Raw genomic sequence first — 115,343 nt, 5'->3', positions numbered from 1 at the left:
AGTTGGGCTGGTTTTCATCAATCGCTTCGTTCACCACATCCCAACTGACCACATGCCCTTTGAAGTGATCGGCGATGGTAGTAACGTGATCGTCTAGCATGGTGGCAAAATCGCCAGCGTAACTACTCATCCAGCTCGGCACCTGGTAGTCCGAGTGCCAAATAAAGGTGTGACCGTGAATCGTCAAACCGTTTGCTTCCGCCCAATTGACCATGGTATCTGCATTGTCGAAGGAATAGCTGTTTTCCAAAGGGTGCAAATAACTCATTTTCATGATGTTACCTGCAGTGATTTGGTTGAAATGCTGTTTAATGGTGTTTTGCTTCTCTGGAATCGTAAGGAAGCTTCGGCTTTCGTCGCCCGCCGAAACAGCTATGCCGATCGGAAATTCCGCTAAAGAGTAGAGGTTGCTCGCGGAACCACCGGCACTCGAAGTGGAACTGCTAGAGCTGCTTGATGAAGAACTACTAGAGCTGGAGGAGCTACTTGAAGAAGAGCTACTCGATGAAGAGTCGGTAGAGCTAGAGCCGCCACCGCCACACGCGGTAAGACCAAATAAAGATACAACTAATGTAATAAATAGGAACGATTTCATCCAAACTCCTGACGTTAAAAGTAAGAACGCTAAGAGCAGCGTGTTTTAAGTATCACTCAATAAGCGGTTTTATCAATGTGAAATTGTGTATATTTTGAACCAAAAGATCGCTTCATTTAATGGGGGTCTGTCCTCCATTAAACAAAAAAAGGCAGCCGAAGCTGCCTTTTGGTAAACGCTCGCTATGATTAACGCGTGCGCTTACGGATTTGCTGAAGTGTGCGAAGTTGAGCGGCGGCTTCTGCTAAGCGTGCCGCAGCAGCGCTATAGTCCATACCTTCGCCCTGATTCTTCAACGCATCTTCGGCTTGTTTACGAGCTTCTTCGGCTGCAGCTTCGTCCATGTCGCCTTCGCGCAATGCGGTGTCGGCAAGTACGGTTACAGCGTGCGGCTGAACTTCGAGGTATCCACCAGAAACGTAGTAGATTTCCTCATCACCGTTTTGCTTCTTCAAGCGAACAGGACCCGGCTTAAGGCTGGTGAGTAGTGGGGCGTGGCCGTAGCCAATACCCACGTCACCTTCGGCACCTGCGGCTACCAACAGCTCAACCAATCCAGAGAATATCTCTTTTTCGGCGCTTACGATGTCGCAATGTATGGTCAATGCCATGAGGCGTTCCCCGAATTAAGCTGCTTTACCAGCGATTTTAGCGGCTTTTTCTACAGCTTCGTCGATGCTGCCAACCATGTAGAAAGCCTGCTCTGGAAGGTGATCGTACTCACCAGCCAACAAACCTTTAAAGCCAGAGATGGTATCTTTCAGGCTTACATACTTACCAGGTGAACCGGTAAATACTTCGGCTACGTGGAAAGGCTGTGACAAGAAGCGTTCGATTTTACGCGCGCGGTTTACGGTCAATTTGTCTTCTTCTGACAACTCGTCCATACCCAAGATCGCAATAATATCTTTCAGCTCTTTGAAGCGCTGCAATACGGTTTGAACACCGCGCGCCACTTCGTAGTGCTCGACACCAACGATGAGTGGATCCAACTGACGCGAGGTGGAATCCAACGGATCGATTGCTGGATAAATACCTTTAGAGGCGATATCTCGGCTTAGTACTACGGTGGAGTCCAAGTGAGCAAAGGTGGTGGCTGGCGATGGGTCAGTCAAGTCATCCGCTGGTACGTATACGGCTTGTACCGAGGTAATAGAACCCGACTTAGTGGAGGTAATACGCTCTTGTAGTACACCCATTTCTTCAGCCAAGGTTGGCTGGTAACCCACGGCTGAAGGCATACGACCTAGAAGGGCGGATACTTCGGTACCGGCAAGTGTATAACGGTAGATGTTATCTACGAACAACAGAACGTCACGGCCTTCGTCACGGAATTTTTCGGCCATGGTTAAGCCGGTTAGGGCTACGCGCAGGCGGTTTCCGGGTGGCTCGTTCATCTGGCCGTATACCATCGCAACTTTGTCGAGTACGTTGGATTCTTTCATCTCGTGGTAGAAGTCGTTACCTTCACGAGTACGCTCACCAACGCCGGCGAATACAGAAAGACCACTGTGCTCTTTGGCGATGTTGTTGATGAGTTCCATCATGTTTACGGTTTTACCAACACCGGCACCACCGAACAAACCAACTTTACCACCCTTCGCAAACGGGCAAACTAAGTCGATTACTTTTACGCCGGTTTCGAGTAGTTCAGTAGAGGCGGACAGTTCATCGTAAGCAGGTGCTTTACGGTGAATTGGCATGCGTACTTCTTCGCCGATATCGCCAGCTTCGTCGATCGGGTTACCCAGTACATCCATAATGCGACCTAAAGTCTGAGTACCTACTGGCACAGAGATAGGTTTATGGGTGTTGGTAACTTCTAATCCACGGCTGATTCCTTCGGAACCACCCATGGCGATTGCGCGCACGACGCCATCACCTAGTTGCTGTTGCACTTCCAGAGTCAGACCTTTGCCGACTACAGTCAGTGCGTCGTATATACCGGGAACCGCATCGCGTGGAAATTCCACGTCAATAACAGCACCGATGATTTGTACGATACGTCCGCTACTCATTTTCGCTTCCTCGTATTCCTGAATGTAAAAAATTTCTTAAGGCGGAGGGTTGGAAGGGTGGATCAAAACCTTTACCGACCAAACGTCGGCGCAGAGCCTAATAGGACATATTTACGGCTTGCTTTGATCGACTCTTGTAACCCCTCGCTTGGCACGATGTTCTGCATCGCACCGCCAATGTTTTGTATCTAAGATGTACCTGAAACCCTTATACCGCAGCTGCACCACTAACAATTTCCGACAATTCCTGCGTGATCGCAGCTTGTCGTGCTTTGTTGTAAACCAGTTGCAAACCATCGATAAGGTCGCCAGCGTTGTCGGTTGCGCTCTTCATTGCAATCATTCGCGCAGCCTGTTCACAAGCGCCGTTTTCGACTACCGCTTGGTATACCTGAGATTCGATATAACGAACCATTAAGCCGTCGAGTAAGTCTCGGGCTTCGGGTTCGTATAGGTAATCCCATGCGTGTTTTAGCTTTTCATCACTGCCGGCTTGTAGTGGTAACAACTGTTCGACGCTAGGGCTCTGAGTCATGGTGTTTACAAACTCGTTACCCACGATATAGAGCTTGTCGATCTTGCCGTCTGCAAAAGCGTCCAACATAACCTTTACGCTACCAATAAGGTCGGTAATGGTTGGTTGTTCGCCAATGTCACGCACCTTGGCAACGATGTTGCCGCCAACACTTTTGAAAAATGCTGCGCTCTTGGCACCGATCAAACACAAATCTGTTTGAACGCCCTTGTCTGCCCACTCTTTACTGTGGCGGACGACGGCTTTAAACAAATTGATATTCAAACCACCACAAAGACCACGGTCGGTAGAAACCACAATGTAACCTACGCGTTTAACTTCGCGCTCTTTCAGGTACAGGTGATGGTACTCCGGATTACCGTTGGCAATGTGGCCTACTACCGCGCGTATACGCTGGGCGTAAGGTTTGCCGGTTTCCATGCGCTCTTGTGCTCGGCGCATCTTACTCGCGGCCACCATTTCCATGGCGCTGGTAATCTTTTGAGTGTTTTTGATACTACCGATTTTGGTACGTATCTCTTTTCCGCTCGCCATTTTCTATCTCACTTACCCGATGGAGCAATACCAGATCTGTTTAAAAATCTGGTATTGAGTTCCGTTTGGGAATTACCAAGTTTGGGTGGCTTTAAAGTCGTCTAGCGCTGCTTTCAAACCAGCTGCAATATCGTCGCTGTATGCGCCGGTATTCATATTGGTCATCAAATCCGCGTGACTGCCATTCATGTAGCTCAGCAAAGAATCTTCGAAAGAGCCCAACTTGGCTACTTCAACATCTTTCAGATAGCCTTCGTTAGCGGCATAAACAACAACACCCATTTCCGCTACTGAAAGCGGTGAATATTGCTTCTGCTTCATCAGTTCGGTAACACGCTGACCGTGATCCAACTGCGCTTTAGTCGCTTCATCCAAATCCGAAGCAAACTGCGAGAATGCTGCAAGCTCACGATACTGGGCCAAAGCGGTACGAATACCACCAGAAAGCTTCTTGATAACTTTAGTTTGCGCGGCACCACCAACACGAGATACCGAAACACCGGCGTTCATCGCAGGGCGAATACCCGCGTTAAACAGGTCGGTTTCCAAGAATATCTGACCATCGGTAATCGAGATTACGTTGGTTGGTACGAATGCCGATACGTCACCAGCTTGGGTTTCAATAATTGGCAATGCGGTTAACGAACCAGTTTTGCCTTTTACTTCACCTTTGGTGAACTTCTCTACATAGTCTGCGTTTACGCGAGAGGCGCGCTCCAACAAACGTGAGTGCAAATAGAATACGTCACCAGGGTAGGCTTCACGGCCCGGGGGACGACGCAACAATAATGAGATTTGACGGTAAGCCCAGGCTTGTTTGGTCAAATCATCATAGATAATCAATGCATCTTCACCGCGATCGCGATAGTACTCGCCCATGGTACAGCCGGCAAAAGGTGCCAAAAACTGCATAGCGGCTGGGTCGGAAGCAGTAGCCGCAACAACAATGGTGTGATCCATTGCGCCGTGCTCTTCTAGCTTACGAACCACGGCAGCAACTGAAGAGGCTTTCTGACCAATAGCGACGTAGACACACTTAATGCCTGTGCCTTTTTGGTTGATGATGGCGTCAACCGCAACGGCTGTTTTACCGGTTTGACGGTCACCAATGATCAACTCGCGCTGACCACGGCCGATTGGCACCATGGTATCAACGGCTTTAAGACCAATTTGTACTGGCTGATCAACTGACTGACGCTCAATTACGCCAGGTGCAATTTTTTCAATCGCGTCGGTAAGGTCGGTTTTAATCGGACCTTTACCGTCGATTGGGTTACCCAAAGCATCGACAACGCGACCTTGTAGAGCAGGGCCAACCGGTACTTCAAGAATTCGACCGGTACATTTACAGGTTTGGCCTTCCGCCACGCCCTGGTAATCACCTAGAACAACGGCACCAACGGAGTCGCGCTCCAAGTTCAAAGCGATACCGTAAATACCGCCGTCAAATTCGATCATCTCACCGTACATAACGTCGGCTAGACCGTGAATACGAATAATACCGTCGGATACTGAAACCACGGTACCTTCGTTTTGCGCTTCACTCGATACCGTAAGGCTATCGATGCGCGATTTAATAATGTCACTGATTTCTGATGGGTTCAGCTGTTGCATCTGTTGTTCCCTACCTAGTTTTAGGGGTTAAATACGCGGCGCTTTCAGGGGCGCTGCCATTTACGCGAACATTCTGTTCTGTGCTCTTGCGAGCCTTAATACTTTGCTGCGCTTAACCTTGCATCGCTTCGGCTAGTTTCGCCAAGCGTCCACGCACAGAGCGATCGATCACAGTATCGCCAGCGCGAATTACTGCGCCTCCCAACAAGCTACTATCGACAGCAGTTTGCAAGGTGACTTTACGATCAAGCTTTTTGCTTAGGGCTTCGGCTAATTTGGTTTGCAGCTCTGGGCTAATCTCAAATGCAGACTGAACGTCGACATCGATCGCCTTTTCTTGATTAGCTTTATACAGTTCAAACAAGGCTTGGACCTGAGCTAACAGATCTAGGCGATTGTTGTCGGCTAATACATGCAAAAAGTTTTGTTGCTTTTCGCCGAGCTGGTCACCACATACCTCGATAAACGCGCTAGCTTTTTCATTTGCCGTTAACGCAGGCGAAGACAGCACCTTGCGGATACTGTCTTGCAGGCTAACGTTGGCAGCGTTTGTCAGGGCGTTGGACCAACCCTGTAAATCACCGCCATCGCGGGCAAATTCAAAAGCAGCTCGTGCATAGGGTCGCGCGAGTGTTATCAGTTCTGCCATTAGATTCTGGCCTCCGCTTAAAGCTCTGCAGCCAGTTTATCGAGCATGGCGTTGTGCGAGCTGGCATCGATACTCGATTCCAACACTTTTTCAGCGCCGGCTAGAGCCAATGCTGCAACTTTGCCACGCAACTCTTCGCGAGCTTGGCTAACTTCGCGGGCAACCTCTGCTTGCGCAGCGGTTTTAATGCGATCAGCTTCGGCGCGAGCCTGTTCTTTAGCTTCTTCTACTATCTGACTACCACGCTTATTAGCTTGGTCGATAATAGTTGCTGCTTGTTCTTTCGCTTTATGGAGCTTTTTCTTGGCTTCTTTCTTTGCCAATTCAAGATCCTTATCAGCGCGATCTGCAGCTTCTAGGCCATCCGCGATACGTTGTTCGCGTTGAACCATAATGCCGATCAGCGCAGGCCACACGTATTTCATGCAAAACAGCACGAAAACGATAAAGGTAAGCGATTGACCAATGAGCGTTAGGTTGATATTCACACCTACACCTCTTTAATTTGGGATTAATCGGAGTGTTTATTAACCTACCATGCCTGGGGCAACGGCGAAGATTAGGTACATACCGATACCCACACCAATCATTGGAACCGCATCAAGTAGACCAGCCATCAGGAACATTTTGCCCTGTAGAGCAGGACCTTGTTCTGGTTGACGGGCAGAACCTTCTAATAATTTGCCACCCAAAGTACCAAAACCAATCGCGGTACCCAGTGCGCCCAAACCGATCAAAAGTGCTGCTGCGATATAAACCAAAGCTTGTGCTTCCATTGTTATCTCCTGTTATTAAGTAAAAATATAAAAAGTTAAAAGTTAAGGTTGAGATTCGAAATTCTTTAGTGTTCTTCGTCGTGGATGTCGTGAGCCATCGCCATATATACGGTGGTTAGTACCATGAAGATAAACGCCTGCAAGGTAATAACTAAAATATGGAATACCGCCCATGCCCACTGCAGCAAACCACCAACAAGACCAAGCACTAAGCCGACGCTGAACAACAGAGCAATCAAAATAAAGATCATTTCACCTGCATACATGTTGCCGAACAATCGTAAGCCCAGAGAAATAGGTTTGGCGATTAGCGCTACGGTTTCGAGTAAGAAGTTAATTGGTACCAGAATAATATTTAAGTACCACAATTTTGGCGGGGCAAAGAAAGGGTGGCAGGTTAGCTCTTTTATAAAGCCCCAAGCGCCTTTCTCTTTAATACTAAAACCTATCATTAATAGGAATACTGTAATCGACATACCCAAGGTAACATTGGGGTCGGTAGTAGGGACAACCTTAAAGAACAAATGGCTGTCACCGCTAATCTTCTGTGCCACAAACGGCAACCAGTCGACGGGGAACAAGTCCATAAGGTTCATCATAAACACCCAGGTGAATATGGTGAGCGCCATCGGAGCGACGAAACGATTCTTGTGGTGAAAGATATCGCTCACGGTGGAGTTGATAAAATCAAATATCAATTCAACAAAACTTTGCAAACCGCGTGGCGTATCACTGCTGGCAGTTTTGGCAACGCGGCGAAAGGTGAAGCCAAGCAACAACGCTAAGAACAAACCCCAACCCAGGGAGTCCAAATGCAGTGCCATAAAGCCCATATCTTTCGCTTCGGCTGAACTATGCGCCAAGGTCCATGTGTCCTGTTCAAGAACACTCATGGTGCCATCGGCTTGGTGACGGTGATAACCGGCTGGCAACTTGCCATAAGTCATGTTTTGGAGGTGGTGCTGGATATAGTCTGTCGCGCTGACTGTTCCTTCGCTACTGGCCATAGTGGGTGTTACACCTGTTCTAAGTTAAAAATTCTTTGTATCTCGCCGCCGCAGCCACGAGCTATTTAATTTGTTGTATAAAAAGTGACGCGATTAGCGTCTATGGCGGAGGCTAGTCAGCCACTTGCTGGTGACAAAACTGGCGAGCCACCACTGCAGCATTAACATGCTGCAAAACCCGGTAAAAAATAACGGTGTATGCAAAGGCTGCACAAACCGAAATACAAGAGCAAAACCAAGGCAAACTAAGGCAAACTTCCCGGACTCTCCCCACTTTAGGGATTTTACGACCCAGTAGCTGGAGCGCGCGCCGGTATAGCGAAAAGCGTAGAGGGTAAAGTAGGCGTTAGGCAAAATATAAACAATTGCACCCAACGAAAAGGAATATGCGAACAGCATATCTACAACCAGAAGTACCAGAGCGACGGGCACCACAACAACCAGCTGGACTGCAATACTTGCCAGAGCTGGAGATTTCATCGCTTTAGTCTGCTGATCCACAATCGCGGCTCTTTGTGTTGGCTGCTTGTTGACTGTGTCTCGCGGTGTTGACGCTGGTAAGCACCATCACACACTTCGGCTAGACCCAAGCCACGCTCCTCGACGCTAAGTATCGGTAGCCAAGTAAAACAAATCCTCAACCATCGGGTCAGGCTGCTAAATCTGTTAAAGCTACGTCGAATTCTAGGGGAGTAAAACGCGGATTTGGTTCTAAATTGCACCTTCTTTACACCGTATACGCCCGTATCCGCACAAAGTTCCAGCAGTTAACGGGCGGAAGCGATTATAGGGAGATTGACACCTAGGTTCAACTACCAACTTCGTCTATCTCCGCTCTTGTGCGTTTATTTCTTCAGAGCGGCAACCGCATCGTAACAAGGTTTGCGCTTGTATTCGCGATCAAAAAGCAAAGGATAGTTGGTTCGGCCCCTGACCGGAAAATCATTTTTCCAGGATTCCTTGTCACCAGTACCCCAAAAGGTGACGCGTTCAATATCATCACGGTACTTAAGAAATAGTTTGAAAAGATCGCTATAACGGCTGGCAAGTTTCGCCTCGATCTCCGCCGGAAGGCCTTTAGTATAAGGGTTTAGTTGGTCGGAATACTCAAAATTGGTAGATATTTCTGCACCAATATGATCCCACGCAGCCGGTAATACATCGACATCTAACTCGGTAATATGGACACGCATCCCCTCAGCAGCAAAGGCTTTGATGCTGTCTTCCAATTCTTTTATCGACGGGTAATCCAGGGCGACATGGCCCTGCATGCCGATACCTTGAATCGGTACACCACGCTTTTTAAGGTCGCGCACCATTTTCACAACAAAATCACGCTTATCAGGGTTGTGCATATTGTAGTCGTTGTAAATCAGGTGAGCATTTGGGTCTATTTCATGGGCGGTGTTAAAAGCCAAATCGACAAACTTTGGACCGATGATGTTAAACCAGGGGCTCTTGCGCCAGCCATTACCCTCATCCACGGCCTCGTTTAATACATCCCAAGCGGATATTTTACCTTTGTAACGTCCGGCAAGCTGCTCAATATGATCAACCATACGAGCTTTCAGCTTTCTGGCGTTAATGTCTTTACCTTTGGCGTTCTTGAATACCCAGTCTGGTACTTGTGAATGCCAAACCAGCACATGACCGAGAATATACATATTCTGGCTAGCGCCAAAGGCCATAAATTTATCGGGGATTTCCCAGTCCCACTTTCCCTGTTCTGGGTTCAAACGCTCCCACTTCATGTTGTTTTCCATGGTGATAGCGTTAAATTCTTTTGCTATTAACCCCATAAATTTCGGATCGGCCGCACGCATATTTGCGCCGCTTATCGCTGTTCCTATCTTAAAGTCCTTCGCGTAAAGATCTTTTAACCCTGTTTCTGTGGCAGCAGTAAATGCCGCATGACTCTTTATGGATGCAAGATTTAGGCTTGCAAGACCAGAGCCGGCGACGGTGCCTTTTAGAAATTGACGGCGAGTACTAACCATAACGCGGAACCTCGAAAATTTTTGGATAAACCCAGCAAGTATAGTCGACTAATTTGGGGGCAGCCAACTTCACACACAGTGATTTACTCGGTTCTAGCTAATGGCTATTTGTCGTACAAGGAACCGTGAACTACACTCAAATTACTGTGTTTTAAGCTTTATTATCTTCATTTTCCGCTGGAATACCCTACATGCGCTTCCCTCTAATTTCCTATTTTACTTTTGTTTGTATTGCGCTTGGCACCGCACAGGTAACGACCGCAGCAGAGCGAATAAGGGCAACGCAGTCAAGCCACCCTTTAGATGCTTACGCTATTGGGGCATTAAAGCTTGCTGTCTCAAAGCTAGATGGCCGCTATTCTTTAGAGGTTCTACAAAACCAATACACCCAGAGCCGTGCAATAGAAGAGTTAGAGTCTGGCAATATGGAGGTTATGTGGCTGGCGAGTAATAACGAAGTTGAAGAAAGGCTTCGACCGGTGCGGTTCCCGCTATTAAAAGGATTGTTAGGTCACCGCATTAATATCATCAACCCAAACCACCAAAGTCGGTTTGATAGAGTTAAAGCACGGGAAGATGTTTCCCAATTAAGTTTTGGTCAGGGTATAGGTTGGCCAGATGTGGCGATATTGGAAGCAAATGGTTTAAATGTAGTAACGACAAGTAAATACAATAGTCTTTTCTATATGGTAGAAGGTGGACGTTTTGACGGTTTTCCGAGAGGTGTTTTGGAACCCTGGATCGAGCTGGATTCTAGGCCTGAACTCGATCTTACGGTAGAGAAAAACCTGGTGTTTGTTTACACATTGCCGTTTTATCTATTCGTTGCGAGGGACAACCGCGAATTAGCTGAAGCGCTTCAGAGGGGCTTAGATATCGCCTTAGAAGATGGCAGTTTTGACGAATATTTTTTCAATGACGATATGGTTAAATCCGCAATTAAACGCTCTAATTTAGACGCTAGAATAAAATTTCCGTTAACAAATCCGGAGCTTAATAAAAACACCCCGCTGGATCGAAAAGAGTATTGGTTAGATGTTAGTGCCGCTCAAAATTAGCATTAACCTCAGTCCGCAAAGTATCCGATCACTCGTCGCGAAGCGACTCTCCACGCTCGATTTTCAAGGTAACAAAAGCGCAAAAAGGAATAGGGGTCTACCACTCCTCAATGCGCTCAACTACCACCGGTCTTAGACTATCACCGGCCTTACTTGACACTCTTTATTATTCTTTTTCTTTCTGCTGTTTTTAATTGGTTTATTTTTTTATAAACCTGTTGTGCCAGCCCGTAAACAGCAATATAGGAAATTAGTATTTAAATTAAAGATATAAAAGAGGTTAATTAATTTAGTTTTTGATCTAGTAAGAAAAGAAGACGGGTAATTGTATACGGTTGTTTAGGTAGGTTTCTAAATCTAAATCAAACATTCACCGTTTTATTACAATATTGTTTACCAATTTATCGATAGATTTAGAGTTTAATTATTAATTTAATTTAGTATAAAAAAAGCGGCTAAAAAGCCGCTTTTTTTATATCTTTAGTAAAACATTTTTTACACTAGAAGTTTGGTAATTCATCAAGTGTTATCACGTTTTCGTGGTTATAGACGTGTGATTTATGGGCGTTAGTATTGTAGTACTCACCCGTCCAAAAATTATTGGAATTTGTCACGCCTTCTGCCGAATCGCCATCATTCCAAACCACAAACCATAACCACCAAGCACCATCGTTCTGTATCGCGTCTGGATCAGGAATATTACTATTTTCACTTAGGGCAACCATTGTTTGCGATGATGAGTAGGCGGCTGCGGTATCATAGCGCTGTTGCTGCGAACTATAGGTTTGTGCCTGATCGTAAATATCTTCACTAATAATATCGACATAGGCATCACCCGGATACCAAAGAGCACTTTGACCATTCCATACCCAAATAAGGTTGTTTAGGCCATGGTCATTGGTCAAGCGGTCATAGAGATGTTTCCATAAAAGTATTTGTGCATAACCAGGGTCAATACCATCAGTACGCGGGCGTCCCCACCAAAACCATCCGCCAGATGCTTCGTGTATTGGACGCCATAAAACCGGTACGCCAGCCGCTTGTAGGTCTTTCAACTCTTCAGCGATAACATCGATATCTGCGTCAATCTCACTAAAGTATGTACTGTTGGTATCGATCTGCCCGTTTGCTACCGGAATTTGGTAAGTGGAGTTGTCGCTGTAAAAATCATCAGAAACACGTGACGGGTCACGCCAATGCCAACAGAAGGTTACCAAACCACCTCTATCGGCGTGGGTTATCGCTTCCGCTGTTTGATTCATGCCACTGCCGTAATTACGGGTGTAGTTCATAAAATCGTAACCCATAATCGCGGGCGCTTTACCTGTATCGTTGATTACACGTTGGTACATATCAACAGAGTCTTTCCAGGTTAGATCCTGCTGGCCCGATAGGGTTTTACTACCCCATATCGAACGCAAGTAATCATATACAGCTTCAGTTTTAGCATCGGCATTCGGATTGATCAGATTTTCTGACATTGATGTTTGATTGCCGTCTCTGTTCGCAGGGCAAAAACTCTCAGACATACAAAGCTGGCCGTCTTCGTATCCCCAAGAACCATTATCTACAGAACAATAGTTGTAGCTACTGGTACCACTGATACAACCATTGAAATCGCCACGATCTGGGTCTTGAGCGGAATTACGAACTAAACATGAAGCATTATTCTCCCAACCCCAGCCATCACCATCCGGGTCTACACCAGCTTCGGTGCAATAAACCGTGCCGTTTGATGCGTGAGTGGGTTGCGTGGAACCACTTGAACTTGAGGAAGAACTACTGCTACTACTAGATGAACTACTACTAGAAGATGAGCTTGTTGAGGTACTACTTGAAGAAGAGTTTGTACTAGAGGTGGTGCTCGTTGACGAGCTGCTACTAGAAGACGATGACGAACTCGACGATGAACTACCGGTATCCGGGGTTTTAGTACCGCCAGAACCACCACAGGCACTAATTGCAGTGCAAATGGCGAAAACACAAAAAATACGGAAAAGCTTCATTAAATCTCCTTGATTTAACCTCAATCAGACAGCGAGACTCTCAACGTAAAACGAGCCCCCAGATAAACCAACAACTAAGTTTGATGGCACCAAAAACAACATAAAAACCAAAGTGGAAAACATTGTATACATAATATACAACCGATACCACTGAACTGGTCAGAACTGTAACCGATTACATTTAACGTTTCAAATTTACTTTGTAATGGATTTCAGGAAAAAATCAAACGCTTGTTATAAGGGGGATTGGTCGCTTACAAATCTAAGACTTGTAACCGAGATGTTCCAAAATGCCATCCAGCTCATCTAGGCTATTGTATTTTAGAATCAATTTACCTTTGCCTTTTGCGTTGTGCTGAATCATCACGGGCACACCTACCTTATCACCCAGCGCTTCTTCTAACTTCTGGATATCTTTATCTGTGGTTTCGGTTGGTGTGTCTGTCTCAGTGGCTTCTTGTTGGGTTTTTCTGACAAGTGCTTCAGCTTGACGTACAGATAAACCCTTGGCAACAATCTGTCGGGCTAAACGTTTTTGGGCACCAGCTTCTAGGGGTAGTAAACACCTTGCGTGGCCCATCTCTAAATCGCCATGCTCAAGTAGTTTACGAACTTCATCGGTGAGATTTAGTAAGCGCAACAGGTTCGTTACGGTGGTGCGAGACTTACCAACGGCCTCGGCCACTTCTTGTTGAGTTAAGCTAAATTCTTCCTGCAATCGCTTAAGTGCCATTGCTTCTTCAACGGGGTTTAGGTCTTCCCGTTGAATATTTTCGATAAGCGCCATGGCGATTGCAGTTTCGTCTGAAACATCGCGAATGACCGCTGGGATGGTATCTATTCCAGCCATTTGCGTGGCGCGCCAGCGCCGTTCACCCGCAATAATTTCGTACTTATCAGCCGCTACTGCACGTACAACAATCGGCTGCATAACCCCTTGCGCTTTGATCGACTCGGCTAATTCTTCGAGGGCTTCTGGGTGCATATCGCGGCGCGGTTGATACTTACCACGTTGAAGAAATTCGACTGGCAAATCCCGCAGCACGCCATTTTTACTCGTATCTGGCGAGGTGATTTCTGCAACTACTTCGGTGGCCGCCTTTATCGCTTCGACTGGTGTTTGCCCTGGGGTATTGTTACCGCCGAGTAGGGCATCTAAGCCGCGACCTAAACCTTTACGTTTTGCCATTGTAAATCTAGAACCTCAATGTGAGTTGAACACCACGAACCGCCAAATCATTAAAGATTGGCCTTGGGTGAACCATTAAATAACGGATGATTAGTTTGCGGTAACTTCTGCAACCGGCACCGCAGCTTCATTGCGGCGAATAATTTCGCCAGCTAAAGCAATATATGCCAGCGAACCTTTAGATTGCTTATCGTAAGCCAATACAGGTAAGCCAAAACTTGGAGCTTCGGCCAACCGGACGTTGCGCGGTATACAAGTGCGGTACAAGCGATCGCCAAAGTGGCTGCTCAGCTGTGCCGAGACGTCGCCGGTTAGACTGTTGCGAGGGTCGTACATGGTTCGCAACAAGCCTTCAATTTTTAGATTAGGGTTGAGCACACTTTGAATGGTATTGATGGTATTCACCAAAGCGGACAAGCCCTCCAATGCATAGTATTCGCACTGCATAGGAATAATAACGCCGTCACAGGCGGTGAGACCGTTGACCGTGAGCATATTCAATGAGGGCGGGCAGTCGATAATGATGTAGTCAAACTGACTGCGTACGGACGCTAAGGCTTTCGACAAGCGGTACTCTTTGGAGTCCATTGTTAACATTTCGACTTCGGCAGCGGTCAGATCACCGTTTGCCGGCAAAACGTAAAAATGACCAGCGCTGGACAACTGCAGAGTATTATCGACGCGGGTTAAGCCGACCAAAACATCGTAAATCGTAAACTCTTGATCATTTTTATCAATACCGCTACCCATGGTAGCGTTGCCTTGTGGGTCGAGATCGACCAAGAGGACTTTCTTTCTGGTAGCAGCTAGGGAGGCGGCAAGATTGACGCTTGTAGTTGTTTTACCAACCCCACCTTTCTGGTTGGCTATTGCGTATATCTTTCCCACGGTCTTACCTAATTAGCTGTTTTTATTAAGATATTTCTTTACGTAACACAACCAAGCAGCGCTCACCTTCGAGGTTTGGCACTATTAAGGGGTGCGAGCTGTCGACGATATAGTGTTTTTCCAATTCGCTCAACTCACTCTTTGGAAAAACCCCCTTCATTGCCCAAAATCGCCCATCAGAGCCAATCAAGTGCTGACAACCATCGGTCATATCTTTGAGCGAAGAAAATGCACGGCTGATTACCCCATCATAGCGCTCTACAGGCTGATAGGCCTCAACGCGGCAATTTTCGATTTGGACGTTATCTAAGCCCAGTGCGGTTTTTACCTGAAACAGGAAACGTGTTTTCTTTCCCGCTGAATCGAGCAAGGTAAAATGACGCTCGGGATAGGTAATTGCCAGCGGGATACCAGGCAAGCCACCGCCGGTGCCAACATCGATAAATCGAGAGCCTTGCAAATGTGGTGCGACACTTAGGCTATCCAGCAGGTGTTTGGTCACCATTTCATCAGGATGTCGTATTGCCGAAAGATTGTAGGTTTTGTTCCACTTCAGAAAAAGCGAGAGGTATTGCAAATAGCGGTCGATGGTAAGGTTATCAACATCCAAACCAAAACTCGTGCAGGCTAGGGCGATATCTTGCTTGTAGTGAAGGCGTTGTTTATCGCTAATATCGGTCACGAAGTCACCGCCGCTTGGCGCTTCAGTAAACCTCTTTTTTTCAAGTAAACCAACACTAACGAAACAGCCGCTGGCGTTACACCCGGAATTCGCGATGCTCTGGCGATGGTGTCGGGTTGCGCTTCGCTAAGCTTTTGTTTGAGTTCGTTGGATAGGCCTTCGACGGTACTGTAGTCAAAATCGACAGGAATTAAGGTGCCTTCGTGTTGGCGTAAGCGGTTGATCTCATCTTGTTGGCGATCAATATAACCGGCGTATTTTGCTTTTATTTCGATCTGCTCGGCGACACGTGGGTCACTGGCCGCTTCACCTTTGAGACTGGCGATATCGTAGTAATTCAGCTCTGGGCGTTTCAGTAAATCCAGGAGTGAGTACTCACGTACCATCTCCGACTTAAGCTTAGGGGCTAGCTCATTCGCCTCTGGGCTTCCCGCTTGAATCCAGGTGGTACGCATGCGCTGGGTTTCTCGTTCTACGGCTTCGCGCTTTTCGCTGAAGGCCGCCCAGCGGGCATCGTCCACCAAGCCTAATTCTCGGCCTTTTTCAGTCAAGCGTGTGTCGGCGTTATCTTCGCGCAACAACAAACGGTATTCAGCGCGACTGGTAAACATGCGGTAGGGCTCTTTAGTGCCCATGGTTATCAAGTCATCGGCGAGCACACCAATGTATGCTTGATCGCGCTCTGGGCACCAAGGGTCTTTTCCTTGGGCTTGCAGTGCGGCGTTAGTGCCCGCCAATAGGCCCTGCGCGCCAGCTTCTTCGTAACCTGTCGTTCCATTGATTTGACCTGCGAAAAACAAACCTTGAATAGACTTTGTTTCAAAGCTGTATTTCAAATCTTGCGGGTTGAAGAAATCGTACTCAATCGCGTAACCGGGGCGAGAAATATGGGCATTTTCAAACCCCTTGATAGATCGCACCAAGGCTAATTGCACGTCAAATGGCAAGCTGGTCGATATCCCATTTGGGTAGAGCTCGTGGGTTGTTAAACCTTCCGGCTCGATAAAAATCTGGTGGCTATCTTTGTCGGCAAAACGGTTAACTTTATCTTCGATGGATGGGCAATAGCGTGGGCCAATGCCTTCGATCACGCCGGTAAACATCGGCGAACGATCAAAACCACTTCGAATAATATCGTGCGTTTGAGCGTTGGTATGGGTAATCCAACAACAGGTTTGGCGCGGATGATCGGCAGGGCTGCCGATAAAACTCATTACCGGTGTAACCTCTTCGCCCCACTGTTCGGCGAGGCCGTCAAAATTAACGGAACGCGCGTCGATACGTGGCGGAGTTCCGGTTTTTAGCCGATCGACTCGTAACGGTAACTCACGTAAACGGTCTGCTAGGGCGATCGATGGTGGATCGCCGGCGCGGCCGCCAGAATGGTTTTCCATTCCAATGTGAATTTTCCCGCCAAGGAAGGTGCCAGCAGTCAGCACGACTGTTGGTGATAAAAACTTCAACCCCATTTGGGTAAGCACACCGACAACACGCTCGCCTTCAACGATTAGGTCGTCCGCAGCTTGTTGGAAAATATCTAAATTGGGTTGGTTTTCAAGAATTTCTCGAATCGCAGATTTGTACAGTATTCGATCAGCTTGCGCACGGGTTGCGCGTACCGCAGGGCCTTTGCGGCTATTCAAAACACGAAACTGAATCCCGCCTTTGTCGGTTGCTCTAGCCATTGCACCACCGAGTGCGTCGATCTCTTTTACAAGGTGGCTTTTGCCGATACCGCCAATCGCTGGATTGCAGCTCATTTGGCCGAGAGTTTCAATATTGTGGGTTAGCAATAGGGTTTTGCAGCCCATCCGCGCGGCAGCGAGACATGCTTCGGTGCCGGCGTGACCGCCGCCGATAACAATCACGTCGTAAGCTGTGGGGTAAATCATACAGGTTTCTCTTACCGCTGAGATTTTGGAAACGCCACGATAGGGGCGGCGAGTTCCAGAGGGCGGCCATTATAGGGGTTAGTGTTCAAAAAAAGAACTGCTAATTTTCCGATACGGTTGAACAGTGGAATTGTGTTTTTCAAAGTTTCTGTGATTTGTTTTTACATTATATAAAGTAGATAAGTATATGTAGTGTTATATAGATATCTTATTCTTAGTTACTAATATTAGTGTCGACTTGCTCTGTGTAAAACACAAAAAAGTATATATAAAACAAATACTTATATTGATGATATCTGGGCTTGTAGGGTCTGTTGATGCTGGGCATATGGGGCATGTTAGTTGTCGATAAAAAGTGGGGTTATCCACCTAGGCTAAATTCTCTCCAATTTTCTGTTGATCGTTTTGACGTTTTGGACCAGCTTAATCAGATGTTTTCCACAGTTTCTTGTGTATAACTACTGTTTTTAGTGTTTTGGTTAGGTTTATCTGTGGGTAAGCTGTTCGATTTCGTGGGAGAAACCTATCGGATTGGTTGTTTTTTGAGTAAAAATTGTGAATAAGGTGTGGGTTAGTGTTGATAAGTTTTTTCGGCTAGGTTGGGGTATCTTGTTTTTTGCGTTAAGACTGGAACGATTTTATTTTCGAACCGTTAGATTTTTTTTAGGTATAGGTTCTAATCGTCTGAAAAATAACCTGTTTTTTATTGTGTACGCCCAATTGTTTGACGATAGATTAGCCGAGCGAAAGTAGCGTAGGGGAGTTGATAGTGATTACAGGTTTAGCGAGGGGGAGTGGAAGGAAGCTGGTTGGGTTGGTTACTTGCCAATGCAAAAGCTGCTAAAAATCTTACCGAGCAGGTCATCAGGAGTAAAACGTCCAGTGATTTCACTTAGATGATCTTGTGCCAAGCGCAGATCGTCTGCCAATAGCTCACCTGCTGAGTAGGTTTGTAACTGTTCAAGGCCAGCTTGCATATAGCTGTGGGCTTTGTTGATGGCGTCTAGATGACGACGACGCGCGCTAAATCCGCCTTCGCTGGTTGTTTCTAAACCCATGGTTTGTTTTAGATGGCTTCGCAGTTGGTCTAGGCCCGCGCCAGTTTTTGCTGAAAGCGCGAGACTCTGGAAGTCGTCGTCGCTTGGGGTGTAGCCGGATTGGTCGGTCTTATTAAATAATACAGTCACTTTACGACGAGTTTTTTCATTGGTAAAAAATTCCGGCCAGTGGCTGGTGACATCCAATTGATTTTTGTCGAGACTGTCGATCATCAAAAGAATTCGGTCCGACTGTTCGATTTCGTCCCAGGCTCTGGCAATACCAATACGTTCAACTTCATCGGGACTGTCGCGTAAACCGGCAGTGTCGATAATGTGCAAGGGCATACCATCTATATGGATATGTTCGCGCAATACATCGCGAGTGGTGCCTGCGATATTGGTTACAATCGCCACTTCTCGTTCGGCAAGGGCATTGAGTAAGCTGGATTTTCCGGCGTTCGGTCGACCGGCAATAACAACTTTCATCCCGTCGCGCATCAACACACCTTGCTGCGCTTTAGCGAGTAACTGCTTGGTATGTTTTAGTATGGCAATCAAGTCAGCTTCAACTTTGCCATCGCTGAGAAAGTCGATTTCTTCTTCGGGGAAATCTATCGCGGATTCAACATAGATGCGCAGGTGAATCAATCGTTCGACAAGTCCGTCAACCCAAATAGAAAATTCACCCTGTAAAGAGTGTAATGCTTGTTTTGCGGCCTGTTGTGATGAAGCATCGATTAGGTCGGCAATGGCTTCTGCTTGAGCTAGATCGATTTTGTCGTTGAGGAACGCCCGCTCCGAAAATTCACCTGGCAGCGCCATGCGCGCGCCACACTCAATTACGGCGGACAACAGCATATCGAGAATCACCGGGCCACCGTGGCCTTGTAATTCGAGGACGTCTTCACCGGTAAAGGAATGTGGATTGGGAAAGTAAATGGCGATGCCCTGATCGAGGCGTTCGGATGCGGCGTTGTTAAAACTGGTGTAGTGAGCATCTCTAGGCTTTGGTACAAAACCTAGAATTTTAGTAGCGACATTGGTGACGTTTGGCCCAGATACCCTCACAATTCCTACACCACCTCGACCTGGAGCAGTGGCAATTGCAGCAATAGTATCGGTAGCCATAGAAGGTTTTACACCTTAACTAAAATTGAATGTATATAAAGGAAGGAAGACTTGGTGGCTAGCTTGCCAGCCACCAAGTTGGGCGTCGCTTTTAAGGCTACACGGGATAGCCTTTGTGGTCTAGCTGCGTTCGATCTGCTTAGTGATAACGTATTGCTGAGAGATAGACAAGGTGTTGTTCACAACCCAGTAAAGTACTAAACCAGCGGGGAAGAACATAAATAGACCGGTAAACATAATCGGCATAAATTGCATAACCTTAGCCTGCATTGGATCTGGAGGTGTGGGGTTAAGCTTCTGCTGAATAAACATGGTGGCGCCCATCAATAGTGGTAGTACGTAGAATGGGTCTTTAACACTCATATCGGCGATCCATAGATAGAAGGGGGCATGGCGTAGTTCCACGCTTTCCATCAACATCCAGTAGAGCGCCATAAATACCGGCATCTGTAGCAAGATAGGCAAGCAGCCCCCCATAGGGTTCACTTTTTCTTTCTTATACAGTTTCATCAGTTCTGACGACATTTTCTGACGATCATCACCGTAGCGCTCTTTTAGTTCTGCCATTTGCGGCTGAACCTTACGCATTTTCGCCATGCTGCGATAACTCATCGCCGACGGGTAGAAGAATACGATTTTAATTGCGAAGGTAAGCAAGATAATGGCGATACCCCAGTTGCCTACCCAACCGTGAATAAAGTCGAGGGCGTAGAACAAGGGTTTGGCCACCATCCACAACCACCCAAAGTCGATGGTGAGATCTAGATGCGGTGCAATGGTTTCGAGCTTTTTAATGATTTTCGGGCCGGCGTAAAAACCGGTAGAAATCACGCCCTGACTGTTACCGGCAACCGTTGTCGGTTCCGACTTAAATCCTAGGAAGTAGTAATCTGAATTGCGCGGTTTGCGCAGGGTGTAGTCGTTGCTGACTTCAGGGTTTGGAATCCAAGCACTCATAAAGTAGTGCTGAACCATCGCCACCCAACCACCTGGCTGAGTAATCTTGAAGGTTTCGTCTTCAATGTCCGAGAAGGATACTTTTTTGTAGTTGGTTTCTGGGGTAGTAATCGCAGCACCCAGATAAGGGCTCATACCGATACCCGTGTCACTTGGTGGTACATAGGTATCGCGTTTTATTTGCCCGTAAAGCTGACCGCGCCAAGCTTGGCTAGAACGGTTATCGATAAGATATTGAATATCGATTAAGTAAGAATCACGGGTAAAGGTGAAGCGTTTAGTGATAACGGCACCTTCTTGTTGAACAACTAGGTCGACAGTTAAGGTATTCGCATCGTCGTCCAGGGTGTATTCCGTTTTGCTCACACTAAATATTGGTCGGCCCGCAGCCGTGTCGGTGCCGTTGGTGCCAATCAACCCTGATTGCGCCACGTAGGTATGACTGGGTGTGCTGTTTAGCAATATAAAGGGGTTGTCTGCTTGATTGAGCTTTGCGTAGTACTGGGGCAGTGCTACTTTGATAATGTCGCCGCCGAGGGTGTCGATAAGAACATCAAAACTATCGGTTGTTACGTGAACAACTTTTGATTGTGTTGCGATCGGCAGCGAACTCTCCGCACTTTCCGCAGAAGTATCAACACTTGCGTTTGGAATTTCCGAAACAGATTCAGTATCGATACTGCCAGGGATACTGGTATTTGTAGTAGAGGGAACTGCGTTGTTTACCACAGAAGAAATTGTGGGTTCATTAACAGGTGAAAGTTCTGCGTTGTATCGCTCTTTGTAGTCGTTCCAGCGAATAAACAGCAAAAATAGAATTACTACTATGCCCCCAATGAGCGAATTTCGAAGCCAATTCATGGTGGTTAACTACCGTTGTGATTAAGAGTGATGGGAATGACGTTTAGGCACTGGGTCGTAACCACCTTCATGCCAGGGATGACAGTGCGACAAACGTTTCGTCGCAAGTAGAAATCCGCGTGCCACACCGTGGGTTGCGATTGCCTCGACGGCATATTCAGAACAACTGGGCTGAAAGCGACAGCGCGGCCCCAACATCGGGCTGATACAGTAGCGATAAAAATAAATGGGCAAAAGTACCAAGCGAGCAAGCGGCGAAAGTTTAGCCTTGCTCAGCGGTTGGGTTTTGCTCTTTTCGCAACACGTATCCATAAGCCATTCAGAATTTTGGTTAGTTCCTGATTAACGATATCTTCGGTGCCTCGCCGGGCCAGCACTATAGCATCTATTGCAGGCAGATTGTGCTGTTTGCAGCGGAAAGACTCGCGTATCAAGCGCTTCAGGCGATTGCGATAAACGGCTTTTCTTACATTTTTTTTGGCGATGATAAGCCCAAGGCGCGGACGGCCTAGAGTATTTGGTTTGGCGAGAATCAGGAATTGCGGATGAGACGCCTTTAGAGGGGCGTCATCAAATACAGCAGTGAAGTCACTGGAGTTGAGCAAACGATCGGATTTTAAAAAGGTTAACCCCTTTTCATCTCCGTTGCGGAGCACCCCAGCAACCTGCAAAAACGATATTAAGCTGCGAGCTGCTTACGACCTTTGGCGCGACGACGTGCCAATACCTGACGACCACTCTTAGTAGCCATACGAGCACGAAAACCGTGTGTGCGCTTACGCTTTAAAACACTTGGTTGAAATGTTCTTTTCATTTCAGATCACCTATAAATCAAATTCTGTGGTTGGGGGTTTGTCGTGCCGTACACCTGCGTATACAAACCAGACCATATCCCCTTGAAGGACGCGCGATTCTATAGAAAACCTAGCGACAAATCAATGGTTTATGGCGACTTACTCAGCAGAATCTGCGCGTCGGATGTTACTTTTTGATCGGTTCGCATAGTAACGGTGTTAGCGACGTGGGTGGAAACTTCTCAGACGACAAGCGATATCCGGCATATACCTGTTAATGGACAACTTAACAACTGGATGTGCACAGGGTTATCCACATTTAATTGGTTTTGGAATAAAATTGTCAAAGTTAAGGAATTTTTTATTTGTTGGTGCATAACCTTTTTTTAAGGCGTCGCCTTTTATTATATATCGCGCTAATTTATTTCGATCTAGTTGTCGCTTGATTACCACATGTGCAGTATCTGTTCTTTTCATACTGTTTTTTTTGATCGATTTAAGGGCGGCAAGTTTTTACATCGATGAAAATACCGGTTATGTAAAAATGACATAAAAAACAATAGCATATAATTACGAATAGCTATTTTGGATAAACGCTAGTTGGTAAGGTTAGCTTAGGTTGGTAATTCCTTAGTTAATCGGTCGAGTGAATAAGGTTATTTGGGCTGCTATGTGTATGGATTTACATACCACAAATGACGTTATTTTTGGTAGTGGGTCAAAGAATAAATAGTCATAAACTTGTGGCACAAATATCATCTTACCTGTGGATAAGCTTTCCATCCAAGCGTAAACTAGCGCACCTAAAATAAAGTTATTCAAGATATTTGTCGCCTAAATAATCATTTTATTTGGGTGAGCTACCGTTTTTGTTATTGGGGTATATCGTCTATTGGTTGCAGTCTATTTCTGCTGATCTCGTATCCATACATTCGCTCGTTAGTCGTTCTTGAATTACGCCGAGGATTATCTTTTTCATCACTTCTTTATTAAGTAGATTGGTACTTAACAGTAGGGTTGTGGTGTCCTAATTTCGATGGAGTCGACAATTGCCAGAATCAGCATGGGAACAATGTATTTCCTATTTGCAAACCGAGTTGCCTGCTCAGCAATTTAATACTTGGATTCGTCCACTGCGCGTGGGTGATTGTAGTAGCACGATTTTACAGCTGCTCGCCCCCAACAGATTTGTACTGGATTGGGTGAATGATAAGTTTAAGACGCGTATTGAAGAGCTTTTGAACGATCAGTCCGTTAGCCGCAAGGCGGTAGAAATCGCCGTAGCTCCACGTATAGAGGGGGCTAATCTTGCGCCTATAGCTAGTGCACCGCCGCAGGTCTCGTCAAGTCAGTCTCGCTCCCCGGGGTTCTCGGCGCCCGATCGCCCCTCTATACCTATTAACGAACAGCCGAACAATCACAATATTATTCAGCAAGCTGCTGGTCGTAGTGGCGCAGATGATCGCAGTCCGCCTCAGAGCCGTTTTGTTGACGAATACCAATCCGCCGAAGCGCTTAATTCAGAGTTACAGCAGACCGACTCTAATAGCCGCAGTTCAGAGCTGTTGGACGTTGATGGTAACAATTTTGGACGAGGTTACGTAAAGCGTCGCGACGTAGAAGGCGGGATTGAACACAAAAGTAGCCTTAATACGAATTTTGTTTTTAATAATTTCGTTGTCGGTAAGAGCAACCAGTTGGGTTTGGCAGCGGCGACCCAGGTAGCTGAAAATCCCGGTGGTTCATACAACCCGCTGTTTATTTACGGCGGTGTTGGTTTAGGTAAAACGCACTTAATGCACGCGGTTGGTAATGCCCTTGTTCAACGCAAGCCCGGCGCTCGGGTGGTGTATTTACACTCCGAGCGATTTGTTGCCGATATGGTGAAGGCGCTGCAGTTGAATGCGATTAACGATTTTAAGCGGTTTTACCGTTCTGTCGACGCGCTGTTAATTGACGATATTCAGTTCTTTGCCGGTAAAGAACGCTCCCAGGAGGAGTTCTTCCACACTTTTAATGCGCTGCTCGAAGGCGGCCAGCAGATAATCTTAACCTGTGATAAATATCCGAAAGAAATCAATGGCTTAGAAGAGCGGTTGAAGTCTCGTTTCGGGTGGGGTTTGACGGTGGCAATTGAACCGCCAGAATTGGAAACACGTGTGGCTATCCTTAAACGCAAAGCCGAAAGCGTGAGTATGCATCTCCCCAATGATGCTGCGTTCTTTATTGCTCAGCGTATTCGATCTAATGTGCGCGAACTGGAAGGGGCATTGAAGCGGGTTATCGCCAGTGCCCATTTTACAGGCAAAGAAATTTCCGTTGAGCTTGTACGCGAAGCACTTAAAGACTTGTTAGCCCTTCAGGATCGGTTGGTTAGTATCGATAATATTCAGAGGGTGGTTGCAGAGTATTATAAAATCAAAATCTCTGATCTACATTCCAAGCGCCGCAGCCGCTCAGTTGCAAGGCCGCGTCAGGTTGCTATGTATCTAGCGAAAGACCTCACTCATCACAGCCTACCCGAAATTGGTGACGCCTTTGGCGGTCGAGATCACACGACCGTCTTGCACGCCTGCCGAAAAATCAAAGAATTACAGGAATCTGACGCGGATATTAGGGAAGATGTTAAAAATTTGCTTCGAACGCTCACAACTTAGGGCCGTTTTAAGTCAAAATAGACGCTTTCTGATTACCGCTCATATATTGTCGATGTCTTCGATTTTAACCTCATAAAAATCATAACAACGCTTACCCATAGAGAAGCAGAATGAAATTTACCGTAGCTAGAGATGCCTTAATTAAACCCCTTCAGTTGGTTGCCGGCGTGGTAGAGCGCCGTCAAACATTGCCCATTTTAGCCAATGTGTTGCTTGTTATAGAGGGTGAGACGCTCTCGTTGACTGGCACAGATTTGGAGGTTGAAATAGTTGGCCGCGTCGCCCTAGGTTCTGCGCCTGGTGATGGCGAAATTACGGTTCCAGCAAAGAAGTTTTTGGATATTTGCCGGGCCCTGCCGGATGATTCTGATATAAACTTTTCCCTTTCAGATCAGAAGGTTACAGTTAAAAGTGGGCGTACACGCTTTACCTTATCGACACTGCCGGCCAACGAATTCCCAGCGGTAGAGCGTGGCGCAAATGAACTTAGTTTTAGTTGTGCTCAATCGGAAGTTAAGCGACTTATCGATAGAACTGCCTTTGCTATGGCACAGCAAGATGTACGTTATTACTTGAACGGAATGCTGTGGGAAGTGCGCCCCAATGCATTGCGCGTTGTCGCTACAGATGGTCATCGTTTAGCGATGTGTACTCGCACGGTAGATTCCAACGTAGAAGAGGTTAAGCAAGCGATTTTACCGCGCAAAGGTGTAATCGAATTATCTCGCCTGTTAATTGATGGTGATGTTCCAATCGAACTAACCTTGGGGTCAAACCATATTCGCGCTACAACCGTGGATTACACTTTTACGTCTAAATTGGTGGATGGTAAATTCCCTGATTACGAGCGGGTACTGCCTAAAGGCGGCGATAAGATAGTTATCGGCAATCGCTCTGATCTGAAGCAGTCGTTCGCACGAACGGCGATTCTTTCTAACGAAAAGTACCGCGGTGTACGTTTGCTGTTAGAGGATGGACAACTTACGATTATTGCTAATAACCCAGAGCAGGAAGAGGCTCAGGATCAGGTTGCGGTTGAATACAGCGGCAATTCTTTGGAAGTGGGTTTTAATGTGAGTTATCTGCAAGATGTTACCAGCGTTCTAACCACAGAGAATATTAAGATTACCCTATCCGACTCTAACAGCAGTGCGTTGATTGAAGAGCCTGAAAACTCAGATTCAGCATATGTTGTGATGCCGATGCGCCTTTAATACTCTATATAGTAGTCGTACTCTCTTGCTAGGGGTAAACATACTGAGCTAGCAAGAGGGTCGTACTGCCTAGCATGCCTTATATAACACGTCTCGCAATCCAAACCTTCCGCAACCTTGTCTCTGTCGATATAGAGCCGGGTGCCTCGTTTAATATTTTTATTGGTGAAAATGGCTCCGGTAAAACGTCGCTACTCGAGAGTATCAGTGTTCTAGCCCACGGGCGCTCCTTTCGCACGCATAAATTCCGGCGCTTAATCCAGTACGACGCACCCCAACTTACCCTGTTCGCTCGCCTCCAAGAAACTAAAGATGAAGATCAGCTACAGCGAACCATCGGCGTTATGCGAGACGCAAAGGGCGGATCTCTTATTAAGGTCGACGGTAGTAACGCTCAGAGTGCGGCAGAGTTAGCGCAGGCGCTTCCTTTGTTGGTTATGAACGCATCGTCCTTCCTGTTGTTGGAGGGCGCGCCAAAGGTTAGGCGCCAGTTTTTCGATTGGTTAGTGTTTCACGTGGAACATCAGTTCCGAGACGCGTGGAAACACTATGCGAGATGCGTTAAACAACGGAATAGTTTGCTCCGTCATGCTAAAATAAGCGGCCCTGAGCTAGACCCTTGGGATCAAGAGGTTGCGCGCTATGGAGCGGTTATAGAGCGTTGTAGACAACGCGTATTTACAGAGTACCAATTAGCGGTACGCGATAGCTTTAACTTGTTTGAATTTGTAAGCGAGCTTGATAGTTCTGGCCACGGCTTACAGCTCAACTACCTTGATGGTTGGAAACTCGGGGAGGGTGAAGAGCCAGACGTAGAACGTTATTGTCAGGTTCTGCAGCAAACTCGGGAGCGAGACTTAAAGCTGGGTTACACCAGTATTGGCTCCCACAAGTCTGATCTGCAGCTCTATAGCGGTAAGATTCCCGCAGTGGAAAGCTTATCTCGCGGTCAGCAAAAATCTGTCATAACAGGTTTGTATCTGGCCCAGGCGCAGCTATTTAACCAACTTAGCGGGCGTCATCCGGTGTTTTTACTAGATGACTTACCGTCAGAGTTGGATGCGCGCAACCTAGCCGTAGTCGAGCGGGCCTTGTCGGCGATGGCCAGTCAGGTGTTTATCACCGCTATAAGCGAGCAGTCACTACAAACCGAGTGGGGCGGGTTACCCCAACAAGAATTTAAGATGTTTCACGTGGAACATGGATCTATAACAGATGTTCCGCAACTTCGAAGTGAATAAGAGACGAAAATAATTATGAGCGATCAACCAAGAGAATACGATTCCTCGAGCATTAAAGTACTAAAAGGATTAGATGCCGTGCGTAAGCGGCCAGGTATGTACATTGGTGATACCGACGATGGTACTGGCTTACACCATATGGTGTTTGAATTGGTTGATAACTCAATCGACGAAGCCTTGGCAGGGCACTGTAGTGAAATTCGTATTGTTATTCACCCTGATGAATCAGTATCCGTGTCTGATAACGGCCGTGGAATCCCTACCGAAATGCACGAAGAGGGTGTCTCTGCCGCCGAAGTTATTATGACCGTGCTGCACGCAGGCGGTAAATTTGATGATAATACCTATAAAGTGTCTGGCGGCCTGCACGGTGTGGGCGTTTCAGTCGTAAATGCGCTTTCTTCTAAACTAAAGCTAACCATTCGTCGTAACGGCGAAGTATTCGAACAAGTGTATATTCACGGCGTACCACAAGCACCTTTAGGGGTTATTGGTGAAACTGAATTGTCGGGTACAGAAGTGCATTTTATTCCGTCTCCCGAAACCTTCACCAATATCGAGTTTCATTTTGAGCAGTTAGCTAAGCGTCTGCGTGAACTCTCGTTCCTTAACTCGGGTGTTCGCATCGTGTTAAAAGATGAGCGCAGCGGTAAGGAAGAAGTATATGAATACGAAGGCGGGTTAAGAGCCTTTGTTGAGTACCTCAATAAGAATAAATCTGCTGTAAACAAAGTTATGCACTTCACCACCCAGCGCGAAGAAGACGGCGTAGGCGTTGAGGTTGCTATGCAGTGGAACGACGGGTTCCAAGAAAACATCTATTCCTATACCAATAATATTCCACAGCGTGACGGTGGTACGCACTTGGCTGGCTTCCGCTCAGCACTAACGCGTGGCTTAAATAGCTATATCGAACGCGAAGGCTTCGGTAAAAAAGAGAAGATAAGTACTACTGGAGATGATGCGCGGGAAGGTTTGACGGCCATTATCTCGGTAAAGGTACCCGACCCAAAATTCTCATCGCAAACCAAAGACAAGCTCGTTTCCTCCGAGGTTAAAACTGCGGTAGAACAAGAGATGGGCGCAGCGTTGAATGACTATCTACTGGAAAACCCACAAGATGCGAAGGCCCTAGTCGGGAAGATGATGGAAGCAGCTCGCGCCCGAGAAGCAGCCCGCAAAGCCCGTGAAATGACGCGTCGCAAGGGCGCTTTAGATATTGCTGGCCTGCCGGGTAAACTCGCAGACTGCCAAGAAAAAGACCCAGCGCTTTCTGAAATATACCTAGTGGAGGGTGATTCCGCCGGCGGTTCCGCCAAACAAGGGCGCGATCGTCGCACGCAAGCAATCCTGCCGCTTAAAGGTAAAATCCTAAACGTCGAAAAAGCCCGTTTCGACAAGATGCTAAGCAGCGTCGAAGTAGGAACCTTAATCACCGCACTCGGTTGTGGTATAGGCGCTCAGGAATTTAACCCCGACAAATTGCGATATCACAGTATTATTATCATGACGGATGCTGACGTGGATGGTTCGCACATCCGCACCCTGTTACTTACCTTCTTCTTCCGTCAAATGCGTGAGTTGATAGAGCGTGGCCATGTGTATATTGCTCAGCCACCACTCTATAAAATTGCGAAGGGCAAACAAGAACAGTACTTGAAAGATGATGACGCGCTTACCCAATTCTTAACCAACACCGCGGTGGAAACCTCAGCACTGCATGTTTCTACTGATGCGCCAGCCCTATCAGGGCCGCAACTAGAAGCCTTGGTTAAAGAATATCGCAACGCCATGAGTATTATCACCAAGCTATCTCGCGTGTATCCGGAGTTGGTTTTAGAACAGTTACTCTATACCGAGACGCTAAACTACGAAGATTTAAAATCTGAAGAAGCTGTTAGCCACTGGTGTGCTGCTCTACAGGTACGATTGGATGGTTTAAACGAGTTTTCTAAGACTCACCAGTTCACTGCTACAGCTGTAAAGAACAAAGAGCGCAGCGAATATCAGCCCAAAATATCCACCATTGCTCACGGCGTTGAAAACAGCGTGCGTATTAGCGGCGAACTATTTGGTGGCGAAGACTATAAAGCTATTCGCGCACTCGGTGATCAACTTAGCGACCTAATTGAGGAGGGTGCCTACGTAGCCAAAGGCGAACGCAAGCAACCGGTAGAAACCTTTAAAGAAGCGCTCGATTGGATTATGACTGAGTCGAAAAAAGGCTACAGTATTCAACGCTACAAAGGTTTGGGCGAGATGAACCCAGAGCAACTTTGGGAAACCACCATGGACCCAGAGACACGCCGTATGTTACAAGTAAGAGTCGAAGACGCCATCGCGGCGGATCAGATATTTACTTGCCTGATGGGCGACAACGTAGAACCGCGTCGAGAATTCATTGAAACCAACGCCTTGTCTGTTGCGAATCTGGATGTTTAGTGAAAATCGAAATAATATTGTTAGCTGAATATAACTAGCTGATATTTTAAAACCCCGTTTGTTTAATCAACAAACGGGGTTTTTTGTATATTACGATAGAATGACGTCTGGCTTTCCTCTGCTAGCTAAGCGCGCTCTTCAGTAATTCGTTTTGAATAACCTAAGCGTAACGTAACATCTTTATTTAATTACAACTGTTTGGAATAGCAGTGAAAACAGCATAGCTGTATTTCTGAGAATATAAATAAGACTATCTAAGTGGCACAGCAAGCCCGCGGAATAAACCAACCCTAAATTATTTATACAGTAAGATTAGCACCCATCCCCTTTGGAATGTGAATGACACAGCAACCTATATCTACTAATGATTCATTTCATAAGTCTGATTTATCTACGGGTAAAGCGCTAGCAGGTGAAACAGTGCTGACCGAGCCAAGGCTATGGCATAGGCACCTAGGTTCTGTGGCTATAGCGCTAATCTTTATCGCTTCGATGTGGGCGCTTACTTCGCTTACACATCATATGCAGCTTAGTCAGATAGTGGGCTATATCGAACAATTGCCAAGTATCTCTATTGTTTTGGCAGTTGTTTTGACGATTGTTAGTTATCTCCTTTTAACAGTCTACGACTTAATTAGTGCACGCTATGCGAAGGCAGATATCGGGTACCGCGCTATAGCACCGATCTCTTTTTCGGCGTTTGCGGTGGGGCACAATGTGGGCTTGGCATCGGTTTCGGGTGGCGCTATTCGCTATCGGGCATACAGTATGATTGGTTTAAGCAGTGTTCAAATTGCTCAAATAGTTTTACTTATTCCCATTACCTTTACTCTCGGCAGTAGTTTGTTGATTGGTGGTGTTTTTATAATAGAACCACAGGAAGTAATTTTTGCCCTACCGATCTCGAGCGCGGCTATCAGAACGGTGGGTGTTTGTTTGGTGTTGCTTGTAGGCGCTTACCTCATTGCCTCGCGCTTGGTTAAAGCGCCTTTTTTGGTCAAGTCTCATCAGTTTTCTTTTCCTTCAATATCCATTGCCGTATCCCAGGTAGTGGTAAGCAGTTTGGACCTAGTCGTTGCCAGTACCGTGTTGTATGTGTTGCTACCGGACTTCACCAGTATTGGTTTCAGCATGTTTCTCGGTGCGTATCTATTGGCAATTGTTGCGGGGATGGTCAGTAGTGTTCCCGGCGGTATTGGCGTATTTGAATCGGCATTAATTCTATTGCTGCCAACAATTCCACCTGCAAAATTACTGGGCGCCATCGTCGTTTATCGTGCTATCTACTATTTTCTACCGTTAGCCGTCGCTTTATTGATAATCGCATGGCGAGAAGTCTCTCATTCCTACAAGAGAAAACTAAAAGAACTTACTTCAACAGGGGCGGACTGGGGCACGCGTATCGTTCCGCAAATCACCTCGATCTGTGTGTTCTTTGTTGGAATCACATTGGTATTAGGTGGAACAATTCCACTGGGTGCTGAGCAGCTCGCTAAAATCCGACCGCTAATACCAATTCAGATTTTAGAAATGTCGCACATGCTGAGTAGTGTCGTGGGGCTAGGTTTACTATTAGTTGCGCATGGTTTGTATAAACGTTTAAAAGCAGCTCGCGATATTACAGTGGCGCTGCTTATTGTCGCTACGCTCGCGTCCTTGGTGCAAATTGGTAATTGGGGTTACACAGTTTTTTTGCTAGCAATGATTGCGATTATCACCATGACGCATCGCGAATTCTTTAGGGGTGGTGAGTTAATTGAACGCAGTGTTAATTTCAATTGGATGGTGTGCGTCGTTTTGGTTATTGCAGCTTCGGTATGGTTAGGAATTTTTGCTCATCGTCATACTGAATATTCTAATGAACTATGGTGGCGCTTTACTTTTAAGGGCGACGCCGCGCGAATGCTGCGCGCAGAATTTCTCGTGATCGTGTTGTTTATAGTCTACCTAACCATGCGAATATTACGTGGACAACCGACAAGTGAAGAAAGCTGCAGTCCAGATCAATTACCCTTAATAAAAACGATTATTGCACAAAACAAAAACTGCGAAGCGAATATAGCCTTACTTGGGGACAAAAAGTTTCTAATCGACCCGAATAATGATGCGTTTATCATGTACCAAAAATCTGGTCGCAGCCTAATCGCTCTGGGTGACCCAGTCGGCAATAAAAAACGCTTCGAATCATTAGCTTGGGCCTTCCGAGAGTTGTGTGATCAAACCAATACGCGCTGTGCTTTTTATCAGGTGTCAGAAGAATACTTACCTATCTACATAGATTTAGGTTTGTCGTTTTCAAAACTAGGTGAGGAGGCGAGGGTAGCGCTACCTGGCTTCAGTTTGGAAGGTAGTAAACGAGCGGCACAAAGACAAACGGTAAACCGTGCCCAGCGGGACGGTGTAGAATTTTGTGTGGTTAATGCAGATGATGTTAAGCCGTTAATACCTGAACTTAGGGTAATTTCGGACGAGTGGCTAAAAACCAAAAATGCCGCAGAGAAAAGCTTTTCGCTGGGATTCTTTCAACCGGAATACCTACAGCAGTTCGATTTTGCATTGGTAAAAGTGAATAACAAAATAGTCGCCTTTGCGAATATATGGAAAACCGATTTGAAAGAAGAAGTCTCTGTAGATTTAATGCGCTTCGGCGATGCAGCTCCTAAGGGCGTAATGGAATATCTATTTGTTCAGTTATTTTTATGGGGAAAGGACAACGGATATCAGTGGTTTAACTTAGGAATGGCGCCATTGGCGGGTTTAGAAACGCGTGCGCTTTCACCGTCTTGGAATAAACTCGCAAACTTGGTCTATCGGTTAGGCGAAAACTTTTATAGTTTTGAAGGGCTGTATTTTTACAAAAACAAATTCGATCCTCATTGGCAATCAAAATATCTAGCTTGCAAAGGAGGTATAGAATTACCCAAGGTATTGTTAGATGTATCTGTACTAATTTCTGGTGGTTTTAAAGAGATGTTTTTAAAGTAATGGCGGCCCTCAAAAGCATGGCTATTTTTTGTATTGGTATAGGGTACTTTATCTATTATCTTGGTTGGCGTTGGTTTTACTTGAGGGTAGTGGTTAGAAATAAAACGGCTAGGGGAAAAGTCCATACGAAAGCCTATTTAGCACTTGATGCTACTACCCAGCTCTATTATGAAGTAATTGATATTTGCCAAGGCCCCGAAAATAATAAGGAAACACTGGTTCTGTTACATGGTGGTCTTACGTCTATTACGGCGTGGTTTTCTCAACTACCATTCCTGGCCCGGCGCTATCGTGTGATCTGCCTAGATCTACGCGGTCAAGGGCGATCAACCCTAGGTGATTTGCCTTTCTCTTATCGATTATTTTCCACAGATGTTTTTCGGCTAATGGATCAACTGCAAATCCAACGTTTCCATATCGCGGGCTGGAGCGACGGTGGCAATACGGGTTTAATTGCAGCGCTTGACCACCCAGAGCGAATAAAAAGTTTAGTAACGGTTGGTTCGAATTATCACTATTCAGGATTAAAAAAAACCGTTAAAAAAGATATAAGTACCGTCGAAACATTTTCGCATCCAATCATGGCGCGTTTGCTGTACTCGATAGAGTCTTCGCATCCTGCAAGATGGCCAGAGCTGGTAAAGAGAACACTAGCACTGTGGCGGGACTACCCAAGGTTAAACGAATCCGATTTGCAGAAGGTAGAAACACCGACGCTCAATGTAATGGGTGAATACGACATGGTATCCAGAGCGCATGCAGAAAACATGTCTGAATATCTACCGATGGGTAAGTTAAAAATAATTTCAGGAAGAGGCCACAGCTTACTGTTTACTGAACCGAAATTGATATCGAAGATGATCAGTGATTTTATTTTGGAAAATAACTAAAGATTAAAAGTACGGCCAGTAATATAGCCTAAGCTAAAACTGGCCGCTCTAACGCCGTGGTAAATATCACTAGAATTAGCCAGCGAAATAAAAACCTCTTCTAAGCCACAGCTCGCATTTTGGCCAACACATCTTTAAGTGCAGCTACCAGATAATGAATATCATCTACTGGTCGCGCGGCTATTCGAAAATACTGTTTAGAGGAGCCGAGCTTATTACCGCAGTTACGGATAAGACAGGCGTGATCTTGAAGCATTCTATTACGTAGGTCCTCACCGTCATATTCGTCAGCTAGTTTTACGAAAATAAAATTTGAGTGGGTCGGGAATACTGTAAGTTCACGAATTTCTTCTACACACTCCGACAAATAGATAGCATCATTAATTGTTTTTAAGCGGCTTTCATCATAGGCAACCTGCTCGTTTTTAATTAGCGAAAGCAGCATTTCTGTTATGCCATTTACGTTCCAATAGGGTAGGTGCTTTTTCATTCTGGCGATGTTGGCTTCGCAGCTAATGGCGTAGCCCATACGAACACCATGCAAACCTAAGTTCTTACCGAGGCTCTTCAATACCCAGGTGTTGTTAAAGTTCGCTACATCATTTTTAACTGATGGAGGGTTCTCTGATGAAAAATCGATAAACGATTCGTCGATAATAATATTGTCTAGGTGGGTAAGCTCGCCAAGAATCCAGAGAATGTCCTCGCGGGAAAACAGCGTACCGGTTGGGTTGTTGGGGTTACAAATAACCGCGTTCTTAGCGTTACTTTTCAAAACGGCTTCCACATAGTCTTTAGCGGAAATAGTTTGCAAATTCGCATCACTATGAGGCATTGTTTTAACCTCAATACCGAGCCCAAGGGGCTCTTCTATCCAGCGTCCAAATGAAGGGACTGGAACGAAAATACTCTCTTTAATAAATATCGAATTTAACCAAGAGATAATTTCGGTTGAACCATTTCCAGCAACGATCCAGTCGGGGTTTTCTACACCCGAGAATAACGCGATATTATCGGCAATAGATTCGTTAGAGCTTGGGTAATACTTTAAGGCGTAGGGTAATCGTTCGAAAAGCTCTTGCATTATGTGATCGGGGGGGAAGTAGGAGTTAACTGGTATGCAATAGTCTTTAAGACCGCTATCGTTTTTAAAATTATTGGTTAAACTAGCAAAAGAGGGGTTGTGTGTTGTTTTATCGAACAATTCGATATCAAATAGTTTATCTTCGGTATTAGCTAACATTGTTTCTCGCCTAGGTTTATTTTTATTAGTTCATACCCTAGGCGCCTAGTTATCAAAGTAGGCAGCAGATGGTCTAATATAAGCGAAGTGAAAATGTTGTTAATTCGCGAGATTACGCACTATTATTGTTTTATATGCGTGAACACTCTTAGATTAAGCCAAATCTATACTAGAATATGTTGCGGCTATTATAGGGAGTTAACACCTAGAAAGGCACAACAGGCGGTCGTTGAAATCGAAAACGGCCAAAACTTTTGTAAAAATGCTAACTCTGTCAAATAAGAATGATTTTCAACTGCGATTTTGGCTATATTTTTAAAACCTGTATCGCGCAAAACTTATATTATAATTTTAACTCCAAAGTTTTAGCTGAACGTATGTATTGAATAGGTCAGTGAAAGAGTTCTACGATTACATTTTGTGTGTGTGTATTGGTTAGAATAATTTCGCTTCCATGGAAATCCACAGGGATGGAACACCAAACCACACAATGAATTTAACTACTGCACTACCAGATTACCGTATTACGGCAACACACTATGTTGCGTTAACGGTCACGATCTTTATTACGCCGTTTATTATTAACCATTTAATTTTAGGCCGATATTCACTGGCGCTGGCCGCATTTGGCCTGGCATCACTCGCTGCAATATTGGCATATTTGACCAAGTGCGGGTCTCGTTGGTCGATGGTTATGGTGCGTTGTTTTGTCCCCTGTTTGATACTCTATTTGGCGTTGGCAATCGCAGGTCAAGGGGTCGCCGGCGCTGTTTGGTGTTCGCCGGTGGCCGTGGTTATCTATTTAATGTTGCCTGAGAAACAAGCATGGTTCGCCAATGCGGTTTCACTAATGATTACAACTATTCTCGGTTTTACCTACTTAGAGTTTTCGTTAGCAATACGTTTAGTCATGAGTCTTGTCTTCGTGAATATGTTTACCACCATTCTAATTCGCGTTATTACTAAGCAGCAGCAGCGTCTACATTTACAGGCTGTTACCGATTCGCTAACGGGGTTGAGCGATAGGGTTTTGTTGGCAACCACCTTAGAGCATGCTGGCGACTATGCCCGCGCGAATGAATGCGATATGACGTTGGTTGCCTTGGATATAGATCATTTTAAACACATCAATGATAACTATGGCCACGATATGGGCGACCAAGTGTTAGTTGCTTTGGCGAAAATGTTAAAAGACAACATGCGTCGCAGCGACACAGTATTTCGGTTGGGTGGTGAAGAGTTTTTGGTTGTTTTATATGAGTCCGATCTGGAACAAAGTATTCACGTTGCTGAAAAACTACGCCAAGCGGTTAAAGACCTGCCGTTAAATCAGCAGGTCAGTATTACCAGTAGTTTTGGTGTCGCGAGTTTTAATGATGGCGAAAACTGGCGCGCTTGGATTAAGAGAGCCGACGAAAAACTTTACCAAGCAAAAGCGGCGGGCCGCGATTGTGTGGTGGCCTAATTGTGAGCTACCCAAATCCGAGTTATTTACCCGAAAACGCTTTAAAGCACGGTGGCTGGATATTCCTTCTGTTGTTATTGGGGATATTCGGCGATGTGTTAAACCCGTATTTACAATACAGCCGAGAATCGATTTCTAGTGGACAGGTGTGGCGTTTATTGAGCGGACATATTGTTCACCTTGGTTGGTTCCACAGTGTTATTAATATGCTCGGTTGGTTGGGTGTTGTATGGGTATTTCGAGGATTATTTAATTTCTATGTTTGGTTACTGTTGGTGTGTATTAACGCTTTAGCGATAAGTGCCGGGCTCTGGTTTTATAATCCAGAATTACAAAACTACGCGGGTTTGTCGGGTGTTCTACATGGCTTATTAGTCAGTGTACTTGTGGTAAGTTTCGGTCAGAGATTATTTTTCAACCGCTGGGTTACAGCAGTAGCACTAAGCATCGTTTTCTTTAAACTCTACCAAGAACAACAACCTGGCTACGATGTAAATTATTTATACGAACATATGCAAGCACCGGTAGCGGTTGATGCACATCTTTATGGTGCCGTTTCTGGTTTGGCGATAGCAGGGATATTGTTAGTGCTGAAAAGAGTAAACAAATACCGACTAAAAAAGCCGCTAAAAATACCTGATGCGAAATTAAAAAAAAACGACACAGCTGGTAACTGATTACCCTTGGTGTCGCTTCTTATTTTTTAAAAATAATAATAAACAGCCTGGAGAAGCTTTAGGCTAGATTCACCGTGTACCTTATTCCGGATACCTTGCAGAATAAAGTACACCGTGAACCTGCTAAACAGAACTAGCCTAGCTCGTCGGTATCGACTTGACCAGATAGACGGCGACGAATGTGGGACCAGCTAATACCTATCGCGAGAATAAAGGCGAGTTTAACTTCAACTACCCAGCTCATTAACGTAGGGTTTTTAAGGTTCAGCCAACCGAGATCGACAAACAACCAGATTAGACAGGCAAAAAGCGTAGCAGCCAAAAACAAGCCTATTTTCCCCAAGGCACGGAACGTAGCGCGTACATAAATGGCCCAACCAATAATTAATACCATTCCAGCTAAGGCCAAATAGGGTGTGATGTTGCCCATTTTCAGCCAGTGAGCGTAGGAGTAACCGGTAGGGTTATAGGTTGCGAAAACTAGTGCGGCGGCGAACACTAAACGCAGCGCAAAGCCCGCCAAGGTTAAATGAGTTACATGTGCCATTTGTGGATACTCCGTTCGGATAATTAGAGGTGGTGAATGCCGTAGCGGTTTAGCCTTTATTTAGCTTCCGTTTTGGCTTGATTGATTAATAAGGTTTCCATTGTCGATTCTATCCAGTTTTCAACTTCTGCGGTGACGACTTTACTGTGTTTGTCGGTGACCTCAATGGGCTCACCAATAACTAAGCTAATAGTGCCCGGATACTTCCAGTAGGAGCCGGACGGCCAGCAATAGCCGGAGTTTACCGCTACAGGCACTACAGGCACATTGGCGTCTATGGCGATATCCGCACCACTGCGGGCATACTTGCCTCGTTCACCGGCCTTCATTCGAGTTCCTTCGGGAAATAGAATAACGTTGTAGCCGTAAGTCTGTAAGCGATTTATACCTTTGGATTTAACTTGCCTTAAGGCATCGCGTGGATTGCTGCGATCGATTGCGATAGGCAGTAACGCGCGTAAACCCCAACCGAAGAAGGGCAGTCGCAGTAGTTCGCGTTTAAGCACGGTAGACGCAGGCCAAAATAGGCTTTGTAGATACAGTGTTTCCCAAGTGCTTTGGTGTTTCGCTAATACCACCATTGGCCCAGAAACTTTACTAAGGTTTTCTTTACCGATAATTTCAAATTTAACACCGCAAACAAAACGCAGCATATAAATAATGACAGTGGTCCAGGTGATAATAATTTTATGCCTAATCCGCACGGGTAGCGGGAACAGTAGCAGCGACAAGGTGCCGTATAGAACGGTAGCAGTAAAATAACCAAGAATAAAAATAATAGAGCGAATGTAGAGCAAGCTAAAATCCTTGTTAATATTCAAAACTCGCACAGAACAAGTGTTTTTTTGCGAGCTACACCGAGAATTGTCTTTCGCCGGTGAATTGCTGGTCTGCTTTTTAGGGCAGCAATTCACCGGCGAAAGCGCTTAAATCATCAAACACAGTTAAACCTTGTAACTCGGGGTGGTACTGAATTTGGCTGAGTGTTTTTAAACCTTTGCCGGTTTTAACTAACACTGGCTTACAACCTTTCGATCCAGCACACTGCAAGTCACGCAAGGAGTCACCGACTAGCCAGCCGCCATTAAGAGACACCGAGAATTCATTTTCTATTTGATCTAACAAGCCAGCTTTAGGTTTACGACAACTACAGTTATCGTCTGGCCCATGTGGGCAATAAAATATTCCTTCAAGCTTCCCGCCTTGTGCCGCGATTAGTTGCTGCATCTTGTCATGCATGGCGGTCAAATCCGTTTGCGTAAAAAGCCCGCGCGCTAGGCCAGACTGATTACTGGCGACGACAACTTTGTAACCGGCTTTAGAAAGCGCCGCGATCGCTTCGATACTGCCGGCAAGCGGTTGCCACTCGGCCGCTGACTTTACGAACTGATCAGAATCGGCGTTAATCACGCCGTCGCGGTCGAGCACTATCCAGTTAGACATAATCGATGCAACCAGCGGTTTGGTTTAACACCCGGATCACTTTTTAACATCGAGCAGTGATATATCGGCAACTTCCAAAAACAATTCCCGCAGTTGTTGCAGTAAAGCTAAACGGTTATTGCGAAGCGCCGCGTCATCGGCCATGACCATTACGTCGTTAAAAAATGTATCGACCGGTTCGCGCAGTGCGGCAAGGCTAGTCATGGCATCGGCGTAATTGGCAACCTTAAGAAGCGGTGAAACCGACGCGACTAGTTTGGCTATCTCTTTTGCTAATGCTTGTTCGGCAGGTTCGACTAACAAAGCGCTATCAATTTTTTTCGCCGGCGCGGTGTCGAGTTTGGCAAGAATATTTGATACGCGCTTGTTAGCGGCCGCCAGTGCTTGTGCTTCTGCCAGCTTGGCAAATTCTGCCACTGCAAAAACGCGGTTGTTAAAATCGAGTGGGTGGGTAATACCCTTGGCGCTAACCGCTTGAAAAACCTCGGCCGAAATATTCGCTTCTTCGTACCAGGCTTTAAAGCGTTCGATCATGTAAGAAATAACATCGTCGACCACGGTTGCCTTTGCGGGTAGCTCGGCAAAGTTCGCCGCCGCTGCTGTAATAAGTTCGCGCAAATCTAAATCAAATTTCTTTTCCACTAAAATTCGCAGGGCGCCAAGTGAGGCGCGACGAAGTGCGAAGGGGTCTTTTGACCCTGTTGGCTTTTGGCCGATCCCAAAAATACCGGTAATGGTATCAAGGCGGTCGGCTAGCGCAATAATCGCTCCGGTGTTGGTTTCGGCAAGTTGGTCACCGGCAAACTTTGGTAAATACTGTTCGTTGATGGCTTGGGCTACTTCTTTTGGCTCGCCGTCATTCAGTGCGTAGTGATAACCGGCGATGCCCTGCATATCGGGAAATTCATACACCATGTTGCTAACGAGGTCAGACTTGCACAATTCGGCCGCGCGGGTAGCGAGGTTTACATCGGCCCCGACTTTTTTTGCAATCAACGCCGCCAGCGATTTTATACGCTCGGTTTTGTCGAAGATGGTGCCGAGCTTTGCTTGGAATACGATAGTTTTCAAACGCTCGCGCTGCGCGGCTAAATTAGTTTGCTTATCAGTTTCGAAAAAGAACGCAGCATCGGCAAGGCGTGGACGAATAACACGTTCGTTGCCATCGATAACCTGCGCAGGATCTTTACTAATAATATTGGCGACAGTAATAAAGTTGGGCATAAGGTCGCCCTTACTGTCGACTAGGTGAAAGTATTTCTGATGCTCTTTCATCGACGAGATCAAGGCTTCGGTTGGCACAGAGAGGAAACCTTGTTCGAAATTCCCAGCAAGTGCGACCGGAAACTCGACTAGCGCGGTAACTTCGTCGAGTAGATCCGCATCGATTACCGCCGTGCCGCCAAGATCCGCTGCGGCCTTATTCACTTGCTCAACAATCATTTGCTGACGTTCGGAGAAATCGGCAATTACGTGACCAGTAGATTTTAATAATTCTGCGTACTTGTTGCAGTGGGGAATAACAATGTCTTGATTGTAATGAAAGCGATGACCGCGGGTAGTGTTACCACTGGTTAAACCGAGTATCGACGCCGGCAGTACTTTGTCGCCTAGCATCATAACCAGCCAGTGCACGGGGCGTACGAATTCGGTACGGCTGCTGCCCCAGCGCATACGCTTATTGATGGGAAGTTTGGCAATAGATTCGGTGACGATATCCGCAAGTAGCGCTTCCGTAGCTTCACCACCGGCACGTTTGTTATAAACCAACTTCTCGGCTTTGCCGTCACTTTCACGACTGAGGTCGTCGACGCTTACACCATTTTTATTGGCGAAGGCGGCGGCGGCTTTACTTGGATTGCCTTCTTTATCGAAGGCAATGGCCGCAGGTGGGCCCCATACTTTTACATCTTCGAGTGGTGTTTGTTCTGCAAGGCCGTTAATCGAAACCGCTAAACGGCGCGGTGTTGCAAAGGCTGTACAGCTATCGAACTTCAAGCCTTTACTTGCAAGGCTGGATGTAATGCCCTGGCTAAACGCTTTGGACAAAGCTTTTAATGCTGTGGGTGGCAGCTCTTCGGTGCCGAGTTCTACTAAAAATTCTAGTGCCATGATTATTCTCCAGCCTCCGCTTTAACGCGATTGGTGACTTCGGTACGCAACGCTGCGGGTGCAAGTGGAAAGCCCAACTTTAAGCGCGCGTCAAAATAGGCTTGCGCAACATTGCGAGCCAAGGTGCGTACACGGAGAATAAAACGCTGACGTTCGGTAACAGAAATGGCTTGGCGCGCATCGAGCAGGTTGAATGCATGAGATGCTTTCATCACCATTTCGTAAGCGGGCAGCGGTAAACCTTTTTCGATTAAGCGGCTGGACTCCGCTTCACAGACATCGAAGCTGTGGAATAAAAATTCGACGTTAGCTTCTGAAAAGTTGTAGTGCGACATTTCAACTTCATTTTGATGAAATACATCGCCGTAGGTCACTTCGGTGCCGTCTGGCGCTACAGTCCAAACTAAATCATAAATGGAGTTTTTGTTTTGCAAGTACATGGCGATACGTTCTAAACCGAAAGTGATCTCGCCGGTAACGGGGTAGCACTCTAGGCCACCCACTTGCTGGAAGTAAGTAAACTGGGTGACTTCCATACCGTTAAGCCAAACCTCCCAGCCTAAACCCCAAGCGCCAAGGGTAGGGGATTCCCAGTTGTCTTCAACAAAACGAATATCGTGAATAGTGGTGTCTATACCTAAGTGTTGTAGCGCGCCGAGGTACAATTCTTGGATATTCGGTGGTGAGGGTTTCATGACTACTTGAAACTGGTAGTAGTGCTGGAGACGATTGGGGTTTTCACCGTAGCGGCCATCGGTAGGGCGACGGCAGGGTTGCACGTAGGCGCTGTTCCAGGTTTCGGGGCCAATGGCACGCAAGAACGTTGATGGATGGAAGGTGCCGGCACCAACCTCCATATCCAGTGGTTGTAGTACCACACAGCCTTGTTCGGCCCAGTATTGTTGCAGAGCTAAGATTAACCCCTGAAAGGTGGAAACATCGGGTTTCGACACAATGAAATCTCTTTTTATCGTCTAATGAGTGTATAGGGCGATAGTTAACAGCAAAGTTTGCCAACATCAGCCTGAAAAGCCCGCAATTATAACGGTCTGGGGCCACTTCCACCATCTTCGTTTGGTTCGCTTGCGGCGCCGGTGCGGGCCTAAACCGCGTATCTGAATAAAAGTGTGAAATTGCGCTGCCATTTATGCCAGAATTTGCGTTTGAACCTACATCGATACAACGAGATTTAATGAGTGACGAGTATAAAAGCGCAACTAGCATTAGCCACCATGGCCACTATTGGCAAGATCCCTTTGTCCCTAAGTCGCGCGTTGGGAGCTAGCGTTGCGCGCTTGGCATGGGTGTTAAATACGCGTGAAATTAAAACCACCAAACGCAATATTGAATTGTGTTTCCCCAGCCTGAGTGCGAAGGAGCAGCATGACCTTGCCTATAAAAGTGTGTTGGCGCTAGGTCGCCTCTCATTTGAAATCAACTGGGTTTGGTATTCCGATCCAGACAAAGTGATAAGCAATTGTGTTCAGGTTAAACATCCAGAGTTGATTACCGACCGCGGCAGTGAGCGCGGTGTGATTGGTATTGCGCCGCATTTGGGAAATTGGGAAGTGGCTGGTTTGCACATGTCTACGCTCGGCCCAGCGGCCTACATGTTCCAGCCGCCTAAGCAGGCTTATATCGAACCGATTATGACGCGGGCGCGAAGTCGGTTGGGCGCGAGTATGCATCCGACCAATATAAAAGGTGTTGCCGGGGTAATGCGTCATCTCAAACAAGGTGGTATTGCAGGTATTTTACCGGACCAAAATCCTGATCAGGGTAGCGGCGAGTTCGCTCCCTTTTACAGTATCAACACCTACACCATGACGCTTATTCATAAATTAATTCAAAAGACGGACTGTAAAGTGGTGATGCTATATGCACTGCGCTGTAAGGGTGGTTTTGAAATGTGTTATGCCGAGCCGCCGGAGGAGATTTACAGCAGTGATCAAGCGACAAGCTTAGCGGCGCTAAATCGAGCGGTGGAGGAGGCGGTAGCTATGGCTCCGGAACAGTACCAGTGGGAATACAAACGGTTTAAAAAAGTACCGGAAGGCGAAGGTAAACGCTATTAATTCGGCGATAGTGTTGTTTACAAAAACGGCTAGATCGCGATGCTAGCCTTCGTCGGAGGCCATTAATTCTTGCTGATAAAATACCTTAGCTTTGCCAGCACTGGCATGGCGTATATTCCGATAAAAATCCCATTGCTGTGACTCCGCTAGCGCAACCTGAATATCGACGTCTGCAGCGTAACAGCAGCTAAGAATCTCCCCGTTATATTCGTTAACAAAATGGCGAACCTGTGCTTCCAAACTAAATGGCACTAACACCCGTAATTCTACAAGGGCAATTTTCTGTTGCAGCTGAGCTTTGTCCACCGCTTGCGATACCGACGCACTATATGCGCGAACCAAGCCACCGGCACCAAGTTTTATCCCACCAAAATAACGTACTACGATAGCGACGCTGTCACCGATATTACGCTGTACCAATACATTTAAAATTGGCTTGCCTGCCGTACCGGCAGGTTCTCCATCGTCGCTGTAGGCCTGGGTTTTTGGTTGTTGTGTATTGCCGATTACATAGGCCCAGCAATGGTGGCGAGCGTCTGGATATCGAAGCTTAAGTGCTTGTAAGTGTTGCATCACCAGTTCACGGGAGGTCACGGGAAACAGATAGCAAATAAAGCGACTGCGCTTTTCTTCAAGCTCAAATTCGATCGGTGCCGCGAGTTGTTGGTAGGTTAACGCCATAACAATTTAATTCTACATTTGCCGCTAATAACAACGCAGGCGGGTAATATAATCTCGGGCGGGAACACCCAAACGTGACGCCAAAGCGTTTGGCTCTAAACGCTCGCCTTGGTAATAGATACTGGTGCCGACGCGACGCAGCAACGTTTCGCTCCATATTGTATAGATTATACAATCGCCGATTTTAGGCTCTAGAGTTTTGCTAAGCACAATGGGTATATTGGTTGGGTTGTCGATACTGTAGCGATAAAAATTAATATTGGCGTAGCTGCTGGCAACGGCTGGAACAAATACTATACGCTGAGGCGAGCGCTTAATAGCGGTTTGCAGAGCACCTGCCAAGCCATAGGTTTGGTTTGCCGTAATACTTCGCTCTGGATAAAAAATCGCGTAAACAAAAATGTAGCAACACACCTCGAATAGTAAAATAGCAAAGACCACAGAGTTTATTTTTGGTTGTAGCGAACATCGTTCTAGACTATCAAATGGTGTTCGTCCTGGCTCTACGTCGCTTGACACTTCCCGACTTAGCTCAAGCTTACCTAGTTCCCCCCTACCAATTACGTCTGCTAACTTAAGCCTACTCAGATCTAGCTTACACAACCAAGCGAAACCGTAGCAAGAAAGCAGCGCGCAGAAAAAGCCAACGGGTAGGGATCGCAAAGCGTGGGGTGTTCCCTGCTCAGTGAGCGCCGCGGCGATGGGAGCAAACAGGGTATTTAAGAGAATAAATAGTGAAAATCTATTCTGTAGGATTCGGCAGTTCAGAAGTGAAGCTACACCACAGATAGCGAGACTAAAGGTGGTGAAAAATATTACACCGCCATAACCAATACTGTGGCGTAAATTAGTATCGCCTTCCATCAATAAAAAATTGGGCGACCAGTAAATACAGTAGTTTCGAATAAATAAAAATACTTTATCGAAAAGTGGAATTGGGTCATCGACATAGGAAATCTGAAAAAATCTAACAATCATACTTCCGGGGACTTCGAGGCTAAATATAAGGTAGGGGATAAGCCCAACCGCAAGCCCGATAACCATAGTTACTAGATACTTTAGGTTGTCCTTAGAGAAGTAGCATAGTAAAACCGAAAAAAACATCAAAAACGAAAGTAGCCGCGCGGTAGAGTAGGTATAAACCGATGTACCTAAAATAAAACCCGTTAAAAATCCGTAGAGAAAGCGTTTTATGCGATCCTGCGAAAGCTGGTTGTTTAGATTGGATTCAAAGGTTAACCACAGCAAATAAATACTTGCCGAAAGCCAGGTTGCTTGGGAAATCACTTCGAACGAAATGCGAGACAACACAAAGAGTTGCGGTAAAAAGCCGAACGTAATTAATGCAAATAACAGTACACGAAAATTGCGCGGGAAGAGTTTATTAATGAGAAGTAAAAAAAATACAAGCGATAACGCGTAGAAAACAAAACTGGTAAAACGTAAACCATAGGCCGACACACCCGCGACTTTGAATATCGCCGCGCTCACATAAATATAAACGGGGTTTTTATATTCACCGAATGCACGAAAATAAATGGGCCATGATTCGCCGTACTCGTCGACGCCGCTGGCGGCAATGCTAGCTGCGTTTAGGCCGATGGAGGTTTCGTCCAGATACAAGCCACGCGGTAACGTTTCTAAGCCGAGTAGATGTGCCATGAACACTGCGCTAAGCGCCACAAATAAAATTAAAACCTGCTTGCGAGAAAAGCCCATGCCGAGGTCCTCCTAACCTGCGAAATAGAAGTTTTGGGCATTCTATATGCCCACCCTGTTTAAAAGAACGTCCAATACCGTTGCATAACCAAGGTATCGTCGCTCCTACAGATTAATCAGCGGTTACGCCGGGAGCGATTTAGGCGCCTAATCTCAAATCTTTCCCGCACGAGTAGAAATTGAAGCCACCAAAGATATTCCCATAAGTATTTGATTTAAAAGTCATTTGTATGTCATGGAGAATTAATTGCGAGAATCCCCCGAAAAAACACTTGACGGCACAAAAACATTAAATTAGTGTACCACCACACTATTACACTATTTGAAGAGCCAACCCTATTAAAGGGCTAGTACAAACTGCACTTTAGCGTCTTGCAGTTGTTTGCGACAGGGTAAATACCCTATCAAGAGCATTTAGGTACAGCGAACCCATTATTTAATTTACTGACTAGGAAGGAAGCAGATGCTTGTAAAAACTGAAGATCTCGGCTTTGCCTACAACCGCCGAAACCAAGTGCTTGATCAGCTCAATATCGAATTGCCGGCGGGCCGCATCGCTGGCTTGCTTGGCGCCAATGGTACGGGCAAATCCACGCTAATGCAGATACTCGCTGGGGTATTGTTCCCATCGCGCGGTAACCTAGAGGTTGTTGATCACAGCCCATCCGCGCGACGTCCAGAGTTCTTGCGCAACATTTATTTCTTACCAGAAGAGACTTACTTACCGAACACCACTGGCGACAGCTATGTGCGAATGTTTGCACCTTTCTATCCCAACTTTGATCGCCAGCTATTTGTCGATGTACTTGCCCGCTTGGAAGTTCGTCATCCGTTGCGCTTGTCCGATTATTCTTTCGGCCAAAAAAAGAAGTTCCAAATAGCCTTTGCCATCGCCACGCGTGCACAGTTGTTGATTATGGATGAACCGACTAATGGCCTCGACATTCCCTCTAAAGAACAGTTTCGCCAATTGCTGCTTGAAACCACCGGTGACGAGCAAGGCGTAATTATTTCAACTCACCAAGCTCGCGATTTGGAAGGTGTAATTGATACGGTAATGTTACTGGATAGCCAAGGCTTGGTAGTCAGAACACTTAACGAGTTGAACGATTGTCTGTCGGTGGGAACCTACGCCGAACCACCAGAAGATACATTGTACAAACGCCAGTCGGTGAATCAATGGCAGTGTATTACTCAACATCGAGACGATTGTGAAGCCGATATTGATCTGGAACTTCTATTCAATGCCTTTCATACCAATCGTACTAATTTTTTAAAACAAATCTAACTTGCAGGGAGAACGAGCATGATTAATTTACAAAGAAGCCTGTTGTTATTTCAAGTGAAATACGACCTTGGCCACAGCCGTTTTAGCCGCAATTTAGCCTTGTTGCTTGGCTTTAATTTAATTCTGTCTTACATGTGGTTTAACTACATTGATAACGACTTTGCATGGATCGCCATTTGTTTAAACGCAGCGGTTACCATCGGCGGCGAATATCTATTCTTTTCAGACCTAAAACAAAAGTCGTCACTGGTGCACTCCTTAATGGTGCCCGCGTCGATTACCGAAAAGTTTACGGTGGAATGGCTGAATTCAATGCTATTGCTGCCTTTTCTAGCCTTGTTACCGCCAGCGCTTGCCTACGCGGCTATGAACTTAGCGGTATTTGATGGCAACGTCCCTCATTTGACCAGCGCACAGGTTTGGCTGCAATTGAAGTGGTATTGGGTTGTGCAGCCGCTATTGTTCTTTGGTGCTGTGTACTTCCGCAAGTTCGTGTTCTTTAAAACCTGGGGCAGTGTAATCCTACTAGGCCTAGTTACCTTCGGTGTATTAATGGGTATGTGGCACCTAGTGTTTGAGCACGCAATGTTTGACCCGCGTATACACTTTACTGATGGTCAGCCGGTCCTACCTGCATGGCTACTGATAATTTATTTTGGATTCTTTTGGGGCTTATCTTTTATTTGTTATCGCGAAGTGGAGGCAGGATGAAATTCGATGACGCGCAAGCGATTTATATACAAATCGCCGACTATATTACCGACCAGATAGTGTTGGGAAAATGGCCCGAAAACGAAAGGATTCCTTCGGTAAGAGAACTAGCCGCCGAGTTGAAAGTGAATGTAAACACGGCGATGCGCTCCTACGGATATTTACAAGACCAAGAAATAATCGAAAACAAACGCGGCATAGGCTATTTCACTGCATCGAATGCTGTAGCAAGCTTGAAGTTACTAAAGCGTCAACGCTTTGCCGAGCGAGACTTGCCGAAAGTATTTAAAGAGGCGCAGCTACTTGGTTACTCAGTAGAAGACCTTACTGGCCAATACCAACTTTTTTTGGAGAATAACAAATGAGCGGATCATATTTTCACACGAATGGTTTAAGCCGCACCAATAAAATCTTACTCGCGGCGATAGTGGCTTGGTTAGTGTTTGTGGTGGTCGTAGAAGCGAGTGTATTTTCGGGTTCGACGCCAATGTTTTGGCAGCCCAATAAATCTGGCGAAACCATAATGGGTAGTGGTATCCAAATGCGCCAGGTGCGAGAGCTCGACGCTTATCAAAGTATTAACATTGCCGGCAATATGGACTTTGAATTGGGTATTGGTAACGAGTCTAAGTGCACTTTGGTCGGCGATAACAATATTATCAGTGAAATAACATCTAAGGTGGAAAAGGGGGCGCTGACGGTAAAAGTAGAGTCGAGTTATTTTGAAAAGCTACCACTGAAAGTCAGCTGTGTATCACCCGCAGTAACGCGTGTGATACTGATGGGGGCGAGCACGGCCCGCTTGAACAATCTAACCGGTGACACCTTTGAGGTTACCCAGCAGGGTGCAGGGACAGTTACGCTGCAGGGAGACATCGACATGTTAAAGGCGATTATTCAGGGAGCAGGAACTATCGACGCGAGTGCGTTAGCGTTAAACAATGCGGAAGTCGCTATTCAGGGGGCGGGCGATATTCTAGTGCCGCAGGCAAAGCGCGTGGGCGGTAGCATTATGGGTTCAGGGGAAATAAAAGTAGGTGAGGCAACGGAGAGTAAAGATGTGCTAATAATGGGCCCAGGTAGCGTAAGTCGTTATTAGTAGCCTAAGCCGTTATCAATTGCCAATTGCTTACTAGTAGCCCGTTATTCTGCAAAAGTACGTTGTTAGGTAGTAGAAGGTCTAAAGCTGTGGTGGTCTTTGCTGGCGTGGCTGGGTATTATTCTCAGCTGACCAGCTGCCGCCACAGAGTTCTTAATGGTTATCAACCGCAGTATTAAATTTTACCTGTTAGCCTTCCCCGTGGGGCTAATGGGTTTGGTGCAGGCGGTATTTGCACTGCTTTCGTTGCTGGTATTTCACGATCACGAAGAAACCCAATTTTTTATTCCTGCTGCAAGCATGCTTATGGTGAGTGTGTTTCTATTCAGTTTTTTCAGTCAACAGCGCCTAGAAAAAATCACCCCAGCCGACTCAATGCTATTCGCTACCCTTACATGGGTGCTAGTTGGCTTGTTAGGCGCACTGCCGATTATTGAAGTTACCGGCGTATCGCTTACTGATGGCGTGTTTGAGTCGGTAAGCGCACTCACTACCACGGGTGCAACGGTGCTAAGTAACCTCGATGGTATGCCGAAATCTTTTTTGCTCTACCGTCAATTTTTACAGTGGTTGGGTGGTTTGGGTGTGGTTATTTTTGTGGTTGCGGTTTTGCCGGTACTGAATGTTGGCGGTATGAAACTGCTGAGAGCAGAAACACCCGGGCCGATTAAAGACGATAAGGTATCACCGCGAGTCGCCAGCAGTGCGCACTACCTTTGGGTGGTGTATATAAGCATTTCTATCGCATGTACGATTTGTTATTACTTGGTGGGTATGAGCTTTTACGATGCGATCGCACATAGCTTTACCACCGTTTCTACCGGTGGTTTCTCAACTCATGATGCGAGCTTGGGTTACTTCAAAAGCGGTGCGGTGTTAATCGTATCCGACATCTTTATGTTGATGGGGGCAATAAGCTTCGCGTTACATTTTCGTAATGCGCGGCAATTCAATTTAATGAGCTATTGGCGTGATGAAGAAACCCGATATTTTTTGCTGACAATTGTGCTGATCTCGGGTGTCATCTTTTATGTGTTTATGAGTCAGGACGTTTATACCGATTATTTTGAAGGCTTTAATCAGGCACTGTTTCATTTAATTTCGTTTATTACCAGCACGGGCTACGGAGCGGCGGCTTATACCGAGTGGCCAATGGTCGTTATCGCGCTGTTAGTGTTAAGTGGCTATTTGGGCGGATGTGCTGGCTCGACGGCCGGTGGCAATAAATTTATTCGCAATATCTTGTTTATTAAGATTATTGGTGTGGTTTTAACACGGATTAACTATCCGAACGCTATTACGCGGGTAAGGTTTCAATCCCATCCAGTAGAGGAGTCGGTACTCAGCGCGACAGTGGCCTTTTTGTCGGTGGTTGTAGCGACAGCGCTCATCTTAATTTTAATGATGATGGCGACCGGGCTAGATTTTTGGTCGGCGTTTACGGCGGTGTCTGCTTGTTTAAATGTGGTGGGGCCGGCGTTTGGCAGCTTGGGGAATAATTTTCAGCCGGTGAGCGATGCGGGAACCTGGATACTCTCCGCAAGTATGATTCTCGGTCGATTAGAATATTTCACCGTGTTGGCACTGTTACTACCAGAGTTTTGGCGATCTTAGCTTAGGAGTTTAGGATTTAGAAAGTAGAAGTTTAGCGTCGCCAAAACATTGGGGTAAACAATACCAGCAGGGTAAAGACTTCTAGCCGGCCCAACAGCATCGCAAAACACAGTATCCATTTAGCGGGGTCGTTGATTAAGCCGTAGTGAGCGGAAACTTCACCCAAGCCGGGGCCAAGATTGTTTAAGCAAGCGCCTACAGCGGTAAATGCGGTGACAAAATCTAAGCCAGTGCCCAATAACAACATGGTCATGGTGAGGTACGACAAAACGTACACCGCAAAAAACCCCCAGACCGATTCTATAACACGGTCGGAAATTGTTTTGCTGCCGATCTTAATTGGAATAACCGCATTGGGGTGAATTAAGCGGTGAATTTCACGCAAGCCCTGTTTCATAATTAACAATACGCGAATCATCTTTATGCCGCCGCCAGTCGAACCGGCGCAGCCGCCCATAAAGGCAAACATAAAAATAAGAAAGGGTAAAAAGCTTGGCCAGATCGAGAAGTCGGCAACACCAAAACCGGTGGTGGTTAAAATAGATACCAGCTCAAATAAGCCGTAGAGAATACTGGTTTTCACATCATAGGCACCGCTAACCATTAGATAACCGATGGTCAGCGCCGTACCAAGTAACAGCATAAAAGCGTAAAACTTAAACTCTGGGTCGCGAAAATAATGCACTAGGCTTTTAGTTCGCCAAGCAAAAAAGTGCAGTGCAAAGTTAACCCCAGAAAGCACCATAAAAATGGTACAAATCACCATGATAGGGCCGCTATTAAAATAGCCAATACTGGCGTCGTGGGTAGAGAACCCGCCGATGGCGACAGTGGAGAAAGCATGGCAAATGGCTTCGAAAGGCGACATTCCGGCAAGCCAATAGGCGATGCCACAAGCTAGCGTAAGGGTTAAATAAATTAAAAAGAGGTACTTCGCGGTTTGCGTAATGCGTGGTGTCAGCTTGGAATCTTTTACCGGGCCCGGTGTTTCTGCGCGGTACAACTGCATGCCGCCCACGCCGAGCATAGGCAAAATAGCTACCGCAATCACGACGATACCAATGCCGCCGAGCCATTGCAGTTGTTGTCGATAATAGAGAATTGATTCCGGTAGTGCATCCAACCCCGTCATCACCGTGGCGCCGGTGGTGGTCAAGCCAGAAAGGGACTCAAACATAGCATCGGTAAAGGGCATTTGGGTTGTTTCGGCGAGCATCAGTGGCGCCGAACCGAATAGTGCGAGTACCAGCCAGAACATGGCGGTAATTAAAAAGCCGTCACGGGTATTCAGGTCGCGATTCAATTGATAGAAGGGTAGCCAGGCCGCGAGGCCGGTAATAAAGGCGATCCCGAAGGCGATAATAAAACTCATAAAAGCGCCGTCTTGAAAGATCAGCGACACTAAAACCGGCGGCAACATTGTTAAGCTAAACAGCATTAACAGAATACCTAAAACCTTCGAGATTATGGCGTAATGCATGATCTAAAGCCCACTCATAAAAAGGTAAAGCCCACCTGAAACAGGCGTTCGATATCGCGGGTGTAGCGCTTGTCGATCAGAAACACGATGACGTGGTCACCGGATTCAATAACAATATCGTCGTGGGCAATAATAACCTCTTGGACTGTATCGGTGCTGGTACTGCCGGTTAGTGCAATCTCTGGATTGAGCATTATTTCGTTAGAACCGCGCGCGCTACTAACTTCCCGCACAATGGCACCAATGGTTGCGCCCTCTGGCAGGTCGATATCTTCTACTGCACGACCGACAACCTTTGATGTGCTTGGGTCGCCGTGGGCAATAACTTCGATGGCTTCGGCGGCACCGCGACGCAATGAGTGGACATTCACCATATCACCACGACGCACGTGGGTGAGTAGTGAGCCAATGGTTGCTTGCTGGGGCGAGATGGCAATATCAATCTCACCACCTTGGACCAAATCCACATAGGCGGGGTTACCAATAAGCGTGAGAACTTTGCGTGCGCCGATTCGTTTTGCCAGTAGCGACGACATAATATTGGCTTCATCGGAATTAGTAACGGCGAGAAACACATCGGTTTCCGCGATATTCACCTCGAGCAGCAAGTCTTGGCTGGAGGCGTTACCCTGAATCACAATGGTTTTACTTAGATGTTCGGTGAGTTCAACAGCACGTTCGCTACTGCGTTCGATAATTTTTACGGAATAGCGATTTTCTAATTTCTCTGCGAGGCGCTGGCCAATGTTGCCACCACCGGCAATTACGACGCGTTTGTAGGGCCGGTCGAGCCGTCGGAGTTCACTCATTACCGCGCGAATATCGGCCTTAGCGGCGATAAAAAATACCTCGTCATCCGCTTCGATTACGGTATTACCGGTTGGTGTAATCGGCCGGTTGCGACGGTAAATGGCGGCTACACGGGTATCGACATGGGGGATATGCTTGCGCAGAAAGCGCAATTCTTGGCCGACCAGAGGGCCACCGTAATAGGCTTTAACGGCCACTAACTGCACCGTACTGTTGGCAAAATCCAGAACTTGTAGGGCTCCGGGTTGCTCAATTAGGCGAAACAGGTAATCCGAAACAATCTGCTCGGGCGAAATAATTACATCCACCGGTATTGCGGCATTATCGAATAGACCTTTGTGTTGGGCGTATTCCTGTGAGCGGATGCGGGCAATCTTGGTCGGTGTTCGAAACAGGCTGTGGGCTATTTGGCAGGCGACCATGTTGATCTCGTCGACCCCGGTTACCGCAATCAGCATATCGGCGTCTTCTATTCCCGCTTGCATTAGCGATGCCGGATGAGACGCATGGCCAACCACCACGCCAATATCGATACGGTCGCGCAATTCGCGCAGCGCCGCTTCGTTTTTATCGACTACGGTAATATCGTTTGCTTCGTTGGACAGGTTCGCCGCCAGCGTGCCGCCGACCCGCCCTGCGCCCAGTATGATGATTTTCATGTCGGTATGTTTTGCCAGTGATGTCTGGGGGTTGGTCGCTCTGGGCGAAAACCCTGCGTCGCAACGGTTTGTCTACTTGCTGTTTATTCTCGCGTGCCAACGCATTATTCGCGTGCGCTCGGTACTTGTGAAGAGCGCTTGTGAGCACACTTCTGATTAGTCACTTTAGCTGGCGATCGCTCAATTTGCTGCGAGCCGTGTTTAACCTTCAATTAACGCTTCGCTAAAAGCGCGTAGTAAAAACCGTCGTGGCTGTTTTCTTTGGGAAACAGTTGCCGTCCATAGGGTCTTTCTATACCCCATTCGACTTTGCCCCATTCGGCTTTACTTAGTTCGAGACTTGCGCCAATGCCGGCTTCGGACATAGCCTCGGCAGTGTTAGATGCCGCCTCGATCGATCCATCTTCACCTTCCAAAAGCTCCGTTTCTGCGGGTACATTTCTCGCTTGGCTGAGGGGTAGGTGGTAAGCGTCGGTTTGCTCGGCGAGAAACTCCTCAATAACCTGCTCGTTTTCTTCTGGCAGGACTGAGCAGGTTGCATAAAGTAAACGCCCGCCGGAAGCCAGAGTGCTCCACATGGCGCGAAGAATCTGCCGTTGTAGTGTGGCAAGCTTAACAAGATCGCTGTCGCGACGCAGTAGTTTTATATCGGGGTGACGGCGGATAACACCGGTAGCTGAACAGGGCACATCTAGAAGAATGCGGTCAAAGGTTTTGCCATCCCACCATTGGTTGGGTTGCGCAGCGTCGCCGACCACCAGCTTGACCTTGGCGGCCAAACCGAGACGGTCAAGGTTTTCTTCGACCCGAGCCATGCGATGGGGTTCGAGTTCTACAGCTATGAGCTGCTCGAGTTGCGGTTCGGTTTCGAGGATGTGGCAGGTTTTTCCGCCCGGGGCACAGCAGGCATCGAGCACACGCTGACCGGGTTTCAAATCTAAAAGTGACGCGGCTTGCTGTGCTGCGGCGTCTTGAACCGAGAATTCACCGTCACTAAAACCAGGTAGCTGGCGAATATCACAACTGCTGTTGAGTTGCAGGCCAGAGGGGATCATCGGATTGCGACTAAAGCCAATATCCGCCGCGGTTAAGCGCTGTGCTAGCTGAGCGACACTACTGCGGGTGGCATTGACGCGTATAAACAGTGGTGGAGTTTCGTTGTTGGCGCTGAGGATGTCTCGCCATTGCTCCGGCCATGCGGCGCGTACGCGATTGGTGAGCCAGCGCGGGTGCGAGTAGAGAAATACCGGGTCTTTGCTGAGCCTTTCCGTCAGCTCGTCCTGTTGTCGCAAATAGTTGCGCAATACGCCGTTGATCAAACCGCTAGCCCAAGGTTTTTTAAGTTTGCGGCTACCTTCTACGGTTTCGGAAATCGCCGCATGATCGGGGGTACGCAGGTAGCGCAACTGGTAAAGGCCGATCAACAACAGTGCGAATACGTCTTGGTCTTTGTTGCGAAAGGGCTTGTCTAGCAGCGCTAGCGCTAGCAATTCAAGGCTGTGGAAGCGGCGTAATGTACCGAGACAAAGCTCCTGAAACAGGGGCCGGTCGCGTGTATCGACCTTGCTTGCGGCGCTTTCAAATTGGGTTGCGAGCGACTGGCCGCGCAGCACGCTAGCGAGGGTCTTGGCGGCATGAGCGCGAAGTTGAGTCACGCGCTTTGCGCTCCATTTTTATGACTAGTGGCGTTTTGAGGGGGTGGGCTATCACTGGCGTTGCTGTTGTTTGCAGCGGCATCAGGCTTGTCGCCAAGACGGGATCCGATTGGGCAGAGCTGCGCGTAGCCATTACTAAACTCGGCCAAAGACATGGCTTTTTTACCCGGAACTTGGAGCTTTGTCAGCGCTAGCGCACCGCTTCCACAGGCGACTAAAAGTTGCTGGCGATCATTGACCAATATGGTACCTGGCGGCTTGGTATCAGCTTTAGGGTCGAGATCGATTGGTGTTGCCGCATGAATTTTGAAACGCTCGCCGTTTAGCCAGGTAAAACAAATGGGGGCGGGGTTGAACGCACGAATTTTGCGATCGATGTCGATGGCAGCGGCGGACCAATTGATCTCGGCTTCCGCCTTGTCAATTTTGTGGGCGTAGCTGGCGAGGTTGTTATCTTGGGGGTGCGCTATCGCGGTTCCGGCACTCAGCTGATCAAGTGTTGCCAATAAGGCCTTCGGGCCAAGCTGCGCCAGGGATTGGTAAAGGTCGGCGGAACTGGTGGTGGCTTCGATAGGTGTTTCGGCGACCAACAGCATGTCGCCGGTGTCGAGGCCTTCGTCCATTTGCATAATAGTCACACCCGAAACCTTGTCGCCGGCTTCGATCGCCCGTTGAATCGGAGCGGCACCGCGCCAGCGCGGCAAAATAGATCCGTGGACGTTTAAACAGCCAAGTCGGGGAGCGCTCAACACGGCGAGCGGTAGGATCAATCCATAGGCCACCACAATCATCACGTCTGCATCAAGTGCGGCTAGCTCGGTTTGGGCTTCATCGGACTTTAAACTTGCGGGCTGAAACAATGGGACCCCAGCTGACAGGGCAAGCTGCTTTACCGGGCTTGGCGCTAGTTTTTTACCGCGTCCGGCGGGTCGATCCGGCTGTGTGTAAACGGCAATAAGTTGGTGCTCACTTTCGATCAAAGCCTGCAAATGCTGAGCGGCGAAGTCCGGCGTGCCGGCAAAAATAACTTTAAGCGGAGTGTCTGCAATCAATGGAGAACCTTAATGTAGGGCGGGAGAAAAAACGGCAGGGCGACGCCGTTTTGGCGACACCTACTGCTACTAGCCTAACTTAGGCCGACGCTCATCAGCGCAGCGCTGACTAGAGCGCTCGCTGCTGTTTTTCGAGTTTTTTGCGAATACGCTGGCGTTTGATATTGGAAACATAGTCTACGAATAGCTTGCCGTTGAGGTGATCAACTTCGTGTTGAACGCAGACAGCCAAAAGCCCGTCCGGCTTGATGGTGAACGAATTACCGTCCCGGTCGAGGGCGGTAACACTGACGTGTTCTGGACGGGAAACGGATTCGTAAAAACCCGGCACCGATAGGCAGCCCTCTTCATAGTCGTGCATAACATTGTCGAGCACGTCGATCTTGGGGTTGATAAACACCATCGGTTGATCGTTGGTTTCGCTCACATCGATCACTATCACCTGCTCATGAACATTGACTTGGGTCGCGGCCAAGCCGACGCCTGGCGCGTCGTACATCGTTTCGAGCATATCGTCGACTAAGGTGCGAATGCGGTCGTCAACTTCGGTGACCGGCTTGGCGATAGTGCGCAAGCGTGGATCTGGGAATTCGAGTATAGGTAACAAGGCCATTACGTGACAAACTTCTAGTAACTAGGCAACTTTCGCTGCTAACATTATGATCAAACAGCAGATATACTGTTTTTCGAGTGCCGATACGTGCAGGTTAATGAGGCCGCAGGCGGCGATTTCATCTTTGAATTCGCGTTTTGCATCACTACCGTGACGTCGTGCATGGACTATTATAACCAGTAGTGGCCGGAAAGGCTTCTATAACGCTGATAGTTGTTGTTAGTGGTAGCGATATCCTTTGTCGTTTCTTACAACGTTTTTAGCGAAAACACGTCAGGTAGTGGCACGCAAACGTGCCAAACTCAACAGGACCTCGTGATGAAAAGACTATTTTCTGGAAGGATTGCCGCGTTCGCATTAACGTTCGCTCTTGGCGGTGGCGTCCTCTTCTGTGGCGTCGCTAAGGCAGAAGAGCCAAAGTTGCGCGACAACTTCCCTACCTCCCACACGGTGGTAAAGGGTGACACCCTTTGGGATATTTCCGCTACCTTCCTACAGAACCCTTGGATGTGGCCGGAAATCTGGCATGTAAATACCCAGATTAAAAACCCTCACCTTATCTATCCCGGCGATCTGATTCGCTTGATCTTTATGGATGGCAAACCTCGCCTGACACTAGATACCTCCGGTCGTGTGTTTAAGCTCTCACCCAAAGCTCGTGTTGTGGCAACGGAAGATGCGATAGCGACTATTCCTCTGGATGAAATTAACAGCTTCCTGTCGCGTAGCCGCATTGTCGACGAACAAGAAATAGAAGGTGCTCCCTATGTTTTGTCTGGCATGGATGAACATCTAATTGTTGGTGCTGGCGATAAACTTTATGCGCGCGGCGATTTTGATACGGCTGAGCGCGTCTACGGCTTGTATCGCAGCGGTGATGTTTACGTCGACCCAGAAACCCGTGAAATGCTGGGGATGATGGCAAAGGATATCGGCAGCTTGGAATTGATTAGCAGCGAGCGTGATGTTGGCACTTTAAAAGCTACTCGAACCACTGAAGAAGTCCGTGCCGGCGATCGCCTGTTACGTCAGGAAGAGCGTGCCATCGATACGACTTTTTATCCTTCGGCGCCAAACACCGAAGTGAATGGTGTCATTCTCGCCATTGAAGACGGTATCAACCAAGTCGGCTTGCTTGACGTTGTGGTTATCAACCGCGGTGTACGCGAGGGCGTAGGCGCAGGTAATGTGCTCGCTATCTATAAGCGCGGTGGCAAAATCCGCGATCGCGTTAGTCAAGATTTGGTGCAATTACCCGATGAGCGCGCCGGTCTTCTGATGGTGTTTCGCGCTTTCGAGAAAGTCAGTTTAGGCTTAGTGCTTGAAGCTGAACGCGGCATTTCTGTATCCGATCGGGTACGAAACCCGTAATCTGTAAGTTAAAACAGTGACAGTAAGCGCTGTCACTGTTAAATTTCCGATATTCATCAAACCACAAACATCTCTTTCAAGGACGACAGTATGTTGTGTGCCCTTGAGCAAAGCCTACTGCTGTTAAGGTTGCCCGGTGTAGGAGCCGCTACCTATTGGAAGCTGGTCGAACGTTTTTCCAGCCCCAACGCAGTGCTTTCCGCTCCGCTAGAATCCCTTGCCGATCTCCTCACACCTGAGGCCATTCAACAATTACGTGAATTTCGCGAACGTGGCGAAGAATCGGCGCTCGTCGACAAAGTTCGCGCAGATATAAAATGGGCCGACCAGCATAATGTTGTGGTGATGGATACCGATCATCCGAATTACCCTGAACTGCTTCGCGAAATTAAACGTCCGCCGCCGATACTCTATGTCGCTGGGGATGTTAACCGTCTTTCGATGCCACAAATAGCCGTTATTGGCAGCCGTAGTCCGTCGCCATCTGGGCGCAGTTCAGCTTATGATTTCAGTGCTGCACTTGCCAGCGCAGGATTTACTATCACTAGCGGTTTGGCTTTGGGTGTCGATACCGAAGCGCACAAGGGCGCACTCAGTGTGCGCGGATACACCATTGCTGTGCTCGGCACGGGTTTGGATGTGCTCTACCCGCAGCGCAATAAGTCCTTGGCCGACCAGATATTGCACAACGGTGGAGCTATTGTTAGTGAGTTCCCACTGGGGACCAGTGCTCAGCCCGCCAACTTCCCGCAGCGAAACCGTATTATCAGCGCCCTTTGTTACGGAACCTTGGTTGTCGAAGCCGCCGTGCGCAGCGGTTCGTTGATTACTGCGCGCTACGCTGTCCAGCAAAATCGCGAGCTGTTTGCGATACCCGGCTCCATCCACAATCCTCTCGCCCGTGGTTGCCACGCTTTGATCAAAGACGGCGCCAAGCTCGTTGAAACGGCTCAGGATATAGTCGACGAGTTAAAAGGCTTTTTGTCCATGCAGTGGCAACAACTGAGTTTTGATCGTATACCCGATACTAGCGCGGTTGCCGCCGAAATTGTCGGTAATGAAGAAGAGGACCGCGTGTTGCAGGCGCTCGGATATGAGGCCACCTCCATTGATAATCTTGTCGACCGAACCGAGCTGCCTGTGGGCGAGGTTATGGCATGTTTACTAACGCTCGAATTGAAAGGTTTGGTGGCAAATGTCGGCACAGGTTATATGCGAATCAAACAGAGCAACGTACAAGGCTATAGAGTCGTATAGTCTTTCCGTCCTTATAAGAGTCTGGTCTAGACAATTACTTGCCGGAACGCACGAATTCCAGTACCTTTGCCGGCCCTCAAAAATTATTGGAATTTTGTTCCAATAACGGCGTGCCGCCCTATAACAGGTCGGCGCCACCATTTTTATAGATAACCTTAGATAAAATTTGGAGACGTTTGTCATGAGCAAGCCATTTGTTGCAATTTTAATGGGGTCTGACTCCGACCTACCTATTATGGAAACCGCTTTTGCAGTCCTCAATAAGCTGGAAATTCCTTTCGAAGCCAAGGTTACTTCCGCACATCGCACTCCAAAAGCTACCCACGACTATGTTACTGACGCTGATCAACGCGGTTGTGCCGCCTTTATTTGCGCGGCAGGAATGGCGGCACACTTGGCTGGCGCGGTATCGGCAATTACCTTGCGCCCCGTTATTGGCGTCCCTATCAACGGTTCGCTAGATGGCTTAGATGCGCTTTTGTCTACCGTACAAATGCCTGGCGGTATACCGGTTGCCACCGTTGCTATCGGCAAAGCTGGGGCAAAGAATGCGGCTTATCTTGCCGCACAGATTATTGCCGTTGGCGATGCCGATATGCATCAAAAACTTATTGCCGAACGCGCCGCTAACGCCGCTGAAGTGATAAAAAAAGACGCTGCGTTACAGGAAAAGTTGAAGTCGCTGTAAGCGCGACTTCATTCCCTCACCGATATAGGCAGCTAAACCAGTATTGTTAGCGCCGACGATGTTAGGGCCGACAAGGTGATTTATAACGCCCACCCCGCCATTCATAACGCTTGCCGCGAACTACTTCGCGGCGGCGTTATTGCCTACCCAACCGAAGCTGTATGGGGCTTAGGTTGCGATCCTAATAATAGCCACGCACTTGAACGCGTTTTGCAACTGAAGCGGCGCCATTGGAGCAAGGGATTGATTCTCGTCGCCGCTACAATTGATCAGGTTGAGTTTCTCTTAGACGGTATTAGCACTTCACAGCGCGCGCAGTTGGAAGCCAGCTGGCCTGGCCCAAACACTTGGCTTGTTCCCCATAGGCAACGTGTGTCGCAGCAGCTTTGTGGTGACCATGATACTATTGCCGTCCGCGTCAGCTCGCACCCTGTGGTTAAGGCCCTGTGCGAGCAAGTCGGCGGGCCAATTGTGTCTACGTCTGCCAATCCGCAAGGTTTATCCCCAGCGCGTAGCACGACTCAGGCACGACGTTATTTTGGTCGGCAGGGCGTTGTTTTTGCTCCCGGTGTTGTCGGCCCGCAGAAGACACCGTCTATTATTCGCGATCTGACCACAGGCGCAATTCTACGCGGTTAACCGTCCAGGCCTTCTCTAAAAGGCTTGGAGTAGAAGAATTAGAAAAACCGGAAAACCCTATGACAGTGCCGGATAAAAATGCGGTAAAAGCCTACCTTCTAGACCTACAAAACAGAATCTGTGTGGATCTCGCTGCCTGTGACGGCAAAGCCGAATTCGTTGAAGACACCTGGACACGCCCAGAGGGTGGTGGCGGGCAGTCGCGTGTACTCACTGACGGCGCGGTTATCGAAAAGGGCGGGGTAAACTTTTCTCATGTCACTGGCAATGAAATGCCAGCATCGGCCACGGCCCATCGACCAGAACTTGCTGGGCGCCGTTTTGAAGCTATGGGCGTGTCTTTGGTGATTCACCCGCACAACCCTTATGTCCCCACTAGTCATGCAAATGTACGCTTCTTTATCGCCGAAAAGGACGGCGCCGAGCCGGTGTGGTGGTTTGGTGGTGGTTATGATTTAACGCCCTACTACGGTAATGACGAAGACTGCAGCCACTGGCATCAAACCGCGAAAGACGCTTGCGATCCATTTGGTGGCGACGTTTATGGGCGCTACAAAAAGTGGTGCGACGACTATTTCTACCTAAAGCATCGCAACGAGCCGCGTGGCATTGGCGGGTTGTTTTTTGACGACCTTAACCAGCTCGGCTTCGAGCAATCTTTCGCCTTTATGCGCGCCGTAGGCGACAGCTACACAAAGGCTTACACCCCGATCGTAAATCGCCGTAAAGATATGCCTTACGGCGAGCGCGAGCGCAATTTCCAGCTTTATCGACGCGGTCGCTATGTAGAATTTAATTTAGTTTATGATCGCGGTACGCTATTTGGCTTACAAACCGGTGGCCGCACAGAATCGATACTCATGTCCCTGCCACCGTTGGTGCGCTGGGAGTACGATTGGACTCCCGCCGAAGGCACTGCGGAAGCCGAGCTGTACACCCATTATTTACAACCCAAGGAGTGGATCACTTGTTAAAAACGATTATTCACGGTCAGCGTTATTGCGTGTTTGGTAACCCGATTGAACATTCTAAGTCACCTGAAATTCATGCTGCGTTTGCAGCCCAAACGGGACAAGATCTGGAATATACCCGCGAGCTGGTGGAGTTAGACGCATTTCCCGCTACGGCCAAGGCTTTTTTTGCCAATGGCGGCAGTGGCGCTAACGTCACCGTGCCTTTTAAACAAGAGGCCTGTGAAGTGGCGACTTTGCTAACCGAGCGCGCTCAGCATGCCGGGGCGGTTAATACTTTAGCGATGCTTGAAGATGGCAATATTCTCGGCGATAACACCGACGGCGTCGGCCTAGTTACCGATATTACCCAGCGTTTGGGCTGGCAGATAAAAGGTAAGAAAATTCTTATTCTGGGTGCCGGTGGTGCGGTACGGGGTGTGTTGTTACCCATGTTAAAAGAAGAGCCTGTGGAAGTTGCCATTGCAAACCGCACACGCTCTAAAGCCGAGGAGCTGGCGACCCAGTTTTGCCAATACGGTAAGGTTTCAGGCTATAGCTACAACAACCTTCCCGCCGAGCCCTACGATATTATTATCAATGGCACTTCCTCGGGTTTTGCCGGCGAACTACCGCCCGTGCACTTTGGTTGCTTCTCTGTAGAAACCGCCGTGTACGATATGATGTACGGCAGTGAGCCAACTGAATTTATGGGCTTCGCCCAAGATATGGGCGTAACAAAACTTAGTGATGGTTTGGGTATGTTGGTAAGTCAGGCGGCGGAATCCTTCGGACTTTGGCGCGGCGTTATGCCGGAGACTGCACCGATAATCAGCCAGTTAAGTAAGCTCCTCGAGGAAGAGGCCTAAGCCAATTACCGCCAACCGTGAGATGCAGACGACATCTATGCTGACCATTCGCGACAATCACACTATTGCGGCCAGTTCAGCTGGTGAGCACTAAATGTTAACCAGCCGAAACCTACTCGCGTTATTGGCGGCATTTGCAGTGGGTTGGTTTGGTAGAGGCGCCAGCTTGGAGAAATCGGCTGGCGTGGCAGATGGCAATGGCGCTACTCTGGGCAAATGGCAGCAGCACGCCTCGACTAACAGTGGCCCTATAGGAAACACTATCACTACCCCCACCTTGCCGCCGGTCGACAACAGTACCGTTGCTCGTAAATGGCGGCTATCGTCTGATCGTCAGTCTAGTCATTCTGATAATGCCTCCACTGCAAATTCCGATCTAGCACTACAAGACCGATTTGCACAGCTGCTCCAGCAACGTCAGTACAATCAAGCAATCAACCTGTATAGCGAGCATGAAAACAGCGCCAGTAGCGTCGACATGCAAGCGATGCGCGCCGACCTTTTGGCGTATTTGGAAGGCTTGTTAAACGGCGGCGAAACCACCAGCTTTATCGAGCTCGTCGACGCCTGGCTATATCTTTATTACGCCGATATTGACGTATTACTGCTATTGGCTAAATACAATCGCGTCCAAGACTATCCCTTCGAGGCGCTCTATGTTTACCAGAGTGCGAGGACTTATGCTTACAGCAACAACGACGGTGCACGTGTTACCGCGGAGTTGCAGTCGTTTGTACAGGCCTACGATAGCGCCATGGCGGCAGAGCAAAATTGGTTTGAACTACAGAGCTTCTATGCCCAGCTTTTAGAGATGGATATGGCGGCGCCGGCCAATCACTATCGCTATGCAGAGCTGTTGTTAGCGGCTGGACAAGATGCGCAAGCGCAACAACTTTTAGAGGCGTTAGGGCAGCAGCCCGGTTGGCAGCAGCGGGTAACGACATTACTGCAGTCGTATTCGAATGGCACTGCCAAGGAGCTAAGCCGCGAGGCGGGGGAGGGCTACGCCTCGGCGATTCCGCTGCAGCGAATTGGCGATCACTTTTTAATAAACCTAGGGTTAGAAAATGAATTTGTGAAGCTGCTGTTCGATACTGGAGCTTCGGTTACCATGATTACCCGCCGAGCGTTTGAGCGCCTATCTGCGCAGCAATCAACTTTTTTGGGTACGCGTATATTTAATACGGCCAACGGACGTGTACGCGGCGACGTCTATCGTTTTGAAAACGTTCAGTTTGGCGACTATCAGTTGCAAAATGTTGAGATCTCCGTCAAACCCGTGGAATTAGGCGGTGAAGTAGAGGGCTTGTTGGGAATGAATATATTGCGTCAATTTCAGTTCAAGTTGGATCAAGATAACGCTCAGCTTCTTCTCAATACTCGTTAATCTATACCCCATGTGGCTCGGCCCAAACCCTACATCTGTTTTCCTTCGTGGTATGCCTTACAATGGTGAACACCATTTTGTCGCGGTGTGAGCCGCGCTGGTGACGTTAACATCAGTGGCTAGGTTTACAGATAACCCGCGTTTCCCGAGAATGACCCGCTATGAATAGCAGTGAGCAGAATTACAATATTCGCGCCGGTATTTACCTAAACCCAGCGGAATTTCAATGCAGTGCGATGCGTGCACAAGGTGCCGGCGGGCAGAATGTAAACAAGGTCTCGAGCGCGATTCACTTGCGTTTCGATATCCCAAATTCCAGTTTGCCAGATCACTATAAGCGCATCCTGCTGGCGCTATCTGATAGCCGTATTTCCAGTGAGGGTGTACTGGTGATCAAGGCGCAAAACTTTCGTACTCAGGAAAAAAACCGCAGCGATGCGATTGAGCGGTTGTTGGTGCTGATTCGGCAAGCGACTGCACCGCGAGCGCCGCGCATAGCGACTAAACCGAGCAAGGCCGCTAAAAAGCGCCGTGTAGAAGGTAAGGTTCAGCGAGGAAAAATAAAAGCCGCGCGTGGTCGGGTGAGAGGCGATGACTAATCCGAGGCACCGCAGACTTGGTTGCGACCGCCAATTTTCGCTTCGTAAAGTGCGGCATCAGTGCGTTCAAATAGATCTTCGATGGTCTCTTCATAATTAAAACACGCGTAGCCAACTGACACGGTTACTTGACCAATCTTATGGTCACCGTGGCGCAACGTCTGTTTTGCAATACTCTCGCGAATATTCTCAGCCACACGCTCAGCCCCCACTAAAGGTGTGTCTGGCAGCAGCAAAACGAACTCTTCACCACCAAAGCGCGCTGACACGTCATTGCCGCGAACGACGTTCTTGATTTGATTGCCGATGCATTTCAGTACCGCATCGCCAACGATATGGCCGTGGGTGTCGTTGACACGCTTAAAGTGGTCGATATCGATAACCAATAGCGACATTGGTGTATTGAGCTCTAGGGCCTGTTCGCTCAAGGTTTTAAATGCGTCGTCAAAGGCGCGGCGGTTTTTAAGCCCGGTTAGTGGGTCGGTGAGAGACTCTTGCCGTACCCGGGTAAACTCCTCGTGCATATGGGCGATTTCGGTTTGCGCGGCGGTTAACTTTTCACGCAGTTCCGTACTTACGTTGCTCATTTGCGTAGTTTCGGCGATAAGGTTTTTAACGATAGCTTCGATAATTTCTGTTTGGTCGCCACTATCATCGAGTTGGGCGCCAGCCGTACCTAGCTGTTGTTCGTAGACGGTCGATGAGTTTTGAGCATCAAGCAGCGCAACCTGAGCCTTAGACATTACGTTGTCGACAGCGGTTTTTAGCATCTGTACTGCTTTTGAATCATCGTCTACTACAAATTGGTGGTAGAGCTCTTCTACCTCGCTTTTAGTCGGTGTAGGGCTACTCGCTAGAAGTGCGATAAGGGCATTGCTTAACTTGTCGTTGGTTTTAGCGGTGTGTTGATAGCAGAGGGTATAGATGTAGGGGTTTATTGGCAGCCCGAGTTTAGCGGCAAAGGGAATTGCGCTACGCGCGATCTGTCCAGCTTCCTCGACAGAATCTTTGTAGTCTATACGCATAACCTGTGTTCCCTTATTGAATACTATTGAATTAGACACCACTGTGATTGACTCGGCTGTATTACCACTATCTGCAATATGACTATCTACTGTAACGTAACCTCGCTGTAGTATTTACAGCTTAGCTCGCCTTTAGGAGGCTTTCATGAAAATCGACGTTGTATCCATCACGGCGCACCAATTTATCCGCAATTTAGGGGGTTTAAAAACCGTATTGCATAAAGCAGCGACACACGCTGAGTTGAAAAAAGTTGATGCGACGGTGCTGTTCAGCACTCGCCTGGTGCCCGACCAATTTGCCCTGAACAAGCAGATTCAAATCACCTGTGATACCGCTAAGTTTTGTATTTCACGATTGACGGATCTAACCCCGCCATCGTTTGATGACAGCGAGGCCAGTCTTGAGGAGTTTATCGATCGGATCGATCAAACGATCGCGTTCTTGGAAACCGTTAAAGCGGAAGATTTTGCAGGCTATGAATCACGGGAAATCACTTTTTATTGGAACCCAGGTTCGAAGCTTTCCGGCGATATTTATCTACAGCAATACGCGCTGCCCAATTTCTACTTTCACCTTACAACCGCCTATTCTATTTTGCGATCTGTAGGCGTTGATTTGGGCAAGGCTGACTTCCTTGGCGCGATGGACTGGCAGAAAGCTTAGTGCGCTTCATCCCAGTTATCGCCAATACCCGCTTCGACTAGAAGCGGTACCGACAATTCGACGGCGTTCGACATGATCTCACAGAGTTTTGTCGAAACGTCGTCGACTTGTGTTTCGGCGACTTCTAAAACCAACTCATCGTGAACCTGCATAATCATTTTTGCGTCGTACTTGCTAGCGCTAAGCCACGCGTCCACATCAATCATGGCGCGCTTGATAATATCCGCGGCGGTGCCTTGCATCGGCGCGTTAATGGCGGTTCGTTCGGCCGCTTGGCGACGCATGCCGTTGGGGGAATTTATTTCCGGCAAATAAAGTCTCCGGCCTAACAGCGTTTCAACGTAACCGAGTTCAGCGGCATTGCTGCGAATGTTATCCATGTAGCGGGCAACGCCAGGGTAGCGAGCGAAATAGGTATCGATATAGCGCTGCGCATCGTGACGACCGATGTGGAGTTGTTTTGCCAAACCAAATGCCGACATGCCATAAATCAAACCGAAGTTAATCGCCTTAGCGCTGCGTCGCTGTTCTGTGGTCACCGCATCCAGCGGCGTATCAAAGACTTCTGCTGCCGTCGCTTTGTGGACATCTAAGCCCTTACTAAACGCTTCTTGTAAACCTTCATCCTCGGACAAGTGCGCCATAATACGCAATTCAATTTGCGAGTAGTCGGCGGCAAGAATTTTGTTACCTGTTGCGGCGATAAAGGCTTGGCGAATCCGACGACCTTCGGCGGTGCGAATAGGGATGTTTTGTAGATTTGGATCGGTAGAAGAAAGTCGCCCGGTTGCCGTAATGGCTTGATGGTAGGAGGTATGCACTCGACCGGTACGGCGGTTGACCATCAGCGGTAGTTTGTCGGTATAGGTCGACTTGAGTTTGCTAATGCTGCGGTGTTCCATAATCAATTTTGGCAGCGGATAATCGAGCGCGAGTTCTTGCAATACTTCTTCAGCCGTTGACGGTGCGCCCTTAGGGGTTTTTTTCAGAACGGGCAAATTGAGCTTTTCAAAAAAAATCGCGCCGAGTTGCTTGGGCGAATTTAAATTAAATTTTTCTCCGGCTAATTCGTAGGCTTCCGTTTCTAGTCGGTCCATTGTCTGTGCATGTTCAGTACTTTGTTGAGCAAGTGCCATCACATCAATCAGTGCCCCGTTACGTTCTATTTTTGATAATACTGGTACTAGCGGCAGTTCGATATCGTTAAACACTTTACAGAGGCTGGGCTGATGCTCGAGTTGTGGCCACATTTTCTGGTGTAAGCGCAGGGTGATGTCCGCATCTTCGGCGGCGTAGGGCGCGGCGGTCTCCAAGGGGATCTGATTAAAAGTAAGTTGCTTAGCGCCTTTGCCAGCAACGTCTTCAAAGTGAATCGTCGAGTGCCCCAAATGCGCGAGCGCGAGCGTGTCCATATCGTGGCGGTTCGCGGTGCTATTAAGCACATAAGATTCGAGCATGGTATCGAAGGCAATACCCTGCAAGTTGATATCGTAGTTTGCCAACACATTGGCGTCGTATTTTAAATGCTGCCCCACTTTTTTGAACTTGGGGTCTTCTAGAATCGGTTTGAGAGCGGCGAGCAGCTCATCGCGACCAAGTTGGTCTGGTGCGCCGGGGTAATCGTGTCCGCAGGGTACGTAGGCGGCCTTGCCTGCCTCGACAGCAAATGAAACGCCGACGATTTCGGCGTCCATATAGTTAAGACTAGTGGTTTCGGTATCAAAGGCGAAAAGCTCAGCGGATTTAAGTTTATCTAGCCAGCGCGATAGGCTGGTGACATCGAACAGGGTTTCGTATTCGGTTTCAACCGGCTCGCTTGCTGGGCTCGCGCTAGCATCGCGGTTTGTTGGCGCAACTGCATTAGCACTGGGTTTGGCGCTGGCGCCAACGCCATTGTCGCCACTGTCCAGTTCGGCGACCCAATTCTTGAACTCGAGCTCGACAAATAAATTACGCAGCGTGGTGTTGTCGGGTTCAGCTTGCTTAAGATCGGTGTAACGCTGTTCCAGCGCAACGTCGGTTTTAATAGTGGCGAGCGTGTAGGACAAATAGGCCTTATCTTTATTGTCTTCCAGCTTTTTCGCCATAGTTTTACTGCCGCGAAAGGTCAGCTCGGCGACAGCGTCGAGCTTGCTATAGATAGAATCGAGTCCGCCCAAGCCTTGCAATAACGCCAGCGCCGTCTTTTCGCCAACGCCCGGCACGCCCGGAATATTATCGACCTTGTCACCCATGAGAGCGAGGTAATCGATGATTAGCTCAGGCCCTATACCAAATTTTTCACATACTCCCTCTGGATCCATCACCGTGTTACTCATGGTGTTGATCAGGGTTACCTTGTCCGTTACAAGCTGGGCCATGTCTTTGTCGCCGGTAGAGATAACAACCGGTACGCCATCTGTTCCCGCCGCTTGCGCGAGCGTACCGATAACATCGTCGGCCTCTACCATGTCGATAATGATCAGTGGCAGCCCCATGGCCTCGATAATCTTATGTAACGGCTCTATCTGTGAGCGTAGGTCATCTGGCATAGGCGGGCGATTTGCCTTGTATTCGCCATATAGGTCGTCGCGAAAAGTTTTCCCCTTGGCGTCGAACACGACCACCAGCTGGCTCGTTGGGTAGTCTTTACTTAGTCGACGCAGCATGCTTACCACACCTTTTACCGCACCAGTTGGCTGCCCTTTAGAGCTTACCAGCGGAGGCAGAGCGTGAAAGGCGCGATAGAGGTAGGAAGAACCATCGACTAGGACGAGTGGAGTGGTGTTGCTCATAGGGGATTCTCTTGTTTCGATATTTCTTATTCGATGACGATTCGGCTGCTAGGCGCAAAGGATACAGCAAAGTTGAGGCGCAGGTGGAACCTCAGGTGTCATGGGAGAAGTGTTACCTAAAGACTCGTGGATCAATCAAATGCCAATTAATGTGACGGGGTAACACTTAAAAGGAGAACTAATCGCCTTATCAAAAAATAAATTTTATCTATCTAAAAACCCATTTTTTGGCCTTAAAACACCATATATAGTGATTTTTGAATAGTATTAGTCTATATACGGGCTGTTGCAGTTGTTGGTAATTGTTCTCATAAATATATAGATGTAAAAAAAGTTTGCGTAAAGTGTTACCTGTGGTTACAATTCGTTTCGTGGGGTAACAAACGCCCTGCACGAAGGTCAGAATGGTTCTGACATTCGGTATCAACCATCCCATTTAGGAGTCATTGCAATGAAAACATTAGCTTTCGGCATATTCTTGCTGGCGCTCGTGGTCGGCAATGTGGAGTCTGGCGAGGTTGGTGCCTTCGATCCCCGAATTGACAGCACTACATCAAGTATCGATGTAGCGTTGGCGGAGATAGGTGCTAGCGGTAGCTGGGAGACACGTCAGGACGAGTTCCAAGTCGTACCCAACCGAACAATTGGTCGACGCGATATGGCCAAATTGAACAAGCATCTATCCCAAATTAACACTCAAGTTAGCAGTACGCTTGATGATTTGATTGAACAGCGCACGTTGGAATCCCTGCGTTTTTAGTGGCACCCGTGTAAGGATACACACCCCTCTCTCTTAGGTTTGATAGCCTCAACCTACTTGCCCCGCGGCGAAAGCCCCGGGGCTTTTTTATGTGCAGGATGCACGGTACAGCGCGGGCGCATGGATGCGCAGGAGCGCTGTTGGTGAGATTAAAACCATACCAACAAAGATCATCAAATGCTGGACGTAACGAATCGATTTAAGCCCGGCGCATCAAGCACCACATTTCTCGATATCAGCAGCAATTGACGCTAAATAGTCGCGATAAGTCGCTATTTCCATATTTCCAGCTAATAAGTCAAAACTTACCAGCGGTAGTTTCAGTCGTTTTGCGTAACCCTTTGCTTGTGCGATTTCGCTGCTGTCTGCGAGTAGGCAGCTAAACGGTTTGCCATTGTTTAGCTCTAACAAATGACGCAGGCCAATTTGCTGTTCGGGTACTTCAGTAAGTGCGGGGAATGGGGTAATCATCATAGCGCTGGTGAAGTGACCAAGACTGTCGTGGAACACAAGGGGGTTAGCGTTGCGAGCAGGCATCAGCTTCCGCAGTTGCAGCGTTAGCTCCGTAAGTTGCTTCTGCAGTAACTTATTCGCTGCCACAAGCTGTGGATACTGAATGGCGTAGCGACGGGTAAAGGCACTGGCAATAATGCCCGCATTAGCGGGGTTGAGCCAAAGGTGGGGGTCGTGGCCGTTATGGTTGTGATGATCATCGTTATGCGCGGAGTGGTTGTGAGCAGTATCGTTTTTGCTCGGCGGCCATATCACGGTTTCGAGCGCGCTAAGTTCGAGTGTATTTTTACTGTCGCGTTGTTCTAAGCTCGCACTCAGAAAGTGTTCGAGAGATTCTCCTACCCAAACCACCAGGTCAGCATCTTGCAGTTGTCGTTTGTCGCTAAGCCGCAAGCTAAAGTGATGGGGTGATTGGCTGGATTGCAAAAGTGTGTGGATTTGAAACTGATCGTTTAATTGCGCTTGCGTTACTAGGTCTTGAAGCAGGAGTGTAAGTGGGCGTATTGAGGTTAGCACCCGCTCGGGTTGTGAGCTGTCAGCGTTGGCCGCAAAGCTAAAAACCACCCCGCTGCTGGTGATCAATAAACCCAGAGCTAGTGATTTAAGAGAGTTGATGCGGGTAATCACCCGGATAAATTGAAGCGTGTTAAACATAGCTGGGAAAGGGTCCAACGGCGAGGCCGCAACATTAGTCAAATTCGGTAAAGGGGGGATCGTTCGTGCGCATACCCGCTAAAAACCACGAAGATGCCGCCTTAAAGTGTTATATGATAACATAACCATCCCGGAATATAGGCTAGTGTTTTTCTCGGCTATGCCGCTGAGCTGCACTAAGCGCGCGTTATACAGGCATTTCTATGGATTTCGAAAATGAATGAATCTGATTCGGCTAATAACCCGCGCTTTTCACGCTCGGTATCGGTCGGCAGGGCTGAGTCGGTGTCACCGATGGCCAGTGCACATGACCACACCGCTTGCATAGAGCGCGCGTTAAAGGAAGCTGATCTTCTTTGTGCTAACGCCGACGTGAGATTGACGGAACTGCGCCGTAAAGTTCTGGAGTTAATCTGGCAGAGTCATGCACCATTGGGTGCTTATAGGCTAATGGAGATGCTCGAGCAGGCGTCGGATCGAAAACGCGTGGCTCCGCCTACCGTATATCGTGCACTGGATTTTCTAATCGAACAGAAACTCATTCATAAAGTGCACTCGCTCAACGCGTTTATTGGTTGTACGCGACCGCGACAACCGCACGGCGATGCGCTGTTTATTTGCCGCGAGTGCGGCTTCACCGAGGAGGTGGCTAGCAAGCCCATCCAGCAGGCGATAAATCTCAGTGCATCCCAGCAACGTTTTGAAGTGGAAGATCAGTTTATGGAGATTATCGGTCGATGTGCGGCTTGTCGCGCCAAACAGAAGAGCGGTGCTAGCCAGGAGGAACTCCTTTAATGAACCTCGTTAGCTTACAAAATGTTGCGGTGACATTTGGCAATCGCGACATACTTCAGTCGATCAATGTCGATATTCAAGCCGGTGAGATAGCCACCATTATTGGCCCAAACGGGGCAGGTAAGAGCACCTTGGTGAAAGTCATTACCGGCCTGCTTGCACCCACCTCGGGACAGGTGCTGCGGCAACCTAATTTACGAGTAGGCTATATGCCGCAGCAGTTACGAATGGATGCAACCATGCCAATGAAGGTCAGCCGCTTTCTGAGCCTTGCCGACCCCCAGCGCCGCAATCGCGAGGCGGTATTTGAACGCCTGAATCTCGGCCATTTACGCAACAGCCAAATGCACAATCTATCGGGCGGCGAAACTCAGCGCGTGTTGCTCGCGCGGGCAATTTTGCGCAAGCCAAATCTATTGGTGCTAGACGAACCTTTGCAGGGTGTTGATGTGACCGGCCAAGCCCAGCTTTACCGGTTAATCGCAAGCCTACGAGAAGAGCTCGGCTGCGCAATTGTCATGGTATCCCACGACCTCCATTTAGTGATGGCGCAAACCGACTCGGTAATTTGCCTAAATCAACACGTGTGCTGTCACGGCAAACCAGAAAGTGTTAGCCGTCACCCGGAATATTTACGCTTGTTCGGACGCCAAGTGGCCGACGACATCGCTGTATATACTCATCATCACGACCATGATCACGATTTACATGGTGATGTAGTCGATAGCGAGAATCACCACCACACAGGCGATCATCAAGGGTGTCGACATGAATAATAATCAAGCGCTTAGCTTACTTGAATGGTTGCCGATGTTGACCTCGGAATTGTTGTTATTGCCGCTGTTAGCAGGGCTGTGCATCGCGACTGTGGCAGGGCCGCTTGGGTCGTTTGTGGTTTGGCGACGAATGGCCTATTTCGGCGATACTCTTGCTCATTCGGCACTTTTAGGTGTGGCTTTTGGTGTAATGCTGAATCTTAATCTCAGCCTTGCTATGGTCGCTGCAGGTATTGTTGTCAGTGTGCTGCTGTGGTTGATGCAGCGCCAAACCCAGATCGCTACTGATAGTTTGCTGGGCATAATATCGCACAGCTCACTGGCCTTGGGGCTAGTTGCGGTGAGTTTAATGGCGGGGAGCCGAGTTAATTTATTTGGCTTTCTATTTGGCGATCTACTGGCCGTTGGTTGGCAGGATCTAATCATTATGGCGATCAGCTGCAGCCTCTGTTTACTCCTATTGTTACGTTATTGGCGCCCGCTACTGATGTTGTCGGTAGACGCTGATCTTGCGCGTGTAGAAGGCTTGCCGGTAGAGCGGTTGCGGTTGCTACTGATGATTCTTATGGCCGCCACTATCGCGCTGGCGATGAAAGTGGTCGGGGTGTTGTTGATTACTGCGCTGTTAATCATTCCCGCAGCGGCGGCGCGGCGGGTAACGGTATCGCCGGAAGCAATGGCATTTGTAGCCTCTATTATTGGCGCAATTGCGGTCACCTTGGGCTTGTTAATGTCACTTATATACGACACCCCAGCAGGCCCCTCGATTGTGATTATGGCAACGGCCTGTTTTGTTGCGAGCATAATGATTGGAGCCAAGCGGCACGGCGGGGTTTGATGCTGCGGCGAAATATCGAAGCCTGGTAACAAATTCACAATTTTTAACATAAGCGAACACTTAGCTCACAGATTTTCACCTATGAGCGTCCTAGGATAGCGAGCATCCACAGCGCATTGGCAGCCATTTGCTGATGTCGCTTTATTTCAGAATATCTCTTTGCTCAAGCATGTTAAGGAAGAACTATGAAATATATGGCTTTCGCGGCGATGTCGTGTCTGTTAGTTGCGTGCGGTGGTTCGTCAGATGATACAACCACTGACCGAACCGACCTTAATGCAACCGATTTGGAGGCACGTTACAACAAGCTCACACCGGCTGATCTTAGTGACAGCCCGTTAAAATACGCCACCGAGGCGGAGTTAGAAACGCTTTTGAAGAATGGCATACGCCTATCATTGCGTCAGTCCTGGCATGGTGCTGCTTTTCTGTATGGGCTCGGCCGAGGCGTCGATGACGGTGTGATGCTTGAATCCTCAGGCGTTGAAAATGCTCAGCCGGCAACCGCCAGTGATGCGACCTCAAATTACTCGACTACCAACGTTCAGGTAAACGGTGTTGATGAGGCCGACCATATCAAATATGACGGCAAGCATTTATTTGTGTCGACATGGCCTCAGTCGCGTGGCGACTACTGGCAGAGCGAAGCGGAAATCCGTATTTTAGCGACTGACCCAATTGCAGCGACAGCGACCGAGGTTGCCACTATCCCAGTGGTACAACAAGGGTGGGGCGGCCTTTCCGAGATGTATTTAGTACAGTCCGAGCAAGCCGAAGCCGCCTCGGGGTTAGCAACGGTTCGCTCAGCCGTGGAGTTAATGTACTTCGATATGCCTAGCGTGAACTCCGAGATGGGTGATGAAGCCGCGCAAGCGTCTACTGCGATATGGAATGGCCCAGTGGCCATGGAGCGCGGTGTTGAAGTCAGTATTTATGATGTCACAGATCCGGCGAACCCGAACAAAGCCTGGCAGCTTGTGGTCGATGGCAACCTGCTTGGCAGCCGAAAAATTGGCAATACACTTTATTTAATTTCGAACTACTATCCGCACCTGCCTTTCCCAAGCTTGGCCGCAGCCGCCGCAAAGCAAAAGCTTGAAAAGGAAGCCGAGGTCGCCGCTATGACGATTGCAGAGCTGACGCCAAATTATCGAATTAACGATGGTGAGCCGCAGTCATTAGTGCCGCCAGAGGGCTGTTTGATCAGTGCGGATAACACAGAAGCGGAAGGTTACATGCAGCTCCATACGGTAACAGTGGTGGATTTGGCGGCTCAGCAAGTGGTCGATACACTGTGTCTTAACACTCAGGTGTATGGTCTTTACAGCTCGCTGGAAAACCTCTACCTCGGCGGCACGCGTTACGGCGAGCGGCACTGGGGTGATAGCTATACGGTACTACACAAAATATCACTGACCGATGGCAGTGCTGACTATCAAGCTACCGGAAGTGTACCTGGGAGCTTGGGGTGGTCCGCGCCGAGTTTCCGTATGGATGAATATCAAGATGATCTACGAATTGTCACCAGTGCTGTAGATGATCAATGGCAACCGGAACACCGGTTGTTTGTATTGCGTGATAGTGATGCCAGCGGCCAGCTAGATGTTGTTGGGCAATTGCCGAGTGACGCGCGCCCAGACCCAATCGGTAAGCCGGGAGAGGATATCTATTCGGTACGTTTTCAAGGTGATCGCGGCTATATCGTAACTTTTCAGCGCACAGATCCCCTGTATGTGTTGGATCTAGCTGACCCAGCAGACCCGCGTATCGCAGGTGCATTGGAGCTGCCCGGATTTTCAACCTACCTGCACCCTATAGGTGACAATTATATGTTTGGCTTTGGTCAGGATGCCGATGAAGCCGGACGTGCCAGTGGTCTAAAGGTTAGCTTGTTCGATGTTGGCAACCCAGCTGAGCCAGCTGTGGTAAACGAGCTGACTTTTGGTGGGCGCCACAGTTACAGCGAGGCTCAGTATGATCATCGCGCGCTGACCTTTCTCGCTAGCGGTGATGATCAATTACGGATAGCCGTTCCGATGACGTTGCATAGCCAAGACAGCCAAACTGATTGGTATTATGAATGGTTGAAAACCGGATTAGAGCTGTTTGAGATCAATGGCTTAGCTGGAAATGATGCCGAATTAACCCATGTTGGTAGCGTTACCGCAGAGTCTAATTCAACCAAGCAGCACCCAAGCTTCTATGGCTATGATCGCAGCGTAATACACGATGAGGCATTGTTTTATATCCACGGCCCAGAAGTGTGGTCGAGCCTTTGGCAGACGCCAGAAACTGCAACTGGCCCTCAGTAGGGGGCCAGTCACGAGCGGCAATTAATTAATGTAGGGCTATTTTGAAGCTGTTAACCCAGCGCCTTTATTTTAGGGGGCTGGGTTTTACTCTGGCTTAGTTTGGCCAAACGAGTTTGTTAACCGCTATAGAGCTTTGCGGTTCTAATTCGCCGCTACGGACAAGCGTGGCAAGTTCTGCAGTCTCGAGCGCATGGCATACAATTTCCGGCTTTAGCAATGTTTCGTTGGCGTGTAACCACACCCAGCAATTACGCCCGGACGCCTTGGCGGAGTAAAGCGCGTGATCGGCGATATTAATGACCTGCTCCCAGCTAACGCCGTGCGGCTTACTTGGAACAAAGGGATAGGCTGCAACACCAATAGAGCAGGTTTGGTGAACACGCAAATCGCCGCCGCAATCAAAGTTATAGTTTTCCACCGATTTGAGTAAACGCTCGACAACCGTAGTTACTTTGCTGCGTGGCAGGTGGCGCACCACAATCACAAACTCTTCCCCCCCCCAGCGAATCACGTAGTCGGACTCACGCAGTACGCGTTTGAGAATCTCACTAAATTGCACCAGCACAACATCACCGATCTTGTGGCTGTAACGGTCATTTACCTGTTTGAAATGGTCAACGTCGACAACAATAAAGGTAAGGTCATTCATATTTTGCGATGCGGCGCTGGATTGCCATGCCGTTGGCTGTTGCAGGTATTGGCGATTAATCATGGCCACATCATCTTCGATCGACTGATAGAGAAAGCGTCGATTGCGCAGCCCGGTTAGCGGGTCGGTAAGGCTTACGTCTTCAAGTTTATGGTTGAGCGTTTGCAATTCTTGCTGAGCGGCGAGTAGGCGCTGTTGCTCTTGGTGCAGGGCTTCGGTGCGCTCGGCGACTTTGCGGTCGAGTTCGCGGTTTAGCTCGTCTTTCATTTGGTGAATGTCTTTTAGTTGCTTAACAATAGCGCGTTCTTGGGCGAGCTTATCGCGCTCGTAATAGAGTTTATTGCGCTGTACTTGGGCCATACGTAACACCAGTAAGCACGCGGTCAGCACATAGAAGAAGTAGGCGAGAGGCGTTGCCCAAAAAGGTGGGCGCACGATAATTTTAAGTTCGCGAATATTTTCGTTCCAAACGCCGCTGTCGTTCGCCGCTTTAACCTGAAACGTGTAATCGCCGGGATCTAGGTTGGTATAGGTTGCACTGCGCCTATTGCCAACATAATTCCATTCAGACTCGAAGCCAAGCAATCTATACGCGTAGCGATTCTCTTCTGGTGAGCGGTAGTCTAAACCGGCGTACTCCAGCGAAAAAACAGAATCGGTATGGTTTAGGGACAGAACGTCAGTATGGTTGATAGACGCGGTAAGCGGCCCGTCTTCGCTGGGTGATACGAGCTTATTAAAGATCGAGAGTTGGGTAAACACCACATGGGGTGGGTGTTGATTAGAGCGCAGCTTGCGCGGGTCAAAGATGGTTAAACCGCGAGTACTGCCGAACACCAGCTCCCCTGATGGTAATAGTGACGGCGAACGGCGGTTATAGAGGTTTCCGAGGGGGCCATCGCGTTCGTCAAACATTTCAAATTGACCGCGTTGGTGGTCGAGTCGCGCCAAGCCTTGATAGGTAGAAACCCAGAGGTTGCCATCGGTGTCTTCAATCATCCCGGTTATGGCCAAATCTGTCAGGCCTTGTTCGGCACCGTAATGTTTGAAATATTCTGAGCCAGGGTCGAAGCGATCGAGGCCGTTGCCGTTGGTTCCAATCCAAATAAAGCCGGAAGAATCCTCGAACAATGCGAGGATCTGGTTGGACGCCAGCGAGCTTGGCTTGCTGGCGTCATTAAAGTAGTGGCGAACGTAGCTGTCGGTGGCTGGGTCGATTTGGTACAAGCCATTAAACGATCCAACCCAAATACGGCCTTTAGAATCTTCAATAATATGCCGTGTGTAGAGCCCGTTGAGCTTAACGCCGTTGCGGTCAAACGGCAGGATATGATCGAAATCATTGGTGTTAGGGTTAAATCGATTAACACCGCGTTCCGTGCCAACCCAGAGGTCGCCGCGTTTATCGATCATAACACTCCAAGGTTCACGACCCAGAAGTGAGCGGGGCTCGTTGGGGTCGTGCTGATAGCGTATGAATTTACTGCGATCGGGTAGCAGGCGGTTAAGGCCTCTGTCCCATGCGCCTACCCAGAGTGAGCCGTCGTTGTCAGCGGCGATATCCAATACGGTGCTACCGCTAATACTGTTTGGGTCGTCCTTTATGTTTACAAAACGCTCGAACAACCCTGTGTCGCGATGCAATAAGCTAAGACCGAAACCACAGCCGACCCAGATATCGCCATTGGCATCGGCCAAGGTTGCGAGCACGCCGCCATCGGCTAGCGTTTGCGGATCATTTGGGTTATGGCTAAAGTTGCGAAATTGCGACGCTTGTAAATCGATAACGTCAATTCCGCTGGGGAAGTAGCCCGTCCATATACCATCGGTGCGGTCGATAAAGATTTTACGAACCACAAAATTAGCCGGTCCGCCGGTTTTACCCTCAGCATAAGAGTACCGATCAGACTCACCGCTGGCGGAGTCGTAGAGGTGGACACCGTTACCGTCACCAATCCACAGCAGCCCATTATTATCTTCGGTTACCGACCAGACCGTATCGGCCTTTTCGTCGCTGCTGTGGGTGATATGTTTAAAGCTGAGCGTATCTTCTTCAAACAGGCTGAGGCCGCCACCCATGGTGGCCACCCAAAGCTGGTTTTTACTGTCTAGGAATAGATCACGTATCTTATTCGAGGGCAAGGCGTCAGCTACATCTGGGTTGGCGCGAAAATGGGTGATGTCGAGGCTGTCCGGATGAAAACGTACCAGACCGCTTGCATCTAGGCCGAACCAGAGGTTGCCGCTGGCGTCTTCTGCGGCAGCAAATACTGTGTTGTCCTCGGAGCCGGAGAGTGGCGGCATGGTATTGGTTAGTGCCTTTGGCCCGGGAATTAGCCTACCGGTAGCGGGGTCGAGTATTTGTAAACCCTTCGAAGTGCTGGTCCAGAAGCGCCCCTTAGAGTCTTCCATCAAAGAGTAGAACGCCCCAAGGCGATAAGCGCCGCCGTCCTCAGCTTCAAAGGTTACGCAGTCAAAGTTCTCTGCATTCGGTACATATCGGCAGAGACCTTCATGGGTCGTGGCCCAGAGCTCGCCTTTGGACGATACCAATAACGATTTAACCCAGTTATGGCTAATACCAACGGGGTTTTTGGGGTCGTGGAGGAAGGTTTTAATCTGGTAGCCATCGTAGCGGGCCAAGCCCTTGATGGCGCCGAACCAAATATAGCCGTCTTTATCTTGGGCAATGTCATTGATGTAACCGAGCTTCTCGAGGTCGGGGAAGGGGAGCGCTTTGAATTTTACTTGTGGTGGGAAGTGGCTGCGCGCATCCGCAGCGCCTACAAATGTGGGAATAAAGAATACCAGCGCTAACAGCGCCCCTAGCCAACTAAGCTTTAACAGGCGCGAATTGTCGCGAGTGTTAAATACATCTACCGAATGTAGCAACTGTTCATCCTTAACGTTAACAAAATATCTCAACAAATCGTTGGTCGTGCGGAGAGTCCTTTTATCGCAGACCTAAACAGCATCTGACTAGGACTGTATTGGAGGCTGGAGGTGCACCAAATAAGTACAGTCGGTAAGATTAATTAAAGAAGCTATTTGTGACATTTGCAATGATAAACCAAAAGATTGAGTTGAAGTGGGATCTAATAGAGCAATCGCGGCACTAGGCTACGCCAGATGGGCAAGGCAGGATAAATGGGCTTTCCTAGGTCAAAGCCAACCGTTTCCGAAGGCTAATGGGTTTCATGCCTATTATCGACGGGTTATTCATAATAACCTGCCATGTTTGTTACGGACTGAACGGGCTGGGGCGTCCGCGGTCGGAAATCTAATACCTAATGTAGCTAAGTACAAGCCCTGATAGACAAACAGACAAGGATTAGCCATGCCGCACGAATTACCAGAACTAGAACAAATGTTGAGGGAGAGCCTCGCAGACCATAAGCTGTCGCGAGAGGAAAAGACCCAGTTCAAGGCCTTAACAATCGACCTAAACGCCGAGCAGCGTCGCTTTATGAATAATCGCGCCTTCGATTTGATTCGCGCAGAGCTGCGCGGGACCGGATCGGCAACACCAATAGAGCTAAGCTTTAGCTTATTGCGCTGGCTGGAACAAACTCAAAAGGCACTCAATGGCTCGATTGATTGCACGGATCCGCGCGTATATTTCAGTCCCGGTGAGTCATGCCGGCGCGCTATTTTGGATGCTGTGTTGGCGGCGCGAGCAACTATCGACATTTGTGTGTTTACTATTTCCGACGATCGTATCTCTAAAGCCATCGTCAAGGCTCATCAGCGTGGCGTAAAAGTAAGAATAATCACCGACAATGACAAATCTGAAGACACTGGCTCAGATGTGGATTGGTTGGCTGAGCAGGGTGTTCCAGTGTGCATGGATTCGAGCCCAAGCCATATGCATCACAAGTTTGCCCTGATCGATGCAAAGCAATTGATTAACGGCAGTTTTAATTGGACCCGCAGCGCCACCGACCGCAACCAAGAAAATATAATGATCAGCTCCCATCCGAAGGCTTTAGCTGCATTTTCAACGATGTTCGAGACACTTTGGCAGCAATACAGCTAGCTAACTATAGGAACTTAAATATAATGACCGCCGCCAGCAAATCCAGCCCGAGTAAAACACCGCAACTGCCAGAGATTACGATTGTTCGCGTGGATTACAATAATCAGGCGCATCGAGAAGATCTCGTGGCGATGCTGGACGATTATGCCTGCGACATTATGGGCGGGGGCGCGGTCTTGCCGAGTGATGTAAAGGCGAAACTGGGTCAGGCATTGGCTGATTTCGGGGGTGCGTATAGCTTTTTAGCCTACCGCGGCGATGAGCCGGTAGGCCTGATGAATTGTATTTTGGGTTTTTCTACCTTTAAGGCGGCGCCGTTGCTTAATATTCACGACCTCGCTGTCATCGCCAGCGCGCGTCGCCTTGGCATAGGTAAACAGTTGCTCGCCGAAGTGGAAACCTTAGCGCGCGAGTTGGGCTGCTGTAAGCTCACTCTAGAAGTGTTAGAGGGGAATAACATTGCCCAAGCAGCTTATATACAGGCGGGCTTTGAGGGATACCAGCTAGACGCCACCACAGGTAAGGCGCTGTTCTGGCAAAAACCACTTTAAACTTGGCCAACAGCGCGCTCAGCTAAAGCTAGCGTCACAACCGCGACTCGGCCTATGACTCTAGCGCCGTTATTCTAGCTTGCAGCTCTTCCACCATAGCTTCTAGTAATTCGATTCGATCCAACAGTTCTTGTGAGGGTTCAGCAGCTGCGGGTGTTGCGGCACTGGTTACCTGTGCCGAAGTGTCGTTGTCGGCGAGTGCCGCCAGGTCGGGCTCGCCGCTAAACAGATGTACATAACGTGATTCGCGACGTCCGGGTTGCCGCGGTAAGCAGGCCACGTAGGGGCCACCGCCTTTGGCTACTAAGCCTTTTAATACAGCTTCGGTTTGCTCAACATCGTCAAAACTACACAATCGGTTGGTACGCGTACGCAATTCCCCTGGGGTTTGCGCGCCGCGCAGAAAGAGCACACAGATCAGCGCTTGTTCTTGCGGGCTAAACTTATATTCACTGAACTCCGAATTGGCAAAGCGATGCTGGTATTTAGCAATTCGGGAGCCAAATCGTACTTCCGATACCAGTAGCTTTTTGATCAGGCTGTCGAGTGTGGCTTGCACTTCGGTTTCTGATAGCTCGAGGACGGGGTCACGATTCGTTTTTTGATTACAGCCGGTGGTTAGGCCATTGAGGGACAGGGGGTATTGATCGGGAGTGGTGGTAGCTTTTTCCATCAATACGCCGAGTACGCGGGTTTCTAGCGCGGTTAACTGCATTTGCATATCGGTACCTGCTTAAAGAATAGTTTTCATAACCTGATGACAAGGTTGCCTTAGGCAATGTTGCCCTAAAGGCGTACTAGTGCACCAGCAGGGATTCGTTCTATTTCGACAAACCACCAAACCGCATGGCGCACAGAATGTGTGCATGAATGCACTGCAACAGCGGGCTTGCGAGAGTCAAAGCTAAAATCAGCTAAAGCGAATTGCCATATATAGGTGCGCAAAGCACTGAAAGTGAACACGCGAGCCTGAGCCCTAATTGTTAACTACTTGATATTTATAGCTATTTTAGCTGGCATAGAACCTGCTAAACATAGCTTTCAGAATATTCGTATTACTAGGGTCTCTACCTATGCTGTTCGGACGAAAGAATCGAAAACCCATTGTGATCCCCGCCAAGCAAGTTAAAGAGTGGAAATACACCACCTGTAACTATTGCTCCACTGGCTGTGTGATTGAGATCGGCGTGGATGAAGATAAAAAAATCGTCACTAGTCGTGGTCACGCTGGCGCAGACGTAAATCGAGGCAAGCTTTGTATCAAGGGCTTGCTCGAGCACGATTTGTTTAACAGCCCCGGACGCGGCACCGAGCCCTTAATTAGAAAAAAACACTATGAAGCCTTCGAAAAGACGACCTGGGATACAGCTTTAGATACCTCTGCGGAGAAGATCAAAGAGATTCAAGCCAAATACGGCCGCGATGCTTTTGCCGTGGTATCGACCGGTCAGTTGTTAACCGAAGAGTTTTACACCCTCGGTAAGCTGGTACGCGGTTGTATCGGCACCAATAATTACGATGGCAACACAACCCTCTGTATGGCGTCGGCGGTGAGTGGCTACAAGCGTTCGTTTGGTTCAGATGGCCCGCCCGGCTGCTATGACGATTTTGAGCACACCCACTGTTTTATGGCCTTTGGTTCCAACTTGCCCGAGCAACACCCAGTCATTTATTGGCGCTTAAAAGAAGCCTTGGAAAAGCGAAAATTCCCGCTGATTGTGGTCGACCCCAGAGTCACAATGCTGGCGCAGTTTGCCGATATACACCTGCCGATCACACCGGGTACCGACTGCGTTCTTATCAACGCAATGATGCATGTGATTATCAATGAAGGCTTGCAAGATCAAGACTATATCGATGCCAACACCCAGGGCTTCGATGAAATTAAAGCGCTAGTCCAAGATTACGATCCAAAGTCGGCCCAACATGTGTGTGGTATCGACGAAGACACCATTCGCAACGTTGCTCGCATCTACGCCAATGCGCCGTCGGCGATGAGTATTTGGACCATGGGTATTAATCAGAGCACGCACGGCTCTGATGGAGTGTGCAACATCAACAACCTCAACCTAATAACCGGCAATATCGGTAAACCCGGCGGCACCAGTTTGTCTATTACGGGCCAATGTAACGCTATGGGCACGCGTGAGTGGTCATCCTGCTCAGGCTTGCCTGGCTACCGCGCTTTAGAAAAGCCGGAGCACCGTGAGGAAATCGCCAATTTTTGGGGGATTGATTCTGAGTTTTTTCCTGAGAAGCGCGGCCTAACTCAAACCGATATATTTCCTGCCATTGAAGCGGGGCTAATCAAAGGCCTTTGGTTGGTTGCTACCAACCCGTTAACCTCTATGCCGAATCAAGCGCGTATTCGTAAAGCGTTTGAAAACCTTGAATTTCTGGTGGTACAAGACGTTTACGAAGATGTCGAAACAAATAAATATTCACATGTCTACTTTCCCGCTTCCGTCTGGGCCGAAAAAGAAGGTTGCCATACCAATACCGAACGCCGTGTTAATTTAATTAGTAATGTGATTCCGCCTTACGCCAACTCAAAGCCTGATTTTTGGATTTTTAACGAGATGGCTAAGCGTTTCGAAAACGGCAAAAAAATAAAATTCCCAGAGCAGCCGGAAGAAGCGTTTAATGAAATGAAACACCTTTCCAAAGGTGCGGGCCGTACCTTGGACATTTCCGGCATGAGTTACGAAAAAATTATCGCCGCGCGCGGCATACAGTGGCCGTACCGTGAAGGCGACGAAGGCTTGAAAGGCGAGGCGCGTTTATACGGCGATGGGAAATTTCAAACCCCAAATGGCAAGGCGAATTTAATTCCGGTTAAGTTTTTCAATAACAACGAACAGCCCTGTAAGGAATATCCTTTTTGGCTAAACAGTGGCCGTGTAGTGGAACATTTTCACACGCGAACGCGCACCGGAAAAATCGGCAACTGCAACAAGTTCAGCCCAACACCCTATATGGAAATGAACCCAGACGCGGCCAATGATCTTGGTATTGCTCACCAAAGCTATGTGCGCCTCACTAGTCGCCGCGGTGATGCGGTGGTGATGGTACAGCTTACCCAGCGAGTGCCGCGCAATATGGTGTTTATTCCGTTCCACTTTCACGATTGTGTAAACCGCTTAACCCTCGGCTTACTTGACCCCTATTCGCGACAGCCGGCATTCAAGCAGTGTTCGGTGCGGATTGAACAGGTCGATCAGGAAGAAGCGGCACGTACTAACGTTGAAAGTCGTACCTATTAAGTCGTACCTATTAAGTCGTACCTATTAAGTCGACCTATTAAAAAGTAAACGCCTGAGCTTGCGCAGCTAGCTCCATCAAAATTTGGCAAACAAGCATTATTTTGGAAAACGCAAATGAGCGAAATTAAAGACCCGGTGCAAAGTTTCGATCCCGCAACCGCCAAGCTTGGTGAAGAGCAAAAAGGGCGCTCCAACCATTGGGAAGTTAGAACCCAAGAGCAGCCCTATGCTTTTTTGCCCGAGCAACCAATTAAAGATCAAAACCGCTACGGCCAGTTAATCGATTTGGTTGAGCTTACTGGGCTCGATGCAAATCGACCGATGTTTATTAATGACAACCCAGAAGTCGGCAGCAATCCGAATCGAAATAAGCAGCATGGTTTTTTCTTTACCGCCGATAACTGCATTGGCTGCCACGCGTGCGAAGCGGCTTGTTCAGAAAAAAATGAAAACCCTGCGCACATTGCCTTTAGAAGTGTCGGCTATGTAGAGGGCGGATCTTATCCTGACTACAAGCGCATGAATATTTCCATGGCGTGTAACCACTGTGATGATCCGGTGTGCCTAAAAGGCTGTCCGACACGCGCCTATACAAAACACGCCGAATACGGCGCGGTTCTACAAGACCCCGAAACCTGTTTTGGTTGCGGCTACTGTACTTGGGTATGCCCCTACAATGCACCGCAGCTAGACCCCATTAAAGGCCAAGTTAGCAAGTGCAATATGTGTGTCGATCGTTTAGAAGTTGGCTTAAAGCCAAGCTGTGTATCGGCTTGTATTGGTAATGCCTTAGATTTCGGCGTAATCGAAAACACACCGGAAAATCGCGAGCAGTGTAAAACCTCTATACCCGGATTTCCCGACCCAGAGATTACTCACCCCAATATTCGCTTCCAGCAAACTAAAACCATGCCAATGGAAATGAGTCGCACCGATTCAATGCCGATTAAATATCATCGCGATGAGAAAGGTAGTTACAAACCTGTTGTCGATCAGAAGCAGGGTAAGGCACGTTTTTGGAATTTGTCACGATTAAACAGCCGAGAAAATCCACTAGTGCTGTTTACGTTGTTTGCTCAAGCTGCATTTGGCTTGTTTTCAATTCCATTTGTAGCGGCGCTATTTGGCATTGCGCCTTTTGTTGAATTTATGTCGAGCGATATGTTTTTTGTGCTCTGCGTTGTAAGTGTGGTTTTCACCGCATTCGGTTTGTTGATGAGCGTTACCCACCTAGGTAAACCGATGCGCTTTTATCGAGGTTTTAACAACTTGCGGCACTCGCCTATGGCGCGAGAAGGTTTCGGCTTGTCGATGCTCGCAGCTGGCGGCGGTTTAACGGCGCTGTTCGCACTGCCGTTAAATCAGACTATTAATCAATGGTTGAGCGATTGGTTTGATTTTGATTTAACAGTGCTTAGCAGTAGCCTTAATCTACAAAACTATATCTTGGGCGCGGGCTTGTTTGCGTTAATCTCCGGGATTGGTGGTATCTACTATATGTGCCGTTGCTATCGTATTAAGGCTCGACCTTTTTGGGATCACTGGCAAACTGGAACCTCGTTTGTCGGTAACAGCCTATCGCTGGGCGCGACCTTTGCCGGCGCAATTATTGTGTCGACCATACTTGTACAAGGCGCAGACGTTACTCAGGCATTGGTCGTGTTGCTGTCTTGCTTTAGTATTGGTTTGGCAATCGAAGCAATAGGCTTGATCGGACACAATCATGATATGAATAGGGCTGAACACGAAGGTGCCGCCTCACATTATGTGCAGTGTACGACGTTCGGAAAAACCTATGTAATGCGCAACTGGCTACTTGGCCTTAATTTAATAGCCAGCCTCGGTTTGTTGACTTTGGCGAGTGAAGGGTTCAGTACGTTCTGGATTCTAGCGGCTTGGATTGCACTTGCGTTGGTGAATATTTTCACTGCGGCTATTGGTCGGGCACTCTTCTATATTTTGGTTATTCCAACAACTATGCCCGGCGCGTTCTTTTGGAAGAACAAAGGCTTTGAAGATCATGCGCGGGATATCGGTTTGGCGAATAACCCAGCTACCGGCGTTGCTCCGCTGCATCACTAGGCTGCAGGTGGTGTGCCTATCTTGTTAATGGTGGAGGCGCGATAAAAGAATAGCGAATAATTGTCGCTCGTCGTTGAGAGCTAAAGGAAAGAGTTAGTGCAAGTGAATACTTATGAAAGCAAAAGCATACCGATACAGGACGTGACAGGGTTGACCTTAGCTGATGTGGTCAATAAAACCTGTTTGGTTGGTTTAAGTTACTTCAACCTTCAGGGCGAATTGCTTAAGCAAAATTTAATTACTGGCAGCGTAACAGCGGTAGACGCCGAAATGGGAATTACGTTGCAGCTGCAACAGAAGGCCGATGGCAGTGCCGCCGATTTTATTTTGCCGGCCAATCTTAGTTGTTGGTTTAGTGCCCCGAAGGGGGAGTTCCACACCAGTCAAGATGGTGTGAAAGTGCAGGACCCAGATTATTTAGTGACTTGGGATGTTCACCAAACCAAAGATACAACCGCCGACGGCGAACAGCAATGGTGGGAATGGGTTGCGCGTACCACCCCGCCGCAAGTCGGCGGCTAGAAATGTTTGGCGGTATCTAGTTAGTGAACGTTTGGCGGCGGTGCATTGTCGTCGAGATCAAGTGTAATTTTTAAATCGCGGGCTAAGCACGGCCATTTATCGATGGCAAACTTCCAGCCATTTTTGTGATGCTGCTTTAAGTAGCGTTCAAAATCCGCGGCCTTACAAAAATTCTCAGTTTCAAAGAGCGCCTCAATTGAATAGTGCACGGCCAAATCTAGCTGATTGGCAAACTCTTCGCCAATAATGTCGTGAACAATAATATTGGCGAGCGTCATATCCATAGGTGACAGGGGTACGCCGCAAGTCATAATAACGCGATCGTTTAATTCCTCGATTAACCGGTGAGCCAAATAAGCTTCGTCGATTAATGCCCGCATACCTTCATTTGCTTCAACCAGTTCTGGCGGTTGAAAAAAATAATCTTCCGCTATGGTTAAAAATCGTTTCGCATAGTTGTACACGCCGGCCGATTCCGTGAGGTCGGTTAGCGCTTCGATAAAATCGGGAACCTGCTCGATATAGCGTGTCACAAAAAGCCGAAGTGCAGGGACAGCGTTGTCGCGCGGTAAAGCAATACTATGGTGCAACCCCGGCAGGCGGGCTTGTAGGTACGCGTCGAGGCCATGCTGTTCGGATTCGATGCGTTGTGCTTCGGCAATAGACTTACGGATAAGCAAAATTCTAGACTCTGTCATAAATCACAAGGACGCTAATGTAGGCTAGAGGCAAAAACCGTCGGCGCAGGCTGGCGTTTCAAGGCGCAAGCGTGTAGAGGTTGCGAACTACAAAGCAAGTCGCATACCTTAAGCGCTTTATGTGTTTTTGCTCTGAACCTAGAGGTTACTTTAACAATAGTAGCAAGCGGGAAATTGCGCCACATCAAAACCAATAGCGTTGCTTCGTCAGAGTATAGAAGGCTCTGGCTAGGCTTGCCCCGCGAACAAGGTTAAAGAGTGTAAAGCTGGCCCAGAGACCGTGATTTTGCCAGTCGTCAGTCAGCCACCAAAGCGGGAGAAAACAACAGAGAACTGAAAAGAGCATCCAATTACGCATCAGCCGAGTTTGGCCGGCGCCAATGAAAATGCCGTCGAGAAGGTAGGTCCAAACACTCACAAGGGGCAGCATGATAATCCATCCAAAATATTCTGCCACCCCTAAACGCAAATCAGTGTTATCGGTGAATATCGATATAAAGCTACTCTGACCAAATGCCAGGACCAGTGTTAATGTTAGTGCGACGGCTAATGCCGCGCTGCACGCCGCGCCGCAGGCACGTAGGAAAGCCGCCATATTCCCCTGCCCAAGGCTACGCGCGCCCATCGCTTCTACCGCATGGGCGTAACCGTCGAGACCGAAGGCTATAAAAAGTACAAATTGCATGAGGATCGCATTCGCCGCTAACACCTCTTCACCGAGGCGGCCGCTTTGAGCGGTAAAAAAATTAAACACGAATAGCAGTGCACCGGTACGTATAAATAAGTCACTGTTTAGGCTTAAAAGCTTGCGCCACTGAGGCCAGTCGACAAGCCCATTAGTGAGTTGTTGCCACGACAGCTGTTGCAGTTTGCGCCGTAGCAGCCTGATACAGAGGTATATGGCAAGGGCGCAGGCGCTGTATTCGGCGATGAGTGTTGCGTAGGCGGCGCCGGCACTAAGCCAGTTAAAGCGCACAATAAAAAGGTAGTCGAGGCCAATATTAAGGGCGTTACTTGCCACAGCAATCAAAAGTGGCAGACGTGTGTTTTGCAGCCCGATAAGCGTACCTATGGCAATGTAGGTGAGTAATACGGCGGGTGCGCCGTAGATTCGGATGGTGCAGTACTGGTGTGCGAGTTGCGAAAGTTCGGCATTCGGGGCTATTAATAGCACGGCGAGGTTGATCAGTACCCACTGTAGCGCGATTAGGCTAAGCCCCATGGTCAGCGCTACACCGATACTCCGGCCGAGGTGCTTAAGTAGCGCATCATCATCGCCGCTGCCGTAGTGGCGACCGACAAAGCTGGTGGTACCCATCCGCAGGAATGCCAACATCCAGAACAGCAGGGCCATAATATTAGCCCCTATTGCGACCGCACCAAGGTAAATGCCGTCGGGGAGGTGGCCAAGCATCGCTGTATCAGCCATGCCCATGAGGGGGTTGGAAATATTGCTTAACGTCATTGGCCAAGCCAACTGCCACGCCTGGCGGTGAGGCAATAGAAAAAAGCTATTCCTAAGGCCTTTGGCCGATATTTGCACAAATCACCTGTTCTTTAACCGTACCAAAAGTATGTAATTGTGAGAAATCCGCAGATGTGGGGCTCTTAGCCCTTACTTATGCTTCCCGCTCCCGCTATAATCGCCCGCTGCGACAAGATGCCGCAGCCCTCTTGCGCCTGTCGTTTACGATTTAGTGCCATGTGTCATCATTACAGACGTTTTATCGTGTTGTAGTGATGCTGGGACGGTATTGGTAAACGCAGTAAGAGCGGTTTTCGGGGTGTTCCTCGATACAACCGGTCGGCCTTAACTGCAGCCCTTATAATGGCATATCCCGCCTCCCATAAGGGTCAACACAAATAATTTTTCCTAGTTCAATACGGAGATAGGGCGATGTTAAGTATTTCCAAGCGGTCGCTCGCTCTGCTATTCGCATTTTCCATTGTGGTGTTGCCTTCGTTGGCTGCTGCAGGCGAGTGGCAGCTAAATATGACCGAAGGCGTAACGGAAGTAAGTCGTGAAGTGTATAGCTTGCACATGACGATTTTCTGGTGGTGCGTCGGCATTGGTGCAGTGGTGTTTGGGGTGATGTTTTACTCCATGTTCGCTCACCGCAAATCACGTGGAGCGGAAGCGGCTCAATTTCACCACAGCACTAAGCTGGAAATTGTCTGGACCGTAATCCCATTTGCAATTTTGATTGCTATGGCATTCCCAGCAACTTCCACCTTGATCAAGATTTACGATACCGCTGATGCGGACGTTGATATCTTGATCACGGGTTATCAGTGGAAGTGGAAATACGAATATCTGGGTGAAGATGTCAGCTTCTTTGCAAACCTGAGCGATTCCTCACGCGAGGAGATCTACACCAAAGACGCCAAATCGGAAAACTACCTACTCGAAGTTGATCAGGTATTGTTAATTCCTACCAAAAAGAAAGTACGCTTTTTGGTAACGGCTAATGACGTTATCCACAGTTGGTGGGTTCCCGATCTAGCTGTTAAGCGCGATGCGATTCCCGGCTATATCAACGAAGCATGGACTTATGTCGAAGAGCCCGGTTTGTTCCGCGGCCAGTGTGCTGAGTTGTGCGGTAAAGACCACGGCTTTATGCCGATTGTGGTTAAAGCCGTAGAGCAGGGAGAGTATGACGCTTGGATGGCAGAAAAACGTGCAGCAGCTGCGGCAGTAGCTGAAGCCGCGAAGCAAACGCTTACTTTCGACCAGCTTTATGCCGAAGGTGAAAGTGTGTACGAAACCTATTGCGCCGCTTGTCACCAAGCCGGTGGTGAAGGTATTCCCGGAATGTTCCCGGCGATTAAGGACAGCACTATTGCTACTGGCGATATCAAGTTGCACTTAGATCGAGTAATCAACGGCGGTCAAGGTATGCCTCCGTTTGGCGAACAGCTGACTCCAGTTCAATCTGCAGCAGTGATTACCTTCCAGCGTAACGCGTTTGGCAACAATATGGGCGAATCTGTCCAGCCAATCGACGTTGTGAATTTTAAGCAAGGCCAATAAGGAGGTCGTAACCATGGCACATGGTCCTGCGAAAGGCTTGTCCCGTTGGTTCTACACAACCAACCACAAAGACATTGGTAGCATGTACCTTTGGTTCAGCTTCGCGATGTTTTTCCTCGGCGGTATTTTTGCGCTCGTTATCCGCGCAGAATTATTCCAGCCGGGTTTACAGATAGTTGAACCAGGTTTTTTCAACCAAATGACCACCATGCACGGTTTGGTGATGGTATTTGGTGCGGTGATGCCAGCATTCGTTGGCTTGGCAAACTGGATGATCCCGATGATGGTCGGTGCTCCAGATATGGCCTTACCGCGCATGAATAACTGGAGCTTCTGGATTCTTCCGTTTGCCTTCGCAATGCTGGCTTCTACCCTCTTTATGGAAGGTGGTGCGCCAAACTTTGGTTGGACATTCTACGCTCCTCTATCTACCACCTATGCTCCTGCGTCCGTAACCTTCTTTATCTTTGCGGTACACATCATGGGTGCGAGCTCAATTATGGGGTCGATCAATATTATCGCCACCATTTTGAACATGCGTGCACCAGGTATGACCCTGATGAAAATGCCTTTGTTCGTTTGGACTTGGCTGATTACAGCTTACTTGTTGATTGCCGTAATGCCGGTACTTGCAGGTGTTGTAACCATGATGTTGATGGATATTCACTTTGGCACCAGCTTCTTTGATGCGGCCGGTGGTGGCGACCCAGTATTGTTCCAGCACGTGTTCTGGTTCTTTGGTCACCCAGAAGTTTACATCATGATTTTGCCAGCATTTGGTGTGGTAAGTGCGATTATTCCAACCTTCGCGCGCAAGCCGTTGTTTGGTTACTCCTCAATGGTTTATGCCACCGCGTCGATCGCGTTCTTGAGCTTTATCGTTTGGGCGCACCACATGTTTACCGTTGGTATGCCGCTGTTGGGCGAAGTTGCTTTCATGTACGCGACTATGCTGATTGCGGTACCCACAGGCGTTAAGGTATTCAACTGGGTCACCACTATGTGGCGCGGGTCTATGACCTTCGAAACCCCCATGTTGTTCTCTATTGCCTTCGTGGTGCTGTTTACGATTGGTGGTTTCTCTGGCTTGATGTTGGCAATGGCGCCGGCTGACTTCCAGTACCACGATACCTACTTCGTTGTTGCTCACTTTCACTATGTACTAGTACCGGGTGCGATCTTCTCGATCACCGCTGCGGTTTACTACTGGTTACCTAAGTGGACCGGTCACATGTACGACGAGACTATGGGTAAAGTACAGTTCTGGACGGCCTTTATTGGTTTGAACATTACCTTTTTCCCAATGCACTTCTCGGGTTTGGCGGGTATGCCGCGTCGTATCCCCGATTACAACCCGCTCTGGGCGGACTGGAACATGATCTCCTCTGTTGGTGCATTCATGTTTGGCGCAGCGCAGCTCCTTTTGTTGTACAACGTAGTCAAAACGATTCGTGGTGGCAAAAAGGCAACGGCTGAAGTTTGGGAAGGATCACATGGTTTGGAGTGGACCGTAGCGTCACCAGCTCCTTATCACACCTTCACCACGCCACCAGAAGTGAAGTAATACAAATAGATTAAAGCGGGTTAGATGTAGAGCATGGCAACCGAGTCGGATCGTAAACAACTTCGTACCACCGTACTCAAACTACTCAGTTTAGCGGGCGCGATGTTTGTGTTTGCTATGTGGGTAATGCCGCCGCTCTACGATTTGTTTTGTGAGGTGACTGGCCTCAATGGTAAAACTAAAGGTCAGTACACCGCGGTCGAAGCTAAAGTGGATACCAGCCGTACCGTAAAGGTGCAGTTTGTTAGCACCAATAATGAAGGCATGCCCTGGGGGTTTTCGCCCCAGGACTTTTCTATACAGGTGCATCCTGGTGAGGCTGTGGTTACCAACTTTATCGCTCACAACCCCACCGAGAAAATCATGGTGGCGCAGGCGATACCGAGTTTAATTCCACACAACGCGACCGACTATTTTCACAAAACAGAATGTTTTTGTTTTAACCAGCAGACACTTGCGCCGGGTGAAACAGCTGAACTTGGCTTGCAGTTTATCGTTGATCAAGAGCTGCCGAAGGCAGTGAATACGATAACGCTTTCCTATACGTTGTTCGATGTTACGGAAAGTGCAAAAGAAGCAGTAGAGCAAAAACAGAAAGAACTCGTACAAAAACGAATATCCACTGAGCAACCGGCGACTGCCGACTCACAAACCTTAACCGCACGCTAGAAGAACAAGCGGGGTATTTTTGATGGAACACCAACACGAAACCTATTATGTACCGGAACAAAGTAAGTTACCGATCTTTGCATCGATAGCGCTATTTTTGACGGTATTCGGCTTAGGCAATTATTTAAACGAACTATCGGCCGACAAAGACGGCAGCGGCTTTACCATATTTTTGGTGGGTTTTGCGCTGTTGGCATTTGTTCTGTTCAAATGGTTTAGTATCGTTGTAGATGAAAACATGCGCGGTCTAAATAGCGCCCAGCTTAAGCGCTCCTTTGTGTGGGGCATGGGTTGGTTCATCTTCAGTGAAGTTATGTTCTTTTCGGCATTCTTTGGCGCGCTTTGGTACTTGCGTAACATGTCTTTACCGCATTTGGGTACCGGCCCGACCAGCGAATTGTTGTGGGGTGGTTTCCAAGCTGACTGGCCTTTAATGGTTACCCCCGATATGGCGGCCAACGGTGAAGGTGCCGGCGTTTTTGGTCCGGAAAAAAATATGAGTAACCCAGGTGTCGGCAACTGGACTGGTTGGTTACCATTTTGGAACACTCTAGTACTGATTACTTCCAGCTTTACCGTGCACTTCGCGCATACAGCATTGAAGAACAACAAAAAAGGCGGTCTGTTTGGCTTTAACGCTTGGTTGGGTTTAACTGTTGTGCTGGGTATTATCTTCTTGATATTACAAGTCGAAGAATATTTGCATGCGTACCAGCATATGGGCCTTACTTTAGAAACTGGCGTATATGGTACAACCTTCTTCATGTTGACCGGCTTCCACGGTTTGCACGTTACCATGGGTACCTTCATGTTGTTGGTTCAGTGGTTACGCTCTGTTACTAAGGGCCACTTTAGCCATCACGATTGCTTCGGTTTTGAGGCGTCTAGCTGGTATTGGCACTTTGTTGACGTGGTCTGGGTGGCGTTGTTTATCTTTGTCTACATTATGGGATAAGGCGCAGCAGCCATTGATAATCAAAAGGAGTTGTTGAATTGGATTTCAACAACTCCTTTTTTAATTAAGCGAAGTGTAATTTTAATTCTGCTGTGGCAAGCGTTAGGCCGTGATTATTCTACAGGGCTTTGTGTTTGTTGAGCATGGTTTGCCCAAGGGGCGGTATTACCAAGTTTACCAGTATAAATACCGTAACCGATTGTCGACATTAACAAGATTGCCAGTGTGACCCGCACACCTAGCGCATACAACGCTCTTTTTGATTCAGAGCTGCTCATATCTTTTAGTAAAAATACTAAGCCGCTAGTTAAGCTGACGAGCATCGCGATAAAAAGTACGACGATGATAAATTTTAACAGGGCTGCGCTCATTGGCATCCTCCAGAAAGTGTTAACGGGGTGGGTCAGGGCGAACTCTAAGAATAGGGCCGGTAAATCAGCCGTATTTTTAAAATTAGATTTACAAATTGCACGTGAAGTGAATCTAACGTAAAGCGAAATTAAATCAAGGCAAGCTTAATGGCCAGCAAGTTCGAACTCCACATCAATTGGCGCATTACCTTGTTTAGCGCACTGTTGCTGCCGCTATTGATAAGTTTGGGAGTCTGGCAACTTGATCGTGGCGAGCAGAAGAAAACAATACAGCAAAGCTGGCTGCAGCAGCAAGCGCTGCCACCGATCGATTACCTAGGTGATAAAGGCTCGAGCATGCGGGACACGGCTGCGAGTGAACAGGCAACAGCCGACAAAGCCGATCCGCATGAGCTCACGCAGCGCTACCGCCGCGTTAAAATGATTGGTGAATTTCGTACTGATCGCTACTGGTTAGTCGAGAATAAATTCTTTGACGGTAATCTGGGCTATCAAATAGTGATGCCGTTTCTTCTACTTTCAGGAGAAACGGTTTTAGTTAATCGCGGTTGGGTACCCGGTAGCGCTTACCGCATGGACGATCCAGAATTCACAACGCCAGATGGCGAGCGCGTAATTACGGGCACTTGGTTAAAGCCTTCGAATTCACGTTTTATTGATCAACAAGACATCGCAAAAATCACCTGGCCCTACCGATTATTGGAAGTGGATTCGGCGTTGATGGCTAGACAACTAGAGCAGCCGCTAATCGACATGATAATGCAGCTCGACGCTGACAGCGCTGGCGCCTTGAACATAAATTGGCAACCGATAAACATGTCGCCGCAAATGCATCGTGGCTACGCCGTACAGTGGTTTAGCATGGCGGCGGCGCTATTCATTATTTGGTTTGTTACAAGCACCAATATCGCTACTTGGCTAAAAAATATTCGTACACCTAAAACTTGAACAGAAACCCTATGAGCACGAAAAAAAACAAATTAACTCTCTACGCATTATTTGGCGTAACTATAGTACCGATTGCAGCGGCTTATTTTATGTTTTTCACCGGTATTGGTGTGCCCGAGCACACTGTAAATAGCGGCGTATTTTTACCCAAGCCGGTGAATGTTAAAGCGATACTACTACCGGATCAGGCCGCAGAACTGGCACGTTTTGATACAGAAAAACGCTGGCGGTTACTGATTCCCGTACCGAAATTATGCAACGACCAGTGTCAGCAAAATCTCTACACAACCCGTCAAGTTCATATACGTTTAGGCGAGAAAAGTGTGCGGGTTGAGCGCGTAGCAGTAAATCTTGCAGGCCAAGATGGAAGTACTTATTTGGACTCGATTGCTGCCGATCACCCATTGTTAAAGCGCGTTACCGTGACCGAACAACAGTGGCAGCAGTGGATGGCTAAAGCCGAGTTCAATCAAGACATGATGGATCGACACTACTATTTACTGGTCGATCAAGAAGGCTTCGCGATGATGGAGTACGACACCACTATCCATGGCAATGACTTGCTCAAGGATTTGAAGCGCGCTTTAAAATACTCTATTGAATATCCGTCACCCTAATTTAGATTTTTAGAATTACGATATGAATAAACAAAAAATTTGGATTGCGATAATTAGCCTCGCTTTAGCCATGGCCTCGGTGGTTGTTGTGCTTGGTGCGTTTACCCGCTTGGCCGATGCCGGTTTGGGTTGTCCTGATTGGCCCACGTGCTATGGACATCTTTGGGTGCCAAACGAAGCCCATGAAATTCATGCCGCGAACCAAAGCTTTGTCGACACACCGGTTGAGACGGATAAAACCTGGCCCGAGCAAATCCATCGCATTTTTGCGAGCCAACTGGGTTTAGTTATTCTAGTGATATTCGGTTTCGCATTGGCGATGCGAGCCCCAGCAGCGCCCTGGAAAAGTATCGTTGCCTTATTGCTCGTGCTCATAAGTGGAACTGTTGCGAGAATTGTAATCGGCGATAGTCTCGATCCAATACTCCTAGTGTTGGTGACCCTATACTTTGGAAATTTAATTCGCCTACGGTATTCAAATCAATATCAACAGTCGTTACTACAAAGTGACGAAACGAAACCGTTTCTTTTACCGGCGCTACTTGCAGGGTTAGTCATAGTGCAAGGGCTATTTGGAATGTGGACGGTAACGCTTAAGCTGTGGCCGCAAGTTGTTACTGGCCATTTAATGGGTGGCTTTGCCACGATTAGTCTGATTTGGTTATTGTTACAAAAAGTTTCGGGGCTGCAATGGCGGGGTGACTTCTCAGTACCTGTTTCAACATTGAAAAAAATTGCCCTTGTAGCAATGCTGATCGTAATAGTACAAATAATGTTGGGTGGCTGGACCAGCTCGAACTATGCGGCCTTGGCATGCCCTGACTTTCCGTTATGCCAGAACAGCATTTGGCCGAAAACTGATTTCGCCCATGGTTTTAATATATTCCAGCATGTGGGCCCCAATTATCTCGGCGGCCTATTGGATAACTATGGGCGTGTTGCAATCCACTTAACACATCGAATAGGCGCGATAGTGACGAGCCTAGCAGTGTTATTTTTAGCGTATAAATTGTGGCTAAGCTCCAATTGCTTCGCGCGCCGCTGGGCAATTATTTTAGTCGCCGTACTCTGTATACAAGTAAGTCTCGGCATAAGTAATGTAATTTTTAGCCTGCCGCTTACAGTAGCGGTAATACACAACGCCGTAGGTGCATTATTGTTACTGGTGATGGTCGCGATCAATCATCGTCTGCGCAGTATTAAACCCATTTTGTAAGTACTACCTTGGAAATTAAAATGTCAGAAACACGTGAAGAAATCGTGCAGGAAGCACTGCGCAACCATTGGCGGGACTACTACGAACTAACAAAGCCAACGGTTGTAATGCTGATGCTGTTAACATCAGTGATAGGAATGCTGTTGGCGACGCCCGGTATGGTGCCAATCGACATACTACTTTTGGGTAACCTAGGGATTGCGCTTTGTGCAGGTTCAGCTGCTACGGTAAATCATCTGGTCGATCGCCATATCGATTTGAAAATGGCGCGTACCTTTAATCGACCTGTTGCCATGGGCCGTGTTGCGCCCGTAAACGCGATCTTATTTTCTACTGTACTTGGCGCTGCAGGCTTAACTATTTTATTGGTCTGGGTGAATGCCATTACCGCCTGGCTAACGCTTGCATCGCTAGTTGGCTACGCGTTTGTTTACACATTATTTTTAAAACGCACAACGCCACAAAATATCGTAATTGGTGGCTTGGCAGGTGCGGCACCGCCGCTGTTGGGTTGGACCGCGGTTACTGGCGAAGTGCACGGTCACGCATTGTTGTTGGTGCTGATTATTTTTGCTTGGACGCCGCCGCACTTTTGGGCATTGGCGGTACACAAAAAAGCCGAGTATGCGAACGCCGAAATTCCAATGCTACCGGTAACTCACGGTGAGCAATACACCAAACTACATATTCTGCTTTATACGATCATAATGTTTATCGTAACCATGCTGCCCTTTGTGACGCGTATGCTGAATACCTTCTATTTATTGGGCGCCGTAGTGCTTGGATTAGGGTTTTTATACTACGCCGTGATGATGATGGTAAGTAAGCGTCCGTCTATCGGTATGGATACTTTCAAGTATTCAATTGTCTATTTAATGGCGTTGTTTGTAGTGATGTTAATCGACCACTATTACTTCCCAATACAGCCACTAATGCCAGCTTAAGAAGCCAAAATATGAACGAAAATAGCGAGGCACAGGGTGTTGTGTCAGTAAAGACTGCAAAGCAAAAACGCGGAATAACCATTACAATTTTGTGTATTGCTGGAATTGTGACGTTATTTATGAGTATGTTTTTACACAAGATACTCAGCCCGCGAATAATGTCGCCGATCGAGCTACGCGCCAACGGCGCAATAATGTTTGATAACCCGCGAATTATTGAAGACTTTAGCCTAATCGATCACAACGGCGAAGCCTTTGATCTAGAGAATTTAAAAGGTAAATGGACCTTAGTGTTTTTTGGCTTTAGCCACTGCCCCGATATTTGCCCCGTTACCATGGCAAAGCTTGGCCAAGTATATAAAAATTTAAATAGCGATATCCGTGATCAAACGCAGGTGATTATGGTGAGTGTTGATCCCGCCCGAGATACACCGGAGAAGCTCGCTGAATATGTGCCGTTTTTTAATCAAGATTTTATCGGTGTTACCGGCGAGTTTCGGCAGATTATGGGCCTTACCCAAAACCTAAATATCGCCTTTAGGAAGGTTATGCTGGAGAACGATTACACAGTTGATCATACGGGTAATATCGCGCTTATTAATCCCTATGGCCACTACAACGGCTTCTTCAAGCCACCATTTGAGCTTGCGCGATTAACTACCACCTATCAGTCAATCGTCACCACGTTTGACTGATATGGTTGTGCGAGGTTTAGGGCTAGGGTAGGTATTAAAGATTCGTTGTATGGAACAGGTTGCTAGCCGCTGCTGATAATTTTTGCTTAGCGGCGGCTAGATCTAAATGTGGGTTTTAATCCATTAACTTCACCACCTGAACCTCAGCTGCTTTTTGTTCTTCAGTTTTGTTTACTCGGGTTTCTAAATCTTGCGGCGAAGATTGCAGGCGAATTTCATCTTTGAAACCGCAGGCCACACATTCTCGATAATTCTTGTCGCTATCGTGGTAGTTAACAATCTTATCCATTTCACCGCAACGCGGGCAAACCGCGCCCGCGATAAAGCGTTTCTTTATTTTCTCTTGGCTCACGCGCTCAATCCCGAATGTCTTAATAAAGCGTCTACTTTTGGTTCGCGGCCACGGAAATTCTTAAATAAATTCATGGCTTCGTCGGAACCGCCTTTTTCCAATATCTCGCTCAAGTAACGTTGCCCGGTGGCGCTATCAAAAATACCCGCCTCTTCAAATGCGGAATAAGCGTCTGCGGAAAGCACTTCGGCCCACTTATAGCTGTAATAGCCAGCGGCGTAACCACCTGCAAAAATATGGCTAAAACTGTTTTGGAAACGATTGAATGATGGCGGCGAGAATACCGCGACCTGTTGCCGAATTTCATCCAATAAGGCTTGCGTGCCAACGAAGGCGTCAGTGCCGTAGAGCATATGAAGTTTGAAGTCGAACAGTGAAAACTCTAGCTGACGAATCATAAATAACGCCGACTGAAAATTCTTAGCGGCGAGCATATTGTCGAGCTTGTCGACCGGTAAGGGTTCACCGGTTTTATAGTGCGAAGATAAAAATTCCAACACCTCGCGCTCCCAGCAAAAATTCTCCATAAACTGGCTGGGTAGTTCTACCGCATCCCAAGCGACGCCATTAATACCGCTAACCGCAGCGACATCTATTTTTGTAAGCATGTGATGAATGCCGTGACCAAATTCATGGAACAGCGTGGTCACGTCGTTGTGTGTTAATAACGACGGGGTATCGTTTAGGGGCGGATTAAAATTACAAACTAAATAGGCCACCGGAAGCTGAATCTCGTTACCAACTTTCCGTCGCACGCGGCATTCGTCCATCCATGCACCACCGCGCTTACCGGAGCGTGCGAATAAATCGAAATAGAATCCCGCGACGGCTTCGCCGTCCCGGCGAATTTCGAAATACTTAACGTCTTTGTGCCAGGTTTCTATAGAAGGTGTTTGATCTACAAATTCGAGTCCGAACAAGCTGTGGGCTACACGGAATAGGCCGGTAACAACATGATCAACGGGAAAGTAGGGGCGCAACTCTTCTTGTGAAATACTATAGCGCGCTTGCTTAAGTTTTTCGGAATAGTAAGGAATATCCCAAGCATTTAGCTCGGTAACACCAAACGTTTCTGCAGCAAACTCACGCAGCTCTTGCAGTTCGCGCGTCGCAAAAGGTTTGCAGCGTTCGGCGAGGTCTTGCAAAAAGTCGATCACCTGATCGGTAGACTCGGCCATCTTAGGGGCGATAGAAAGTTCGGCGTAGTTGTTAAAACCGAGCAGACCGGCTAGCTCTTGCCTAAGTGACATAATCTCTTCAATAAGATCGCTGTTATCCCACTGGCCTGCAGTTGGGCCCTGTTCAGACGCGCGAGTGTTATAGCCTCGATAGAGTGCTTCGCGCAGTGACGCGTCGTCGGCCTGGGTTATGACAGTCGAATACACTGGGCCATCAAGGGTAAAAACCCAGCCGTCGAGTTCACGGTCGGTTGCCGCTTGTTTGGCGGCGGCAACAGCGAATTCCGGCAGACCGCTAAGTTCTGATTCATTGTTAACTTCTAAGAACCAACCGTGGGTCGCATCGAGGACATTGTTGGAAAAACTCGAAGTCAGTTGAGATAACTTAGCTTGGATTTCGGCATAGCGCTGCTTGTCTTTTGCCGCGAGCGCAACGCCGGAAAGTTTGAAATCCCGTATCGCGTTATTAATGGTTTGCTGTTGGGGTTGACTCAGCTGAGTGAAATCGGGACGGTCTTTGACCGCTTCGTAGGCTTGATAAAGCGCAACATTTTGACCGATCCCTGTGTAATAGGCGGTAAATAACTGTCGACCCTCTTCATAGGCCTTGCGCAATTCGTCGCTGTTACAGACGGAGTTTAAGTGCCCAACTGGCCCCCATGCTTTACTTAAGCGGTCTTGCCGTTCTTCGATTGGCAGCGCAAGTGAATCCCAGCTTGGCGATGTGATATTGGCTAACTGCTCGCTGAGTTCAGTTTCGGCTTCGTTAATCAGTTGCTCAACAGCCGGTACAACTTGAGCTGCAGAAATAGAACTAAAGGGCGGTAAACGATGGGATTGCAGAAGGGGATTGGCCATGGATGAAAGATAACTCTTTTAGGTAAGTTAACTAGCAATGTTGCGCCGAATAGGGAAAAAAACAAGTGTAAACTGCGCATTAATTAAAGTATGCATACGGCGAGTGGCCTTATCAGTCAGATAGTATAAATTAATCACAGTGTTAAATCGGCTTATGCAGCACCAATTAATCAACTTAACAGACCCTTGGTTAACTTGTTAGAAACAAAAGCCAAGGAAATTTGGACGCCTATAACAAACACAACTAAGCTGGATGATATATATACTATTTAACCTACTACACTAAAATAACCTCAGCCGTACCGAGGCATTTTATAAATGCGATGTTAGTTAATGACAGGTACCTAAGGCGACATAGTGACAAACAAGACTTTAAGTGCTCAGCAATCCGAATCCGGTCAGTTAAAAACCGGAAGGTTAAAATCCAGCCAAGCTAGCGGAACCCATTCCAGCATTGAGCGCAGTAATATTGCTGCGTTAGATCGCTCGGTAAAAGGCGCAATTGAATCCACCGAGCGCTATTATCGCGAACAAATATTTTCCTCCGGCTGTTCCAGCATCGTACCAATTCATCGAATTGGTGGTCATATAAAAACCCCAAATGAATTACTAAAGCAGCTGCAGGGCTCGCCCTATATTCAAAGCAACGTAAGTTTCGTGCCAAAAGTAATTGAAACCTTGTTAGAGATTGATCTCTATAAACATAACAACTGCCATTTCTTTTTTAGCGGCAGTATTGATGGCAAATTGGATGAGTTTGTTCAACAGGAGTGCGAGAAGGTGGTGTCGTTCGCCACTATTGCTCAGCCTGAACTGGAAGAGGAGACACCAGTCTCGGACTGGCGAAACCTAGAAGCGCAGATTGCGAAATTGATGAAGCGATATCCAGTACTGGAAGAGTTAGACGTCGACTCGCTGATCGCAACAGTGACTTATATCATTGACCAAATAGAGTTCGACGACGTAATTGTTAGCTATCTTGATATTCTTAGCGAGTCAAAGTGGGCGGACAAGTTAATGATTAATCACGGTGCAATTTTGTTTATGGTCGCGATGGCACGATCACTAAATTGGAACGAGCAGGAGTTAAAACAGTTGGTGAGTCTGGGCCTGTTAAAAGATTTAGGCTACGCGCGCCTGAACGATGAGGTTGCAGACTTCGATATAATGCACCCCTTAGTTGGCTATGAAATGCTGACCGAAGCGAAAAGTACGAGCTCTGCGCAGACAATACTTACCCAAAAACTGCTCAATGCCGTGTTGGTACATCACGAGTTTAAGGACGGTTCCGGCCCACTCGCAAGAATGCGCCACCCGCTGGTATGTAAAGTACTTGCAGATGAGATGCCGCAAATCGCGCAAATCTCGGGGTTATGCGATCTTTATCTAGGATTACTAGAACACTACAGCGCAGGGATTGCTTTTGCAGTGACCTGTGGCTTCGTTTTGGGGCAAGGCGATTTAGAGCCCCGCTACGACACCGAAATTATCCACGCGTTTATTGCAACTTTTGAGGCGGGCAGTTACCTATCGGCAACCATCTCAGAGCCAGAAGCTAACGACATTACCGCCAGTGTGTTAGCGGCTTTTAAAGATCAAACCCTAAAGCGTAATGTCTCAGAAATTGTTCGCACTAAAAGCGATTCTCACTACGGCCGTATCACCCTAGCGCTGAATATTGTTCGAAATATCGCAAAGGTGCAGCCGGCGCAGATGTGTGAAGGTGCATTGATAAGCGCACTTAGGTTACCGTTGGAATTTGGGATCACCTATTAGTTAGTAGCCGATAACAAGTTCCGTATTCCGTTCGGAATAAAACCCACCTAAACTTCTCGTTCCGCTCTATTTGCCGCGAGCCGCTGTACAAACCCCAGTGTACTTTTCGACGCACCAATACTCTAATACCCCTAGTGATCGGTTCCTGCGATGACGCTCTAGTACCCGCTGACTACTCTAATGACGATAGCGGCTCCAGTTCTGGAGGTGTTAGTATTCCCTACTTATTGATTAGGCTAGTCGCCCTGTTGGGCTTTAGCCGACGTATTTGGAGAGTTTAAGCATGAGCAGCATCGATAATATTCGCCCATTTCGCGGCGTGTCGCCCAGCTTAGGGGTTGAGGTTTTTGTTGACCCCAGCGCCGTGGTTATCGGCGATGCCACGTTGGGGGACGATGTGTCGGTGTGGCCTTGCGCGGTCATTCGCGGCGATATGCATTCTATTCAGATCGGCGCGCGCACCAGCGTGCAAGATAATGCGGTACTGCATATTACCCATGCGAGCGACTATAATCCCGCAGGTTATCCGCTGGTTATCGGCGATGATGTCACCATCGGCCACGGCGCTTGCTTGCATGGCTGCCGCATTGGCAGCCGAGTCCTAATTGGCATAGGTGCGACAGTATTAGATGGTGCGGTAGTTGAAGATGAAGTGATGATTGGCGCCGGCAGTTTGGTGCCCCCAGGCAAGCGACTGGAGTCGGGTTATCTCTACGTTGGCAGCCCGGTAAAACAGGCGCGGCCACTTAAAGATTCAGAAAAAGCCTTTTTTAGTTATTCAGCACAAAACTATGTAGCGCTTAAAAACGAATATCTACGCGAACAAAAATCACTCGCGTAGTTTACTGACAATTTTTTTCGAGGTTCCACCATGAACGTTCAGTTTAAAGCTAATTTAATGGAACAGACCATGCGCTGGTTTGGCCCCAAAGACCCAGTGACGTTAAGTGATTTACGCCAAGCGGGTTGTAGCGGCGTGGTGAGTGCGTTACACCAAATTGCGAATGGTGTGGTGTGGGAAGTGGCAGAGATTCAGGCGCGTAAAACTGAAATCGAAGCGGCGGGTATGCGCTGGAGTGTGGTGGAAAGTTTACCGGTACACGAAGATATTAAATCGCAAGCGGCCGGCTTCGAAACCTATATTGAAAATTATAAAACAAGCCTACGCAACCTGGCGGCCTGTGGCGTCGGAGTGATTACCTACAACTTTATGCCGCTGTTGGATTGGACGCGCACCGACCTTAACTTTGCCATGCCCGACGGCGGTAAAGCACTGCGGTTCGATATGATTGAAGTGGCCGCTTACGATATTCATATTTTGCAGCGGCCAAACGCCGCCGCCGATTACAGCGCCGAGGTGCAAACCCTAGCGTTGCAAAAATATCAGCAGTTGAACGACGCAGATAAGATTGCCCTAGAGCAAACCATAGTCGCGGGTTTGCCGGGCAGTGAAGTGACCTTCTCTACCGAAATGTTTTTGCAGGCGATTATGGCGTATCACGATATTGGCCCGGAAAAATACAAACAAAATCTTATCTATTTTCTAAAACAAGTGTGCCCCGTTGCCGACGAAGTTGGGGTTAAGTTAGTGGTGCATCCCGATGATCCGCCCTTTGCCATTTACGGATTGCCACGTGTTGTGAGTACTGCGCAGGACCTCACCGATATTTTTAGCGCAGTGCCAAACAAATCTAACGGCCTGTGTTTTTGCGCGGGGTCTTTTAGTATTCGAGCCGATAACAATTTGGTCGAGATGATTAAAACCTTTGGCGAACGCATTGAGTTTATTCACCTGCGTAATACTCAACGAGAAGATTACGGTAGCTTTTACGAGGCCCAGCATCTCGATGGCAGTATTGATATGTACGAGGTGATTAAAGCGATTTTACAGGTGTCGCGAGCGCGTAACGTATCGATACCGATGCGCCCCGATCACGGCCACCAAATATTGGATGATCTTAAAAAGAAAACGAATCCAGGCTATTCCGCCATCGGTCGACTTAAAGGCTTGGCCGAATTGCGCGGCTTGGAATTGGGGATAGCGCGGGGAATGGTTGCCTAATGATTGATTTTTGTTTGAAAGTACGTCGCGTTTTATTACCGACGCTATTAATAGCGGCTGTAGTTTCTGGCTGCCAACAGAAGCCCGCTGCCACGGTCAGCGATCCATCAAGTCCACATGCTATGGAAAAATTAGATATCACTCATACCTTGTTGATCGGTTCATACACTCCCGCAGCGCCAAGCCTAGACGCTGATGGTAAGCCCTTACCGCTTAGCGAAGGAATCTACGCGGTTGGTTTTGATGCAAGCACAAAAAATTTGGGTGAACCGGTATTGATTGCAAAGACCCATAATCCATCTTGGTTGAGTCTTAGCCCTAGTAATCAAACCGTCTACGCCGTAGACGAAAAAGACCCAGGTGAACTCAATAGTTTTCGATGGTTTAGTGAAAAACCACGAGCGAGTTTAATTGATAGCAAAGCCAGCGGCGGTGCATCTCCCTGCCACGCCGCACTCAGCCCAGATATGCAATACCTTGCGGTCGGTAATTACATGGGCGGCAATCTTGCTGTTTTTAAGGTGGATACAGAAACCGGCGTTCCGGCGTCGGAACCACAACTGCGTCAACATCGCGGTAACGGCCCCAACAAAAATCGACAAGAAGCCCCCCACGCACACTGGGTAGGCTGGAATAATACGGGCGATATTTTGTATGCAGTCGATTTAGGTATCGACACCGTAATGGGTTATCGATTCAACGCTGTGAACGGCGAGCTTGGCGAGGGCTTTGTTGCGTTTAAAGCCGCCGCAGGTGCTGGCCCTAGGCACATGGTTTTTGATAAAGCCGGTAGTCACGCTTACATTGTCAACGAGCTCGCTAATACCGTTAGCGTGGTAAGGGTTACGGCGTCGGGTGAATTTGTGGAGCAGCAAAATTTATCGAGTTTGCCCCGCGACTTTAGTGAGCACTCGCAATCGGCCCACATTCAATTATCGGCAGATGGCGCACATCTTTACGTGAGCAATCGCGGTCACAACTCCATTGCAGTTTTCCAAGTGGCAGTTGACGGCGGGCTGAGCTTAAGCCAAACCTTTTCGACCCAAGGGAAATGGCCGCGCGGATTTTTATTATTGGATGACGCCAAGGTACTGTTCGTTGTAAACGAAGAAAGTAACTCGCTGGTTTTACTGGATGTTAACAGTGATGGCTTGTTGAGCTTTAGCGGCCGCAAATGGGACCTTGGTCAGCCGACTTATATTGGTCTCTGGCAAGAAAAATAAAACCGGTGGGGGCGTCGCCTCCGTCTAGGATTAGACCTCGAGCGGATATAGGTACATAGCTTAGCGAGCCCGAAGTAAATGGTTCACACCTGCTGATACGACTTAAACGCGTAACGGGCCGTTGAACTGTGGAGCTAACCCTACCTTTACGCCTAGCCCTGTAAAATCGATTCTTTTTTCCCAAGTGAGACCACCTTATGCAATATCGTAAACTCGGCAAGTCCGGCCTTAAAGTCAGCGCACTATCTCTGGGTTCATGGGTAACCTTTGGCAAGCAAGTCGATGTAGGCTTGGCGAAAGATATGATCAAAACGGCGTTCGATTTGGGTATTAATTTTTTTGACAATGCCGAGGGCTACGAAGCGGGTGAGTCTGAAATCGTAATGGGTAACGCGATCAAAGACTTGGGCCTGCCACGAGATGAATTCTGTGTTTCCAGCAAGGTCTTTTGGGGTGGTAAAAAACCTACTCAATTAGGTTTAAGCGCCAAACATGTTACCGATGCCTGCAATGCCGCATTGACACGTCTACAGGTGGATTACCTCGATCTCTACTTTTGCCACCGTCCAGACTTGGATACACCCGTTGAAGAAACCGTGCGTGCCATGCACAACTTGGTCTTGCAGGGCAAAGTGATCTATTGGGGAACATCCGAGTGGAGCGCTCAGCAGATTATGGAAGCGCACCATGTAGCTCGTCGCGACAACCTAACGCCGCCTACCATGGAACAACCACAGTACAACCTGTTTGAGCGAAACCGCGTGGAAGATGAATATCGTGATCTTTATACCGGCGTTGGCTTGGGTACAACTGTTTGGTCGCCATTGGCAAGCGGTGTATTAACCGGCAAGTACAATCAGGGTATTGGTAGTGATGGTCGCCTTAACCTGCCCGGTTACGAATGGCTGAAAGAAATGTATGAGTCTGAAGAAGGTCAGTCGAAAATCGAAAAAACCCGAGCCCTCAGTGAAGTGGCGCAGGACATAGGTGTACCGGTACACCACCTAGCTTTAGCTTGGTGCCTTAAAAACCCCAATGTGAGTACCGTTATTCTGGGTGCTTCCCGCACCGCACAACTAGTCGATAACGTTAAAGCGCTTGAAGCTATTGAGAAAATTACCGCCGAAGTGAACGAGCGTATCGAAAACATCGTTCAAAACCGCCCCGACGAACCGGTTCGCTGGGAGCTGATTTAGATTTTTTCGGTCTTGCGAAACTTTTTTGAACTTATTGATAAAGCCTTGGGTCATATTAAGTGTACCTAGTAGGTACATGAAGTTTTCTCCAGATTTATTGATCTAGCTTCCCAAAGTGACTCTTAGCCCCGCCCCCTCTGGCGGGGCTTTTTTATGTACAGGATGTACGTATGCCGTGAAGCACAGGGATGTGCGAGAGCGGCGATGTACGGTATGGATGTACGTATGCCGTGAAGCACAGGGATGTGCGAGAGCGGCGATGTACGGCGTGGATGTACGTATGCCGTGAAGCACAGGGATGTGCGAGAGCGGCGATGTACGGCGTGGATGTACGTATGCCGTGAAGCACAAGGATGTGCGAGAGCGGCGATGTAAAGTGTGGATACAGACGAAAAAAACCGGCTTACGCCGGCTTTTAGCATTGTTGCTTAACTAATAGATTAGCGGTTGTTACAAGCGCTAACCGAAATACAGCTTACTTGATTCTCCCAGCCCCAACCGGTGCTAGCGACTTCGCATAGTGGTACATTCGAGCCATACCAGTCACACACACCGCCGGACGTATTGCCGCCAGATGAACTGGAAGAGCTTGAACTACTGCTGGAACTGGAAGAGCTTGAGCTGCTAGAACTTGAAGAGCTACTTGAGCTACTTGAGCTAGAGGAGCTAGAGGAGCTACTAGAGCTCGATGAACTACTTGAGCCAGTCGCAGCGTCGACTAAACCGTAGCCACCACCCTGAGCAGAACAGGTGCTACTGGCAACACAACTGGCGCCATTTTCGTATCCCCAACCACTACTGGTATTGCTACAAACGGGTGTAAGGGTTCCATACCAATTACACTGCTGTACGCCACTAGAAGCTGAGCCGGAAGAGCTAGAACTTGACGAACTAGAGGAACTTGAACTAGACGAGCCAGCCCCAGCAGTCGTACCCCAGCCAGATATCAAGTTGCGCACAAACTTGCCCGACGTGGTCAGTTCCGAACTTGACCAGCCGCCGGTGGTGCTCGCACCAGGGTTGAGAATCGATGCACCTTCCGCTTTATCTGTAATCGACCAGTTGGCGTGACTGATATTGTTTTGCTTGAAGAAGTCCATCCAGGCATTGGTTTCAGCTTCAGCAACACCGCCGTCGCCGTCGGCATTCACCGAACCCCATTCTGTCGCGAATACCGCAACACCATTGTTCAGTGCGGTACGTACTTTACTGCGCAAGCTTTCGCCATGTGTACCGGCATAAAAGTGAATGGTGTAAGCGATGTTGGCGTAACCTGTAATAGGGTCTGCAGAGGCGACGTCCACATCCTGAGACCACACTGGAGTGCCGACAATAATAAGGTTGTCTGGATCTATGGCGCGAATAGCCTTAACTACATCAACTGCATAAGGCTTGATGGTGTTACTCCAGGATACCTGTAAAGGCTCGTTGTAGATTTCGTAAATGACATTATCGTAGTCGCCGTAAAGGCTGGCCATCTGTTCGAAGAAGCTGATGGCTTCTGATTTGTGATCCTCTGCGTGATGCGAGTGCCAATCGATAATCACATACATGTCGTTGGCAATCGCTGCGTCGACAACCTTCGTTACGCGGTTTAAGTTACCCGTGGGGTCATCCAAATAGCCGCCATTATCCTCTACGCCCATGGCGGCGCGGATAAGAGACGAATTCCAGTCTTGTTTAAGCCAGCTTACAACATCGGCGTTATAAAACTTTTCGGCGCCCCAGCCATTATTGCTCCAAAAATAGCTGTTACCGGCGAAACTTTTGGCTGCGCCTCCGCTGAGTATTTTATTGCCTTCAACGGTTAATGGGGGTACGGCGGCGAAGGCCGCTGATGAGAATAGTAGGGCGCTTGTTAGCGCCAAAGATTTAGTTAAATTCACCTAGGTTTCCTCTCGTTATTGTAGTTTTATCGGCCAAAATACACGCGTTACAATATTGGCACTAAAGCATGAAAAACACTCTAGAGCCTACGTGATAAAGCCTCTGTCGAAAATCAGATATGTGTGATATATATCACACTTAATTTCGAGTATAGATGAATTAAGCGCCGTATAGTATATATATTAGGCTATTACAGCTGTATTTTTAGATCATTTTGATAGGTACTAAAGTCGTAGTTTTTATTGCGTTGATGTGCTTAGTATGTTATTTGAGACGCCATTCTGGCTGTTTGGGGGCGTGTAGTTAGGCTCAGGCTAGTAAGTGGTTTATTTGCGGGCTGTAGGTGTACCGGAGGCGAGCGACGTTAATAGAAGCGGTCAGCACGCCGAGCAGCGCTCGGCGAGATCGAGGTGCCATTAATGCCGAAGCTTTAATGTGCGTTTAAGAATTAAGGAGAGCTAGCCGGCATAATTTGCGACTGGCTAGGCTAGGGGTTGTTGTCAGGATCGATATCCTGTGAATCGTGGTTGTCGGTATCGATGGCATCTATAGGCATTTGGCCTGTGTGACTAGTATCGACAGTGTCCAGCTTCAGCCAATATTTTAGTACCTTCTCTAATTCGGGAACGCCATCGCCCTTCAGTGACGAAAAGGTCTGCGCTGTAACAAGATCGGTTATGTTCGCTTCTTTTAGTGTCTTTATCACCGCAAATAGTGCATTTTTAGCGGCGCCACGAGTTAGTTTGTCGGCTTTAGTCAGTAAAATATGAACAGGCATTTCGGCATCGACGGCCCAGTTAAGCATCATGGTGTCGAATTCCTGCATTGGGTGGCGAATATCCATCAACAATACTAAGCATTTTAGGGATTGGCGTTCATGTAAGTATTCAGAAAGGTGTTTTTGCCAAAGGATTTTCGTTTTTAGCGGCACCTTGGCGTAACCGTAACCTGGTAGGTCTACCAAGCGCTGTTGAGCATCTTCATCGAGGTTAAAATAGTTGATGAGCTGGGTGCGGCCTGGGGTTTTACTGGTGCGGGCAAGCTTGTGATTTTGGGTTAGGCGGTTGATCGCGCTAGACTTACCTGCATTGGAACGACCGGCAAAAGCCACTTCTGCGCCAGTTTCCTCTGGGCACTCCTTGATTGTTGGTGCGCTGGTTAAAAATTGTGCGGACCTGAAATTTATTGCCGTCATAAGGCTGTATCTACTCTTATAATGATGTGATGGCGGCGCAGTGTGTATATAATGCGCCTACTTTTCAGAAGGGCTAATTGCGACGGCCAAAATGCGATTTGTGGGCCATTCTACAGGAATTTAAGCAGTAGCAACGCCTCTGCGTGAAAGCACTAGCCTCATCTTTTTCAGAACACGAAGTTAATAACGGAAATGCCAATGACTAACCGAATTCGTAACACTTTGATTTCACTAAGCCTGTTTGCTGCGGCTGGCACTTTCAGCGGCCTGTCTAATGCTGGTGATGCGGCCCATGGCGAAACTTACACTGCAGCTTGTGCTGCGTGTCACGGGGCTGATGGCAACAGTGCAATGGCCAACTTCCCTAAGCTTGCCGGTTTGGGCGAAAAGTACCTTCTTCAGCAATTGAAGGCTATCAAGTCTGGCGCACGTAGCGTTCCAGAAATGACGGGTCAGTTAGATGCGTTAGACGATGAAGATCTGGCCGATATCGCGACCTACTATGCGGGCAAAACCATGCAGTTAAGCGGCTCCAATAAGCAGACTGTACAGCTTAACAGCGGCTTAAAAGTGGATGGCTTGGCGTTGGGTGCTAAGGTATATCGCGCCGGTAACGCTGAATCTGGCGTGCCAGCTTGCAGCGGTTGTCACTCTCCGCGCGGCCTGGGCAACGCCCCAGCTGGCTACCCACGTTTGGGCGGGCAACATGCAGACTACATTGTTAAGCAGCTAAAAGACTTCCGTGCCGGCAACCGCACCAGCGATGGTGAGGCCATGCCAATGCGTGGCGTTGCTCAGCATATGAGTGATGCCGAAATAGACGCGGTAGCCAACTTTATCTCTGGTTTGAACTAAGATCGCGATTCACTTAGAGCCACTGGCCAGACGTTTTAGTCAGTAGGCCTCAGTGGTATCAAACAAAAGGCAGCTTCGGCTGCCTTTTTTGTGTCTTTCTTCGTCATCCACTAAAGTCGTCTCCCAATAAGCCAAGCCCCTCAACCGATAGTAAGTCGACAAATAGTTGAACCTCCGCACGCCTTCCGCGTCGAATACCAAGCCGTTCGCTGGCGTATCATCTGGGCTGCGTTATAATGGCTCCCGTTTCGTCCTAACCATAATAAAATCTACGAAAACCCAACAGGGTTTCAGGAGTTAAACATGCGAATTCTAGCTACCGCAACACTAGCATTGGCGCTGGTGCTAGCTGGTTGTTCCGATAAAGGTTCCGATCAAGAAAGCAGCACTGCCATGGCAGAGCTAAAACAAGAAACCCAACAAGCGGTTGCCACTGTTTCCGAAAAGGCTAAAGCCGTTGCGAAAGAAACCGCTGAAGCTGCATCTGATGCGGCAACTGACGCGGTAGAAACTGCTACCGAAACAGCGTCTGATATGGCCAACAAGGCGAGCGCCTCGATGGACTCTATGAAAGACGCAGCAGTAGAAGCTAAAGCTGATGCCACAAACGCCGCTCAGGATATGGCCACTAGTGTTGTTAGCAAAGCCGAATCGGCCGTTGCTAAAGCCAAGAGCGCCGTGACTACACAAAAAACCTTTGTCGCCGGTAAGGACTACATCGAGCTCGAAACCCCGGTGAAAACTATTACCCCTGGCAAAATTGAAGTGACTGAGGTTTTCTCTTACGGCTGTATCCACTGTTTCCATTTCGAGCCTGTGGTTAAAGCTTGGAAGGCGAATATGCCAGCCGGTGTTGAATTTGTGCAGAACCCAGCGGTATTCAATAAAAGCTGGGAGAACTATGCGCGTATTTATTACACAGCTAAAGCATTAGGAGTATTGGATAAAGCACACGAATTGGTGTTTACCTCTATTCATGTTGGCCACCAGCGTTTGCTCAACGAAAAGGAAATTGCGGCTATGTTTGTGGTGAATCTTGGGGTTGAGCGCGAAGATTTTGATAAAACTTTTAAGTCGTTCGGCGTTAACAGCCAAATTCAACAAGCGGATGCCCGCGCTCGCAGCTTTAAAATTGCCGGCACGCCAGAGCTAGTAGTCGACGGGCGCTACCGAGTGACCTCCGGTATGACTGGCGGCCACCAGCAGATGTTTGAGGTTACCAATTACTTGATCGACAAGATCAAAAAAGAACAGGGTAAATAATCTCGAAAAGGCCGCATTTAGATGCGGCCTTTTTTTTGTCTTAACAGCGCCAGCTGAGTAAATGAACTAAAGTGTAAGATTAGGCTAATTAGAATACTTACAGAGGGCTGGTATGGCTGAAACCTCGGGCAATATCACAGCTGGTTACAAAGAGAAGTACCTGAACGCGTTAGATCAGCAAGAACGCTTGGAAAAGCAGCATGCTTTTCAGCTCGATTTGATGCGCAAAACCTTGATTCACGTAAGTGCCGCCGCGGCCGGTCTCGATAGCCATCTCGATGCCGCGCTGACAGTGCTCAAAGATAAGATGCGCGGTGCCAGTGGCGCCGAGGTTGTTTCGCAAATGGAGTTGGTACAAAAGGCTGTGGTCGAGTTTGAGCGCAACCGTTCGGCCGAATCGGCTGCGGCTGCCGCTAAGTTGCGCAGCGCTATCGACCAGTTTTTGGTGTTGCGCATGCCGGGCCGAGTGGAGAAGTCGCTCCGCCAGTTCAGCAAAGATATAAATAAGAAACTAACCGGCTATCGTGTTTACCCAGAGTTAATTGAAGAGTTGGTGCAATTGCAGCGCAGCGCGCTTCGCGCGGCAACGGCACCACCACAATCCTTGTGGCAACGCCTACGCGGTGGCGATCAACTGCTGAGCAAGTCCAGCTCGGGGGCGAACCCCTCACTACATTCAGGCCAGAGCGCTGTATCGGATTCAAAAGCGGGCGTTGTCAGTGCAAAGGGTGGCCAAGCGCTAACTGGCGAGCTGCTCGACGAAGGCACAGACGAGGGGCTTGTAAACCTCAGTAGTACTCGCTTGCGCCAGCTTGCTGAAGGCGTCGAACACGGTAGCTTGCTCGACGAAGATAGCTACCAGCAGGTTGCTGCACGGATTGAATTAACGCTACGCAATCTGATCGAAAAAATAGAGCCGAATGAGGTGGTAAAGCACAAGGTCGATATTGTTCGCCTGCGTATCGAGCGCGGCATGGATTGGTATGTTTTGGCGGTAACCTTGGAGGATATTCGAGATATCCTGATGCAGCGTTACCTTGAGGTCGATCGAGAATTTAGTAACTATCTCCAGCAGGTGAACGAAGAGCTTCATGCCATTGGTGAAGTTTTGGGTATCGCATTAGAGCGCGAGAGCGACCAACAGACAGCGGCGAGTGACTTTACCAATGCCGTAACTGATCATGTTAAGAGCATCCAATCTTCGATGGCCAAGTCGAACTCTTTGGATAACCTCAAGCAGGCCGTTACCAATCACCTTAGTGTGATTCAGGATGCGCTACTCGATTTTCAGCAGGCCCAACAAAAGCATGCCGAGCAGTCTTTAGCGATACAGCTGAAAGGGTTAGTGGGGCGGATTAAAAGCATTGAACAAGAATCTACAAAAACCAAAGCGCTGTTAGAAGCAGAGCGCCACAGAGCAACCCACGATACCCTAACCACGCTCGCCAATCGCGAAGCCTACAACGAGCGCGCTTTCCAAGAATTGAGTCGCTTTCAGCGCTATAGCCGGCCGCTTGCACTGGCGGTGTGCGATATTGATCACTTTAAAAAGATAAACGACAACTACGGTCATCAAGCCGGCGATAAGGTTTTGAAGCTTATTGCCAAGCTGATTTCTACACGCCTGCGTACGGTCGACTTTGTAGCGCGTTACGGCGGTGAAGAGTTCGTGATTTTGATGCCGGAAACCGATGCCCAGCAAGCATTGATCGTGTTGGAAAAAATCCGCAAGGCCATTGCTGAGGCGTCATTCAGGTTTCACGAAAACCCCGTACAGATTACGATTTCCTTTGGCATTGCCGCGTTTGTGCCGGAAGACACGGTTGAATCGGCCTTTGCGCGCGCCGATCGAGCGCTCTATCAGGCCAAGGATAATGGCCGTAATTGTTGCGTGGTAGCCGATAACAGCCATCCGCGTGCATAATAGAGACTCATGTATTTAGTTGTCTGCCCATGCCCAGCACCATCGTAAGCCTGTTGTTTTGCCCCATATCGCTGTTACCGGAAGCGCCTGACTTAGTCTTGGCCGAAGGCATTCTCGATACTCAAGAGCTGGCACGTTTAAAGCGATGCCGGGACTCGGTTGCCGTTAAGTTTTTATACACGCGCTGGATGGTAAAGACCGAACTTGGTCGACGCCTCGGTATTGCGCCCCGTCAAGTGAGCCTAGCTTACAGCGATAATGGCAAGCCCTATTGCCCCGACTTGCCCGAGCTACATTTTAGTATTTCTCACTGTAACAGTGCCCTTGGTGTGGTGTTCGCGCCGGTAAATGTCGGTATGGATATTGAGGAGATCAATCGCCGTCGCACCAGCTTAACGCCGCCTTGGGCCGATCCGAATGCCTATTTCGGCGAGGTAACGGCAGCGCAGGTGAATGCAGTGATCGGTGATAGCGAAAAAGCACGGGTGTTTACTCTGCTCTGGACCCTAGTGGAAAGCCAAGTGAAGTACTGCGATAGCAGTATTATGCGGGTAAGCAAGAGTTTGGAGTTAGAGTTAGATCGGTCGCAGCAACCGTGGAAGATTGGCGTTGAGCAGGCGCCGCAGCAAATTTTTCAATCTTTCACGGCAGTGTTGAATGGAACGTCGCGCGACAGAGTAGCGTTAACGGCGGAAGATCCAACGGTTATTGCTAAGGGGTCGGCAACCGAAATCATCAGTATTACCTTGCCAAATACGCGCGCAACGCCGTTTGAACTGAAGGCGTATCATTGGCTCAGCCCCGGTCAGGTAAGGCCTTTAGTATTAGAGAAGCTCGCGGATTCGCGTGAGTAATTCATCTTCATCAACAGGTTTGGTCACTAGCCCGGATACGCCGCAGGCTTCTATAGACTCGCGCTCACCCTGCACGGCATGAGCTGTGAGTGCGAGTATTGGAAGGTTTGCGAAACGAGGATTACTACGGATAACGCGGGTCGCCTCTTTGCCGTCCATACCGGGTAGCGAAATATCCATCAACACGATATTGAACGCCTCTCGTTCCAGCAATTCCAAACCCGACTCAGCCGTATCGGCGCAGGTAACACGGAAACCTTCGTCTTCAAGTATCCACGTGGCGAGCTGCTGATTGTCCGGGTTATCTTCAACGATCAATACTGAGATTTCGCTGTTGTCACTGGTCATTGCTAGTTGCTTTCCATGGTTGTTTTAGACGTATTTGGCGCGGGTGGCACAATAAGCATAGACCACTTCTGAAGCCTAGCGTAACTCCATTTTTAGCG

At 48.2% G+C, this 115,343-nt stretch carries 100 protein-coding genes (1 of these 100 only partly in view); 53 read left to right on the top strand and 47 right to left on the bottom strand.

Annotated features, from left to right (window positions below):
* The 11 genes from IDZ20_RS14195 to IDZ20_RS14145 form a co-directional block, all read right to left on the bottom strand.
* A protein-coding gene (locus IDZ20_RS14195) for an endo-1,4-beta-xylanase (RefSeq protein ID WP_188152088.1) crosses the window boundary here: on the bottom strand, window positions 1–595 show its beginning. The gene continues 614 nt to the left of window position 1, outside the view; 595 of the gene's 1,209 nt are visible here — the first part of the coding sequence; its start codon is at window positions 593–595; its stop codon lies off the left edge, out of view.
* Window positions 596–783: 188 nt separating this feature from the next.
* Window positions 784–1,206 carry a F0F1 ATP synthase subunit epsilon gene (locus IDZ20_RS14190; RefSeq protein ID WP_188152087.1) on the bottom strand — a complete coding sequence of 141 codons (423 nt, stop codon included), beginning with the start codon at window positions 1,204–1,206 and terminating at the stop codon, window positions 784–786.
* A gap of 15 nt (window positions 1,207–1,221) precedes the next feature.
* Window positions 1,222–2,613 (bottom strand): F0F1 ATP synthase subunit beta, encoded by a 1,392-nt coding sequence (atpD, locus tag IDZ20_RS14185; RefSeq protein ID WP_188152086.1) that lies wholly within the window; start codon window positions 2,611–2,613, stop codon window positions 1,222–1,224.
* A gap of 208 nt (window positions 2,614–2,821) precedes the next feature.
* Window positions 2,822–3,682 (bottom strand): F0F1 ATP synthase subunit gamma, encoded by an 861-nt coding sequence (atpG, locus tag IDZ20_RS14180; protein ID WP_188152085.1) that lies wholly within the window; start codon window positions 3,680–3,682, stop codon window positions 2,822–2,824.
* Between the two features lie 72 nt (window positions 3,683–3,754).
* Entirely contained in the window at window positions 3,755–5,296 is a 1,542-nt protein-coding gene (gene atpA / locus IDZ20_RS14175; protein ID WP_188152084.1) for a F0F1 ATP synthase subunit alpha, read from the bottom strand.
* 112 nt (window positions 5,297–5,408) lie between these two features.
* On the bottom strand, window positions 5,409–5,945 hold the full coding sequence (locus IDZ20_RS14170) for a F0F1 ATP synthase subunit delta (RefSeq protein WP_188152083.1): 537 nt from the start codon (window positions 5,943–5,945) through the stop codon (window positions 5,409–5,411).
* Window positions 5,946–5,962: 17 nt separating this feature from the next.
* Complete coding sequence (locus IDZ20_RS14165) at window positions 5,963–6,433, bottom strand: F0F1 ATP synthase subunit B (protein WP_188152082.1); 471 nt, start codon at window positions 6,431–6,433, stop codon at window positions 5,963–5,965.
* A 39-nt stretch (window positions 6,434–6,472) separates the two neighbouring features.
* Window positions 6,473–6,721 carry a F0F1 ATP synthase subunit C gene (gene atpE, locus IDZ20_RS14160; RefSeq protein WP_075184772.1) on the bottom strand — a complete coding sequence of 83 codons (249 nt, stop codon included), beginning with the start codon at window positions 6,719–6,721 and terminating at the stop codon, window positions 6,473–6,475.
* 65 nt (window positions 6,722–6,786) lie between these two features.
* Window positions 6,787–7,728, bottom strand: a complete 942-nt coding sequence (atpB, locus tag IDZ20_RS14155; RefSeq protein ID WP_188152081.1) for a F0F1 ATP synthase subunit A — start codon at window positions 7,726–7,728, stop codon at window positions 6,787–6,789.
* Between the two features lie 93 nt (window positions 7,729–7,821).
* Window positions 7,822–8,229 carry an ATP synthase subunit I gene (locus IDZ20_RS14150; protein WP_245792341.1) on the bottom strand — a complete coding sequence of 136 codons (408 nt, stop codon included), beginning with the start codon at window positions 8,227–8,229 and terminating at the stop codon, window positions 7,822–7,824.
* Between the two features lie 344 nt (window positions 8,230–8,573).
* Window positions 8,574–9,725, bottom strand: coding sequence for an endo-1,4-beta-xylanase (locus tag IDZ20_RS14145; protein ID WP_188152080.1), 1,152 nt, complete (start codon window positions 9,723–9,725; stop codon window positions 8,574–8,576).
* Window positions 9,726–9,916: 191 nt separating this feature from the next.
* Here IDZ20_RS14145 and IDZ20_RS14140 point away from each other — a divergent pair, with 191 nt between their 5' ends.
* On the top strand, window positions 9,917–10,783 hold the full coding sequence (locus IDZ20_RS14140) for a type 2 periplasmic-binding domain-containing protein (protein WP_188152079.1): 867 nt from the start codon (window positions 9,917–9,919) through the stop codon (window positions 10,781–10,783).
* Window positions 10,784–11,283: 500 nt separating this feature from the next.
* Here IDZ20_RS14140 and IDZ20_RS14135 read toward each other — a convergent pair whose 3' ends face one another.
* From IDZ20_RS14135 to rpmH, 10 genes are all read right to left on the bottom strand, one after another.
* On the bottom strand, window positions 11,284–12,789 hold the full coding sequence (locus IDZ20_RS14135; protein WP_188152078.1) for a glycosyl hydrolase: 1,506 nt from the start codon (window positions 12,787–12,789) through the stop codon (window positions 11,284–11,286).
* Between the two features lie 262 nt (window positions 12,790–13,051).
* Complete coding sequence (locus IDZ20_RS14130) at window positions 13,052–13,978, bottom strand: ParB/RepB/Spo0J family partition protein (RefSeq protein WP_188152077.1); 927 nt, start codon at window positions 13,976–13,978, stop codon at window positions 13,052–13,054.
* A 90-nt stretch (window positions 13,979–14,068) separates the two neighbouring features.
* Window positions 14,069–14,866 carry a ParA family protein gene (locus tag IDZ20_RS14125; RefSeq protein ID WP_188152076.1) on the bottom strand — a complete coding sequence of 266 codons (798 nt, stop codon included), beginning with the start codon at window positions 14,864–14,866 and terminating at the stop codon, window positions 14,069–14,071.
* A gap of 25 nt (window positions 14,867–14,891) precedes the next feature.
* The gene (rsmG, locus tag IDZ20_RS14120) at window positions 14,892–15,503 is read right to left on the bottom strand and encodes a 16S rRNA (guanine(527)-N(7))-methyltransferase RsmG (RefSeq protein ID WP_188152109.1); all 612 of its coding nucleotides are present in this window, start codon (window positions 15,501–15,503) and stop codon (window positions 14,892–14,894) included.
* A 41-nt stretch (window positions 15,504–15,544) separates the two neighbouring features.
* Complete coding sequence (mnmG, locus tag IDZ20_RS14115; protein WP_188152075.1) at window positions 15,545–17,440, bottom strand: tRNA uridine-5-carboxymethylaminomethyl(34) synthesis enzyme MnmG; 1,896 nt, start codon at window positions 17,438–17,440, stop codon at window positions 15,545–15,547.
* Window positions 17,441–18,258: 818 nt separating this feature from the next.
* The gene (gene mnmE / locus IDZ20_RS14110; protein ID WP_188152074.1) at window positions 18,259–19,608 is read right to left on the bottom strand and encodes a tRNA uridine-5-carboxymethylaminomethyl(34) synthesis GTPase MnmE; all 1,350 of its coding nucleotides are present in this window, start codon (window positions 19,606–19,608) and stop codon (window positions 18,259–18,261) included.
* 120 nt (window positions 19,609–19,728) lie between these two features.
* Window positions 19,729–21,426, bottom strand: a complete 1,698-nt coding sequence (yidC, locus tag IDZ20_RS14105) for a membrane protein insertase YidC (RefSeq protein WP_188152073.1) — start codon at window positions 21,424–21,426, stop codon at window positions 19,729–19,731.
* A gap of 21 nt (window positions 21,427–21,447) precedes the next feature.
* A complete protein-coding gene (gene yidD, locus IDZ20_RS14100) occupies window positions 21,448–21,738 on the bottom strand; it encodes a membrane protein insertion efficiency factor YidD (RefSeq protein WP_188152072.1) in 291 nt (96 codons plus the stop codon).
* Window positions 21,699–22,097 (bottom strand): ribonuclease P protein component, encoded by a 399-nt coding sequence (gene rnpA / locus IDZ20_RS14095; protein ID WP_245792340.1) that lies wholly within the window; start codon window positions 22,095–22,097, stop codon window positions 21,699–21,701. Before rnpA ends, yidD begins: the two co-directional genes overlap by 40 nt.
* Before the next feature lie 8 nt (window positions 22,098–22,105).
* Window positions 22,106–22,240: a 50S ribosomal protein L34 gene (rpmH, locus tag IDZ20_RS14090; protein ID WP_188152071.1), complete on the bottom strand. Its 135-nt coding sequence runs from the start codon at window positions 22,238–22,240 to the stop codon at window positions 22,106–22,108.
* 1,029 nt (window positions 22,241–23,269) lie between these two features.
* Here rpmH and dnaA point away from each other — a divergent pair.
* The 6 genes from dnaA (at window position 23,270) to IDZ20_RS14060 (ending at window position 33,649) form a co-directional block, all read left to right on the top strand.
* On the top strand, window positions 23,270–24,877 hold the full coding sequence (gene dnaA / locus IDZ20_RS14085) for a chromosomal replication initiator protein DnaA (RefSeq protein ID WP_188152070.1): 1,608 nt from the start codon (window positions 23,270–23,272) through the stop codon (window positions 24,875–24,877).
* A gap of 110 nt (window positions 24,878–24,987) precedes the next feature.
* The gene (gene dnaN, locus IDZ20_RS14080; RefSeq protein WP_188152069.1) at window positions 24,988–26,091 is read left to right on the top strand and encodes a DNA polymerase III subunit beta; all 1,104 of its coding nucleotides are present in this window, start codon (window positions 24,988–24,990) and stop codon (window positions 26,089–26,091) included.
* A gap of 74 nt (window positions 26,092–26,165) precedes the next feature.
* The gene (gene recF, locus IDZ20_RS14075; RefSeq protein WP_188152068.1) at window positions 26,166–27,332 is read left to right on the top strand and encodes a DNA replication/repair protein RecF; all 1,167 of its coding nucleotides are present in this window, start codon (window positions 26,166–26,168) and stop codon (window positions 27,330–27,332) included.
* Window positions 27,333–27,347: 15 nt separating this feature from the next.
* Entirely contained in the window at window positions 27,348–29,774 is a 2,427-nt protein-coding gene (gyrB, locus tag IDZ20_RS14070) for a DNA topoisomerase (ATP-hydrolyzing) subunit B (protein WP_188152067.1), read from the top strand.
* A gap of 339 nt (window positions 29,775–30,113) precedes the next feature.
* The gene (gene mprF / locus IDZ20_RS14065) at window positions 30,114–32,759 is read left to right on the top strand and encodes a bifunctional lysylphosphatidylglycerol flippase/synthetase MprF (RefSeq protein ID WP_188152066.1); all 2,646 of its coding nucleotides are present in this window, start codon (window positions 30,114–30,116) and stop codon (window positions 32,757–32,759) included.
* Window positions 32,760–32,776: 17 nt separating this feature from the next.
* Window positions 32,777–33,649 (top strand): alpha/beta fold hydrolase, encoded by an 873-nt coding sequence (locus IDZ20_RS14060; RefSeq protein WP_188152065.1) that lies wholly within the window; start codon window positions 32,777–32,779, stop codon window positions 33,647–33,649.
* A 100-nt stretch (window positions 33,650–33,749) separates the two neighbouring features.
* Here the strand turns inward: IDZ20_RS14060 and IDZ20_RS14055 are convergent, their stop codons facing one another.
* Window positions 33,750–34,892 carry a pyridoxal phosphate-dependent aminotransferase gene (locus IDZ20_RS14055; RefSeq protein WP_188152064.1) on the bottom strand — a complete coding sequence of 381 codons (1,143 nt, stop codon included), beginning with the start codon at window positions 34,890–34,892 and terminating at the stop codon, window positions 33,750–33,752.
* Window positions 34,893–35,382: 490 nt separating this feature from the next.
* Here IDZ20_RS14055 and IDZ20_RS14050 point away from each other — a divergent pair, with 490 nt between their 5' ends.
* The gene (locus IDZ20_RS14050) at window positions 35,383–36,357 is read left to right on the top strand and encodes a GGDEF domain-containing protein (RefSeq protein WP_188152063.1); all 975 of its coding nucleotides are present in this window, start codon (window positions 35,383–35,385) and stop codon (window positions 36,355–36,357) included.
* A 2-nt stretch (window positions 36,358–36,359) separates the two neighbouring features.
* Window positions 36,360–37,034, top strand: coding sequence for a rhombosortase (gene rrtA, locus IDZ20_RS14045; RefSeq protein ID WP_188152062.1), 675 nt, complete (start codon window positions 36,360–36,362; stop codon window positions 37,032–37,034).
* Window positions 37,035–37,167: 133 nt separating this feature from the next.
* Here the strand turns inward: rrtA and IDZ20_RS14040 are convergent, their stop codons facing one another.
* The 5 genes from IDZ20_RS14040 to glyQ all read right to left on the bottom strand — a co-directional run bounded on the left by IDZ20_RS14040 (window position 37,168) and on the right by glyQ (window position 42,089).
* On the bottom strand, window positions 37,168–37,581 hold the full coding sequence (locus IDZ20_RS14040) for a DUF6524 family protein (protein WP_188152061.1): 414 nt from the start codon (window positions 37,579–37,581) through the stop codon (window positions 37,168–37,170).
* A gap of 56 nt (window positions 37,582–37,637) precedes the next feature.
* A complete protein-coding gene (locus IDZ20_RS14035; RefSeq protein WP_188152060.1) occupies window positions 37,638–38,378 on the bottom strand; it encodes a lysophospholipid acyltransferase family protein in 741 nt (246 codons plus the stop codon).
* Between the two features lie 100 nt (window positions 38,379–38,478).
* Window positions 38,479–39,024, bottom strand: a complete 546-nt coding sequence (gmhB, locus tag IDZ20_RS14030; protein ID WP_188152059.1) for a D-glycero-beta-D-manno-heptose 1,7-bisphosphate 7-phosphatase — start codon at window positions 39,022–39,024, stop codon at window positions 38,479–38,481.
* A gap of 36 nt (window positions 39,025–39,060) precedes the next feature.
* Window positions 39,061–41,136: a glycine--tRNA ligase subunit beta gene (glyS, locus tag IDZ20_RS14025; protein ID WP_188152058.1), complete on the bottom strand. Its 2,076-nt coding sequence runs from the start codon at window positions 41,134–41,136 to the stop codon at window positions 39,061–39,063.
* Between the two features lie 2 nt (window positions 41,137–41,138).
* Entirely contained in the window at window positions 41,139–42,089 is a 951-nt protein-coding gene (gene glyQ, locus IDZ20_RS14020) for a glycine--tRNA ligase subunit alpha (RefSeq protein ID WP_188152057.1), read from the bottom strand.
* Between the two features lie 243 nt (window positions 42,090–42,332).
* Here glyQ and IDZ20_RS14015 point away from each other — a divergent pair, with 243 nt between their 5' ends.
* Entirely contained in the window at window positions 42,333–43,211 is an 879-nt protein-coding gene (locus IDZ20_RS14015; RefSeq protein ID WP_245792339.1) for a lysophospholipid acyltransferase family protein, read from the top strand.
* Window positions 43,212–43,253: 42 nt separating this feature from the next.
* On the opposite strand, the gene IDZ20_RS14010 is transcribed toward IDZ20_RS14015, so the two are convergent.
* Window positions 43,254–43,892 (bottom strand): YigZ family protein, encoded by a 639-nt coding sequence (locus IDZ20_RS14010; RefSeq protein ID WP_188152056.1) that lies wholly within the window; start codon window positions 43,890–43,892, stop codon window positions 43,254–43,256.
* Window positions 43,893–43,916: 24 nt separating this feature from the next.
* Window positions 43,917–45,611: an ArnT family glycosyltransferase gene (locus tag IDZ20_RS14005; RefSeq protein WP_188152055.1), complete on the bottom strand. Its 1,695-nt coding sequence runs from the start codon at window positions 45,609–45,611 to the stop codon at window positions 43,917–43,919.
* A gap of 463 nt (window positions 45,612–46,074) precedes the next feature.
* Here IDZ20_RS14005 and IDZ20_RS14000 point away from each other — a divergent pair, with 463 nt between their 5' ends.
* The 5 genes from IDZ20_RS14000 to IDZ20_RS13980 all read left to right on the top strand — a co-directional run bounded on the left by IDZ20_RS14000 (window position 46,075) and on the right by IDZ20_RS13980 (window position 50,323).
* Entirely contained in the window at window positions 46,075–46,899 is an 825-nt protein-coding gene (locus IDZ20_RS14000; RefSeq protein WP_188152054.1) for an ABC transporter ATP-binding protein, read from the top strand.
* 18 nt (window positions 46,900–46,917) lie between these two features.
* A complete protein-coding gene (locus IDZ20_RS13995) occupies window positions 46,918–47,610 on the top strand; it encodes a hypothetical protein (protein WP_188152053.1) in 693 nt (230 codons plus the stop codon).
* A complete protein-coding gene (locus tag IDZ20_RS13990) occupies window positions 47,607–47,975 on the top strand; it encodes a GntR family transcriptional regulator (protein ID WP_188152052.1) in 369 nt (122 codons plus the stop codon). The genes IDZ20_RS13995 and IDZ20_RS13990 overlap by 4 nt, the downstream gene beginning before the upstream one ends.
* Complete coding sequence (locus IDZ20_RS13985; protein WP_188152051.1) at window positions 47,972–48,709, top strand: GIN domain-containing protein; 738 nt, start codon at window positions 47,972–47,974, stop codon at window positions 48,707–48,709. The genes IDZ20_RS13990 and IDZ20_RS13985 overlap by 4 nt, the downstream gene beginning before the upstream one ends.
* Before the next feature lie 156 nt (window positions 48,710–48,865).
* Entirely contained in the window at window positions 48,866–50,323 is a 1,458-nt protein-coding gene (locus tag IDZ20_RS13980; protein WP_223144977.1) for a TrkH family potassium uptake protein, read from the top strand.
* Between the two features lie 31 nt (window positions 50,324–50,354).
* On the opposite strand, the gene IDZ20_RS13975 is transcribed toward IDZ20_RS13980, so the two are convergent.
* Window positions 50,355–51,803, bottom strand: coding sequence for a TrkH family potassium uptake protein (locus IDZ20_RS13975; protein WP_188152050.1), 1,449 nt, complete (start codon window positions 51,801–51,803; stop codon window positions 50,355–50,357).
* A 14-nt stretch (window positions 51,804–51,817) separates the two neighbouring features.
* Complete coding sequence (gene trkA, locus IDZ20_RS13970) at window positions 51,818–53,272, bottom strand: Trk system potassium transporter TrkA (protein ID WP_188152049.1); 1,455 nt, start codon at window positions 53,270–53,272, stop codon at window positions 51,818–51,820.
* On the opposite strand from trkA, the gene IDZ20_RS13965 reads away from it, so the two are divergent.
* Window positions 53,271–53,432, top strand: coding sequence for a hypothetical protein (locus IDZ20_RS13965; protein WP_188152048.1), 162 nt, complete (start codon window positions 53,271–53,273; stop codon window positions 53,430–53,432). The two genes, trkA and IDZ20_RS13965, sit on opposite strands and share 2 nt — an antisense overlap.
* Window positions 53,433–53,484: 52 nt before the next feature.
* On the opposite strand, the gene rsmB is transcribed toward IDZ20_RS13965, so the two are convergent.
* From rsmB to def, 3 genes are all read right to left on the bottom strand, one after another.
* Window positions 53,485–54,927 (bottom strand): 16S rRNA (cytosine(967)-C(5))-methyltransferase RsmB, encoded by a 1,443-nt coding sequence (gene rsmB, locus IDZ20_RS13960; RefSeq protein WP_188152047.1) that lies wholly within the window; start codon window positions 54,925–54,927, stop codon window positions 53,485–53,487.
* On the bottom strand, window positions 54,924–55,976 hold the full coding sequence (gene fmt, locus IDZ20_RS13955) for a methionyl-tRNA formyltransferase (RefSeq protein WP_188152105.1): 1,053 nt from the start codon (window positions 55,974–55,976) through the stop codon (window positions 54,924–54,926). Before fmt ends, rsmB begins: the two co-directional genes overlap by 4 nt.
* A 112-nt stretch (window positions 55,977–56,088) precedes the next feature.
* On the bottom strand, window positions 56,089–56,592 hold the full coding sequence (def, locus tag IDZ20_RS13950) for a peptide deformylase (protein ID WP_188152046.1): 504 nt from the start codon (window positions 56,590–56,592) through the stop codon (window positions 56,089–56,091).
* A gap of 318 nt (window positions 56,593–56,910) precedes the next feature.
* Here def and IDZ20_RS13945 point away from each other — a divergent pair, with 318 nt between their 5' ends.
* The 8 genes from IDZ20_RS13945 to arfB all read left to right on the top strand — a co-directional run bounded on the left by IDZ20_RS13945 (window position 56,911) and on the right by arfB (window position 64,352).
* Window positions 56,911–57,963 carry a LysM peptidoglycan-binding domain-containing protein gene (locus tag IDZ20_RS13945; RefSeq protein ID WP_188152045.1) on the top strand — a complete coding sequence of 351 codons (1,053 nt, stop codon included), beginning with the start codon at window positions 56,911–56,913 and terminating at the stop codon, window positions 57,961–57,963.
* Between the two features lie 90 nt (window positions 57,964–58,053).
* Window positions 58,054–59,220, top strand: a complete 1,167-nt coding sequence (gene dprA / locus IDZ20_RS13940; RefSeq protein WP_188152044.1) for a DNA-processing protein DprA — start codon at window positions 58,054–58,056, stop codon at window positions 59,218–59,220.
* Between the two features lie 181 nt (window positions 59,221–59,401).
* Window positions 59,402–59,908 carry a 5-(carboxyamino)imidazole ribonucleotide mutase gene (gene purE, locus IDZ20_RS13935; RefSeq protein ID WP_188152043.1) on the top strand — a complete coding sequence of 169 codons (507 nt, stop codon included), beginning with the start codon at window positions 59,402–59,404 and terminating at the stop codon, window positions 59,906–59,908.
* Between the two features lie 75 nt (window positions 59,909–59,983).
* Window positions 59,984–60,547 (top strand): L-threonylcarbamoyladenylate synthase type 1 TsaC, encoded by a 564-nt coding sequence (gene tsaC / locus IDZ20_RS13930; RefSeq protein WP_188152042.1) that lies wholly within the window; start codon window positions 59,984–59,986, stop codon window positions 60,545–60,547.
* A 59-nt stretch (window positions 60,548–60,606) separates the two neighbouring features.
* Window positions 60,607–61,521: an oxygen-dependent coproporphyrinogen oxidase gene (gene hemF, locus IDZ20_RS13925; RefSeq protein ID WP_188152041.1), complete on the top strand. Its 915-nt coding sequence runs from the start codon at window positions 60,607–60,609 to the stop codon at window positions 61,519–61,521.
* Complete coding sequence (aroE, locus tag IDZ20_RS13920) at window positions 61,515–62,366, top strand: shikimate dehydrogenase (protein WP_245792337.1); 852 nt, start codon at window positions 61,515–61,517, stop codon at window positions 62,364–62,366. Before hemF ends, aroE begins: the two co-directional genes overlap by 7 nt.
* Before the next feature lie 94 nt (window positions 62,367–62,460).
* Window positions 62,461–63,753 carry a retropepsin-like aspartic protease family protein gene (locus tag IDZ20_RS13915; RefSeq protein WP_188152040.1) on the top strand — a complete coding sequence of 431 codons (1,293 nt, stop codon included), beginning with the start codon at window positions 62,461–62,463 and terminating at the stop codon, window positions 63,751–63,753.
* Window positions 63,754–63,914: 161 nt separating this feature from the next.
* Window positions 63,915–64,352 (top strand): alternative ribosome rescue aminoacyl-tRNA hydrolase ArfB, encoded by a 438-nt coding sequence (gene arfB / locus IDZ20_RS13910; protein ID WP_188152039.1) that lies wholly within the window; start codon window positions 63,915–63,917, stop codon window positions 64,350–64,352.
* Here the strand turns inward: arfB and IDZ20_RS13905 are convergent.
* Window positions 64,349–65,377 carry a GGDEF domain-containing protein gene (locus IDZ20_RS13905; protein ID WP_188152038.1) on the bottom strand — a complete coding sequence of 343 codons (1,029 nt, stop codon included), beginning with the start codon at window positions 65,375–65,377 and terminating at the stop codon, window positions 64,349–64,351. The two genes, arfB and IDZ20_RS13905, sit on opposite strands and share 4 nt — an antisense overlap.
* Before the next feature lie 145 nt (window positions 65,378–65,522).
* Here IDZ20_RS13905 and IDZ20_RS13900 point away from each other — a divergent pair, with 145 nt between their 5' ends.
* A complete protein-coding gene (locus IDZ20_RS13900; protein ID WP_188152037.1) occupies window positions 65,523–66,041 on the top strand; it encodes a DUF1993 domain-containing protein in 519 nt (172 codons plus the stop codon).
* Here IDZ20_RS13900 and polA read toward each other — a convergent pair.
* On the bottom strand, window positions 66,038–68,815 hold the full coding sequence (gene polA / locus IDZ20_RS13895; RefSeq protein WP_188152036.1) for a DNA polymerase I: 2,778 nt from the start codon (window positions 68,813–68,815) through the stop codon (window positions 66,038–66,040). The two genes, IDZ20_RS13900 and polA, sit on opposite strands and share 4 nt — an antisense overlap.
* Before the next feature lie 451 nt (window positions 68,816–69,266).
* Here polA and IDZ20_RS13890 point away from each other — a divergent pair, with 451 nt between their 5' ends.
* The gene (locus tag IDZ20_RS13890) at window positions 69,267–69,575 is read left to right on the top strand and encodes a histidine kinase (protein ID WP_188152035.1); all 309 of its coding nucleotides are present in this window, start codon (window positions 69,267–69,269) and stop codon (window positions 69,573–69,575) included.
* Window positions 69,576–69,788: 213 nt separating this feature from the next.
* Here the strand turns inward: IDZ20_RS13890 and IDZ20_RS13885 are convergent, their stop codons facing one another.
* Entirely contained in the window at window positions 69,789–70,742 is a 954-nt protein-coding gene (locus IDZ20_RS13885) for a metal ABC transporter solute-binding protein, Zn/Mn family (protein ID WP_188152034.1), read from the bottom strand.
* Window positions 70,743–71,036: 294 nt separating this feature from the next.
* Here IDZ20_RS13885 and IDZ20_RS13880 point away from each other — a divergent pair, with 294 nt between their 5' ends.
* The 4 genes from IDZ20_RS13880 (at window position 71,037) to IDZ20_RS13865 (ending at window position 75,463) form a co-directional block, all read left to right on the top strand.
* Window positions 71,037–71,537 (top strand): Fur family transcriptional regulator, encoded by a 501-nt coding sequence (locus tag IDZ20_RS13880; protein WP_188152103.1) that lies wholly within the window; start codon window positions 71,037–71,039, stop codon window positions 71,535–71,537.
* The gene (gene znuC, locus IDZ20_RS13875; protein WP_188152033.1) at window positions 71,537–72,313 is read left to right on the top strand and encodes a zinc ABC transporter ATP-binding protein ZnuC; all 777 of its coding nucleotides are present in this window, start codon (window positions 71,537–71,539) and stop codon (window positions 72,311–72,313) included. Before IDZ20_RS13880 ends, znuC begins: the two co-directional genes overlap by 1 nt.
* Window positions 72,306–73,151, top strand: coding sequence for a zinc ABC transporter permease subunit ZnuB (znuB, locus tag IDZ20_RS13870; protein ID WP_245792336.1), 846 nt, complete (start codon window positions 72,306–72,308; stop codon window positions 73,149–73,151). Before znuC ends, znuB begins: the two co-directional genes overlap by 8 nt.
* A 185-nt stretch (window positions 73,152–73,336) precedes the next feature.
* Window positions 73,337–75,463, top strand: a complete 2,127-nt coding sequence (locus IDZ20_RS13865; protein WP_188152032.1) for a beta-propeller domain-containing protein — start codon at window positions 73,337–73,339, stop codon at window positions 75,461–75,463.
* A 94-nt stretch (window positions 75,464–75,557) separates the two neighbouring features.
* Here the strand turns inward: IDZ20_RS13865 and IDZ20_RS13860 are convergent, their stop codons facing one another.
* Window positions 75,558–79,004 carry a ligand-binding sensor domain-containing diguanylate cyclase gene (locus tag IDZ20_RS13860; protein WP_188152031.1) on the bottom strand — a complete coding sequence of 1,149 codons (3,447 nt, stop codon included), beginning with the start codon at window positions 79,002–79,004 and terminating at the stop codon, window positions 75,558–75,560.
* A gap of 445 nt (window positions 79,005–79,449) precedes the next feature.
* Here IDZ20_RS13860 and IDZ20_RS13855 point away from each other — a divergent pair, with 445 nt between their 5' ends.
* Together IDZ20_RS13855 and IDZ20_RS13850 are read left to right on the top strand one after the other, a co-directional pair.
* Window positions 79,450–80,148, top strand: a complete 699-nt coding sequence (locus tag IDZ20_RS13855; RefSeq protein WP_188152030.1) for a phospholipase D-like domain-containing protein — start codon at window positions 79,450–79,452, stop codon at window positions 80,146–80,148.
* 23 nt (window positions 80,149–80,171) lie between these two features.
* On the top strand, window positions 80,172–80,699 hold the full coding sequence (locus tag IDZ20_RS13850; RefSeq protein WP_188152029.1) for a GNAT family N-acetyltransferase: 528 nt from the start codon (window positions 80,172–80,174) through the stop codon (window positions 80,697–80,699).
* A 52-nt stretch (window positions 80,700–80,751) separates the two neighbouring features.
* Here IDZ20_RS13850 and IDZ20_RS13845 read toward each other — a convergent pair whose 3' ends face one another.
* Entirely contained in the window at window positions 80,752–81,420 is a 669-nt protein-coding gene (locus tag IDZ20_RS13845; protein WP_188152028.1) for a YceH family protein, read from the bottom strand.
* Window positions 81,421–81,772: 352 nt separating this feature from the next.
* Here IDZ20_RS13845 and IDZ20_RS13840 point away from each other — a divergent pair, with 352 nt between their 5' ends.
* The 3 genes from IDZ20_RS13840 (at window position 81,773) to IDZ20_RS13830 (ending at window position 86,566) form a co-directional block, all read left to right on the top strand.
* The gene (locus IDZ20_RS13840; RefSeq protein WP_188152027.1) at window positions 81,773–83,962 is read left to right on the top strand and encodes a molybdopterin oxidoreductase family protein; all 2,190 of its coding nucleotides are present in this window, start codon (window positions 81,773–81,775) and stop codon (window positions 83,960–83,962) included.
* Window positions 83,963–84,076: 114 nt separating this feature from the next.
* Window positions 84,077–86,044 carry a DmsC/YnfH family molybdoenzyme membrane anchor subunit gene (locus tag IDZ20_RS13835; protein WP_188152026.1) on the top strand — a complete coding sequence of 656 codons (1,968 nt, stop codon included), beginning with the start codon at window positions 84,077–84,079 and terminating at the stop codon, window positions 86,042–86,044.
* Window positions 86,045–86,146: 102 nt separating this feature from the next.
* On the top strand, window positions 86,147–86,566 hold the full coding sequence (locus IDZ20_RS13830; protein WP_223144975.1) for a hypothetical protein: 420 nt from the start codon (window positions 86,147–86,149) through the stop codon (window positions 86,564–86,566).
* Between the two features lie 20 nt (window positions 86,567–86,586).
* Here the strand turns inward: IDZ20_RS13830 and IDZ20_RS13825 are convergent, their stop codons facing one another.
* Complete coding sequence (locus tag IDZ20_RS13825) at window positions 86,587–87,264, bottom strand: hypothetical protein (protein WP_188152025.1); 678 nt, start codon at window positions 87,262–87,264, stop codon at window positions 86,587–86,589.
* 184 nt (window positions 87,265–87,448) lie between these two features.
* Complete coding sequence (locus tag IDZ20_RS13820; protein WP_245792335.1) at window positions 87,449–88,807, bottom strand: MATE family efflux transporter; 1,359 nt, start codon at window positions 88,805–88,807, stop codon at window positions 87,449–87,451.
* Window positions 88,808–89,161: 354 nt separating this feature from the next.
* Between IDZ20_RS13820 and coxB the strand changes: the two genes are divergently transcribed.
* From coxB to IDZ20_RS13800, 4 genes are read left to right on the top strand one after another with little or no spacing between them, the layout of a single operon-like run.
* Window positions 89,162–90,295, top strand: a complete 1,134-nt coding sequence (gene coxB, locus IDZ20_RS13815) for a cytochrome c oxidase subunit II (protein ID WP_188152024.1) — start codon at window positions 89,162–89,164, stop codon at window positions 90,293–90,295.
* Between the two features lie 13 nt (window positions 90,296–90,308).
* Complete coding sequence (ctaD, locus tag IDZ20_RS13810) at window positions 90,309–91,859, top strand: cytochrome c oxidase subunit I (RefSeq protein WP_188152023.1); 1,551 nt, start codon at window positions 90,309–90,311, stop codon at window positions 91,857–91,859.
* A 33-nt stretch (window positions 91,860–91,892) separates the two neighbouring features.
* Complete coding sequence (locus IDZ20_RS13805) at window positions 91,893–92,528, top strand: cytochrome c oxidase assembly protein (RefSeq protein ID WP_188152022.1); 636 nt, start codon at window positions 91,893–91,895, stop codon at window positions 92,526–92,528.
* Window positions 92,529–92,550: 22 nt separating this feature from the next.
* Window positions 92,551–93,483 (top strand): cytochrome c oxidase subunit 3, encoded by a 933-nt coding sequence (locus tag IDZ20_RS13800; RefSeq protein WP_188152021.1) that lies wholly within the window; start codon window positions 92,551–92,553, stop codon window positions 93,481–93,483.
* Between the two features lie 113 nt (window positions 93,484–93,596).
* Here the strand turns inward: IDZ20_RS13800 and IDZ20_RS13795 are convergent, their stop codons facing one another.
* Entirely contained in the window at window positions 93,597–93,854 is a 258-nt protein-coding gene (locus tag IDZ20_RS13795) for a DUF2909 domain-containing protein (protein WP_188152020.1), read from the bottom strand.
* Between the two features lie 147 nt (window positions 93,855–94,001).
* On the opposite strand from IDZ20_RS13795, the gene IDZ20_RS13790 reads away from it, so the two are divergent.
* From IDZ20_RS13790 to IDZ20_RS13770, 5 genes are read left to right on the top strand one after another with little or no spacing between them, the layout of a single operon-like run.
* Entirely contained in the window at window positions 94,002–94,802 is an 801-nt protein-coding gene (locus tag IDZ20_RS13790) for an SURF1 family protein (RefSeq protein WP_188152019.1), read from the top strand.
* An 11-nt stretch (window positions 94,803–94,813) separates the two neighbouring features.
* Window positions 94,814–95,419 carry a hypothetical protein gene (locus tag IDZ20_RS13785; RefSeq protein WP_188152018.1) on the top strand — a complete coding sequence of 202 codons (606 nt, stop codon included), beginning with the start codon at window positions 94,814–94,816 and terminating at the stop codon, window positions 95,417–95,419.
* Window positions 95,420–95,441: 22 nt separating this feature from the next.
* Window positions 95,442–96,635 (top strand): COX15/CtaA family protein, encoded by a 1,194-nt coding sequence (locus tag IDZ20_RS13780; protein ID WP_188152017.1) that lies wholly within the window; start codon window positions 95,442–95,444, stop codon window positions 96,633–96,635.
* A 20-nt stretch (window positions 96,636–96,655) separates the two neighbouring features.
* Window positions 96,656–97,579: a heme o synthase gene (gene cyoE, locus IDZ20_RS13775; RefSeq protein WP_188152016.1), complete on the top strand. Its 924-nt coding sequence runs from the start codon at window positions 96,656–96,658 to the stop codon at window positions 97,577–97,579.
* 11 nt (window positions 97,580–97,590) lie between these two features.
* Window positions 97,591–98,274: an SCO family protein gene (locus IDZ20_RS13770; protein ID WP_188152015.1), complete on the top strand. Its 684-nt coding sequence runs from the start codon at window positions 97,591–97,593 to the stop codon at window positions 98,272–98,274.
* Between the two features lie 115 nt (window positions 98,275–98,389).
* On the opposite strand, the gene IDZ20_RS13765 is transcribed toward IDZ20_RS13770, so the two are convergent.
* Together IDZ20_RS13765 and prlC are read right to left on the bottom strand one after the other, a co-directional pair.
* Window positions 98,390–98,611 carry a YheV family putative zinc ribbon protein gene (locus IDZ20_RS13765; protein WP_188152099.1) on the bottom strand — a complete coding sequence of 74 codons (222 nt, stop codon included), beginning with the start codon at window positions 98,609–98,611 and terminating at the stop codon, window positions 98,390–98,392.
* A gap of 11 nt (window positions 98,612–98,622) precedes the next feature.
* Complete coding sequence (prlC, locus tag IDZ20_RS13760; protein ID WP_188152014.1) at window positions 98,623–100,662, bottom strand: oligopeptidase A; 2,040 nt, start codon at window positions 100,660–100,662, stop codon at window positions 98,623–98,625.
* Window positions 100,663–101,019: 357 nt separating this feature from the next.
* Between prlC and IDZ20_RS13755 the strand changes: the two genes are divergently transcribed.
* From IDZ20_RS13755 to IDZ20_RS13735, 5 genes are all read left to right on the top strand, one after another.
* Window positions 101,020–102,438: an HD-GYP domain-containing protein gene (locus IDZ20_RS13755; RefSeq protein ID WP_188152013.1), complete on the top strand. Its 1,419-nt coding sequence runs from the start codon at window positions 101,020–101,022 to the stop codon at window positions 102,436–102,438.
* Between the two features lie 283 nt (window positions 102,439–102,721).
* On the top strand, window positions 102,722–103,279 hold the full coding sequence (locus tag IDZ20_RS13750; RefSeq protein WP_188152012.1) for a gamma carbonic anhydrase family protein: 558 nt from the start codon (window positions 102,722–102,724) through the stop codon (window positions 103,277–103,279).
* A 30-nt stretch (window positions 103,280–103,309) separates the two neighbouring features.
* On the top strand, window positions 103,310–104,500 hold the full coding sequence (gene uxuA / locus IDZ20_RS13745) for a mannonate dehydratase (protein WP_245792334.1): 1,191 nt from the start codon (window positions 103,310–103,312) through the stop codon (window positions 104,498–104,500).
* A complete protein-coding gene (locus tag IDZ20_RS13740; RefSeq protein ID WP_188152011.1) occupies window positions 104,500–105,723 on the top strand; it encodes a lactonase family protein in 1,224 nt (407 codons plus the stop codon). The genes uxuA and IDZ20_RS13740 overlap by 1 nt, the downstream gene beginning before the upstream one ends.
* A gap of 197 nt (window positions 105,724–105,920) precedes the next feature.
* Window positions 105,921–106,919, top strand: a complete 999-nt coding sequence (locus IDZ20_RS13735) for a potassium channel beta subunit family protein (protein WP_188152010.1) — start codon at window positions 105,921–105,923, stop codon at window positions 106,917–106,919.
* A gap of 440 nt (window positions 106,920–107,359) precedes the next feature.
* On the opposite strand, the gene IDZ20_RS13730 is transcribed toward IDZ20_RS13735, so the two are convergent.
* On the bottom strand, window positions 107,360–108,805 hold the full coding sequence (locus tag IDZ20_RS13730) for a cellulase family glycosylhydrolase (protein WP_188152009.1): 1,446 nt from the start codon (window positions 108,803–108,805) through the stop codon (window positions 107,360–107,362).
* Between the two features lie 488 nt (window positions 108,806–109,293).
* Window positions 109,294–110,001, bottom strand: coding sequence for a ribosome biogenesis GTP-binding protein YihA/YsxC (gene yihA, locus IDZ20_RS13725; protein ID WP_188152008.1), 708 nt, complete (start codon window positions 109,999–110,001; stop codon window positions 109,294–109,296).
* Window positions 110,002–110,199: 198 nt separating this feature from the next.
* Here yihA and IDZ20_RS13720 point away from each other — a divergent pair, with 198 nt between their 5' ends.
* The 4 genes from IDZ20_RS13720 to IDZ20_RS13705 all read left to right on the top strand — a co-directional run bounded on the left by IDZ20_RS13720 (window position 110,200) and on the right by IDZ20_RS13705 (window position 114,897).
* Complete coding sequence (locus tag IDZ20_RS13720; RefSeq protein WP_188152007.1) at window positions 110,200–110,856, top strand: c-type cytochrome; 657 nt, start codon at window positions 110,200–110,202, stop codon at window positions 110,854–110,856.
* 303 nt (window positions 110,857–111,159) lie between these two features.
* A complete protein-coding gene (locus IDZ20_RS13715) occupies window positions 111,160–112,119 on the top strand; it encodes a thiol:disulfide interchange protein DsbA/DsbL (RefSeq protein WP_245792333.1) in 960 nt (319 codons plus the stop codon).
* Window positions 112,120–112,231: 112 nt separating this feature from the next.
* A complete protein-coding gene (locus IDZ20_RS13710) occupies window positions 112,232–114,043 on the top strand; it encodes a GGDEF domain-containing protein (protein WP_188152006.1) in 1,812 nt (603 codons plus the stop codon).
* Between the two features lie 29 nt (window positions 114,044–114,072).
* Window positions 114,073–114,897, top strand: a complete 825-nt coding sequence (locus IDZ20_RS13705) for a 4'-phosphopantetheinyl transferase family protein (RefSeq protein WP_188152005.1) — start codon at window positions 114,073–114,075, stop codon at window positions 114,895–114,897.
* On the opposite strand, the gene IDZ20_RS13700 is transcribed toward IDZ20_RS13705, so the two are convergent.
* Complete coding sequence (locus IDZ20_RS13700) at window positions 114,868–115,245, bottom strand: response regulator (RefSeq protein ID WP_188152004.1); 378 nt, start codon at window positions 115,243–115,245, stop codon at window positions 114,868–114,870. The genes IDZ20_RS13705 and IDZ20_RS13700 overlap by 30 nt on opposite strands.
* Window positions 115,246–115,343 lie beyond the last annotated feature (98 nt).

The sequence above is a fragment of the Teredinibacter waterburyi genome (assembly GCF_001922985.1).
Taxonomy (GTDB): domain Bacteria; phylum Pseudomonadota; class Gammaproteobacteria; order Pseudomonadales; family Cellvibrionaceae; genus Teredinibacter; species Teredinibacter waterburyi.
This window is presented reverse-complemented; position numbering and strand designations above follow the sequence as displayed.

Coding starts and splice junctions, on each gene's coding strand:
- IDZ20_RS14190 (WP_188152087.1), bottom strand. CDS start 1,206: ATGGCATTGACCATACATTGCGACATCGTAAGCGCCGAAAAAGAGATA.
- atpD (WP_188152086.1), bottom strand. CDS start 2,613: ATGAGTAGCGGACGTATCGTACAAATCATCGGTGCTGTTATTGACGTG.
- atpG (WP_188152085.1), bottom strand. CDS start 3,682: ATGGCGAGCGGAAAAGAGATACGTACCAAAATCGGTAGTATCAAAAAC.
- atpA (WP_188152084.1), bottom strand. CDS start 5,296: ATGCAACAGCTGAACCCATCAGAAATCAGTGACATTATTAAATCGCGC.
- IDZ20_RS14170 (WP_188152083.1), bottom strand. CDS start 5,945: ATGGCAGAACTGATAACACTCGCGCGACCCTATGCACGAGCTGCTTTT.
- atpE (WP_075184772.1), bottom strand. CDS start 6,721: ATGGAAGCACAAGCTTTGGTTTATATCGCAGCAGCACTTTTGATCGGT.
- atpB (WP_188152081.1), bottom strand. CDS start 7,728: ATGGCCAGTAGCGAAGGAACAGTCAGCGCGACAGACTATATCCAGCAC.
- IDZ20_RS14145 (WP_188152080.1), bottom strand. CDS start 9,725: ATGGTTAGTACTCGCCGTCAATTTCTAAAAGGCACCGTCGCCGGCTCT.
- IDZ20_RS14140 (WP_188152079.1), top strand. CDS start 9,917: ATGCGCTTCCCTCTAATTTCCTATTTTACTTTTGTTTGTATTGCGCTT.
- IDZ20_RS14135 (WP_188152078.1), bottom strand. CDS start 12,789: ATGAAGCTTTTCCGTATTTTTTGTGTTTTCGCCATTTGCACTGCAATT.
- IDZ20_RS14130 (WP_188152077.1), bottom strand. CDS start 13,978: ATGGCAAAACGTAAAGGTTTAGGTCGCGGCTTAGATGCCCTACTCGGC.
- mnmG (WP_188152075.1), bottom strand. CDS start 17,440: ATGATTTACCCCACAGCTTACGACGTGATTGTTATCGGCGGCGGTCAC.
- mnmE (WP_188152074.1), bottom strand. CDS start 19,608: ATGGCTACCGATACTATTGCTGCAATTGCCACTGCTCCAGGTCGAGGT.
- yidC (WP_188152073.1), bottom strand. CDS start 21,426: ATGAATTGGCTTCGAAATTCGCTCATTGGGGGCATAGTAGTAATTCTA.
- yidD (WP_188152072.1), bottom strand. CDS start 21,738: ATGGATACGTGTTGCGAAAAGAGCAAAACCCAACCGCTGAGCAAGGCT.
- rpmH (WP_188152071.1), bottom strand. CDS start 22,240: ATGAAAAGAACATTTCAACCAAGTGTTTTAAAGCGTAAGCGCACACAC.
- dnaN (WP_188152069.1), top strand. CDS start 24,988: ATGAAATTTACCGTAGCTAGAGATGCCTTAATTAAACCCCTTCAGTTG.
- recF (WP_188152068.1), top strand. CDS start 26,166: ATGCCTTATATAACACGTCTCGCAATCCAAACCTTCCGCAACCTTGTC.
- gyrB (WP_188152067.1), top strand. CDS start 27,348: ATGAGCGATCAACCAAGAGAATACGATTCCTCGAGCATTAAAGTACTA.
- mprF (WP_188152066.1), top strand. CDS start 30,114: ATGACACAGCAACCTATATCTACTAATGATTCATTTCATAAGTCTGAT.
- IDZ20_RS14060 (WP_188152065.1), top strand. CDS start 32,777: ATGGCTATTTTTTGTATTGGTATAGGGTACTTTATCTATTATCTTGGT.
- IDZ20_RS14055 (WP_188152064.1), bottom strand. CDS start 34,892: ATGTTAGCTAATACCGAAGATAAACTATTTGATATCGAATTGTTCGAT.
- IDZ20_RS14050 (WP_188152063.1), top strand. CDS start 35,383: ATGAATTTAACTACTGCACTACCAGATTACCGTATTACGGCAACACAC.
- IDZ20_RS14040 (WP_188152061.1), bottom strand. CDS start 37,581: ATGGCACATGTAACTCATTTAACCTTGGCGGGCTTTGCGCTGCGTTTA.
- gmhB (WP_188152059.1), bottom strand. CDS start 39,024: ATGTCTAACTGGATAGTGCTCGACCGCGACGGCGTGATTAACGCCGAT.
- glyS (WP_188152058.1), bottom strand. CDS start 41,136: ATGGCACTAGAATTTTTAGTAGAACTCGGCACCGAAGAGCTGCCACCC.
- IDZ20_RS14010 (WP_188152056.1), bottom strand. CDS start 43,892: ATGGCGTTAACCTACCAACAACTCGCGGCACCGATCGAATTTGAGCTT.
- IDZ20_RS14005 (WP_188152055.1), bottom strand. CDS start 45,611: ATGGGCTTTTCTCGCAAGCAGGTTTTAATTTTATTTGTGGCGCTTAGC.
- IDZ20_RS14000 (WP_188152054.1), top strand. CDS start 46,075: ATGCTTGTAAAAACTGAAGATCTCGGCTTTGCCTACAACCGCCGAAAC.
- IDZ20_RS13995 (WP_188152053.1), top strand. CDS start 46,918: ATGATTAATTTACAAAGAAGCCTGTTGTTATTTCAAGTGAAATACGAC.
- IDZ20_RS13990 (WP_188152052.1), top strand. CDS start 47,607: ATGAAATTCGATGACGCGCAAGCGATTTATATACAAATCGCCGACTAT.
- IDZ20_RS13985 (WP_188152051.1), top strand. CDS start 47,972: ATGAGCGGATCATATTTTCACACGAATGGTTTAAGCCGCACCAATAAA.
- IDZ20_RS13980 (WP_223144977.1), top strand. CDS start 48,866: ATGGTTATCAACCGCAGTATTAAATTTTACCTGTTAGCCTTCCCCGTG.
- IDZ20_RS13975 (WP_188152050.1), bottom strand. CDS start 51,803: ATGCATTACGCCATAATCTCGAAGGTTTTAGGTATTCTGTTAATGCTG.
- IDZ20_RS13965 (WP_188152048.1), top strand. CDS start 53,271: ATGTCGGTATGTTTTGCCAGTGATGTCTGGGGGTTGGTCGCTCTGGGC.
- trkA (WP_188152049.1), bottom strand. CDS start 53,272: ATGAAAATCATCATACTGGGCGCAGGGCGGGTCGGCGGCACGCTGGCG.
- def (WP_188152046.1), bottom strand. CDS start 56,592: ATGGCCTTGTTACCTATACTCGAATTCCCAGATCCACGCTTGCGCACT.
- IDZ20_RS13945 (WP_188152045.1), top strand. CDS start 56,911: ATGAAAAGACTATTTTCTGGAAGGATTGCCGCGTTCGCATTAACGTTC.
- dprA (WP_188152044.1), top strand. CDS start 58,054: ATGTTGTGTGCCCTTGAGCAAAGCCTACTGCTGTTAAGGTTGCCCGGT.
- purE (WP_188152043.1), top strand. CDS start 59,402: ATGAGCAAGCCATTTGTTGCAATTTTAATGGGGTCTGACTCCGACCTA.
- hemF (WP_188152041.1), top strand. CDS start 60,607: ATGACAGTGCCGGATAAAAATGCGGTAAAAGCCTACCTTCTAGACCTA.
- IDZ20_RS13915 (WP_188152040.1), top strand. CDS start 62,461: ATGTTAACCAGCCGAAACCTACTCGCGTTATTGGCGGCATTTGCAGTG.
- arfB (WP_188152039.1), top strand. CDS start 63,915: ATGAATAGCAGTGAGCAGAATTACAATATTCGCGCCGGTATTTACCTA.
- IDZ20_RS13905 (WP_188152038.1), bottom strand. CDS start 65,377: ATGCGTATAGACTACAAAGATTCTGTCGAGGAAGCTGGACAGATCGCG.
- IDZ20_RS13900 (WP_188152037.1), top strand. CDS start 65,523: ATGAAAATCGACGTTGTATCCATCACGGCGCACCAATTTATCCGCAAT.
- polA (WP_188152036.1), bottom strand. CDS start 68,815: ATGAGCAACACCACTCCACTCGTCCTAGTCGATGGTTCTTCCTACCTC.
- IDZ20_RS13890 (WP_188152035.1), top strand. CDS start 69,267: ATGAAAACATTAGCTTTCGGCATATTCTTGCTGGCGCTCGTGGTCGGC.
- IDZ20_RS13885 (WP_188152034.1), bottom strand. CDS start 70,742: ATGTTTAACACGCTTCAATTTATCCGGGTGATTACCCGCATCAACTCT.
- IDZ20_RS13880 (WP_188152103.1), top strand. CDS start 71,037: ATGGCCAGTGCACATGACCACACCGCTTGCATAGAGCGCGCGTTAAAG.
- znuC (WP_188152033.1), top strand. CDS start 71,537: ATGAACCTCGTTAGCTTACAAAATGTTGCGGTGACATTTGGCAATCGC.
- znuB (WP_245792336.1), top strand. CDS start 72,306: ATGAATAATAATCAAGCGCTTAGCTTACTTGAATGGTTGCCGATGTTG.
- IDZ20_RS13865 (WP_188152032.1), top strand. CDS start 73,337: ATGAAATATATGGCTTTCGCGGCGATGTCGTGTCTGTTAGTTGCGTGC.
- IDZ20_RS13855 (WP_188152030.1), top strand. CDS start 79,450: ATGCCGCACGAATTACCAGAACTAGAACAAATGTTGAGGGAGAGCCTC.
- IDZ20_RS13850 (WP_188152029.1), top strand. CDS start 80,172: ATGACCGCCGCCAGCAAATCCAGCCCGAGTAAAACACCGCAACTGCCA.
- IDZ20_RS13845 (WP_188152028.1), bottom strand. CDS start 81,420: ATGCAAATGCAGTTAACCGCGCTAGAAACCCGCGTACTCGGCGTATTG.
- IDZ20_RS13840 (WP_188152027.1), top strand. CDS start 81,773: ATGCTGTTCGGACGAAAGAATCGAAAACCCATTGTGATCCCCGCCAAG.
- IDZ20_RS13835 (WP_188152026.1), top strand. CDS start 84,077: ATGAGCGAAATTAAAGACCCGGTGCAAAGTTTCGATCCCGCAACCGCC.
- IDZ20_RS13825 (WP_188152025.1), bottom strand. CDS start 87,264: ATGACAGAGTCTAGAATTTTGCTTATCCGTAAGTCTATTGCCGAAGCA.
- coxB (WP_188152024.1), top strand. CDS start 89,162: ATGTTAAGTATTTCCAAGCGGTCGCTCGCTCTGCTATTCGCATTTTCC.
- ctaD (WP_188152023.1), top strand. CDS start 90,309: ATGGCACATGGTCCTGCGAAAGGCTTGTCCCGTTGGTTCTACACAACC.
- IDZ20_RS13805 (WP_188152022.1), top strand. CDS start 91,893: ATGGCAACCGAGTCGGATCGTAAACAACTTCGTACCACCGTACTCAAA.
- IDZ20_RS13800 (WP_188152021.1), top strand. CDS start 92,551: ATGGAACACCAACACGAAACCTATTATGTACCGGAACAAAGTAAGTTA.
- IDZ20_RS13795 (WP_188152020.1), bottom strand. CDS start 93,854: ATGAGCGCAGCCCTGTTAAAATTTATCATCGTCGTACTTTTTATCGCG.
- IDZ20_RS13790 (WP_188152019.1), top strand. CDS start 94,002: ATGGCCAGCAAGTTCGAACTCCACATCAATTGGCGCATTACCTTGTTT.
- IDZ20_RS13785 (WP_188152018.1), top strand. CDS start 94,814: ATGAGCACGAAAAAAAACAAATTAACTCTCTACGCATTATTTGGCGTA.
- IDZ20_RS13780 (WP_188152017.1), top strand. CDS start 95,442: ATGAATAAACAAAAAATTTGGATTGCGATAATTAGCCTCGCTTTAGCC.
- cyoE (WP_188152016.1), top strand. CDS start 96,656: ATGTCAGAAACACGTGAAGAAATCGTGCAGGAAGCACTGCGCAACCAT.
- IDZ20_RS13770 (WP_188152015.1), top strand. CDS start 97,591: ATGAACGAAAATAGCGAGGCACAGGGTGTTGTGTCAGTAAAGACTGCA.
- prlC (WP_188152014.1), bottom strand. CDS start 100,662: ATGGCCAATCCCCTTCTGCAATCCCATCGTTTACCGCCCTTTAGTTCT.
- IDZ20_RS13750 (WP_188152012.1), top strand. CDS start 102,722: ATGAGCAGCATCGATAATATTCGCCCATTTCGCGGCGTGTCGCCCAGC.
- uxuA (WP_245792334.1), top strand. CDS start 103,310: ATGAACGTTCAGTTTAAAGCTAATTTAATGGAACAGACCATGCGCTGG.
- IDZ20_RS13740 (WP_188152011.1), top strand. CDS start 104,500: ATGATTGATTTTTGTTTGAAAGTACGTCGCGTTTTATTACCGACGCTA.
- IDZ20_RS13735 (WP_188152010.1), top strand. CDS start 105,921: ATGCAATATCGTAAACTCGGCAAGTCCGGCCTTAAAGTCAGCGCACTA.
- yihA (WP_188152008.1), bottom strand. CDS start 110,001: ATGACGGCAATAAATTTCAGGTCCGCACAATTTTTAACCAGCGCACCA.
- IDZ20_RS13720 (WP_188152007.1), top strand. CDS start 110,200: ATGACTAACCGAATTCGTAACACTTTGATTTCACTAAGCCTGTTTGCT.
- IDZ20_RS13715 (WP_245792333.1), top strand. CDS start 111,160: ATGCGAATTCTAGCTACCGCAACACTAGCATTGGCGCTGGTGCTAGCT.
- IDZ20_RS13710 (WP_188152006.1), top strand. CDS start 112,232: ATGGCTGAAACCTCGGGCAATATCACAGCTGGTTACAAAGAGAAGTAC.
- IDZ20_RS13705 (WP_188152005.1), top strand. CDS start 114,073: ATGCCCAGCACCATCGTAAGCCTGTTGTTTTGCCCCATATCGCTGTTA.
- IDZ20_RS13700 (WP_188152004.1), bottom strand. CDS start 115,245: ATGACCAGTGACAACAGCGAAATCTCAGTATTGATCGTTGAAGATAAC.